Genomic DNA, 112,345 nt, shown 5'->3' with positions numbered 1-112,345 from the left:
AGCCGAGGTAAAGATCACGCCCTGCAAACCTACGGTATCAACCGCAGCGGGCAGGGGGCGAATTTCGAGAATCGGGGAATAGATGACCTGAACCCGGGACCTGGTGCGGGTCGGCAACTGCGCGACAAACCGTTTCGAGGCTGCGCGCGGGCGGGTCATCAACAAATACAACGTTTGGCGCCTTGGCCCTTGAGGATTGTTTGCATCCGCGCAGGGTGATACCCCGCCGTTGGTAACATGATGCAACGGATCAGGGTGATGGTGCAAACACTTACCGTGCTGGGATTGGAAAGCAGCTGTGACGACACGGCAGCTGCCGTCGTGCGCCAAACCGAAGGTGAGGATGCTGAAATCCTGTCATCGGTGGTGCATGGCCAAACCGAGTTGCACAGTGCTTATGGTGGTGTTGTGCCCGAAATCGCTGCGCGGGCACACGCGGAAAAGCTGGACATCTGCGTTAAACAAGCGCTAGCGGCCGCCAACCTTGGTCTGCGTGACATGGACGCCATCGCCGTCACTGCCGGCCCTGGCCTGATCGGTGGCGTCATGTCTGGCGTCATGTGTGCCAAGGGGCTGAGCGCCGCCACCGGCTTGCCCCTGATCGGCGTCAATCACCTTGCCGGGCACGCGCTGACACCGCGCCTGACAGACGGGATCAGCTTTCCCTATTTGATACTTCTGGTCTCGGGCGGCCATTGCCAGTACCTGATCGCCCACGGGCCAGAACAGTTCACCCGTCTTGGCGGCACAATTGATGACGCACCCGGAGAAGCCTTTGACAAAACCGCGCGTTTGCTAGGCCTGCCGCAACCGGGCGGCCCGTCGGTCGAAGCTGAAGCCCACACAGGTGACCCGAAACGCTTTCGCTTTCCCCGGCCGCTGCTGGACAGGCCCGGCTGTGATCTCTCTTTCTCGGGGTTGAAAACGGCTTTGATGCGGATGCGCGACCAAATCGTCGCGGAAAAGGGTGGGTTGACCCGTCAGGACCGCGCGGATTTATGCGCCGGATTCCAACAGGCGATTGTGGACACCTTGGCCGAGAAAACCCGACGCGCGATGGACCAGTATCTGGCCCTCAACCCTTCCGAACCCGTCATCGCCGTTGCGGGGGGCGTGGCGGCAAATTCGGCCATTCGTGCCGCGTTAGAGACTGTTTGCGCCGAAAAGGGTACGAGATTCACGGCCCCCCCGCTTCCGCTGTGTACGGACAACGCCGCCATGATCGCCTATGTGGGGCTCGAACGGTTTCGCGCCGGCTCACGCGACGGCCTAGACCTGACTGCACGTCCCCGGTGGCCACTGGATCAACGCAGCCCTGCAATGCTGGGCAGCGGTAGGAAAGGAGCCAAGGCATGAGCGTTTCTGTCCTGGGCTCTGGCGCATTCGGAACCGCGCTGGCGATCTCGCTGGCGGGCAACGGGCCGGTGACGTTGTGGGCGCGGGATGCGGAGCAGGCGCAACAAATGCAAATGTCGCGAAGAAACGAGACCCGCCTGCCCGGTGTAACCCTGCCGCCAAGCATTGCCGCTACGGCAGACATCAAGGAAGCTTGCACAGCAGATACGCTTCTTCTGGCTGTTCCAATGCAGAAACTGCGACAGGCTTTGACGTCTCATGCGCCCTTGCTGCAGGGCAAAACGCTGGTCGCCTGCTGCAAAGGGATTGAACTGTCCTCGGGCCTCGGTCCGATAGCCGTGATTGAAAGTGTTGTGCCGTCCGCCGACGTCGCACTGCTGACCGGGCCCAGCTTTGCAGACGACATCGCACGCGGCCTGCCAACAGCGCTGACACTGGCATGTGCAGATGCCCAGATCGGCAAATCGCTGCAAGCCGAGCTAACAACGACAAATCTTCGTCTTTATCGCACGACCGACACGGTTGGGGCCGAGCTGGGCGGGGCATTGAAGAATGTCATGGCCATCGCATGTGGCGCAACGATGGGTGCCGGGTTGGGTGACAGTGCGCGGGCGGCTTTGCTGACACGCGGATTTGTCGAAATGCAGCGTTTCGCCACAGCGCGCAGGGCGCGACCAGATACGCTGATGGGCCTGTCCGGGCTGGGTGATCTGGTGCTGACCTGCTCATCCGATCTGTCCCGAAATTATCGTTTTGGCCTTAGTTTGGGTCTAAATCAGCGCTTTGACAGCCAGACGACAGTCGAAGGTGTCGCGACTGCCTGCGCCTTGTCCGACATCGCAAGCAAAGAAGGCTTGGACATGCCCATCAGTACAACTGTGGCGGACCTGAGTCGCGGTGCTTACAGTGTACCTGAGGCCATTCAAACCCTGCTCAATCGACCCCTTAAGGAGGAATAACATGCTGATCGCTCTCATCGCCAAAGACAAACCCGGTGCCCTGCAAACCCGGCTGGACAATCGCAGCGCGCATCTGGCGTATATCGAGGAAACAGGTGTTGTGGCGCAGGCTGGCCCTCTGCTGGATGGCGATGCCATGATCGGCTCACTGGTAATTCTGGATGTCAAAGATTTGGCTGCTGCACAAACATGGGCCGACAACGACCCTTACGCCAAAGCAGGGTTGTTCCAATCCGTTGACCTGATTCCATGGAAAAAAGTGATTGGCTGATGGCATATTGGCTGTTCAAGTCCGAACCCTCAACCTGGAGCTGGGACCAACAAGTCGCCAAGGGGGACGCAGGCGAAGAGTGGGATGGCGTGCGCAACTATCAGGCGCGCAATTTTATGCGGCAGATGGCCATCGGAGATTGGGGGTTCTTCTACCATTCGCAAAAGGACAAATCGGTGGTGGGAATCGTCGAGGTTTGCGCTGAGGCGCATGCCGACAGCACCACTGACGATGAACGGTGGGAATGCGTGGATATCAAGGCAGTTCGGCCCTTTGCCAAACCGGTGACGCTGGACCAGATCAAGGCGGACGAACGTCTGGCTGAAATGGTGCTGGTCAAGAACTCGCGCTTGTCGGTGCAGCCGGTGACTGAATACGAATGGAAGGTGATTTGCGCACTGGGCGATACGCAGCCTGATTGACGTGTAAACCTGTGTCTGGCGTAAAACTTCTCAAGCGCTCGACAAAATGCTATGTTTCTCTGGGCTTCGCCGGGTGGGGGCTTGCCATCTGCGGTTTTTACAACCGCAGACGCTTGGTGGTGTTCGAATAAAATTCGGTCTTTCTTGAAAGTGTGACCCCATGTCTGACGTTAAAGGCGGCAGTGGGATTCTCGAAGACGCCGTCGCTGCGAAGAACACAAAAACCTGGGAAGCGCGCCTGAAAGAGGCGCGCGAAAAGCGTGCAAACGCGCTGGCTGATGGAAAGGTCGAAGCGCGCGAACCACCGCGCTTGAAACCAACTGAGACAGACCTGCTACCGCCAACAGATGACACTGAGATCGACGAGATCGTGTCCGAACGGGTACGCTCACTCCACCTGAACGAACCTGTCAGCAAACCGCCTTCGAAAAGCCGAATCCCTATAATTTTGGCGGCTCTGTTTTGTGGGGCTTTGCTGCATTGGGCCGGAACAAAGGTGATTGAAACACGACAGTCCACGCCAGAAAACTCTGTTGTGCAATCGAATGATCCTATCGACGAACCTGCATTGGACGAAACACTTTCGCCTACATCTGCAGCGATCGAGCAAATTCCTGAGGATCCGGCTGCGCCCGTGCTTGAGGAAGAAATCCAAGCTCCGATTCTTGAGAAAAAGCCAGTTACCCCTTCCATTGATATTGATGAAACACCACCGCAAGAAACCGAAGCATCACTTGCCCCGCCGATTGTGTTTCTTCCCTCCTTACTTGAACCTGTTTTGGAGGCTCCGGAAACGCTTGCCAAACCAGTATCATTTTCAGTTCCCGTTGCGCCGCAAAATCCCGCTTCCAGCCTGCTGAACAAGCGTAGTTCTTTACAGCCGACACAGGCAGTCTTCGACCCATTGCCCAAAGAGATCACGCAATCAGCGACTCCGAATTACTCTGAGGTAAAACCACTTCAACCCTCTAAACCTTCGATCGACCTTGAAGTGTCACTGTTCGTTCCGGCACGGGTATCACAAGACACCAGCGACCGGGCATTCGAACTTTTGAACGAAAGCCAAGCGAATGTGGTTGCGACCGCGCGTGTAGGCTATCGGATCAGAGAAACTCAGGTGCGGTATTATCACCCTGCAGACGCTGAAAACGCCGACCTTGCTGCCAAGGCTTTGGGTGGTATTGCGCGGGACTTCACAGGTTCTGGCAGCAAAACACGCCCTGGGCGCATTGAGGTCTATCTTGCTGGCGCGGGCGGAGGTGCAAACCGCACTTCAGACAATCAACCCAACAGTTTCGACAACTTTATAGAACGCATTCTGAATGAGCTTAGATAACAAATAAGGGAAGGTTCTGACCATGCAGAACCTTCCCTACCCCCGCGTGCTCCCTACTCACCACACGCGTATGGAAATGTCTGGTTCTGACCGTCCTGGTCACGGTTTAAACTTAACCCAACCATGACCATGGTTTCAAATACCAAGTCCCTAAACTTCAATTCAAAAACAAAACGCCCGTCATTAGTCGACGGGCGCAGAATGACTTTGCGCGATGATCAGCTGTAAACAGACTCTTTACGGAAATGCTTGGTCAGCATGTAATAGACCACAGCGCGGTATTTGTTACGCTCGGACATGCCATAGGTTTCCATGGCTTTATTGATCCCTTCCATCAATTCAGGCCCATCGGCCAGACCCAGCTTTTTGATCAGGAAGTTGTTCTTGACGGTTTCCAGTTCGGACTCTTGGCTGGCTGCAACAGTTGCCGCATCTGCGTCATAGATCGCCGGACCACAACCGATCGTAACCTTGGTTAAAAGGTCCATATCGGGATCCATCCCACATTTGTCCTTCAGGTCTTCTGCGTATTTGGCGATCAATTCGTCGCGCTTGCCCATATCCCAATCTCCTTAATGCGTTAATTCGGCCCTTATCACCGATGGCCGGAAGACTAGCCGCGCCCGTGTGTATTCCAAAAGGAAAAAAATTCGCGATTTCTCCCCCTTGGTCAAATTTGGGATGAAGGCTTCTAAACAATCTAACGACAGTATCCCCAACCCGGTCCTTGCAAGTGAAAGTGATCGGCATGCAAACGATTGAAATCAGGGCCAAGAACTACGCGGAACCATTCGCAGGCGCCACGCCAGATTTGTCTCAGAAACGCTGCCTCTGGTTCATTACGTTGCCAGTCAGCCAGTAAGGTCAGCGTCCGACCATCGGCAGTATCCAGCCCGATAACATCAATCGAGTCTGCGCGCGCGTGGCTGCTCCACCCGCTGTTTTCGCCCTGCGCTGTGCGCATACGACGGCAATTGTAACTGCCGATGTGGCGCAATCGGGTAATTTCGGTCCCAAGCAGATCCTGCGCGGCGGGTTGCACAACGTGGTTTTCCCACATGGCCAGACGCAACGTGGTGGTGCAACTCGTTTCCACAGGCTCCATCCGAGCCGTCACCAGTTGCGACAGCAAACCACGCCCGCTGATGCCGCAATTCTGATCGACAATCAGATCCTGCATTGCTGGGAATTGCACACCTGCCTCTGCCAAAGCAGCCCTGCACTGCGCCTCATTTGCCAGCGCACGGTTCAACTGCCATTTTGTGACCGGCGTCACCGGCGCGCTGATTTTCAGATCGCGCAACGGATTCCAGTAAGAAGGCACCGGCGTATTGGGATGCGTCAATAGCCACCATCCCCCACCGCCCAGCAGGATCACCACGACCGCCAGCCTGAAAAAGAAAGACGCCGTCGAGTACAAAAACCGGCGGCGTCCAGAAGTCTGCGTCATCGTCAGACAGCACTTAGTAGCGGTAGTGTTCCGGCTTGTAGGGACCTTCCGGCTTCACGCCGATATAGGCGGCCTGATCGGCGTCCATCTGGGTCAGCTTCACGCCGATGCGGTCGAGGTGCAGGCGAGCCACTTTCTCATCCAGATGCTTGGGCAGGATGTAGACCTCGTTTTGGTACTGGTCGCCTTTGGTGAACAGCTCGATCTGCGCCAGAACCTGGTTGGTGAAGGATGCCGACATCACGAACGAGGGGTGCCCGGTGGCGTTGCCGAGGTTCAGCAGACGGCCTTCGGACAGCAGGATGATGCGGTTGCCCGAGGGCATCTCGATCATATCCACCTGTTCCTTGATGTTGGTCCATTTGTGGTTCTTCAGGCTGGCGACCTGGATTTCGTTGTCGAAGTGACCAATGTTGCCAACGATGGCCATGTCTTTCATCGCACGCATATGCTCGATGCGGATCACATCCTTGTTGCCGGTGGTGGTGATAAAGATATCCGCGCTGGCAACTTCGTCTTCCAACAGGGTGACTTCGAAGCCGTCCATAGCGGCCTGAAGGGCGCAGATCGGGTCCACTTCGGTCACTTTCACACGGGCACCGGCGCCGCGCAGCGAAGCGGCCGAGCCTTTGCCCACGTCGCCATAACCACAAACCACGGCAACCTTACCGGCCATCATGGTGTCGGTGGCGCGGCGAATGCCATCGACCAGCGATTCCTTACAGCCGTATTTGTTGTCAAATTTCGACTTGGTGACCGAGTCGTTCACGTTGATCGCCGGGAACGGCAGGTGGCCGTCTTTCACCAGCTGATACAGGCGGTTCACACCAGTCGTGGTTTCCTCGGACACACCCTGAATTTGGTCGCGCATCTTGGTGAACCAACCCGGCGATGCTTCCATGCGTTTAGCGATCTGCTTCTTGATCACTTCTTCCTCTTCCGAGCCCGGGACCGGGATGATGTCCTCACCCGCTTCGGCGCGAGCGCCCAGCAGGATATACAGCGTCGCGTCGCCGCCATCGTCCAGGATCATGTTCGGGCCGTCTCCGAACAGGAAGGACTTGTCCAGATAATCCCAATGCTCTTCCAGCGTCTGACCCTTGATGGCGAAGACCGGAACACCGGCTTCGGCAATCGCTGCCGCTGCGTGGTCTTGGGTTGAGAAAATATTGCATGACGCCCAGCGCACATCCGCACCCAGTGCGACCAGTGTTTCGATCAGTACACCCGTCTGGATGGTCATGTGCAGCGATCCAACGATGCGCGCACCCTTGAGCGGCTTGCTTTCACCGTATTCCGCGCGCAGGGACATCAGGCCCGGCATTTCGGTTTCGGCAATGTCCAATTCCTTACGGCCGAACCCGGCCAGTGAAATGTCCTTAACGATATAGTCCCCGGCCATCAGGCGCTCCATTTTCCGGTTAATCTTAGTCCCGGCTGCCCTAGCATTCCTTGGGGCAGGAGGCAATGTAGACGACTTCCAACCAAAAGATGTAAGTCTTTGTCAGCTTGGGATTCCTTCAATTTTTAACTTTGGTATCGCTTCAAAAAAATCAGTGCCAACGGCAACAATGCAACTGATTCCATTCGCATTGGTGACCAAAACGGTATAGCTACCAGTTTCCTTAGAGGTCCAAACCTCCATCACCGAATGCGCCCCGCGTGTCTTTTGCAGACCACCAAAGGCCAATTCCTCGGCGTAGTTTTCCTGCAATTTGGCGATAATATCGTCGCGCTCAGCGCAATTCTTGGCAAAGGCCGGTGGGGCTGTGGCAGCCATTCCAAAAGTCAGTGCAAGGGCGAACAAACGCTTGAACATGGCAAACTCCTTTCGTTTCGCGTTTCGCTTGTGAGAGGAGCACACCGGGAGAAGCGTGTGCCCCCCTCGGTTTTTATGTCGGGATCGGATGATGTTGTTTCAAAGCACGAATGCTCAAGAAAACGTTGGCAGCAAGTGATCCTGACAGGTAAATCATACCACAAAATACGATTTTTATGTGTCCGACTTCACAAGGCATGGCAAAATGGCAACACAACCCCGAGCATGGCAGAGGATGCTGTCAGGCCGCAGGCTGGACCTTTTGGACCCAACCCCGGTAGATATCGAGATCGAAGATATTGCGCATGGATTGGCCTTTGTCGCCCGTTGGAACGGCCAGACGAACGGCGACTTTGCCTATTCCGTGGCCGAACATTCCCTGCTGGTCGAAGAAATTTTTGGCCGGATTGCCCTAAATGCACCGATAAAATGGCGGCTGGCGGCGCTGTTACATGACGCACCGGAATATGTGATCGGCGACATGATCTCACCCGTCAAATCCGCTGTTGGCCCCGACTATGGCGCGCTGGATGATCGGTTGGCGGCCGCCATTCATATCCGGTTCGGTCTGCCCGCCGAGGTGCCGAAGACCGTAAAACGTCAAATCAAGAAGGCCGACAAGATCAGTGCCTGGATGGAGGCAACCCAAATCGCTGGGTTTTCCGAGGCCGAGGCAACGAAGTTCTTTGGCCGCCCGGATCGGGCGGTGATGGAGGGGTTGCAGATTACGCTGAGACCTCCGATTGAGGTGCGGCAAGCCTATACCGCGCGGCATGAAGACCTGCTTGCACAGCTATAATCAGCAATCCGAACGACGAAAAGTAATGGTGCAGGCAGTTTAATGCCAGTCAAATTAGCCGTGGCTGGACTGTCTTTCTTTTAGTTTGGGTCGCGGTCTTTGTCGCAATACCAGAATATCTTACCGCGGGCTGCGTTTCGCCAAAATCCGCTGCAAAGTCCGGCGGTGCATGTTCAACCGTCGAGCGGTTTCAGAGACATTCCGGTCGCACAACTCGTAGACCCGCTGGATATGTTCCCACCGCACGCGATCCGCGCTCATGGGGTTTTCAGGGGGCGGAGGCAGTTCGTCGCCCTTGGCCAGCAGCGCGTTTGTGATGTCAGTCGCGTCGGCAGGTTTTGAAAGGTAGTCCGTCGCGCCGATTTTCACAGCGGCCACGGCGGTGGCGATGGCGCCATACCCGGTCAGGACCACAACCCGGCTATCGGGGCGCTTTTCGCGCAGCACTTCGACCACATCCAGCCCGTTGCCATCCTCGAGCCGAAGATCAACAACGGCATAAGCCGGAGGACGCGCGGTTGAAATCGCGCGTCCTGCTGCAACGGAACCCGCGGTTTCGACCTCAAAGCCACGCTTTTCCATGGCCTTGGCCAAACGTCTCAGAAACGGCTCGTCATCATCTACCAGAAGCAGGGATTTGTCAGGGCCGATATCAAGCTGAGAACTGTCTGCCATATTTGGGTCTTTCTGCTATTTCATGCCTTTGGCTTGGGTATGAGTAATAGCAGCGCGCGAACAAAGGTCAAACAACCTTGTTACGATGCGGCCTGATCCAGAAAGCACCCAACTTTGTCCGCCATCTGCTCGGCCGTGTCATCGCGCTTGAAAAACTCAAGAAAACCATGTTCGGGCGTGACCAGATAGGTAAAAGTGGAGTGATCGACAAGATAATACTCGTCGCTTTTGTCATGCGCCTTGTAATAGGTCTTGTAGGCCTTGCTGGCCGCCTTCACTTGCTCGGGCGAGCCGGTAAGCGCGATGGTCTTGCCGCCCAGATTAAAGGCATAGTCATCCACAACCTCTGGCGTGTCGCGTTCGGGGTCGATTGAAATGAACAGCGGCGTTGCGGAATAACCCCGTTCGGCCAGAATATCCACGGCCTCTGCATTGCGCGACATGTCGAAGGGGCAGACATCCGGGCAGAACGTATAGCCAAAATAAACCAGCGTAGGTTCGGTGATCACATCTGCGTCAGTGACAGTCTCACCCTTGCCATTAACCAGCTCAAAGGGCCCGCCGATGGCCGCCGCGCCTCCGGCGATCTGACTGGACCGGCATTGCGCGAACTGGTCATCAGAACCGCTACCACGCGTCAGAAGCCACATGGCCCCAAGGCCAATTGCCAACACAACAGCTGCAAGAATTGCGTATAGACGGGTCATTTCAGTTTTCCGGTTGCAAGGGGTTGTTGAACGTTTCGGCCGGGACACCTATCAAGATGATCAGCCTATGCAACAGGACATAAGGAACCAATGGCAGAATCCAACCAGACCTTTTGGCGCGGCCAGGAACGCAGCAGCTGGATTCGCCTGCGCACCCTTATCCTGTTGCGATGGGTGGCCATCATTGGCCAGTTCACAGCCATAACCGTTGCCCAGCAATATTATGATGTGCAACTGCAACTGGGCCTGTGTTATCTGGCCATCGGCATTTCCGTCATGGGCAACCTGACAGCCATCCTGTTGTTCCCACAAAACAAGCGCCTGACCGAGTTCGAAAACTTCTTAATGGTTCTTTTCGACCTGCTGCAACTGTCGATATTGCTGTATCTGACGGGGGGGTTGAACAACCCGTTTGCACTGCTTCTGTTAGGGCCGGTTACAATTTCCGCCAATGTTATGAGCACCCGATCAACCCTGATTGTTGGGGCCGTGGCGATTGTTCTGACAACCCTGCTGGCCGAGTTCCACCTGCCGCTACGCACCAGTCTGGGACTTGTTCTGGATATCCCGGATATTCTGCTGTTCGGAAACTGGGCCGCGATTGTCATCGCTATTGTGTTTATCGGCGCCTATTCCCACCGCGTCAGCTCGGAAGTTCAATCCATGTCCGAGGCATTGGCCGCAACGCATATGGCATTGGCGCGCGAACAGAAGCTTACCGATCTGGGTGGCGTTGTTGCGGCTGCCGCGCATGAGCTGGGGACACCTTTGGCAACAATCAAACTGACCAGCGCGGAACTGATCGAAGAACTGGACGATCACCCGGACTTGAAGGAAGACGCCGCATTGATCCGCGAGCAGGCCGATCGGTGCCGCGATATTCTGCGGGATATGGGCCGAGCCGGCAAAGACGACCTTCATTTGCGACAGGCGCCACTGTCAACCGTGGTGAACGAGGCGGCCGAGCCACATGTGGGGCGCGGAAAAGAGGTTCATTTCTCGGAAGGACCGGCGTTGGACGGCGATGTGCAGCAGCCGTCAATCCTGCGAAAACCCGAAATCATTCACGGGTTGCGCAACCTGATCCAGAATGCAGTGGATTTTGCCCGAGCCAATGTCTGGGTCGAGGCCGAGTGGACCGACACAGTGATCACAGTCAGCATCATGGACGACGGTCGAGGGTATCCTTCACACATGATCGGACGCATCGGTGATCCTTTTATGAGGCGCAGGCGCGCTGACGCCGACAAGAAAGCCCGGCCTGAATACGAAGGCATGGGCCTTGGCCTGTTCATCGCCAAAACCTTATTGGAGCGCAGCGGTGCCGAGTTGGAATTCGCCAACGGCGCGGACCCTTATCAAAACCTGACTGACGACCCGGCGCGCAAGGGGGCTATTGTCAAAGTGTCGTGGCCCCGCAAACTGATCGACGCGCAAAAAGGTGACACACCCGTCCCTTCGGGTTTGAACGAACGTATCCAGGTGTAAGTTAAGAGACCGTTAACCAAACACACCCATAGTCAGACCGGGTTGGGATCTGCTTTGGGGAATACGATGGCCGATTCGATCATTCTGGCCGCAATCAGCATCGTCTCGGGCTGTTTTGCCGTTCTGTGGCTTGTGCCGCGCCGGGCGTACAGGGATCAGTCGTATGGGCTGTTTTCGACTACCTTTCTGTTCGATGCGGTGTTTCTGTTCGAGGGAGAACGGCTGATCAGCCATTCCGACATTGCGCTTGCGGGTTTCGAACACGTGAGAAACTGGCCAGATTTGCGCCGATTGCTGCAAAGGGATTTCCCGACTTTTCCGGAATCTCCGGATACCGTGCGAGACAGTGGGTATGTTGTGGTCTCTCCAATCGACTGCACGGTTGAACGTGATGTTCTGTGCGAGTGGATTGACGGAATTGTCCGCGTTCGGCTACGTGAATCTACCGAGAAAAAGCCCGAAGTGTCAGGTGCTCTGAACAACCCGACGCGGCTGGCCATGGATCAAGCCCCATACCCTGTGTGGCTGTTGGATCAAAACAATCGGGTGCAATGGTGCAACGCCGCCTATGTTTCGCTTGTCCGAAAAACGCGAGATCAGGACACCGATCTGACCGTCCCCCTGTTTCCCTCTGCCCCTGAAGAACGATCCGTCGGAAGAACCAGAGTTTCGGTCGGTGTTTCAGGCAGCAGCAACAAGCTTTGGTTCGACCTGACCCAGATTGAGCAGGAGCCCGGCCACCTTTGTTATGCCGTAGACATCAACGCAATAGTCGAAGCGGAAACCGCACAGCGTAAATTCGTTCAGACCATGACCAAGACCTTTGCTCAACTTTCGATCGGTTTGGCCATCTTTGATCGCAATCGGCAGCTTGCACTTTTTAACCCCGCTTTGATCGACCTGACCACTCTTCCACCCGATTTCCTGAGCTGCCGTCCTAGCTTAAGCAGCTTTTTTGACCGCTTGCGGGATCAACATATGATGCCGGAACCCAAAAACTATCGCAGTTGGCGGCGACAGATGAATGATCTTCTCGAAGCGGCAGAAGACGGAAACTATCACGAGACATGGTCGCTTCCATCGGGATCGGTTTATTCCGTCAGCGGTCGACCCCACCCGGACGGAGCAGTGGCGTTTTTGTTCGAGGATATTACCGCCGAAATCACCCTGACGCGCCGCTTTCGGTCTGAAATGGATCTTATGCAATCCATTTTCGACAAGCTTGCAGATGCAATTGCCGTTTTTGCCGACGACGGTACCCTCGCTTTTACAAATTATGCTTATCAAAAGCTTTGGGGTGGCACGGAAGAGACCGGGTTTCAGACGGACACAGCCACAGACGTAATGCGGCGCTGGCAGGATCAGTGTTTCGCGACCCCGATCTTGGGTGAAATCCGGGATTTTGTCGAAACACGCGACGACCGGGCTGAATGGTCAGCTGACATTCAATTAAAATCCGGCATCCTTGTGGAATGCACAATCATTCCGGTTCACAATGGCGCGACAATCGTGCGGTTTTCGGCTACTAAAACCCCGGCAAAAATCCCTCTGATCGAGCAGATCAGCGCCTGAACCGGGTTGCAGCCTGTCGGGCGCAAGGTCATTGTGGCGCCATGACGAAGCTGCCCCGATCCCTAACGTTCCAGTCCCCCGAAGAAACAGCCAATTTCGCCGTGCATCTTGGTGCAAACTTGCGATCGGGCGATGTTGTGTTGTTGGAAGGTGAGATCGGCAGCGGAAAGACCCATTTTGCGCGCGCGCTTATTCAGTCGCTCATGTCCGAGCCCGAAGATGTCCCTTCGCCCACGTTTACTTTGGTGCAGGTCTACGATACGCCGATTGGCGAAATCTGGCACAGCGACCTCTATCGTTTGAGTGCAGTAGACGAGGTTGAGGAACTGGGCCTGATTGACGCTTTCGAAACTGCTATCTGCCTTGTCGAGTGGCCTGACAAACTTGGTCCACTTACCCCAGGTGCCGCTTTGAAACTGACCTTCAAAACAGACCCTAACACTGAAGATTTGCGCCATTTGACCCTGTCATGGAATGATCCGAAATGGACGAAAAAACTGGAGACCTTTGGATGACAAACAGGACGGTCCTCGCCGAAGCCCTGATTGCTCAAACCCAGTGGGCCAACGCCAACCGTGCACCGCTGGCGGGCGACGCTTCGGACCGCCGCTACGAACGGCTGACCGACCAGGCCAGTGGACACACGGCTGTTTTGATGGATGCACCTCCTGAAAAATGCGAGGATGTCGAGGACTTTGTGCGTATCGGGAATTACCTGCGTTCAGTTGGTCTGAACGCGCCTGAGATCTACGCAGAAGATGCGCAATACGGTTTTCTGTTGCTGGAAGATTTGGGTGACGATCTTTTTAGCCGAGTGCTGGCAAAGGATCCTTCGAAGGAACGTGTTTTGTATGAAGCGGCAACAGACGTTTTGCTGCACCTGCATCAAGCGCCGTCTTTGTCTTTGACATCCTTTGACCCGCCGCTGATGACCGAGCTGTGCACGCTGGCCTTTACAAGTTACGCGGCCGGAATTGTGGGGTCTTACGACGCACGTGCACTAAGCCGGTTTGAACACCGTTTCGCGGATGTTCTGCACCGCGAAACATCAGGTGCGAAAGTGGTCGCGCTCAGGGACTATCACGCGGAAAATCTGATTTGGCTCCCGGATCGCGACGGGCTAAAGCGCGTTGGCCTGCTGGACTTCCAATCAGCCGTTCTGGCCCATCCCGCCTATGATCTGGTCTCCCTGCTGCAAGACATTCGCCGCAAGGTCTCTCCCGGAGTTGAGATGCAGATGATCAACCGGTATATCGCGGCCTCTGGCATGGACGATCACGATTTTCGCACGGCCTACAGCGTGCTGGGCGCACAACGGAACCTGCGCATTTTAGGTGTGTTCGCACGCCTTGCCGCGGATTTTGGTAAACCGCACTACGTGGACATGATACCAGCGGTCTGGGATCATCTGATGCGCGATCTGGATCATCCGGCCCTGGTGTCGATCGCACCGTTGCTGCACGAGGCTTTGCCCAGCCCATCCCCTGAAAACCTGAACAAGCTGAGGGCGCAATGACCGGTTCACCCTTTGGCGTGATGCTGTTTGCAGCAGGGTTTGGCACGCGCATGGGCGCTTTGACCAAGGACCGTCCCAAGCCGTTGATTAACGTATCTGGGCGCCCTCTGATTGATCACGCGCTGGATCTTGCGCACGAACTTAACCCTGTGCGCATCGTGGCGAACGTGCATTACCACGCCGATCAGCTGTATGCGCATCTCAACCCCAAAGGGGTAATGATCTCACGCGAAGAACCAGAGATTCTGGAAACCGGCGGCGGATTAAGGGCCGCCCTACCCTTGTTGGGCACCGACCCGGTTTTCACGCTGAACACCGATGCCATCTGGTCGGGCCCAAACCCTCTGACCCTGTTGCAAAAAGCGTGGGATCCGACCCGTATGGATGCGCTTTTGATGTGTATTCCAATCGCCCAATCCATTGGTCACACGGGAGACGGAGATTTCTCGGTCGACGCGGACGGTCGCATCACACGCGGTCCCGGTTTGGTCTATGGGGGGGCGCAAATTGTCAAAACGGATGGATTACAAAGGTTTGCGCAACCCGCTTTTTCGCTGAACCTGCTTTGGAACCAGATGCAAGATCAAGGCCGCCTGTTTGCAGCCGAGTATCCGGGGCGTTGGTGTGATGTTGGACGACCCGAGGGTATCGCCCTGGCCGAAGGTCTGTTGGCTGATGTTTGAACCCAGCGCCCTGCCCCGCGTCTTTGCTGTGCCACCAGGCACGGATTTCCCAAAAGCATTGGTCGATGGCCTGCGGCAACGCTGCTCTGGCCCGCCGGAAGCCTTGGCACGGGTGGAACTGGTGTTGAATACGCGGCGTATGGAACGGCGCGTCCGCGATTTGTTCAATCAAGGTCCACCGTGCCTGCTGCCACGTCTGTCGCTGGTCACCGATTTGGGGGAAAGCGTTGATTTGGCAAAGATTCCCCCTGCCATTCCACCGCTTCGACGACGTCTGGAACTCACGCAGTTGGTGGCCAAACTGTTGGAGCAGCAACCGGATTTAGCGGCGCGCTCCTCGGTCTTCGACCTCTCTGACAGCCTGGCCGCGCTGATTGACGAAATGCAGGGTGAAGGTGTGTCGCCCGAGGCCATTCGGCAGTTGGATGTCAGCGACATGTCGGGGCATTGGGCACGAGCGCAGGCTTTCATCAGCATTGCGGATCACTTCATTGACACCAGTGCAGAGGCGATGGATGCGCAAGCTCGCCAGCGCCGCGTTGTCGAAAACCTGATCGCGCGCTGGCAGGAGAATCCTCCGCACCATCCGGTCATTCTGGCGGGCTCCACCGGGTCGCGTGGAACAACGCTTATGTTGATGGAGGCCATCGCGCGTCTGCCACAAGGGGCGCTGGTTCTGCCGGGCTATGATTTCGACCAACCCGATAGTGTATGGCAGGGGCTGGACGACGCGCTGACGTCGGAAGATCACCCACAATACCGGTTCCGCAAACTCATGCGCGCGTTGGAACTAGTGCCTGATCAAATTGCAGTATGGACTGATCTGTCCTCCCCCTCTCCTGCTCGCAACCGTTTGGTTTCACTTGCTTTGCGCCCAGCGCCGGTAACAGACGCCTGGATGACCGAAGGGCCAAAACTTACCAATTTGGGGGCCGCAACCAAGAACCTGACCCTGGTCGAGGCGCAATCGCCCAGAGCGGAGGCTTTGGCCATCGCCTTGCGCTTGCGACAAGCTGCTGAAACCGGACAAACCGCCGCTTTGATCACGCCGGATCGCATGTTGACCCGTCAGGTCAGCGCCGCACTGGATCGGTGGAATATCCTGCCGGATGACAGTGCGGGCTTGCCTCTGCAACTCTCGCCGCCCGGTCGTTTTCTGCGCCATGTGGCCAACCTGTTCACGCGCCGCCTTGAAGGCGAGGCGTTGCTGACGCTGCTGAAACACCCGCTGTGCCATGACGGGGGTGAGCGCGGCGCTCATCTATTGCATACCCGTGATCTGGAACTGGACGTTCGCCGCCATGGCCCGCCATTCCCCGACAGTATCAGCCTGACGGCATTTGCGATCCGCAAAGAAGCGCCGGAAAGCTGGGTCAAATGGGTCGTACATCACTTTTGCGACCAGCACATCAGCGGCGAGCTGCATCTGTCCGACTGGGTAGACCGACTGACAACAATGGCCGAAGCGATCTCGGCTGGTAGTACAGGTGTAACCGGCACGCTTTGGGACAAAAACGCAGGTCAAAAGGCGCTGGCGGTTGTGAACTCTCTCAAAGATGAAGCGCAGCATGGTGGCCCGATGACGGCCCATGATTTTGCCGATCTTCTGGGCGCGCTTTTGGCCAGCGAAGAGGTTCGTGATCGCGATGCCCCGCACCCGCATATCATGATCTGGGGTACGCTTGAGGCGCGGGTGCAGGGTGCCGACCTGCTGATTCTGGGCGGGCTGAATGAAGGAAGCTGGCCCGAGGCCCCGACGCCAGATCCGTGGCTCAACCGTCAGATGCGCGACAAGGCCGGATTGCTGCTGCCTGAACGCCGGATCGGTCTGTCGGCGCATGATTTCCAACAAGCCATCGCCGCGCCCGAGGTCTGGCTGACCCGCGCGATCCGCTCGGATGACGCGGAAACGGTGCCGTCACGGTGGTTGAATCGGCTGACAAACCTGTTGCAAGGGTTGCCGGAGCAGGGTGGTCGCAACGCTCTGGAAGGAATGCGTGCGCGTGGTCAGCACTGGCTGAACTGGTCGGAAGCTTTGGAAGAAGCGCCGCGCATTGAACCCGCGTCTCGCCCCTCGCCACGGCCACCCGCCGCCGCGCGCCCGCGTCGCCTGTCTGTGACCGAAATCAAGCGGCTGATCCGCGATCCATACGCGATCTATGCCAGACACGTGCTGCGCCTGAAACCACTCGATCCGCTTGTACAGGCCCCTGACGCCTTGCTGCGTGGGATCGTGATCCATGAAATCCTTGAGCATTTCGTTAAAGACAGCGTTCTCGACAGCGCTTTGCTGACACGTGAGAATTTCCTCAAACGGGCGCACAGCCTTCTGGAACAGCATGTGGCCTGGCCCACCGCCCGCAAACTCTGGCTGGCCCGGTTGGAACGGATCGCAGACGACTTCCTAGGCGCTGAACTAACGCGCCGAGGTGACGGCGGGCCAATTGCGTTTGAGGCGGCCATGAAGCTGGTGCTGGATCCAGTGGATTTTACCATAGTCGGACGTGCGGACCGGATCGATCACAATGGCCGGGGCGCGTTGCGGATCATCGATTACAAAACCGGCGCGCCGCCCACGGAAAGTCAGCAATGCAAATTCGACAAACAACTGTTGATCGAGGCGGCCATGGCTGAGCAGGGCGGGATTGAAGGCATTGACCCAATTGATGTAGCCGAAGCCATCTTCATCGGCATGGGCGGCAGTTACAAAGAGGTCTCCGCACCCTTGGTCAAAGAGCCGACCGATAAAGTTATTGCTGAGCTGAAAGAGCTAATTTCGGCTTATTTAGAGCCTGATCAGGGGTTTTCATCCCGTCGGATGCTGCACAAGGATACGGATATCGGTGACTATGATCATCTGGCGCGGTTCGGCGAATGGGACCGTACTGCTGAAACCTGCCCCGAGGACCTGAAATGAGCCCGCGCAACGATGCAACCGAACGGCAAGTGCAGGCCGCGCGCCCCGACGCCTCGACCTGGCTAGCGGCCAACGCGGGGTCCGGCAAAACGCGGGTTCTGACCGACCGCGTGGCGCGGTTGCTGTTGGGTGGGGTTCAACCTCAACACATCTTGTGCCTGACCTATACCAAGGCGGCAGCAAGCGAGATGCAGAACAGATTGTTCAAGCGCCTTGGTGAGTGGGCAATGCTGGAAAACGCTGCTCTTTTGGAGCAACTGACCGATCTAGGCGTGCCTGGCGACATCGACTCGGACAGATTGGCGCAAGCGCGCACATTGTTTGCCCGCGCCATCGAAACGCCGGGCGGTTTGAAAATCCAGACCATTCACTCGTTCTGCGCTTCGTTGCTGCGGCGCTTCCCGCTGGAGGCCGGGGTCAGCCCTCAGTTCTCCGAAATGGAAGACCGTGCAGCCGCCCTGTTGCGGGAAGAGATCGTCGAGGATTTCGCAGAAGGTCCGCAAGCCGGGCTGATTGAAGATGTGGCGCGGTTCGTGACCGATACGGGCTTTGACAAATTGACAGCTGCGATCACGCACAGGCGCAGTCTGTTTGCCCAGCCATTGGGCTGGTCCGATCTGTTGAAACGGTTCGATCTGCCGGAAGGCTTTGACGAAACGGCCCTGGCCGAGCGGGTGTTTCTGGGCGGCGAAGTCGAGTTGATCCAGTCCATGCTGCCCGCATTGACAGAAAGCGGCGTCAACGATGGCAAGGCAGCGGCGAAGCTAGCCGGGTTCACTGAGGCCCGATTGGCATATCTGCCTATTCTGGAAGGCGTGTTGCTGACCGGAAAAGGCGCAAAAGAGCCTTTCACCGCCAAGATCAATGGGTTTCCGACCAAACCCCTGCGTGAGGGCGAACTGGCCGACCGGATGCCGCAATTGGAATCCTTCATGCTGCGGGTCGAGGCCGCGCGCGAACAGCGTCTAGCCTTGGTCGCGGCCCAAAAAACCGCTGTCCTGCACCGCTTTGCCGCAGCCTACCTGCCAGAGTACGAACGGCGCAAGCAGTTGCGGGGCTGGCTGGATTTCGATGACCTCATCCTGCGCGCGCGGAAAGTGCTGAATGACCCGGCGGTGGCCGAATGGGTTCTGTATCGCTTGGACGGCGGCATCGACCATATTCTGGTGGACGAAGCACAAGACACCAGCCCAGACCAATGGGACGTGGTCGAAAAACTGGCTCAGGAATTCACCAGTGGGGAAGGGGCCCGATCCGGGGTTGAACGCACGATTTTTGTCGTGGGCGACAAGAAACAGTCGATCTATTCCTTTCAGGGCGCAGACCCGCAGGCGTTTGACAGAATGCAGGAAGAGTTTGGCCGGAAACTGGCTGAATCAGACTCTAAACTGTGGGATATGACGCTGGAATATTCGTTCCGCTCCTCCAGCGCGATCCTGTCCTTGGTCGATATTCTATTTGAAAACCGGATCGAGGCAGGGTTTCACAAGGACAGCCAGCACCGTGCTTTCAAAGCTGACCTGCCGGGCCGGGTTGATCTTTGGCCAGTTGTGGAGAAGGTCGAAGAGGCCGAGGAGGGCGACTGGACCGATCCGGTGGATCGCCCTGGCGCGCGGCACCATACTGTCATTCTGGCCGAACAGGTTGCACAGTCGATCAAGGCCATGATCGAACGGGGTGAAACGATCCCTGAAGATGGCAAGAACGGCAAGTTCGAAAGGCGAAAGGTGAAGCCGGGGGATTTCCTGATCCTCGTACAGCGCCGCTCGGATCTTTTTGCCGAAATCATCCGCGCCTGCAAATCCGCCGGTCTGCCCATCGCCGGGGCCGACCGGCTTAAGGTGGGTGCTGAACTGGCGGTCAAAGACCTCGCCGCGTTGCTGAGCTTTCTGGCCACGCCCGAAGACAGCCTGTCGCTGGCAACGGTTCTGAAATCCCCTTTGTTCGGATGGTCTGAACAACAGCTTTTCGATCTGGCGCACCGGCGAAAGGAGCAATTCCTCTGGGCCGCGCTGCGCAACCGGGCTGAGGAGTTTCCCGAAACGCTTGCCATTTTGAACGATTTGCGCAGTCAGATCGACTTTTTGCGCCCCTATGACCTGATCGAGCGCATTCTGACCCGCCATGACGGGCGGCGCAAATTGCTAGGCCGTCTGGGGGCCGAAGCTGAAGACGGCATCAACGCCTTGTTGTCCCAGGCGTTGGCCTATGAGCGCACCGATATCCCCAGCTTGACTGGGTTTTTGGTCTGGATGCAGACCGACGATCTGGAAATCAAACGGCAGATGAGCGGTGTGGGCAACATGATCCGGGTGATGACCGTGCATGGCTCAAAAGGACTTGAGGCTCCAATCGTGATCCTGCCGGATACCGCCAAACGCCAAGCACCGCGCGATGCCGAGATCATGGTGACCGAAGGCATTCCGCTGTGGAAAGTGTCGGCAGATGCATCGCCCAAACTGATCGCACAGGCGCGGGAACAGGCGCGTACGCGTGAGGAAGATGAACGGCTCCGGCTGCTATATGTGGCTCTAACACGGGCCGAAAAGCGGTTGATCGTGGCCGCAGCCGGCGAATTGGGGAAAGACGGCAACAGCTGGTATCAAATGGTCGAGGCCGCGATGGAGAGGGCCGGAGCCGCGCAGCTGCCGGGTTCCGACATTCGCCGACTGTCTCATGGGGATTGGGATGCGCTGCCTTTGGTCGATCAACCGCAAATGACGACTGAACGATCCGAGTTACCAGACATATTTCTGCATCCGGCACCTGACCCCATTGAACCCACAAGCACGCTCAGCCCTTCGGATCTGGGGGGGGTCAAAGCGCTACCCGGTGAAGCTGGTTTGGATGAAGACGCTGCGAAACTGCGTGGAACACGTATTCACCTGTTGCTGGAGCACTTGCCGATAGCTGAACCGGAGATTTGGCCCGAACTTTGCGCACGGCTTCTACCGGATATGCAAGACACAGACCGGCAAGAGCTTTTGGCCGAAGCCACCCAGGTTCTGACGGCAGAATCGCTAAGGAATATTTTTGCACCTGAAACTCTGGCCGAAGTTCCAGTAACCGCAGATTTGAATGGGCAGCGTATGCATGGGGTCATCGACCGGCTCATCGTTTCGGATACGGACGTACAAGTGATTGACTTCAAAACAAATGTAACTGTTCCAATTCGCGTTGAAGACTGCCCTGAGGGCCTGTTACGTCAAATGGGGGCTTATGCGCAGGCGCTTGCTCAGATCTACCCCGGCCGGAACATCCGAACCGCTATTTTGTGGACCCGGACAGCAAACCTCATGTGGTTGCCACACGATCTTGTGACGGATGCACTGACCCGAACCCGGATACCTTGACCTTACCCGGCGCGACACCTACGTTCTGTTTCCGAGTTTACCCCATTCAGGAGACAGAATATGTCGACCGTAGCCGTTACTGACGACACCTTTGACGCCGAAGTCAAAAACTCGACCGTTCCCGTGGTCGTGGACTTCTGGGCAGAATGGTGCGGTCCCTGTAAGCAAATTGGCCCGGCGCTGGAAGAACTGGCCGCCGAGTATGGTGACAAGGTGAAAATCGCCAAGGTCGATGTGGACAGCAACCCGAACTCTGCCGCCGCAATGGGCGTGCGCGGTATTCCGGCGCTGTTCATCTTTAAGGATGGCCAGGTTGTTTCAAACCGCGCAGGTGCGGCCCCTAAGGCTGCACTGCAAAGCTGGATCGACGAATCCATCTGATCTGGTTCTAGCAGAACGTTCCAAAGGCGCCTCAGATCGGGGCGCCTTTTTTGTTGCAAACATCGGAGAAACCAATGGCAAAAACGCGGGTGCTTGTAGAATTCGGCATGGGTACATCCCTGCGCCGAATGGACTATACAGAGGCGTCGTTGCGGGCGATCAAGGATGCGCTGTGGCACAACTCGGTCAACATGGCCGAACTGTTCGGGTTTCCAAAAGAGGCAATGATCATCGATGCCGAAATCGGGGTGCAGCAACCGGATCAGGTGGACACTGATGCGCTAAAGGCGGTCTTTCCATATGGCCAGCCGAACATCACCGTCACAAAAGGCGGGCTGGATATAGAGAAACCCCATAGCGACGGACATACGGTCATCGCAAATGCCGCACTGATTGTTTCTTTTGATATGGAGCCCGCACAATGACCGAAAAACGCATTATTCTGGAAATGGGAACAGGCAACGACCTATACGGTCAGGACTATACCAAAGCGGCCCGTCGCGCGGTGCAGGATGCGTTGCATCATTCATCAATCACATTGTTTTCCAAGCTGGGCATTGATCATTCTCAGATGCGGGTCGGCGTGACCATCGGCGTCCAAGAGCCCGATCAGGTGGATTGTGATCTGGTTGCTGCCGATCTGCCGCGGGGCCGCGCCGAAGTGCGCGCGGTCAAGGGCGGTCTGGACGTAGCAGACAGCGACGCTGGAACACACCACGTGATTGCGACCGCAGCGGTCGAAGCATTCCTGCCCGACTTGTCAGGGAAATTCGTGCAAAGCTGACAAAGAAAAAGCCGCTCGGGGTTCCGGGCGGCTGTTCCAATTCGGTAATCCAGACGAAGGATCAGAGATTTGCGATGCTTTCGCGGGTCAGACCGATGTCTTCCAGCTGTGCGTCGCTGAGCTCCGACAGAAGGTTCCGTGTTTTGCGTGCGTCGTTCCATTTCGCAACAGATTTGACGACGTTTGAGAACGCGTCCGCCACGTGCAGGATGGTAGCTGCTCCGAGCGGCGCATGAATGTTAGCTGTGGTTGCCATGTGCGCAGTCCTTAGATGTGAAACAGCCGACCCGTTGTCGGTTGTAAGCCTCATGTAGTCCCGCGCGCTTGGACTCACAATTGCTGGTCTGGTAACCCCGGATTGCATTTTCTGCATATCTTTTGGGCACTTTAAGAACGGGTTGCGCCAACACCTTACCCGGCCCATATATACCGCCAGCGAAAACGGAGACGATCATGGCAGATAACGACTTTCCCGGTTGGCACGGCACGACGATCATTGGCGTCAAAAAGAACGGTCAGGTTGTCATAGCCGGTGATGGTCAGGTCAGCCTTGGTCAGACCGTGATCAAGGGAACGGCCCGCAAAGTGCGCCGTTTGTCGCCCGGCGGATTCGAGGTTGTGGCGGGTTTTGCCGGATCGACCGCAGATGCTTTCACACTGCTGGAACGTTTGGAAGCCAAGCTTGAGGCCACACCCGGCCAATTGGCGCGCGCCTCGGTCGAACTGGCCAAGGACTGGCGCACTGACAAATACCTGCAAAAGCTTGAGGCGATGCTGATTGTCACTGATGGCAAGGATCTGCTGGTCATCACCGGGGCAGGGGACGTGCTGGAGCCTGAGCACAACGTGGCCGCCATCGGATCGGGCGGGAACTTTGCACTCGCCGCGGCCCGCGCAATGATGGACGGCGACAAAGACGCCGAGCAAGTGGCGCGTGAAGCGATGGCGATTGCCGCCGATATCTGCGTCTATACAAATGGTAACCTGACGGTCGAGACGATAGCTTCATGAGTGCGGTTCTCGCAGCCATATTCGGCGGCCTAATCGGAGGTATTATCGGGCCAATTGTCCTAGAGGAATATCGGAGCAGGAAGCACAACAAGGAATGGAAAGAGCCTCGCAAAGAGCTCCTGAAATCCATGTTGAAGGACTCGAAGTACAAGTTCAAATCTTTGGAAAGGCTCAGCAGGACGATTGGCTGCACCGAGGATGAAACACGCTCGTTGTTGATTGAGTTGGGTGCTCGGGGCACCGTTTTGAGGAAATCAAAGAAAGAAGGTTGGGCGCTGATCGAAAGAGCGCCGTTACCAGAGAGCCAACGCAAACTGGACGAAGAAGAGATCGAGGAAGATCAAGAGTAATAGCTTTCTTCGCTTTAACTCAGCCGCGGGTCGCCTGTCAGGTTAACAGCGCCTTGATCTCTTTCCCTTTCCAGCGACGGTGCATTCCGATCAGCCCGAAAATCGCGACAATGACAACGATGTAGTAAGGCACACGGATGTCGATGCTCATCAACCCGCCGCCGATCAGGGACATGATGCCTCCGGCCAGACAGAAGACGGCGGTGGTCACGCCCATGACCCAGCCTTGGTCCGTCTCACTAACGCTGGAGGAAAACAGACCCAGCATGGTCGGGTAGGCAACGCCGAACAGGAAGTAGAAGAAGAAGACCGGCACATAGCTGAGCACACCATTAGGACTGAATGCAAAGGCAAGTCCACAGATCACCATTACTATGAGAGACGTGTAGATGATCTGGTGTTTGCTGAATCGCTCTTGCGCGGGTTTGACGAGGAAGGTGCTTGAGAACGCCAGCGCAAAGCCAATCACCACCATCGCCATACTGCCGCCAATCACACCATAGCCGAAAGCACTGGTCAGGAAGTTGTCGACAAAGACATAGAACGTCACGTTGGCGATCATGAAGAATGCGTAGACCGGCAGGATTTTAAGAACCATCGGATGGCCACGCACGGCAATTAGGCTGTCGGTGATGTCACGTGGGCGAAAAACAAAGGGCTCACGCTCTGTCCGGGTGTCTTTGAAAAAGGTCATCACAAGAAATATCGCAATCAGCACCAGAACAAATGCGCCATAGAACGGGGTCTTAAGTGTCGCGTAGCTGCCCAGCAGAGCGGCGTCGGACAGAACCGCCCCGATGATCGGGCCGCCCACAAGGCCAAAGCTGACGCCAGTCACGATATAACCCATGTTGCGGTCGCGGTCGGCCGCATCGGTGCTGCCGTCAATCATAGCTGCCTGAGCGATGGGCTGGTTTCCGGCAGTGAAGCCGGTGACCGACCGCCCGACGATCAGCAGCAGCAGGCTGTTCATGTACAGCGCCGCGATGGTTAGGGCGTAACCGACCAACGCTCCGCCCAGACAAACAAGAAGTGCATTCTTGCGCCCAATGGAGTCCGAGACTTTCGAAACATAAACGACCCCCAGAAACCAGGACAGAAAGAAGCACCCGATCACCAGACCATAGTAGAAATGGCGCCGCCCCACGGGCGTGCCATCCGGCAGGAAGCCTGATTTCGTCTCCATGATGAGCGAGTTGATGATAGGAAAAACCAAGCCTTGACCGATCAGGTCGACAAAAACCACGAACAACAAGGTGATCTTGGCAATCTTGGTCATGAAAACGCCCCCGGTTCCAATGGCTTGGGGCGATTGTAACAGACAGCTGCTCTGTTACCTAACGATGTGTCAGAGGCCGGATGGGTCGGCCTCTGAGCGATGTAGCTACTTCAGTGACGCGACGCCCAGCGGCACACCGGCGACCTCGCACCAGATGTACACTTCGTTGTAGCCAGACACATCCATTGTGGGCGGCACAGCATAGGATTGCTTGCCGGTCAGGTGCAGTAGCGCACCCAGTTTGCTGTCCGGGGCATAAGTTCCGTCTTTACCAAAAGCGACGCGAGGATCAGGGCCGTTGTCCAGCGAGAAGTCGTCACCCAGTTCGACGATGTACCGATCACCGTCTTTGACCAGCTTCACGGAACCGGTTGTGATGTGGTTCGATCGGCCTTCGAACGATCCTTTCTTTTTGGCACCGCCAGCCACAGCAGCGGTGGTGCCGGCCAGTGTCAGGGCCGCGCCCGTGGCAGCAGCTTTCACAAAAAGCGAACGACGAGTCATCATGATTTGGTATCTCCACTGATGTATCCAGGCTGAATTGCCCGTCGCAATAACTATGCAGCACGCGAAACGCCTCTGGCGATTCACATCGTCACGAATTTCCGTGTGGCACCTGTGAGTTGGCGTGAGTTTTCCGTGATCAGCTTGTGTTTTCGTGTCTTATGATTAGGTTCCGTCTCGAAACAACCGGATTGAATACACATGACCGACCTGACCCCGCGCGAGATCGTCTCGGAACTGGACCGCTTCATTATCGGCCAGAAGGATGCCAAACGAGCGGTGGCCGTTGCCCTGCGCAACCGGTGGCGGCGTAAGCAGCTGGCTGATGATATCCGGGACGAGGTCTATCCCAAGAATATCCTGATGATTGGCCCCACCGGCGTTGGCAAGACCGAGATCAGCCGTCGTCTGGCCAAACTGGCCCGTGCGCCCTTTATCAAGGTCGAGGCCACAAAGTTCACCGAGGTAGGGTACGTTGGTCGCGACGTAGAACAGATCGTACGCGATCTGGCGGATGCAGCGATTGTCCAAACCCGCGAATACATGCGTGAAGACGTCAAGGCGCGCGCGCATCAGGCCGCAGAAGATCGCGTGATTGCCGCGATTGCGGGCGAAGACGCCCGCGAAGGCACGCGTGAGATGTTCCGCAAAAAACTGAAAGCCGGGGAGCTGGACGACACAGTGATCGAGCTGGAATTATCAGATACCTCAAACCCGATGCCTATGTTTGACATTCCAGGGCAGCCGGGCGGTCAGATGGGCATGATGAATCTGGGTGACATTTTCGGCAAGGCGTTTGGCGGGCGCACTGTCAAAAAACGCATGACCGTCGCCGAAAGCTATGATGCTTTGATCGGGGAAGAGGCCGACAAGCTACTGGATGACGAAACCGTCAATCGGATCGCTATGGAATCGGTCGAACAGAATGGCATCGTGTTTCTGGATGAAATCGACAAGGTCTGCGCCCGCTCGGACGCACGCGGCGGCGATGTCAGCCGCGAGGGCGTACAACGTGACCTGCTGCCTCTGATCGAAGGTACCACCGTCAGCACCAAGCACGGTCCGGTGAAAACCGACCATATCCTGTTCATTGCGTCTGGTGCATTCCACATCGCCAAACCTTCGGATCTGCTGCCGGAATTGCAAGGACGTCTGCCGATCCGTGTGGAACTGCGCGCCCTGACAGAAGAAGACTTTGTGCGCATTCTGACCGAAACCGACAACGCGCTGACCCGGCAATACACCGCCCTGATGGGGACCGAAGAAGTCACGGTCAGCTTTACCGATGACGGGATTGCGGCGCTGGCGAAGATTGCTGCGGATGTAAACCAAAGCGTTGAAAACATTGGCGCACGGCGGCTTTATACGGTGATGGAGCGGGTTTTTGAGGACCTGTCTTTCGCAGCACCGGACAAGGCTGGCACAGAAATTACTGTGGATAACCAGTTTGTCAGCGACAATCTAGGTGAATTGACCAAATCAACCGACCTCAGCCGTTACGTTTTGTAACGGTACAGGCCGGTTTTTGCCGCTGTTTTCGGTCGGCCCCGCTGGACGTTGGTCGAGAATCCGCTAGCGTATGCTCGATTCACCCCGAGGGCTGGCCCGTGCTGCGCTATTTCATCATTTTACTCGTATCCCTTTCACTCAGCGCCTGCGTTGACCGGACGGTGTCCGAGATTGTGCCTAATGCGGTGAATATCGGCACACCTGAAACCATCTTCGCCAGCACGACCCGTGCACGTGAAGCCGACGGCTCTTATGGGTTTCGTCGTGGCGAGGCGCTCAAGTTTCTGGAAACCACGGTTTCGATTCCGCCAACGCATACCCCGGGCACGCTCAAATTTTCATATGCAAACCCGAATCCGCAGAAAGAATTTGTTTTGGCGGATGTGACAGAGTTGGACGGGCCAAAAGGGTTGCGCGAACACCTGCGCGGGCAGGACGACGTCACGATTTTTGTGCACGGCTACAACTCGACCCAGACTGAAACGATCTTTCGTGCCGCCCAGCTGACGCATGACATTGGTCTTCCGGGATCGACGCTGGTGTATTCATGGCCAAGCCGCGCCACCGGCTATGGGTACGCCTATGACCTGGACAGCATGTTGTTTGCGCGCGACGGTTTGGAACAGACCATCCGCGAGTTAAAATCCATGGGTGTGAAGCGCGTTATTCTGGTTGCTCATTCCATGGGTGGGGCCTTGTCGATGGAAATGATGCGGCAAGCTGAACTGCAGGAACCCGGATGGGCCAATCGAAACATCGAGGGCGTCGTGCTTATCTCACCTGATCTGGATCTTGATCTGTTCCGTTCGCAAATGAAACGGATCGACAATCCACCCGATCCATTCCTTGTGATGGTTTCCCAGAAAGACAAAATCCTGAACATCTCGGCCCGACTGCGCGGCACGGATGAGGGCGAAAGGCTTGGAAACATCAGCTCGGTTGAGACGCTCGAGGAGTTCCCGATCAGCGTGATTGATACAACCGCGTTTAACAGCGATGCGACATCATCGCACTTCGTTGCGGCGACGTCTCCGGCATTGCTGTCGATCCTCAACTCATTGAGGCGCGTCAACAATACCTTTGGGCGCGAGGACCGCCCAGCAATCGATATTCTGGTGCCGCCCAGCGAGCGTAACCCTGATGGCGCAACGGAAATTGTGCTAACTGAAACAGGACAGGCACAGGTGAATACTCCGTGACGCAATTTAGCCTGCGCCGCTTTCTCATCGACAACGCGGCGTGGCTGGGCGCGGGTGTATTGCTGACCTTCCTGTCCAGCTTTGGTCAGACCTTCTTTATCTCGGTTTTTGCAGGTGAAATCCGCGCCGCTTTCGGGCTTAGCCACGGCGCGTGGGGTGGGTTGTATTCTTTGGGTACGCTCGTGTCAGCGGTAGTAATGATATGGGCAGGCGGCCTGACAGATGTTTTTCGTGTCCGCGTATTGGGGCCTGTTGTGCTGCTTGGGTTGGCATTGGCAGCGTTGGCCATGGCAATGAACAGCTGGGTTGTGTTGTTGCCGGCGGCAATCTTCCTTCTGCGCCTGTTTGGACAAGGTATGAGCACCCATCTCGCGATGGTCGCGATGGCGCGATGGTTTATCGCGACACGAGGCAAAGCGCTTTCTATTGCGTCCATCGGCTATGCACTCGGCGAAGCCTTACTGCCACTGATCTTTGTCACCGCCATGGTATTTCTGGACTGGCGATTGCTGTGGGGGGTCGCTGCCGTCATCACTCTGCTGGGCATCCCTGTTTTGACGCGCCTGCTTCGGGAAGAACGCACACCGCAGAGCCTGGCCAGTGCGTACTCAGCCACCGGGATGCACGGCCGTCACTGGACACGGCGCGATGCGCTAAGCCACCCATTGTTCTGGTTCATGACGCCAGCTGTTCTGGGTCCGTCGGCCTTTATTACGGCATTCTTCTTTCATCAGGTCCATTTGGCCGAGGTGAAAGGATGGGCCCATATCCAATTGGTCGCCCTGTTCCCGGTCTATACCGGGGTGTCGCTGCTTTCGATGTTTGCCGCCGGATGGGCCTTGGATAGATGGGGCACGGCGCGGATGATGCCCTACTACCAGTTGCCTCTAGCTCTTGGTTTTGTCGTTCTGGGCCTGTCGACCTCGGTCATGGGTGCTACGATCGGGCTGATCCTGTTGGCCCTGACCGTCGGGGCCAACAGCACCTTGCCCAGCGCCTTCTGGGCCGAGTTCTATGGCACCCGACACATCGGCGCGATCAAGGCGATGGCAACGGCCGTTATGGTCCTTGGATCAGCCATCGGACCGGGCTTGACCGGAGTGCTGATCGATTGGGGCGTTTCGGTGGACACTCAATTCCTTTGGATTGGCATCTTTTTCCTTTTGGTCAGTGCACTGGTCCACATAGGTGTCACCCGCGCGGTACGTACCCTTTAGCGAATACGCCGCAAGTAAACGTAATACGCCCCATCGCCGCCGTGGCTGATATGAGCAGGCGTGACCTGCATCACCGCTTGTGCCAATGGTGGGATGGACAGCCAATGAGGTACCTGGTTCCGCAGAACGCCGCGCGGTGTTGGGATCGGGCCAGGTTCGTCCCGGTCTTTGCCTTTCCCGGTCACGACCAGAACAAGCCGCTTTCCCTGTGCCTGCGCGGTCAAGACAAAACGGATCAGAGCGGGATGCGCGGTGTCGACCCGCATACCATGCAAATCAAGCTTGCCTTCGGGTTTCAGTTTACCTCGTTTCATCCGACCGAAAGCCTTGTTGTCCATCTGAACCGGCACTTTGCGCAGCGCATCTGTGACCGACGGCTTCAAATCGTTCGGCTTGGGCTTTGCCTGGTGGGCCTGACCAAGTTCAAACGCTTCAAACCGGGGTTTCGGCGTTTTCTTGGGCTTGGGTTTCGGCAAAGAGGTCGGATGAACCGTCTGCGGTATTTCCGGATGCATCCGCTCGGCCTGTTTGGCGACCTTGCGCCACAGCTCGATCTCTTCTGTCGTCAGTTTGCGCCGGGTCATCAGAACTCATCCGGCAATAGAGCATAGGCCCGCTGTATTGGTAACAGTACGACCATCCGACCCGGATCTTTTAACCTGCCGGCGGCTTGCCCGGCCTCGTCACCCGTTCCGAAAAAGATATCTGCCCGCTGGGCGCCCTTGATCGCGGCACCTGTGTCCTGCGCGATCATCAGGCGACGCATTGGGTTTTTGCCGTCTTTCTCAACCCAGACCGGAGCCCCCAACGGGGTATAGGTCGGATCTGCAGCTATGCTGCGCATCGTGGTAATTGACCGGTTCATCGCGCCCAGCGGCCCAAGTTCGGGCGCAACGCGCGAAACTTCGCGGAAGAACACATAGGATGGGTTGTGGAACAGCAGCTCGGCACCAGATTCTGGGTTCTTGCGCACCCATGCTCGGATCATCTGGGCGCTAACTTCATGCGCGCCCAAGACCCCGCGCCGCACCAACTCAACTCCTATAGATCTGTAGGGATGACCATTCGCACCGCCATAGCCAACGCGCAAAGCACCGCCATCGGGCAGCCGGACACGTCCAGACCCTTGAATCTGCAAGAAAAACAACTCAACTGGATCGTCCACCCAGGCAATCTCAAGACCGCGCCCTTGCATCACATCACCAGTCAGGATTTCCCGACGGCTGAGCCATGGCCCATCTCGCGCTTCGGGCGGCATCTTGTAAATAGGATATTTGAAGCGATCAGTTCGGCGGCGCGCACCATCGAGTTCGGGTTCAAAATACCCCGTGAACAGGGCTTCTTCGCCATCCTCGACCAAAACTGGGCGGAAGAAGAGCTCAAAAAATGCCTTTGCTGCATCCGTGTCATACGTCTCTGCCACAGCGCATAACGCGCGCCAGTCCGGGTCCTTCAGATCGCCGCAGGTGTTCAGAAAAACGGAAAGGGCTGCACCGTGGTCATCATCGGCCCAGCCCTGCAGATCGTCAAACGACAGAATGGATCGCGTTGCCTCGGCTCCGGCAGCGCTGGCAGCGGTCATTACACCCACCAGAAAAAGCGACCGGAGCGTTGCAATCATGCGTCCGTGGCAACAAGCAGCCAGTTCGGATCGTCCTTGCCCATCACACGAGCAAAGGTCCAGCTGTCCTTTTGGCGTTTCACGGTGTTGGGGTTGCCTTCGACAATATCACCGCCGCGATCCCGCACAACCGATGTCAGTTCACCCACGAATTTCATGGTGATCTCGGCTTCATTGGTATCCTTATCGAATTTAACATCCGACAGGGCGGTCTCTCGGACGCCGATGAATTCGGCTTCGATGGTCAGGCCTTGATCTTCGCGTGCGGCAACACCCGCAACGAAAGACTCAAATACCTCTTCCGACAGGAACGGCTGGATTTCGTCTAGGTTTCCCTTTTCGAACCCCATCACGATCATTTCATAAGCGCCACGCGCGCCGTGAACAAATTCACTGACCGAAAAGCCGGGCTCAACCCGTTTCATGGCGGCCAGGGTTTGCGCCTGTTCGCTGTCTTCAGCGACATGGTCAGTGATGTCATGATCCGGGCCGCCTTCGATCACCTCGAAATCGCGACGCGATTTGTGCGCTTCAGGCTGTTGCTGCAAAGGTGGTTTTTCAAAACCTTCACGCGTACCCAACACGCTTTTAAGGCGCAGGATCAGGAAAACGGCAATTCCGGCCAGGACCAGTAGCTGGATCATGGGTTCGTTCATTTCATCCTCTTTTCAGAACCGCGACTTTGTATACGCGGCCTCATGCTACTATGTAGGTGAGCGTGGGTGGCAAGTCCACAGCCCGGCCTTAGGGAAAGGATAACGCAAATGTATCTGTTCTTGGCATTTTTGTTGGTGCCCATCATCGAGATTGCGCTGTTTATTCAGGTTGGTGGTCTGATCGGCCTTTGGCCAACCCTTGCCATTGTTGTGCTGACCGCAGTTTTGGGCACGGTTTTGGTGCGGACACAAGGTCGCATGGCACTGGGAAATCTGCAGCGTTCCTTTGCTGAGCTGGATGACCCGACCGAGCCTTTGGCCCATGGTGCGATGATCCTTTTGTCAGGCGCACTGCTGCTGACACCAGGTTTTTTCACCGATGCCATAGGATTTGCCTTGCTGGTACCTGGCGTTCGTGTCGCTGTGTTCCGCTATCTGAAGTCGAAAGTCACCGTGGCACATTTTCAGATGGGAACGGGCACTGGATTTCAGTCACGACAAAACCCTTTCGAGCAAGGGGACATCATTGACGGTGAATTCAGCGAAGTTCGCCCGAAAAAAGACCCTTCTAAGCCGTCGAAATGGGTGGAAGGGCCCCACCAGCATTGAGGTGCCGCGCCCAACTTGCTAAGCAGTGGCGAAATTTAATTTTGGAGTAGATCCATGGCCGAAGAAAACGCTGCAGAAAACACTGCGGCCCAAGCCGCCCCGCAGGTTCAAATGCGGGTTCTGGGGCAGTTCATCCGTGACATGTCTTTTGAAAACGTGATGGCGCAAAAGGGTGTGTCAGGCGACGTGCAGCCGGAAATCGCTGTTCAGGTGAACCTGGACGCGAAAAAGCGCAGCGCTGAACATCAGTTCGAAGTGTCCATCAAGCTGAACCTGACATCCAAGGCCAAAGGCATGGATGATGTGCTGTTCCTGTGCGAACTGGACTATTGTGGGCTGTTCCACGTGGAAGGTGTGCCAGAAGATCAAATGCACCCGTTCCTGATGATCGAATGCCCCCGGATGCTGTTCCCGTTCCTGCGCCGCATCGTCAGCGACATCACCCGTGATGGCGGCTTCCCGCCGGTGAACCTGGACAATATCGATTTCGTCGCGCTGTATCGCAACGAATTGATGCGACGTCAGGCCGCTCAGGCCGAAAAGACCGACGCCTAAGGCTTTGACCCGTGCCTGACCGGATCAGGCGCGGGTCCACAGGGCGCTTTCGCCCAGCTTTTCTACAAATGCCTCATGCGCTGCGCGCTCATCCTCGGTGATCCGGGAAGGCAACGGTGTGCCGCGCGGCATTGGCCGCCAGTCTTCGCCGCCGCCGGATGCGGAGGATGCGGACGTGGACAGGCCAAAATCAGGCTGTCGCCCACCGATCAGCTCAAGATAAACCTCGGCCAGAATTTCAGAGTCGAGCAAAGCGCCATGCAGAACACGGTTCGAATTGTCGATATTGAAACGTCGGCAAAGCGCATCCAAAGACGCCGGAGAGCCGGGAAACCGTTTGCGGGCGATTGCCAGCGTATCCAGTGCTTGTTCCATCGGGATCAACGGCGCGCCCATCCACTTCAGTTCAGCGTTCAGGAACTTCATGTCGAACGAAGCGTTGTGGATCACCAACCGCGCATCCCCAACAAACTCACGAAACCCGTGACCCACCTTGGCAAACACCGGTTTGTCTTTCAGCGTCACCTCACCCTTTTCCGGTGGACGCGGGTTGTCCAACAGATCCGGGCCGATGCCATGCACGCCAAACGCCTCATCCGGCATACCGCGTTCCGGGTTGATATAGACGTGATACGTTTCACCCGTCGCGACGTGGTTCCACAGCTCTACGGCACCAATCTCAACAATCCGGTCGCCGCTTTCGGGATCGAACCCGGTGGTTTCGGTATCAAGTACGATCTCACGCATGATTCATCCCCGCCCGTATCTGCCTGACCACATCCTGCACTTGCTGACGGGCATGGTCCAGCGTGTCTGTTTCGATCACGAAGTCTGATCGCGCGCATTTCTCTGCATTCGGCATCTGCTTGGCGCGGATCTGTTCGAACTGCGCCTCGGACATGGTTCCCCGTTCCATAACACGGCGCTTTTGTTCATCCGCCGGGATCGAAACGCAGGCGACGGCGTCCATGGCTGCGTCTCCGCCTGTTTCGAAAAGAAGGGGTATGTCGAACACCAGAATGTCGCTTGTTGTGTTTTCGCGAAATACAGCGCGATCTTTCGCGACCAGAGGATGCACAATCGCTTCGATTGCTTTCAACGCATCAGAGTCCTTCGCAATGATCTGCTTTAACGCGTCCCGGCTTACAGCTCCGTCAACAATAGCGGCAGGGAAAACTGCTCGCATCTGTTCAATTGCAGCACCTCCGGGCGCGTATAACCGATGCACAGCAGCGTCCGCATCCCACAGGGCGCAGCCTTCTTCGACAAACATCTGCGCCGTGGTGCTTTTCCCCATACCAATGGAACCAGTCAGACCCAGCGCAAAACTCATGCCAAAGCAGCCGCGCGCGTATCCGCGTCCACCTCAGGGCGCACACCGAACCACCGTTCAAATCCAGGAACCGCCTGGTGCAGCAACATGCCCAATCCGTCGACTGTGGTGCATCCTGCCTCTTCCGCAGTTTTCAGAAGGTTTGTTTTCAACGGAGCATAGACCAGATCCGTGACCACGGCACCGGGCTGCAACCCATCCAGTGGAACCCGCAATTCCGGCTGGCCCTGCATCCCCAATGAGGTCGTATTGACCACCAGTTCCGCGTTTTCGATGACGTTTCCGGCCTGAACCCAATCTACAACGCGGATTCGTTGACCAAATTCCTCTTTCAGATGATCCGCACGGGCGCGCGTCCGATTGGTCAACAGGATTTCCGGCACACCTGCATCAGACAACGCTTGCAGAACGGCGCGAGCTGCCCCTCCGGCCCCGAACACAACAGCCGGGCCGTCTTTGGCATTCCAGTCGGGGGCACCGCTGCGCAGGTTTTCCATGAACCCGTACCCATCAGTGTTATCTGCGTGGATCGAGCCATCTTCGCGGAACACCAGTGTATTCGCAGCACCAATCACCGTTGCGCGATCGGACACGTGATCCGCGATCTTCAACGCTGCTTCCTTGTGGGGAACAGTTACATTGGCCCCAACAAAACCGGCTTTGGGCAGCGTACGTAGCACGGTTTCCAGATCGGCTGGGGCAACATCCATTGGGATGTAGTGCCCGGCAAGACCATACGTCTTCAGCCAATGGCCATGCAGTTTCGGGGAACGCGAATGCCCAATGGGATGTCCGATCACCCCGGCCAGAGGAACCCGGTAGTCCGTCATTGATCGATCACCCCTTTGACAGCCAGAAAATTGAGAAGCTCCAACAGGGGCATACCCAAAACGTTAAAATAGTCGCCGTCAATGGTGGCGAACAGGCGGACACCTTCTTCTTCCAACTTATATGCTCCGACGGCATGGCGGATACTGTCCCAGTTCCGTGAGACATAGTCTTTCAGATAGGCATCAGAGCTGGCCCGCATCCGCAATCGTACCTGTCCTACGTGCCGCCAAATCGGCTCTCCGTCTTGATAGATCACGGCCGCTGACAAAAGCATGTGCCGTTTGCCGCGCATCGCTTTTAGCTGAGCCACTGCTTGTTCCGGGTTTTCAGGTTTTGACAGCAGCTGACCGTCAAAATCCAGAACCTGATCACACCCCAGCACCATAGCGCCAGGATTCTTGTCGCTGACTTTGCGGGCTTTCATTTCCGCAAGCGTGTCGGCAATATCTCGTGGTGATGCGCTTTCAGCCAGCAAGGCGCGCTTGGCGGTCTCTTCATCCACGCGCGCGGTTTGAACGGTGAATGGTACAGCTGCATTCTCAAGCAGCTGCGCCCGTATCGCAGATCCCGATGCCAGAAGAATGGGGACAGACATGTGGAAAACCCCGTGTGCAAGTCGATGAGAGCTCTCGGGTGCTTTGTATGGTTTTCCGGTTGACACGCAACCCCGGGAAAATCGTGTCAAAGATCCCCGAGTCGCTCAAATCCCATCCAACCGGGACAAGGATAAGTCTGATCACCGGGATAATCTGATTGTCCCATGATACCCAAAGAGTTATCCCCAAACACTACTTGGGTGTAACCAACTTAAGTATCTGTTTTTATTACTATAAATTAAGTTTCAACAGAATCACTGAAAAATCCAAAAGTTCTGTCCACCTGGGGAAAACACATGGGTAAAAAAGTAATCCACGGAAATTGTTTTCCCTACAAAACCATCTTCCTTTCTCTTTCTTTATTTTTTTATTAGGGAGAGTTCCGAACAACGCTCGGAGCCAAGATGACTGATCTTCTTTTCACGCTGTACCCGTGGGTGAAGTCACTCCATATCATGGCCGTGATCTCATGGATGGCGGGTCTGTTCTATCTACCACGCTTGTTCGTCTATCACGTTGAAAAAGCTCAGGCTGTCGACGGGGCGCAAGAAATCTTCTTTGAAATGGAAGAAAAGCTGCTGCGTGTGATCATGCGCCCTGCGATGATCGTGGCGTGGGTGTGCGGCCTGATCATGGTGTTCACACCGGGTATTGTTGGATGGGATTGGTCCTGGCCTTGGATCAAAGGCGCGGCCGTGATCGGTATGACCTGGTTCCATCACTGGTTGATGGCGCGTCGCAAGGATTTCCTGGAAGGCCGAAATAAGCTCACTGGGCGGCAGTATCGTATGATGAACGAGGTTCCGACCGTTTTGATGGTTATCATCGTTCTGGCGGTCATTCTGAAGTTCTGACGGGCTGTTTGACTCCGAAGGCAGTCGCGCTTATGTAGGGGACAACTCGCCCGTCCGGGCGGCGTATCTTCCGTACTGAAATTTCACTTCGTGCCGCGCTGATCGCGGTGAAGGTATATATCATGACAACTGACGCCCTGAATCTGGCCGACCTGAAGGCCAAAAGCCCCAAAGACCTTCTGGCGATGGCCGAAGAACTGGAGATCGAAAACGCCTCGACCATGCGGAAAGGCGAGATGATGTTCCAGATTCTGCGCGAACGCGCGGATGAGGGCTGGACCGTTGGTGGTGATGGTGTGCTTGAGGTGCTGCAGGACGGTTTCGGTTTCCTGCGCTCACCCGAGGCGAACTATCTGCCGGGTCCCGACGATATCTATGTCTCGCCCGATATGATCCGTCAGCACTCGCTGCGCACCGGCGATACGGTCGAAGGTGAAATTAAAGCGCCCGACGATAACGAACGTTACTTTGCGCTGACCAAGGTCACCAAGATTAACTTTGAAGATCCTGAAAAGGCCAAGCACAAGATCCTGTTCGACAACCTGACGCCACTGTACCCAGATGAGCGTCTGAAGATGGAGATCGAAGATCCGACCATCAAGGACAAGTCGGCGCGTGTGATCGACCTTGTGTCGCCGATCGGTAAAGGCCAGCGCTCGCTGATCGTGGCACCGCCGCGGACCGGTAAAACGGTTATCCTGCAGAACATCGCGCATTCGATCGAACAGAACCATCCAGAGTGTTACCTGATCGTTCTGCTGATCGATGAACGCCCGGAAGAGGTGACCGACATGCAGCGCTCGGTGAAGGGTGAGGTTGTGTCCTCGACCTTTGACGAGCCCGCAACACGCCACGTGGCCGTGTCCGAGATGGTGATCGAAAAGGCCAAGCGTTTGGTCGAACATAAACGAGATGTTGTTATTCTTCTCGACTCGATCACAAGACTTGGTAGGGCCTTTAACACTGTGGTCCCATCCTCGGGTAAAGTTCTGACCGGTGGTGTGGATGCGAACGCGCTGCAACGCCCGAAACGCTTCTTTGGTGCGGCGCGGAACATCGAAGAGGGTGGCTCGCTGACCATCATCGCTACCGCGCTGATCGATACTGGCAGCCGGATGGACGAGGTGATCTTTGAAGAATTTAAGGGCACGGGTAACTCGGAAATCGTTCTGGATCGCAAGATCGCTGATAAACGCGTGTTCCCGGCCATCGACATCCTTAAATCTGGTACACGGAAAGAGGATCTGTTGGTCGACAAGGGCGATCTGGCTAAAACCTTTGTTCTTCGCCGCATCCTCAACCCGATGGGAACGACCGATGCAATCGAGTTCCTGCTATCCAAGTTGAAGCAGACCAAGACGAACTCGGAATTCTTCGATTCAATGAACACCTGACGCCGAACTGGTACTGACGCGGGGGCTATTCATGGATACGATATTTGCCCTGGCCAGCGCGCAAGGCAAAGCTGGGGTGGCGGTCATCCGCCTCTCAGGGCCGGACTCGCATTCTGCGGCGGCGCGGCTGACAGGTGGCACGCTGCCTGAACGTGGCATGGTTCTGCGGACATTGCGGGATCAGGGTGGTGCGCGTCTTGACGATGGCTTGGTTCTTACGTTCCAGGCCCCGGCCAGTTTCACCGGAGAGGATGTGGCAGAGCTTCAGATTCATGGCAGTACAGCATCCGTCAACGCGGTATTGCAATGTTTGTCGGATACTGAAGGGCTGCGCATCGCGGAGCCGGGCGAGTTCACACGCCGGGCGCTTGAGAATGGCAAGATGGATCTGACGCAGGTCGAAGGCCTGGCCGATTTGATTGATGCCGAAACCGAGGCGCAACGCAAACAAGCGCAAACAATTCTGGCTGGTGAGCTGGGCATACTGGCAGAACGGTGGCGCCGGGATTTGATCCGCGCTGCGTCTTTGCTGGAAGCTGTTATCGACTTTGCCGATGAAGAGGTTCCAACGGATGTAACGCCTGAAGTTCGCGAATTGATCACTGGTGTCATGTCAGACCTTCGCCGTGAGGCAGAAGGAGTAAAAATCGCTGAACGTATACGCACGGGGTTTGAAGTTGCAATTGTGGGGCTTCCGAATGCGGGTAAGTCCACTCTTCTGAACGCACTGGCAGGTCGAGACGCCGCCATCACTTCGGAATACGCTGGAACCACGCGGGACGTGATCGAAGTTCGGATGGATCTGGCTGGTTTGCCTGTGACTTTGCTGGATACGGCCGGGTTGCGTGAAACTGAGGATCATGTTGAAAACCTGGGTATTGAGCTGGCGCGCAGCAGAGCGGAGGCCGCCGACCTGCGTGTTTTCCTGTCAGATACACCCCAAGACCTAGGGGTTGGGATGCAGGCAGGTGATATTCATGTTTTGCCGAAAGCTGATCTTCGAAGTGAAAATAGTCTCGGCGTTTCTGGTAAAACAGGGCAGGGGATTGACGCGCTTGTAAACCAGATTTCGTATGTCCTTGGTGAAAGAACTACCACCCATGGTATTGCAACGCGGGAACGACATCGGGTTGCAATCAATGGGGCACTGACTTCTCTCCAATCGGCAATCCCGGTTCTGGAATCAGGTCCAGACATGTATGATATCGCCGCGGAAGAATTACGAACCGCCATAAGGGCACTTGAATCGCTGGTGGGCAGAATAGATGTCGAAACACTGCTGGATGAAATCTTCTCTAGCTTCTGTTTGGGAAAGTAAGGAGTGTTTCACGTGAAACATTCGAAGTTTGATGTCATCGTTATTGGTGCTGGGCACGCCGGGACAGAGGCTGCTCATGCCTCTGCAAGGATGGGTGCCAATACTGCTTTGGTAACCCTGTCCGCATCGGACATTGGTGTAATGTCCTGTAATCCGGCAATTGGTGGCTTGGGGAAAGGCCATTTGGTTCGTGAGATTGATGCTCTTGACGGCGTTATGGGGCGTGTTGCGGATCAAGCCGGCATTCAGTTTCGTTTGTTGAATCGTCGTAAAGGACCTGCAGTACAGGGCCCCAGAACACAAGCGGATCGAGCGCTTTACCGGGCGGCGATGCAAAAAGAAACGAAAAACCAGAACAATCTGTCCGTTATCGTCGGTGAAGTTGTCGACTTTCTTATGAACGGGCCGCGTGTTTCCGGCGTTTTGCTTGCGGATGGATCAGAGATTTCCGGGCAGGCAGTCATACTGACATCTGGGACATTTCTGCGCGGAGTCATTCATATCGGTGACGTCTCACGACCTGGTGGGCGGATGGGAGATCGCCCTTCTATCAAGCTTGCCGAACGTTTGGATAGTTATGATTTGCCGCTGGGACGCTTGAAGACAGGTACGCCGCCTCGTTTGGATGGGCGGACAATTGACTGGTCCGATCTAGAGCGTCAAGACGGGGACGAAGAGCCAACACTATTCTCATTTCTGTCGACAGACGTGGTCGCACCGCAGATCTCCTGTGGAATAACGCATACCAACGCACAAACACATGAGATCATCGAGGCCAATCTTTCAAAGTCAGCGATGTACGGTGGCCATATTGATGGTATAGGCCCTCGGTATTGCCCGTCTATTGAGGATAAGATTGTAAGATTTGCAGACAAGGAATCCCATCAGATCTTCCTGGAACCCGAAGGAGTGAATGATCACACGATCTATCCTAACGGTATTTCAACCTCACTTCCTCAGGACGTCCAACTGCAGTATGTACGATCCATCAAAGGCCTTGAAAAAGCAGAGATTCTGCAACCAGGATATGCCATTGAGTATGACTACGTAGATCCTCGTGTTCTAACCGCGACACTGTCGCTGCCAGAAATTCCGGGGTTGTACTTGGCTGGTCAGATCAATGGAACCACAGGATACGAAGAGGCCGCCGCGCAGGGTATGGTTGCCGGGCTCAATGCAGCGCTTGAAGTGCAAGGCCGTGATCCTGTGCACTTCACAAGATCTGACAGCTATATCGGGGTCATGGTAGATGACCTTACAACACGCGGTGTGGCTGAACCTTATCGGATGTTTACATCACGTGCGGAGTTCCGGCTTTCCTTACGTGCTGATAATGCAGATCAGCGCTTGACGCCGATTGGCATGGATATTGGATGCGTTGGGTCCGATCGTGAGGCGCACTTCAAAGACAAAATGGACCAGCTCGATGCGGTAAAGGCTAAGCTGGCAGAGCGTACATACACACCGAAACAGGTGCTGTCGGCCGGAATTAACGTCAACCAAGATGGCAATCGCCGCGACGGGATGGCGATCTTGGCATTTCCGGACGTATCTTTCGACAATCTGTTACCATTGATCCCGGATCTACAAGATGTGGATCAAAAAATCCGACTTCAGATTGAGCGTGACGCGCTTTATGCAAACTACATTGCGCGCCAGAAGCGAGATGTGGAGGCGATGAAGCGGGATGAATCTTATGTTATCCCTCGCGACTTCGACTATTCCTCTTTAGATGGCTTATCTTCCGAGATGAAGCATAAGCTATCGCAGGCGAAGCCTTCGAATATAGCCCAAGCAAGTCGAGTCGAGGGGGTAACACCTGCCGCGCTGACACTTGTACTTGCGAAGCTACGCCGCGAAGACAGGGCGCGACGGGCATGAGCGCTGGTTATTCGGCATTTGAGCGGCTAAATGTTTCACGTGAAACATTCAAGCGTTTGGAAACCTACGTTGATCTCGTAAATCGCTGGAATCCTAAAATCAATCTAGTGTCCCGAAGTAGTCTGGAACACATCTGGGATCGCCATATCCTCGACTCCGTGCAAGTTTATAGATGTGCTGGTCAATACAAAAGCTGGGTGGATATAGGCAGTGGAGGCGGATTTCCGGGAATGGTATGCGCCTTGATCGCGGCTGATCATTCACCAGACTCACGATTTACTTTCGTTGAAAGTGATCAAAGGAAGTCTGCCTTCTTACGCAATGTAGCGCGGGAATGTGAAATCAAATGCAAGGTGATTTCGAAGCGAATCGAAAGTGTTGATCCTTTGGATGCAGATGTCCTTTCGGCTCGTGCCCTGGCAGAGTTGCGGGTATTATTGTCCTTTTGCGACAGGCATTTAAGTAAAACGGGAACAGCTTTGTTGCCCAAAGGCGCAACCTGGAAAAAAGAACTGTCAGAGGCGCAAGAAGAATGGAATTTTAACGTCGAGCCGATTACAAGTTTAACTGAACCTCAGGCCGTTATCCTTAAAATCAAAGGAGTATCACGTGGTTGATCTGTCCCGACCTTCAGGACCTCGGATTATTGCGGTCGCCAATCAGAAGGGCGGAGTGGGGAAAACAACGACGGCAATCAATCTTGCAGCAGGGCTTGCGGAATCCGGTTGCCGGGTTTTGGTGGTTGATCTTGATCCTCAAGGGAATGCGTCCACCGGATTGGGTGTAGAGGATCGGGATTGGACAACCTATGACCTCATCCTTGACGACGCTCCGTTAGAGGCCGTTGTTCAAGAGACGGAAATAGAAAACCTTATGGTTGTTCCGGCAACCGTTGATCTGAGTTCTGCCGACATTGAATTGATATCCAATGAAAAGCGCAGTTATTTGTTGCACGATGCATTGAGGCAGACTGCGGTTGATGCTTTCAACCTTGATTTCATCCTTATCGATTGCCCGCCGTCTTTGAACCTGTTGACCGTCAATGCAATGGTGGCGGCGCATTCAGTCCTTGTGCCGCTGCAAAGTGAATTCTTTGCTTTAGAAGGTCTTTCTCAACTGATGCTGACGATCCGAGAGGTTCGGCAAACAGCAAATCCTGATCTGAGAATCGAAGGTGTTGTGTTGACCATGTATGACAACCGCAACAACTTGTCCCGTCAGGTTGAAAAGGATGCGCGTGACAATTTGGGTGAGATGGTCTTTAAGACAAAGATACCCAGAAATGTGCGAGTCAGCGAGGCTCCGTCATATGCGCTGCCAGTGTTGCAATATGATTCGGGTTCGCTTGGCGCGATGGCTTATCGGCATCTGGCCCGCGAGATCATGCACAAGAACAATAAAACCGCTGCGTAGGCGGAAATGAGGAGGGCGACATGAGCGCCAAAAAAACAAAATCCAGAGGGTTGGGGCGCGGGCTGTCCGCTCTTATGGCGGACGTAAATACCGAAACGGAAGGGCGGGCACAGTCCGAAGTGCGTCGGCCCGATCTTAAGGTTCCAATTGAGAAGCTAAAGGCCAATCCCAATCAGCCGCGCCGCACATTCCTGCCCGAACAGCTGGACGAATTGGCCGCCTCGGTCAAGGAAAAGGGTATTATCCAGCCTCTGATTGTCCGGTCGACCGGAGCTGATGAATACGAAATCGTTGCAGGGGAGCGTCGTTGGCGGGCAGCGCAAATGGCGCAGCTGCATGATATCCCTGTCATCGTGCGGGATTTTGACGACACCGAAGTTCTGGAAGTTGCGATAATCGAAAACATCCAGCGCGCGGACCTGAACGCGGTGGAAGAGGCCGCTGGGTACAAGCAACTGATGGATCGTTTCGGCCATACGCAGGAAAAGCTGGCTGAAGCTTTGGGTAAAAGCCGCAGCCACATTGCAAACCTTCTGCGTCTTTTGTCCTTGCCAATGGATGTTCAAGCTCTTGTTATTGAAGGAAAAATATCTGCAGGACATGCAAGAGCCCTGATTACGGCCGAAAACCCATCGGAATTGGCGAAGCAGATCGTCAAAGAGGGGCTTTCGGTGCGCGCAACCGAAGCTTTGGTCAAGAAGCAGCAACAAGGTGACGCCGAACGCGCTGCACCGCGGTCCAGAAATCTGGATGCGGGCAAGGATGCCGATACGCGCGCTTTGGAAAACGATCTATCTGCAATTCTGGCGATGAAAGTCTCGATCAATCACAAGGCTGGAACAGAGACGGGTCAGGTTGTCCTAACATATGAGAACTTGGATCAGCTTGATGATCTGTGCGCTAAGCTCAGCCGTTAGGTCGCGTCCAGATAAAGATCAAAACACCCCCCAGAACGACAGCTTGAATGGCCAAAACGAAAACCGGGGCGGACATCCAAATTGAGATTCCAAAAACGGCGGCGACTGAAACAGTTGCCGCCCTTTTTGCACTAGGGCGGATTGCGCCTGAGCTTTGCCAATCTTGTATCAGCGGTCCGAACAGTTGATGGGTCAACAACCAAGTGTGCAAACGCGAAGAAGATCGGGCAAAGAAAAACGCAGCCAATAGCAGAAATGGGACGGTTGGCAAAAGGGGTAGGACAACCCCAACCATTGCCAGCGCAACACATAACAATCCCAGTCCGGCCCAAAGGTAATGCATGGCTAGCTCAAAAGCTCCCGAATGACGGCGTTCAGTACAGCGCGACCATCTGATGTTGCCCGAAGTCTGCCGTTTTCATGTTCAATCATTTTGATCCCGATCAGATGATCAACCGTGTCTTCCGAGAGTTTTCGGCCTGCTAAGCGCTCCCACCGATCAATATCTAGTCCTTCCGAAACTCGCATCCCCATCATAAGGTATTCGCTCGCCTGGTCTTCAAGGGACAGTGTTGTTCGTCCTTTCTCTCCACCCCCACGCTCTGCAGCGTCAAGCCAGCGCTGTGGATTCAGATAGGTTTCGGTTGCGCATTTCTGTTGGTTAAGCGTAAGCCTCCCATGGGCGCCGGGCCCAATGCCAATATAGTCACCGTATCGCCAGTAGATCAGATTGTGTTGCGACTCGGCCCCCGTGCGCGCGTGATTGGACACTTCATAAGCGGGCAAACCGTGCGCTTCGCAAATGTCCTGCGTGATCAGATACATGTCGGCGGCGCTGTCATCTTCGGGCAAGCCACGCATTTTTCCAACGGCATATCGATCACCAAAGGCAGTTCCGTCTTCAATCGTCAATTGGTACAGAGACAGGTGGTCCACGGCCATCGACAGGGCTTCGCTCAGTTCCGCGCGCCAGGCTTCAGGTGTTTGGTGCTGTCTGGCATAGATCAGGTCAAAACTCACACGGTCAAAGCAGGCACGTGCAATGTCAAAGGCCGCTTGGGCCTCTGCGACTGTGTGGATCCGGCCCAGCCGACGCAAATCTTCGTCACTCAGCGCCTGAACGCCCATCGAAATTCGGTTTACGCCGGCATCCCGATAAGCCGCAAACCGACCTGCCTCAACCGAGCCGGGGTTGGCCTCGAGGGTGATTTCCATGTTGTTGGACGGGTGCCAAAGCGCGCGCGCCTCATCAATCACGGAAGAAACGGTTTCCGGGTCCATCAGAGACGGGGTGCCGCCCCCAAAGAAAATCGTGTTCAGTACCCGACCCGGCGTTTCAGAGGCAGAGCGGCGCAGCTCGCTCAGATAAGCTGCAAGCCATCTTTCTTGGTCAATTTTCTTCGAGACATGGCTGTTGAAGTCGCAATAGGGGCATTTGGCCTCGCAAAAAGGCCAATGCACGTACAGGCCAAAGCCCCCGTTGCGCCAATCATCCGCCAAAGCAGCCTTTCACGAACTTCTCAACCGCGCGGCCGCGGTGGCTGATCTTGTTCTTTTCCCAGCGATCCATTTCGGCAAAGGTAATGTCGTGCCCGTCCGGAACAAACATCGGGTCATAGCCGAATCCGTCCTTGCCGCGGATCGGCCAGACCAGATGGCCGGGGGCGATACCTTCGAACACCTCGTCATGTCCGTCGGGCCAGGCCAGAACCAATGTACAACGGAATTGCGCAGTGCGTGGGTGAGGTGCGTTTTTAGCCTCCAGCTCGTTATGTGCGCGGGTCATGGCCATTAGGAAATCACGACCATTTGCCGTTTCCGACCAGTCGGCGGTGTAAACTCCCGGCGCGCCATCCAGCGCGTCGATGGTGATCCCGGAATCGTCCGACAGGGCAGGCAGGCCGGTGGCTTTGGCGGCGGCATGGGCCTTGATCCGGGCGTTACCGACAAATGTGTCCTCAGTCTCTTCCGGCTCGGGCAGGTTCATGTCCCCAGCACCCACAACAGTGACGCCAAAAGGCTCAAGGAGATGCGCCATCTCCTCGAGCTTGCCTTTGTTATGGGTGGCGACCAGCAGCCTGTCCCCGTCGAACTTGCGGGTCATGCTGTAGCGGCCTTTTGCGCAGCTACCAGTTCGCCGACGCCCTTTTCGGCCAGATCCATCAGCTGATCCATCTGAGCGCGGCTGAAGACCGAGCCTTCGGCGCTCATCTGCACTTCGATTAGTTTGCCGGATCCGGTCATGATGAAGTTGCCGTCGACGCCAGCTTCGCTGTCTTCCGGGTAATCCAGATCCAGAACCGGTTGACCGGCGTAAATTCCGCAAGACACAGCTGCTACCGGGTCCACTAGGGGGTCAGAGATAACATCGCCGGCTTTCATCAGCTTGTTCACAGCCAGACGCAGGGCCACCCAACCGCCGGTGATCGAGGCGCAGCGGGTGCCGCCGTCGGCTTGGATCACGTCGCAGTCCACGGTGATCTGACGCTCACCCAGCGCGACCCGATCCACACCAGCGCGTAGGGCGCGGCCGATCAGGCGTTGGATTTCCACGGTGCGACCGCCTTGCTTGCCGCTGGCAGCTTCGCGCCGCATCCGAGTGTTGGTTGCGCGAGGCAGCATGCCGTACTCAGCCGTGACCCAGCCCAAGCCGGAGCCTTTGATAAAGGGCGGCACGCGATCTTCGATCGTTGCGGTGCACAGCACATGAGTGTCGCCCATTTTGATCAGGCAGGAACCTTCGGCATGTTTGGTGAACCCCGTTTCGATTGAAACGGCGCGCATTTCGCTTAAATCTCTTCCAGAGGGTCGCATCGGAATTCCTTTGTTTGCTGGGTTGGGGATAACGCCCCGCAGCATTACGATGCAACCCCGATTGACCTTTCATTTGCCTGCGATTTAATGACGAACGAGCAGGGGAAGACGCATGAGCGAAGCAAGCAAAATTCTGGATGAGATGAACGACCGGTCTCGCGAAGTGTTCCGTTTGATTGTCGAGAGCTATCTGGAAAGCGGTGAGCCCGTCGGCAGTCGCACTTTAACGCGCACCTTGTCCGAAAAGGTGAGCGCAGCGACCGTTCGCAATGTGATGCAAGATCTGGAGTTTCTGGGTCTTTTGGACAGCCCCCACATCAGCGCTGGTCGAATTCCAACGCAGCAAGGTCTGCGGATGTTTGTGGACGGATTGCTTGAAGTCGGAGACTTGGGCGCGGATGATCGCGAGAAATTGGAACAAACTTTAGGCTCTAACACAGGCGATGTCGGCGGAATGCTCGACCGTGTCGGCTCTGCTTTGTCACACGTGACACAGGGCGCCTCGTTGGTTTTAACGCCCAAGCGTGAATCGGAAATCAAACATATTGAATTCGTATCGCTGGGTCATGATCGGGCTTTGGTAGTGCTGGTTTTCTCGGATGGTCATGTGGAAAACCGCCTGTTCACCCCGCCGCCCGGGCAAACCCCCAGTTCAATGCGCGAGGCGGCGAACTTTCTAAACGCGCTCATCGAGGGGCGGACACTCAGCGAAGTGCGTCGGCAGATGCAGACGCAGATTGACGCACGCAAGCAAGAGATCGACGTTCTGGCGCGTGAGATGGTGGAAAGTGGAATGGCCGTCTGGGACGGAGATGGCAGCGACTCGGCCCGTTTGATCGTGCGTGGACGGGCGAATCTTTTGAACGAACCGGGTCGCGCCGAAGAACTTGATCGGATTCGGACCCTGTTTGATGATCTGGAGCGTAAGCGGGACATCGCTGAATTCCTTGAATTGACCGAAGATGGCGAAGGTGTGCGCATTTTTATTGGGTCTGAGAACAAACTTTTCTCACTTTCGGGTTCCTCTTTGGTGGTGTCTCCATATATGAACGCTGATCGAAAGATAATCGGTGCGGTCGGGATCATCGGGCCAACGCGTCTGAATTATGGACGGATCGTACCGATCGTGGATTATACGGCGCAACTGGTCGGCAAGCTGATATCCGACCGGAGCTAGAGGGTAAGAGATGGCAGAGCCGAAGAACGAAGATTTTCTGGACGATATCATGTCTGCGGAAGCGGAAGAGCTGGCCGAGGAGTTTGCAGAGATCAGCGACGAAGCACTGGAATTGGATGAGTTACGCGCTGAGCGGGACGATTATAAAGATAAGTTCATGCGCGCGCTGGCAGATGCCGAGAATGCACGCAAGCGTGGCGACAAGGCGCGTCGCGATGCGGAACAATATGGCGGTTCCAAGCTGGCCCGAGACATGCTGCCGGTTTACGACAACATGAAGCGCGCGCTTGAAGCCGCGACAGATGAGCAGAAAGAAGTTGCTGCTGGCCTGCTGGAAGGTGTTGAGCTGACCATGCGTGCGTTGAAGGACGTGTTCCAGAAGCACGGGATTGAGGTGATCACACCTGAGGTTGGCGACCGCTTTGATCCTAATGTGCATGAGGCGATGTTTGAAGCACCGGTGCCCGGTACAAAAGCCGGCGATATCATTCAGGTGTCTGCCGAAGGCTTCATGTTGCACGACCGTTTGCTGCGTCCGGCGCAGGTTGGGGTGTCGTCAACACCTTCGAACTAGTTGGCCTCGAAGAGGCCAAGCCTCTGGCGGCCGTATTTATCAACAACAAGAAGGGGCGGTCAGGAATTGGCCGCCTCTTTCAGTTTGTAAATCAGGTCGAGCGCTTCGCGTGGGGTGAGTTCGTCGGGCAGGACGTCGCTCAACATATCTGTGACAGGCGATGCTTTGGTTGAGGGCGGCGGTGGCGGTGATGCTGCAGAAAACAAAGGCAGATCGTCGATCAGAGCCTTTTGTTTACCGCCTTCCCGTTCGGTTTTTTCCAATTGATCCAGTACCACGCGAGCGCGTTCGACGACTGATGCAGGCAATCCGGCAAGCTGGGCAACTTGCACACCATAGGAGCGGTCGGCGGCGCCCTTGTGGACCTCGTGCAGGAAGATCACTTCGCCTTCCCATTCTTTGACCGCAACGGTTGCGTTATCCACGCCTTCCAGTTTACCGGCCAAAGCGGTGAGTTCGTGATAGTGTGTGGCAAACAAAGCGCGGCATTTGTTGGATGCATGTAGATGTTCAAGTGTGGCCCACGCGATCGAGAGGCCGTCATAAGTGGCGGTGCCGCGGCCAATTTCATCGAGAATGACCAGTGCGCGATCATCGGCCTGGTTCAGAATTGCAGCGGTTTCGACCATTTCCACCATAAAGGTCGAGCGACCCCGGGCCAGGTCATCGGATGCACCGACCCGGCTGAACAATTGACTGACAACGCCGATATGGGCCTGTTCAGCAGGCACGTAGCTGCCGATTTGGGCAAGCAGGGCGATCAGGGCGTTTTGGCGCAGGAAGGTTGATTTACCAGCCATGTTGGGGCCGGTCAGTAACCATATGGCCGCACCGTCATCCGCGCTTAGATCGCAGTCGTTGGCGACAAAGGCATCGCCGCTTTGCTGCCGTAAGGCGTGCTCAACGACCGGATGTCGACCGCCGTGCACGTTGAACGCGCGTGATGTGTCCACATGTGGGCGACACCAGTTTTCCCCGCGTGCCAGATCGGCGAGGGCAGTGGTTAAATCCAGCTCTGCCAGCCCGCGGGCAGCTTGATTAAGCTGTGCTGCAAGGGCCAAAACCTCATCAGAAAGCCTTTGATAGAGCCGCTTTTCAATCTCAAGCGCCAGATTCCCTGCGTTCAGGATACGGGTTTCGATCTCTGACAGTTCGACGGTGGTGAAACGCACCTGATTGGCGGTGGTCTGACGGTGGATATAGGTTTCGCTGAACGGCGGGTTCAGCATTTTCTCGGCATGGGTCGCTGTGGTTTCGATGAAGTACCCCAGCACATTATTGTGCTTTATCTTAAGCGAGGCGATACCCGTGTGTTCCGCGTATTTCTGTTGAAACCCGGCGATAACCGAGCGGCCTTCGTCGCGCAGGGTACGGGCTTCGTCTAGTTCAACTTCGAAACCGGGGGCGATGAAGCCGCCGTCACGCGCCAGCAGAGGTGGTTCCGCAACAAGCGCTTCGTCCAGAAGGGTCAAGAGATCGTCAAACCCAGTCAGGTTTTGGACGGCGGTCGACAACAGTACTGGCAACTCTTGGGCACTGCACAAACTGGCAATCGTGGCCGCTTGCGCCAACCCGTTGCGGATGGCAGCCAGATCGCGCGGACCACCTCGGTCCAACGACAAGCGTGACAAGGCGCGGTCCAGATCCGGTGTTTTGCGCAGCGCTTCACGCAGGTCTGACGCAATCAGGCTGTCCTCAGTTGCGAAGCTTACCGCATCCAGGCGCGCATGGATCACGTCCAGATTTCGGGACGGGCTGGACAGGCGCTGTTCCAGCAACCGCGCGCCGCCGGGTGTTACGGTGCGATCGACCACGGACAACAAAGACCCGGCGCGCCCACCAGAGAGCGACCGTGTCAGTTCCAGATTGCGGCGTGTTGCGGCGTCAATTTGGACGACGCGGTCTTCTGATTCTTTGAGAGGGGTTTGCAGCAGGGGTAATTTGCCCTTTTGCGTGATCTCAAGGTAATCGATCAGCGCGCCCATCGCCGAGACTTCGGCACGACCGAAAGTCCCGAACGCATCCAGCGCACCGACGTGAAACAAGCCGCATATGCGCTTTTCCGCTGCTGTGCTGTCAAAACTGGCACGTCCCACAGGCGTCAGAGAAATCCCCAGATCCCGAACCGGCTCAATAAGCTTGTCTTGAACACCGTCGGCCACGATCAACTCGGACGGGGCCAGCCGCGCCAGTTCCGGGCTGAGCCGAATCGAGGTCAGAGGCATCACGTGAAACGCGCCGGTCGAGATATCGGCCCAGGCCAAGGCGGCCTCATCCCGAACCTCGGCATAGGCAGCCAGAAAGTTGTGGCGGCGGGCTTCCAGCAGGGCGTCCTCGGTCAGTGTGCCGGGCGTCACTAGACGCACGACGTCCCGCTTTACGACTGATTTAGAGCCTCTTTTCTTCGCTTCCGCAGGGCTTTCCATCTGTTCGCAGACAGCGACACGAAAGCCTTTGCGGATCAGTGTAAGCAAATACCCTTCGGCTGCGTGCACTGGCACACCGCACATTGGAATGTCTTCGCCATTGTGTTTGCCGCGTTTTGTCAGGGCGATGTCCAGCGCTTCGGCGGCATTGACGGCATCTTCAAAGAACATCTCGTAGAAATCGCCCATGCGATAAAACAGCAGGGCATCGGCGTGCGCCTCTTTGATCTCGAGATATTGCGCCATCATCGGCGTGACTGTGGACAAAGGCGGCCCCCTTTTGGCGTATTCCGGGCGCGACCTTACAAACCCGGCCCCTGCGAAGAAAGGCGAAAACGTATTGTCGTTGAGGCGCGCCCTTGCCTGCGCTATGAGGCAACAGCCCAACAGATGCAAAGAAACGACATTTCCGATGCCCAAAGCGAAGATCACCAAAGAAGAGGCGCTGGCCTTTCACCTGGACCCCACCCCCGGCAAATGGGAAGTGCAAGCCACTGTTCCCATGACCACACAGCGTGACCTGTCACTGGCTTACAGCCCCGGTGTTGCTGTTCCGTGTGAAGCTATCGCCGAAGCGCCTGAGACCGCCTATGACTATACCAACAAAGGTAATCTGGTGGCTGTGATCTCGAATGGGACGGCGGTACTTGGTCTGGGAAACCTTGGAGCTCTGGGCTCGAAGCCGGTAATGGAAGGGAAATCCGTCCTGTTCAAGCGGTTCGCTGATGTGAACTCGATCGATATCGAACTGGACACCGAAGACCCGGATGAGTTTTGTCGCGCCGTACGCCTGATGGGACCAACCTTTGGTGGGATCAATCTGGAAGACATCAAAGCACCTGAATGCTTCATCATCGAACAGCGCCTGAAGGAAGAGATGGATATCCCCGTCTTCCACGATGACCAACATGGAACGGCGGTGATCTGCGCGGCGGGTTTGCTGAACGCACTGCGAATCTCGGGTAAGAAGATCGAGGATGTAAAGATTGTCCTGAACGGTGCGGGTGCGGCAGGGATCGCCTGTATCGAGTTGCTCAAGGCGATGGGCGCGCGGCACGAGAACTGCATCGTGTGCGACACCAAAGGCGTGATCTATCAGGGCCGTACAGAGGGTATGAACCAATGGAAGTCCGCGCATGCCATCTCTACAGATTTGCGTACGCTGGAAGATGCGATGAAGGGCGCGGATGTGTTCCTGGGCGTGTCGGTCAAGGGTGCGGTCACGCAAGAGATGGTCGCCAGCATGGCGGACAACCCAGTGATCTTTGCGATGGCGAACCCTGACCCCGAGATCACTCCGGAAGAAGCACACGAAGTCCGCGTTGATGCCATCGTCGCCACCGGGCGCAGCGATTATCCCAATCAGGTCAATAACGTACTTGGCTTCCCCTATCTGTTCCGGGGCGCATTGGACATCCATGCGCGCGCTATCAATGACGAAATGAAAATTGCCTGCGCCCATGCGTTGGCTAATCTGGCGCGCGAGGATGTGCCGGACGAGGTTGCTATGGCCTATGGCAAATCGCTGACCTTTGGGCGCGATTATATCATCCCGACACCGTTCGACCCACGTCTGATCCACCGTATCCCGCCAGCCGTTGCCAAGGCCGGGATGGACACCGGTGCGGCGCGGCGCCCGATCATCGACATGGACGCCTATGAGCTGAGCCTGAAATCCCGCATGGATCCGACCGCAAGCATCCTGCGCGGTTTGAACGCCCGTGCGCGTCAGGCACAAAGCCGGATGATCTTTGCCGAAGGTGATGATCCAAGGGTGCTGCGCGCTGCGGTCATGTACCAACGATCCGGCTTCGGAAAGGCGCTGGTGGTCGGTCGCGCCGATGAGGTCAGGGCCAAGCTGGAAGAAGCGGGCTTGGGTGACGCTGTGCGTGAGCTGGAGGTTGTGAATGCCGCCAACACAACGCATCTCGAGAGCTATTCGAATTTCCTCTACGACCGTTTGCAGCGCAAGGGTTTCGACCGAAAGGACATTCACCGCCTCGCCGCGCGGGATCGGCACGTGTTTTCATCATTGATGCTGGCCCATGGCCATGGGGATGGGCTGGTTACGGGTGCGACGCGCAAATCGGCGCATGTGATGGATCGGATCAACCACGTGTTTGATGCCGATGCAGCGCGTGGGGCCGCTGGTGTGACCGCCCTTTTGCACAAGGGCCGGATTGTTCTGATTGGCGATACGCTGGTTCATGAATGGCCGGATGAGAATGACCTGGCAAACATTGCTGAACGATCGGCTGCGGTTGCGCGTCACATGGGCCTGGAGCCCCGGGTGGCCTTCGTCAGCTTCTCGACTTTTGGTTACCCGGTGTCCGAACGAGCCGAAAAGATGCACGTGGCTCCGACGGTGCTGGACCAGCGCGGTGTTGACTTTGAATACGAAGGCGAGATGACCGTGGATGTGGCGTTGAACGTTGATCAGCAGGCTACCTATCCCTTCCAGCGTCTGACCGGTCCGGCGAACATTCTGATTGTTCCGGCGCGGCACTCGGCCTCCATCTCGACCAAATTGATGCAAGAAATGGGTGGTGCAACTGTAATTGGTCCGATTCTGTCAGGCATCGACAAACCGATTCAAATCTGTTCGACCGTTGCGACCGCCAATGACATTCTAAACATGGCCATTCTGGCCTCGTGCGACATCGGATAAGACATGACAATCTGGAACCTCGGCTCGATCAACGCGGATATGGTCTATGACCTGCCGCATCTGCCTGCGCCGGGGGAAACTCTGGCCGCCCTTGGACTGGATCGGTTTCTGGGCGGCAAGGGGGCCAACATGTCGGTGGCTGCGGCTCGGGCCGGATCGCGCGTCAGCCATATCGGTGCTGTTGGCCAGGATGGGCGCTGGGCGAAGGATCGATTGACGGAATATGGCGTGGATACACACTTTATCTCAGAGGTCGATTTGCCAACCGGACACGCGATCATTGCGGTGGATGCTGAGGGCGAGAATCTGATCATCCTGTATCCCGGTGCCAATCATGCGTTAGAGGTCAGCGATCTGGGACAAGCGCTATCCTCAGCAAACACGGGCGATCTGCTGATCCTTCAGAATGAAACCAACGCACAAGTGGAAGCTGCGCAACTGGGGCACCGGCTGGGGCTAACCGTGTGTTACGCCGCAGCGCCGTTTCAGGCAGAGGCTGTGAAGGCGGTTCTTCCCTATCTGGATTTCCTGATCCTCAACGAGGTCGAAGCTGAACAATTGCGCCAAGAAACCGGCTTAAGCGCCGCTGATTTGCCAGTGCGGCACGTCATCGTCACGCTGGGCTCAAAGGGCGCGCGGTATTTACAGCAGGGCAGCGAACCGGTCGAGTTTGCGGCACATAAGGTGCAAGCGGTGGATACAACAGGGGCAGGCGATACCTTCACCGGCTATGTACTGGCAGGAATGGATCGTGGAATGCCGATGGAACAGGCTATTCTGCAAGCAAACCGCGCCGCGGCCCTGATGGTCACGCGGCACGGAACGGCTGATGTTATCCCCGATTTGAAAGAGGTGCGCGACGCGTCCTTTGACTAAGATCCAACAAACGGCGCGTCAGTACCCCAAAGCTGTTTGACGCGCGCGTCACGGCCGCAGGCTTTGCGGTAAGCTTTGTATGCGCTGTGCTGTCGCTTTGGCCCGAAGCGGGTCAAAATCAGTTTGTTCCCCTTGTAGTAATCCTGATGATACGCCTCGGCTGGGTAAAAAGTTCCTTCGCTCAGGATCGGCGTTACCACTGTCTGGCCCAGGGCCCGCTGCGCATCTGCTTTTGCTTTCTCGGCCAAAGCTTTTTCCCCTGTGTTAGAGACGAAAATCGCAGTGCGATAGCTATCACCGCGATCGCAGAACTGACCTCCGGCATCTGTGGGGTCGACCGAGCGGAAGAACATGTTCAGAAGCGTTTCACGTGAGATTTGAGCTGGATTGAACGTGATCTGAACCGCTTCATAATGGCCGGTTCCTCCTTTTGTGACCTGATCATAAGTGGGATTTGCTGATTTGCCGCCGGTATAGCCTGAAACAGCCTCGATGACGCCGGGGACAGACTCAAAATCAGATTCAACGCACCAGAAACATCCTCCGGCTACTGTCAGAGTTTCTGTTCCCGCCGCGGGCGCAGGCAAAGCGCGCAGCATCGCCGCCAGTGCGATCAGCGTGAACAGAAGGGCTGGTTTAAGCGTGTCGAGGTAAGCAGTCCGTGTCATGTCAGGTCTCCTTTCACGACCAAGGTGACCCGACTTGGATCAACATGCAATTGCCTGACATCCCATGTCACGCGCTGGTGAGGCGAGTTTATCAACTTCAGCCAAGTCCGAAGAAACCTTGTGTATCGCAGTCAAAAGACCTTTTCTGAGATGTGGTGATGCAAGCTTGGATTCAGGATCGATGACACAGGAGATGCAGGTTTCGACGCGCGTGCTGGTCATAGTTGCGCCCAGCTTCAATATGGCGGCAACCATGGCATTCATAGATCCGTTTCGTGCTGCCAACTATCTGGATGGAAAACCTTATTTCAAATGGGACTTCGTATCAGAAGCAGGCGGTTTCTGTGTGTCCAGCAACGGTGCTGGCATTGAAACTCAACCGCTTGACGCGCTTTCGTTCACCGAGTCTGATATTGCCATTGTCTCTTCCAGTTGGACACCAGAACGGCACCTGACATCCAAACTGGGAACAGCTTTGCGTCAACTTGCGCGCAGCGGCGCGACTTTGGGCGCATTGGATACCGGCGCCTTTATATTGGCGCAGGCCGGGTTATTGAACGGACGGCGCGCCACCGTTCATTACGAGCATATCGATGCCTTGCAGGAGCTTTATCCGGAAGTCGAGGTCGTTGAGAATCTTTATGTTATGGACGGCAATCGGCTTACCTGTTGCGGTGGGTCTGCAGCAACTGACTTTGGCCTGCAGATTCTTCAGGGGATACATGGCAGCGCCCTTGCCAATGCAGCGGCCAGATACGTTTTTCACGATCGTTTGCGCGGCCCCACGGAACAACAGCAACCCCAAGGAACCGAGCCTTTGGGAACGACAGTGCCCGCCAAGCTTAAAACGGCGATTCAGGTGATGGAGGCCAATCTTGAGGAGCCCATTCCCGTTCCCCAGATTTGCAAACGCGCGGGAATCTCTCATCGCCAACTGGATCGGCTGTTCGCGACCTACATCAAAAAAACGCCCGCGCTTTACTATCGTGACATTCGCTTGGATCGGGCACGTGGCCTGGTCACGCAGACTGAGCTTCCCATTGCAGAGGTCGCTCTGGCGTCGGGCTTTTCCAGCCCGGTGCATTTCAGCCGGGCTTATAAAGAAAGATTTGGCCTGCCCCCGACGCGCGACCGGGTCGAGGGCAGGGTTCCATTCGAGTTCCGCGCCTGGCCGATGCATCGCAAGCCCAAAGATTGACGCCATCGGGATCATCAAGTTGGCCAAAACTGAAAACAATAAGGCGAAAAAAGTTAAGAGGCGAACCAAGACTCAGAAGATCATACCCGCCACACGTCAATCATTGGGGCAAAGCCTGCCCCTCAGCTGTGGAGCCACCCATGAGCCAGCTGCCGTCCAAAACCAAGTTCGAGCGGATTTCCGATGGTTTTAGCACCGATCCCTTCAATACCAGTTCCCTGAAGGCCGAAGCCTATGTCGATCCGTCCTGGTATCAGGTCGATCAAAACGAAGTGCTAGCCAAGACCTGGCAATGGGTGTGCCACGTTGAAAAGCTGCGCGTTCCAGGGTCATACACAACCGTCGAAATCGCCGGACGTCCGATTGCTGTCGTGCGCGACCGCGAGGGCACATTGCGTGCGTTCTATAATGTCTGCAAACATCGGGCCCATCATTTGCTGTCGGGCGAGGGCGAAACCACGCGTATCATGTGCCCTTATCATGCGTGGGTCTACAAACTGGACGGCCAGTTGGTGCGCGCGCCCGAGACCGAGAACCTGGCTAATTTCAAAACATCGGATATCTGCCTGGACCAAGTACAGGTCGAAGAGTTTGCCGGGTTTATATACGTCAACTTAGATCCTAACGCGGCACCTTTACGCGAAGTATCCGGGAATCTCGAAACCGAAATCCGCCATTGGGCACCGGATATCGAGCAGCTGACATTTGGTCATCGCCTGACCTATGACATCAAGTCGAACTGGAAGAACGTCGTCGATAACTTCCTTGAATGCTACCACTGCCCGACAGCGCACAAGGATTTCTGTGATCTGGTCGATATGGACACCTACAAGGTGACCACATACGGCATCTACTCCAGCCATATGGCCGAGGCGGGTAAGGGTGCTAACACCGCTTATGACGTGTCCAATGCCACAGTACGAACCCATGCAGTTTGGTGGTTGTGGCCCACGACATGTCTGATGCGCTATCCGGGGCGGTCTTCGATGATCGTGCTGAATATTATCCCGATTGGTCCTGACCGCACGCTCGAAACCTATGATTTCTTCCTTGAAACCCCGGAACCAGACGAAGCCGAACTGGAAGCCATCCGCTATCTTGATGAGGTTCTGCAACGCGAAGACATCGACATTGTCGAAAGCGTACAGCGCGGTATGAGCACCCCGGCCTTTACGCAAGGCCGGATCGTGCATGATCCCAATGGCTCGGGCAAATCGGAACATGCGGTGCATCATTTCCATGGGCTAGTTCTGGACGCATATGCAAAGGCTGCACCGTGACACGGCCGAACATCGTTGTGATCATGGCCGATCAACTGGCGCCGCATTTTTGCGGCGCTTACGGCCATCCAACGGTCAAGACCCCAAACATCGACGCGCTTGCCGCACGCGGGATGCGATTTGACGCAGCCTATTGCAACTCACCCCTTTGCGCGCCGTCGCGATTTGCGTTCATGTCCGGGCAGCTGATCAGTCGCATCGCGGCATATGACAACGCCAGCGAGTTTCGTGCCTCGGTCCCGACCTTTGCGCATTACCTCAAGGCGCTGGGCTACCGGACCTGCCTGTCGGGCAAGATGCATTTCGTTGGGCCAGACCAGAAACACGGGTTTCAGGACCGTGTGACAACCGACATTTACCCCGCCGATTTTGCCTGGACCCCGGACTGGGAAGCCCCGGACGAGCGGATCGACAAGTGGTATCACAACATGCAAACCGTCAAGGAAAGCGGTGAGGCGGTCGCCACCTTCCAGACGGATTATGACGACGAGGTCGAATTTGCCGCGCGTCGCTGGTTGATCGACAGGGGCCGCGATCGGGCGGCTGGGGACAATGCTCCGTTCTGTATGGTGGCCAGCTTTATCCATCCGCATGACCCCTATGTCGCCAAGCCCGAGTGGTGGAACCTGTATTCCGACGCAGACGTCCCGATGCCGGAATTTACACTGACGCCCGAAGAGCAAGACCCGTTCTCACGTCGCGTGATGGATGGGATCGAGGCAAGCTATGTCCCTCTGAACGAGGAAGAAATCCGCCGCGCGCGTCGCGCTTATCTGGCCAATGTCAGTTACTTTGACAGCAAGGTCGGCGCGATGGTCAAAGCTTTGAAAGACATCGGCGCGTTAGACAATACCATCGTCATCGTCACCGCAGACCACGGCGATATGCTGGGTGAGCGTGGGTTGTGGTACAAGATGAATTTCTTTGAACACTCGGCCCGTGTGCCGCTGATCATGGCGGGTCCCGGTGTTGCCAAAGGCTGTGCTGCCAACGCCTGTTCCCTGCTCGACCTGTTGCCGACATTTGTGGACATCGCCAGCGGTTCTGACGCGATCTTCGGGGAGCCGATTGATGGCCGATCCTTGATGCCGCTTGCGCGCGGAGAAGCTGACCCTGTGGATGAAGCCATCGGCGAATATTGCGCCGAGATGACGCCTTATCCGGTATTCATGATCCGACGCGGGCCGTTGAAGTATATTCACTGCGACCCGGACCCACCTCAGCTTTACGACCTGTCCAAGGATCCGTTGGAAAAGGTGAATGTGGTCGATGACCCGGCTTACGCTGAACATTCCGCAAAGTTTGCTGAAGACGTGGCGCGACGTTGGAACAGCGAAAGCCTGCGTGCGGACGTCATTGCAACGCAAAAGTCCCGGCGCGCCCTGCACGCCGCGATGGAGGCGGGTGCCGGAGAGGCCTGGGACTACACCCCGCCACGAGACGCCACGCAGGAATATGTACGCAATCACATGGATTGGACGGTTGCAGCGACTCGCTATCGCTATCCGCCATTGAAGGAGACCAAAGAATGATGCTGGACGGCAAAACAGCGCTTGTAACCGGTGGGCGCGGCGGGATCGGGCGCGCGATCGTGGCGCGTTTTCTGCGCGAAGGCGCACTGGTTTATGCGGCTGATCTGACGCCCGAAGGATCCTTGTCAGCCCATGATGACGACGGCAGCATCTTTGTGAAACTGGACGTCACGCAAGAAGCTGATGCGATTGCCGCGATGGAACAGGTTGGTGCGGAAGCTGGCCAATTGGACATTCTGGTCAACGCCGCTGGTATTGAGATCGAGAAAACTATCGAACAGACCACGTTGGAGGAATGGAACCAGTCATTCGCTGTGAATGTCACCGGCACGTTTTTGACCTCAAAACACGCGTTGCCACTGTTGCGCAAAGGGGCCACGTCGGGAACGTCAGCCTCGATCATCAATTTCGGGAGTTACGATGGGTTCATTGCGGACCCCGGCCTTGCCGCCTATTGCGCGACCAAAGGTGCTGTTCATGCACTGACGCGTGCAATGGCGTGTGATCATGGACCGGAAGGTATTCGTGTGAATGCCATATGCCCCGGCTATGTCGACACACCCATGTTGCAGAGCTTTTTCACCGGCGATGGCTCGGGCGGTGGCGGCAAGACCATCGACCAGTTGCAGCAGGCCGTGCGCGATGTGCACCCGATGCGCACATATGGCACGCCCGACGACATCGCGAATCTGGTGAATTGGCTGGCTTCGGACGAGGCTCGATATGCCAGCGGTCAACTTTGGGTTCTGGACGGAGGGCTGAGCGCACAAGTCCAGCAGATGAAGCTATGAGCAAACCGGTCATCATTACATGTGCTCCGACTGGCGGGATTCATACGCCGACCATGTCAGAACACTTGCCCATCACGCCAAACGAAATCACCGAGGCCAGTATTGGTGCCGTCGAGGCCGGGGCTGCGATCATCCATCTTCATGCCCGCAATCCGGAAAACGGTCGACCAGATCCGGACCCTGACCTTTTCATGCAGTTCCTGCCCCGCATCAAACAAGCAACCGGTGCTGTGATGAATGTCTCAACCGGTGGCGGGCTGGGCATGACCCGCGAAGAACGCCTGCGTGCGGCATTACGGGCCAGCCCCGAAATGGCCAGCATGAACATGGGCTCGATGAACTTCGGCATCTTCCCGATGATGCAGAAATATTCAGGCTGGAAACATGACTGGGAACCCGAGTTTCTGGACATGACCCGCGACTTCATTTTCCGCAACACGTTTGCTGATATCGAATATGCGATGAAGGAATTGGGCGAAGGTCACGGCACGAAATTCGAATTCGAATGCTACGATTTGGGGCATCTCTACAACTTGGCTTGGGTGGTGGATCAGGGTTGGGTAAAGCCGCCATTTTTCATCCAGATGGTTTTTGGGATTCTGGGCGGTGTTGGTGCCGACCCCGATAACTTGATGCACATGCACACAATTGCCGAAAAGTTGTTTGGAAATAGCTATGAATGGTCGGTGCTGGCCGCAGGTCGCCACCAGATGGCCCTCACGACACAGGCCGCGATTCTTGGTGGCAATGTGCGGGTTGGGCTGGAAGACAGCCTTTACATCGGGCCCGGCGAAAAGGCGAAGTCCAACGCTGATCAGGTCCGCAAGATTCGCTCAATCATCGAAAATCTTGGCCTGACGGTCGCTACACCGGACGAGGCCCGCCAACGTTTGGGCCTGAAAGGCAACGACCAGACCGCTTTTTGACGGGGGAAAGATATGCAGACGAAGATGCTTATTAACGGAGAGATGGTTGAGGGTCAGGGCGATGCTCTGCCCGTTCTGGATCCATCCACCGGAGAAACCGTGGCCCACGTGCCCGAGGCGACGCCTGAGCAGATCGAAGCTGCAACGTGTGCTGCCCATGAAGCCTTTGACACCTATCGGCTTGTCACGCCTTCCGAACGGTCGGGATATCTGCACGCGATTGCGGATGTTATGGAAGAAAACATCGATGAATTGGCCGAGTTAGAGACGCTTGATGTTGGCAAGCCATGGCCGATGGCCCGCGATGAAGAGATGCCTCTGACCATCGATACTTTCCGTTTCATGGCCGGTGCCGCGCGCACGATGAGCGGGTCAGTGGCCGGAGAATACGCGGCGGGCCACACATCGATGATCCGCAAGGATCCTATTGGCCCTGTGGCGTCCATCGCACCGTGGAACTATCCGCTTATGATGGCAGCATGGAAGATCGCTGCGCCTCTGGCGGCGGGCTGCACCATTGTAATGAAACCGTCCGAAATCACGCCGCTGGCCACTCTGCGGCTGGCAGAGTTGCTGGCAGATGTATTGCCCAAAGGTGTGTTGAACGTGGTCCATGGTCGGGGCATGTCGGTTGGTGACAGCCTGATCAATGACCCACGGATTGAGGGGATTTCCATCACCGGCTCACCTGCGACCGGAATGGCCGCGATGCGCGCTGCATCCAACCAGATCCGCCATGTGCATCTGGAACTGGGGGGCAAGGCACCGGTCATCGTGTTCAATGATGCTGATATCGACGCCGTGGCCGAGACGATCCGATACGGTTCGTTCTTCAACGCAGGTCAGGATTGTGCTCAGCCCTGTCGGGTGATGGTGCAGGATGATGTATACGACAAAGTGGTTGCTGCCGTCGCTGATCAGGTTGCTCAGATCAGGATCGGTGCGCCAAAGTCCGATGGTACAGAAATGGGGCCTATCGTATCAGCCGCCCAACGCGACCGGGTCGCCGGATTTGTCGATCGCGCCCGCAGCAGCGCTGAGATCGCCGTAGGTGGCAAGGTTGGTGAGGGGGAAGGGTTCTTCTATCAGCCGACCGTCGTCGCAAATGTGGATAATAACGCTGAGATCGCATGCAGCGAGGTGTTCGGCCCGGTCGTGACTCTGTCGCGATTTACCGAGGCGGACGAAGCCCTTCGGATTGCAAACGTGGGGCGGTACGGGTTGGCGTCGTCTGTCTGGACCAAGGATGTCTCGACCGCGATGAAAATGGCGGCGCAGCTGCGGTACGGCATGACCTGGGTGAATACGCACGGAATGCCAGCGGCGGAAATGCCCTGGGCTGCGATGAAAGGATCAGGCACGGGTTGTGACATGTCGGTTTATGCGCTGGATGCCTACACGTCCGTGCGCCATGTGATGGTGGCACACTGATGCGGTTGGCTGGGAAAAGAGCGCTTGTGACAGGTGGGCGGCAAGGCATTGGCCGAGGAATAGTCGAAGCCTTTCGCCGTGAAGGCGCGACAGTGACGACATGTGGACGCGGGGCGCGGCCTGATGGCTTGGCTGACGACATCATCTGGTGTCCGCTGGATGTCACGGACACGGACGCTGTCGAAGCGTTGGCCGAGGCCGCAGGCGGCATCGACATTCTGGTGAATAATGCTGGTGTGCAGGTCGAAAAGACTGTTCCAGACAGTTCGGACGCGGATTGGGAAGCTGTGATTGGCACCAATTGCAAGGGCGTCTTCAATATGTGCCGGGCTTACATACCTCGGATGGATGAGGGCGCTGCGATCATTAATATAGGCTCTATTTCAGGGAATACCGCTGATCCGTCCATGGCGCTTTACAACGCGTCCAAGGCATTTGTGCATGGTTTGACCCGTTCTATTGCGGTCGATCACGGGCCAAAGATCCGCTGCAACGCGATTTGCCCCGGATGGATTGAAACAGGAATGCTGGACGCCGCGTTCGAGTTGGCCAATGACCCTGATGCCGCGCACAAGGATGCGATTGCCCGCCATGCTGCAGGTCGTTTTGGGAAACCCGAGGATATTGCGAGCATGGCGGTCTGGCTGGCTTCGGATGAGGCAAGCTTTGCCACAGGTCAGCTTTTCACCGTGGATGGTGGTATGACAGCAGCTTCACCTTTGAACCCGGGATTGTTCTGATGGAAATACAACACACGGCCTGCTTGGGCGGAGGCGTCATTGGCGCTAGTTGGGCAGCTCTTTTTCTGGCATCCGGGCGTTCTGTTGCCCTCTTTGATCCTGACCCGAACGTCGAAAGGAAAGTATGCCAGTATGTAGAGAATGCATGGTCGACCCTTGGTGCGCTGGGCTTGACGGAGAATGGAAACCCGGACGCCATCACGTTTCATTCCAGCGCTGCTGCCGCAGTGGCTGATGCGGGATTTGTTCAGGAAAATGTGCCTGAGCGTTTGCAGATAAAACATGCAACCTTTGCCGAGATTGAGCCTGCTTTGTCCAAGGGCGCAATCGTCGCCAGCTCTGCATCGGGTCTAACACTTGGCCAAATGCAGCCTGGATGGTCTGACCCGTCGCATTTTGTTTTGGGACATCCCTTCAACCCACCGCACCTAATCCCGCTGGTTGAGGTGATGGGGAATGAGAAAACTTCCGATGGTGTGGTTGATGCGGCACAGGCGTTTTATGAAAGCGTGGGTAAGACCACGATCCGGGTCAACAAAGAGGTGCCCGGCCATGTAGCAAACCGGTTGCAAGCTGCTTTGTGGCGTGAAGCCATTCATCTTGTGGTGTCGGGTGTTGCGTCGGTCGAAGATGTGGACAAAGCCGTCTGGGCAGGACCGGGTGTCAGGTGGGCGGCGATGGGGCCGACCATGTTGTTCAATCTCGGCGCGGGGGAAGGTGGGTTGAAGGCGTTCTGCGACCACTTTACCGATACGTTCAACGGCTGGTGGGACGATCTGGGTCAGGTCTATTTAACAGATGAAGTCGCTCAGCAACTTGCTGATGGCGTGAAAGATGAGGCCGCAGGGAAAACCCAAGCCGAGCTGTCCGGGCAACGGGACGCTTTGATCCTGGCGATGCAGAAATCCATTGCAGATTTGCGCTGAACTTAGCCCAACAGCTGACCCAGCTTCATCGCGACGCCCATATTGCCCGAGATCTTGAGCTTGCCCATAGCGACACCCGTCATCGGGTTTAGTTTCCCGGTCAGCAGCTTGGTCAGGTTGTCTTGTGAGATACGGATGGTGCAATCCGTGTCCTGATCCTGCGTCGTGGCCTGATTGTCGGCCAGAACAATCACCCCGTCTGCGCCACAATCGAATTTCAACGAGCCATCAAAGGTTTTGCCGTTCAGGCCCTTTTGAATTCCATCAGCGATGTCTTGAAGCATCCGGGTTCCTTTCGCAGTTTCCGAATGCGTAAAGGGTCAGACGGCGCGCAGGCAAGGCTGACCCAACGGGAGCTTGGCTTTATGACGCACCAAGCATCTGCGTTGTGCGATCGCAGGCCTGACCATCGTAAAAGGCGTCGAGAACAGCCTGAAATTCGACCGGAGCATCCGCGACAGAAGAAAACAGCGTCATCGAAGATCGAAGCTTCTTTGCATCAACCCCACCCAGAATGTCAGCCGCATCTCGCCCTTTGTGCGACAGCATCAGCGACGCTGCTTCCGTCAGCCGACGGCGCAGTTCAGGGTGGTTCAGATAGCTCGTTGCCTCGTCCAGATCTTCTATGCCGTAAAGCTGCGCCATATGAGATTGGCCCAACTCGGCCAGTTGCGGAAACACAAACCACATCCAGTGGCTGGTTTTCTGCCCCTGTTCCAATTCACGCAGGACATCGGCCCAAACCGTGTCCTGCGCCTCGATGAACATATCGAGTTCGTCGTCGTTATCGTCTTCGTCGATCACTTGGACAAACGCTTGTCGCGTGCGGCCAGAAGTTTCAGGCGTAGTGCGTTCAGCTGGATGAAACCGGCTGCGTCTGTCTGATCGTATGCACCAGCGTCTTCCTCAAAGGTCACGTGCGCCTCGGAGTACAGCGAGTGATCCGACCAGCGGCCTACGGTCGAGGCCAGACCCTTGTACAGTTTCACACGAACGGTGCCGGTGACATGCTCTTGCGATTTGTCGATGGCGGCTTGCAGCATCTCACGCTCGGGCGAATACCAGAAGCCATTATAGATCAGCTCGGCGTATTGCGGCATCAGCTGGTCTTTCAGGTGCATCGCGCCGCGGTCCATGGTGATGGATTCGATCCCGCGATGCGCTTCCAGCAGGATGGTGCCGCCGGGTGTTTCATAGATGCCGCGCGACTTCATGCCCACGAAGCGGCCTTCGACCAGATCCAGACGGCCAATGCCGTGCTTTCCGCCATATTCGTTCAGCTTGGTGAGGATGGTGGCCGGGCTCATCGCTTCGCCATTGATGCTGACCGCGTCACCTTTTTCAAAGCCGATCTCGATGAACTCGGGCTCGTTTGGCGCATCCTCGGGATGGACGGTGCGCTGATAGACGTAGTCAGGCGCCATGTCGGCAGGGTCTTCCAGAACCTTGCCCTCGGACGAGGTGTGCAGCAGGTTCGCATCGACCGAGAACGGAGCCTCGCCGCGCTTGTCCTTGGCAATCGGGATCTGGTTCTGTTCCGCAAACTCCAGCAGTTTGGTGCGGCTGGTCAGGTCCCATTCACGCCAGGGCGCAATCACCTTGATCTCGGGATTCAGGGCGTAAGCTGCCAGTTCAAAGCGAACCTGATCGTTGCCCTTGCCGGTCGCGCCGTGCGCAACAGCATCGGCACCGGTGGCCTCGGCGATCTCAACCAGGCGTTTCGAGATCAGAGGGCGCGCGATCGACGTGCCCAATAGATACAGCCCTTCATAGACCGCATTGGCGCGGAACATCGGGAAGACAAAGTCGCGCACGAACTCTTCGCGGATGTCCTCGATATAGATGTTCTCGGGCTTGATCCCCAGCAGTTCAGCCTTTTGGCGGGCGGGCTCCAACTCCTCACCCTGACCCAGATCGGCGGTGAAGGTCACGACCTCACAACCATACTCGGTCTGCAGCCATTTCAGAATGATCGAGGTATCAAGGCCACCGGAATAGGCCAGAACAACTTTCTTGGGCGCGGACATCTGACTTCCCTTTATGCGTAGAACGATTGGCCCCTAACGGGTTTTGAACTCGGGGGCAAGCTGTGTGGATTGACGCAGAGCGGGAATTGGGGTGAAACATACGCAATTAAAACAATGATTGGTTGAAGGGGCAGTTTTCGGATGTTGGGATGGCAAATTTTCGTTCATTCAGTGCGGATGGTGTTTGGTAACCTGAAACAGGTCCTGCAAATCACGGTTGGGCCTGCGGTGATTGCGACTATCGCAATTGTGGCTTTGTTTCTGGCCCTTGGTATTCCGCTTGAGGCGCTTGACGAAAATGCTGGCGAATTACCTCCGGGCACGACTGCCGGGTCAATCTTGATCTTTATGTTCGTCCTGCTGGTAGTGTTGTTGGGCACCATGTTCTGGATTGCCGTGTCATGGCACCGCTTCATCCTTTTAGAAGAGTATCCTACGGGAGTGCTTCCAACATTCCGTTTCGACAGGATTCTAGCCTACTTCGGTCGTTTTCTCATGCTGGGAATTCTAATGGCAATCGCATTTATCCCCATGAGCTTGGTTGTTGCGGTTCTGGGCGAAAGCCTTGCGTGGCTTTCCCTTATTATTTTGATTTCCTACACGGTTTTTCTGGTCATTTGCTTCTTCCGCCTTTCCATAATTCTTCCGGCGGCTGCAATTGGAAGCCCGATCTCACTAAAAGACGCTTGGAGCAACACAACTGGCGTCGGCCCTTCTATTTTGGTGTTGCTGGTTGTTGCGTTCCTGTTCCAGGTTCTAGTGCAATTGGTTTTCACCGCTCTGGCGATTATTCCGGTTGTGGGAGTGTTGCTGACCGTGTTTTTCGGCACGCTCATCCTTCCGATGATCAATGTCAGCATCTTTACCACCATGTACGGTGTCTTTTTCGAAAAGCGCCAGCTGTCCTGAGCCCGTACACATATGTATTCCTTGCCCTTATCGCGGTGATACGGCAGTGAGGCGGACATGACTGATTTCATGACCCGCGCCCGCGCCGCAGAACAAGCGATGCGCTCTGTGTTTCCTGCAACGCCTTTGCAGCGGAATGCCCATCTGTCCGACCGTTATGGCGCGGACATTTGGCTCAAACGTGAAGACCTGAGCCCGGTGCGGTCGTATAAGATTCGCGGCGCGTTCAACGCGATGCGCAAGCAGCAGGGGCAGGACCTATTTGTCTGTGCCAGCGCGGGCAATCACGCACAGGGTGTGGCCTTCATGTGCAAGCATCTGGGGGTCAAGGGCGTGATCTTCATGCCGGTCACGACGCCACAGCAGAAAATCCAAAAGACTCGTATCTTTGGCGGCGAAAATATCGAGATTCACCTGACCGGAGACTATTTCGATGACACGCTGGCCGCTGCCCAAGCGTGGTGCACGCAGCAGGGCGGGCATTTCCTGTCACCGTTCGACGACGCGGATGTGATCGAAGGTCAGGCCTCATTGGCGGTTGAGATCGAAGAGCAACTGGGCGGGGTGCCAGATCATGTCGTGTTGCCGGTGGGCGGTGGCGGCATGTCCTCGGGCGTGGCGACGTGGTTCGGGGATCGCAGTCATTGCTTGTTTGTCGAGCCCGCTGGGGGCGCATGTCTGCGTGCTGCATTGGCGGCAGGGCATCCCGTTGCGCTGGATCATGTGGATACCTTCGTCGATGGCGCGGCGGTCGGACGAATTGGAGAGAAGCCGTTCGATTTGCTGAAATCGCGCCACCTGTCGGATGTGCTGGTCCTGTCCGAAGACCGTATCTGCGCCACCATGATTGAGATGCTGAATGTCGAAGGCATCGTGCTTGAACCGGCTGGGGCTTTGGCGATTGAAGCAGTGGGCGATGTTCAAAGCTTTGTGCGCGGCAAGACGGTTGTCTGTGTGACGTCTGGAGGGAATTTCGATTTCGAACGTTTGCCCGAGGTCAAAGAACGCGCGCAGCGTTACTCGGGGGTGAAAAAGTACTTTATCCTGCGCCTGCCGCAGCGCCCGGGTGCGTTGAAAGAGTTCCTTGGTATTCTTGGCCCCGAAGACGACATCGCCCGCTTTGAATACATGAAAAAATCAGCGCGCAATTTCGGCTCGGTCCTGATCGGGATTGAAACCCGCAAACCTGAAAACTTCATGCGCCTGTTTGCGCATCTGGATGAGGCCGGGTTCACCTATACCGACATCACCGAGGACGAGACCCTGGCGCAGTTTGTGATCTAGCAGAGATTCTGTTGCAACTCTGCTTCGAACTTGAGTTTCGAGCTGTTAAAAAGCGCCAGCAGGGCCGGCAGATCAACTTCTACGCCTTGACCTGCCGCGGCCTGCCGTTCGCCATCCTGGCAGAGTTTCGAGAATTGATCGAACCCAAGGCTGAGAGCGCTGCCTTTCAGGAAATGAAGGTTCTGTTCCAATTCGATTCGGTTGGTATCGTGATGCAGACGCGCGATAACCTCTTGCACCTCTTCCAGAAAAATCTCGACCACCTCGTCAAATTCATCTGGGCCAAATTCGTCCCGCAATTGCCTGACTCTGTCCCAGTGGATCATTGTGAGATACCTGCCATTTAACCTTCAAGGTTCTGGTTAAACCACGGCTGGTAAAAACCAGGTTAAGGGCACCATTTGAACGTGAGTCGGGTCTTCACCGGATGTTAAGCCCGCAGACGCTAGGGTCTCTGCGACCGGTCAATTTTGTAAGAGCTGAGTGTAAATGGTACCAAGGGCGAGTCTTGAGGACACCAGGTCAGATCTGGACTTCGGCGCGATCCGCAAGGTGCTGGTTGTGGATGACAGCCGTTTGCAGCGGCGCATCCTGGTGGCCTCTCTCAGGAAATGGGGGTTTGACGTAATCGAAGCCGATACCGGTGAGGCCGCGTTGGAGCTTTGCCAGACAGACCCGCCCGATCTTGTTCTTAGCGACTGGGTTATGCCGGGGATGAGTGGTCTGGAGTTCTGCTGCGCGTTCCGCGCGCTGAATTCGGACCAATACAGCTATTTCATTCTGCTGACGTCCAAGAGCGAAAAGCAAGAAGTCGCCCGAGGTCTGGATGCCGGGGCTGATGATTTCCTCATCAAACCTTTGGAGGCGGATGAACTGCGCGCGCGTATCTCTGCCGGAGCGCGTATTTTAGATATGCAGCGCGAACTTTCGCAGAAAAACAGGCTGATTGAATCCGCGCTGGAAGAGCTGAAGCTGGCGCATGACGCTATCGACAAGGATTTGATGCAGGCGCGTAAGATTCAGGAATCGCTGGTGCCTGAACTAATGCGCGACTTTGGCAACTCGCGGGTCAGCCTGTTGCTGAAACCGTGCGGACATATTGGCGGCGATCTTGTTGGCATGTTCTCGCCCGGCGTGAATCGGTTGGGGTTCTACAGCATTGATGTGTCCGGCCACGGGATCACATCGGCCATGATGACGGCCCGGTTGGGCAGCTATCTGTCCAGTAAGCACTTTGATCAGAACGTCGCTATGGAACAACGGTTTAACAAGTTCTACGCACTTTTACCGCCCGAGGATGTCGCCAAAACGCTCAATTCAAGGCTGATGGCGGATACGGGGATCGAAGAATATTTCACGATGGTTTATGCCATCGTCGACCTGCGCAACGGTCTAATGAAGATGGTGCAGGCCGGGCACCCGCACCCTCTTTTGTTGCGGAAGGATGGCAGTAGTGAGTTTTTGGGCGACGGCGGTTTACCTGTCGGACTGATCGGGGACGCAGGCTTTCATCAGATCGAGACAAAATTGCAGCCCGGGGACAAGCTGTTGCTGTATTCCGACGGGTTTACCGAATGTCCCCTGGCAGATGGCGGTCTGTTGGACGAAAACGGTTTGCAGGAGATGGCACAACATTGCGTTACGGAACATGGCGGGTCCGAGTTTCTGGATGACATGTTCTGGCGACTGACGCAGGTGATGTCGCCCAAAGAGGGGATAGGGGATGACGTCTCGGCCGTGTTCTTCGAATATAACGGCCCTTAAAGCGACCAAAGGTGCAGCTTGGCAAAATGCCGATCGCCGTCATTGCCAAGCTTTTCAATCGCATCTGATGCATCTATCCATCGTGCTTCATGAAACGCCTCGGCTGGCGGTCCGATGCGGCGGACAGGACGCGCGCGATAGATCATACAGATTTTTTCCGCCCACAGATCGTATTCGGGCATATACGCGTAGCGGCGAAAGGCGCCGACGCGACGTGGGTTGGCAACCAGCCAACCGGTTTCTTCGTAAACCTCGCGATGCAGGGCCGTGATTGGCGATTCGCCTGGATCAATGCCTCCGCCCGGCAGTTGCAGCTCTGGGTTGAGGCCGTCGTCATACCATGTCAGCAACAATGATCGTCCACGAGGCAAAAGCACGTACACTCCCGGTCGCAGTGTGTATTTCTGCCCTGCCTGAGGGGTTTCACCAAACCGTCTGATCATGTATGGCCCCTTAAAACCCAATCTGTACGACCTATATGGTGCCGGTATGCCAACCTGTGGCGTGTAAGGAAACCCCATGTCTCTTGGAACAAAAATCGCGTGGGACGACACCGTCCTGCCCTTTCAACTTGATGCATCCGACATGCGTGGCCGCGTGGCCCGTCTGGATGGCGTGCTGGATGGCATCCTGAAGCAGCACGATTATCCTCAGCAAGTCGAAGCGCTGGTGGCTGAAATGGCCTTGCTGACCGCGTTGATCGGCCAGACCGTTGCGCTGCGCTGGAAGTTGTCGTTGCAGGTGCAGTCCAAAGGCGCGGTCCGCATGATCGCGACCGACTATTACGCGCCGCAAGAAGAAGGCCAGCCTGCCCAAATTCGAGCCTATGCCAGCTTTGACCACGACCGGCTGACCGACGCCGCACCTTTTGATCAGGTGGGCGAAGGGTATTTCGCTATCATGATCGACCAGGGCGAAGGCACGCAGCCGTACCAGGGCATCACGCCCCTGGCGGGCGGATCGCTGAGCGCATGTGCCGAGGCGTATTTCGCGCAATCCGAACAGTTGCCGACGCGGTTCTCGTTGAGCTTTGGTAAATCGACCGAGCCTGGCGTGGGCGAGCATTGGCGTGCCGGCGGCATCATGTTGCAGCATATGCCCAAAGCGTCGCCCTTTGCAGCATCTGGCGAAGGTACCGGTGAGATCCTGACCGCCAGCGATCTGGTAGACGGCGAAGAGGGTGAGAACTGGGGCCGCGTCAATATCCTGCTGGATACCGTCGAGGATCTGGAAATGATCGGCCCTTCGGTTGCGCCGACCGACCTTTTGGTTCGCCTGTTCCATGAGGAACAGCCGCGTGTCTATGACGCGCAATCGGTACAATTCGGGTGCACCTGTTCCGAGGACCGGGTGCGTCAGAGCTTGTCGATCTATTCGGCGAAGGACATCGAAAAGATGACAACGCCTGAAGGTCTGGTTACGGCTGATTGCCAGTTCTGTGGCGCGCATTATGTGCTGGATCCGGCAACTGTGGGCTTTGAAGCTGAAGACAGCAAAGGTGCATGATCCGGTTGAACAGATCCGGGCGGCCTTGCGCCGCCCCGGTCACGGGTCCAGTGATTTTGACCTGAACCCCGATACCGTTCTGCCGCCCGGGCGGCGGCTGCGTCCTGCCGGTGTTCTCGTGGCCATATCTTTGGCTTATGACGCGCCTCGGGTGATCCTGACCAAACGATCTTCGGCGCTGAAGCATCACCCCGGTCAGATCGCTTTTCCTGGCGGCAAACAGGATGAAACGGATGCCGATGTCACGGCGGCGGCTTTAAGGGAAGCACAAGAAGAGATCGGACTGCCACCCGATATGCCAGAGGTTCTGGGGTTTCTTCCCATGCATGAAACCGTCACCTCTTTCAACGTTACACCCGTGGTTGCAGTCGTACGTGACACATTCAAACCTGTGCCCGAACCCGGCGAGGTGGATGAGGTTTTCTCGACGCCTCTTGCCCATCTTCTAGATCCCGAGAATTATCTGGTTGAGTCGCGTCGCTGGCGCGGCCAGAAACGCAGATATTACACAGTTCCGTTCGGCCCCTATTATATCTGGGGCGCGACGGCCCGCATATTGCGCGGGCTTGCAGCACGGGTGAATGAATGATGCAGATAAACGAGCCTTGGGTCAGTGAACCAGCGACCCAACAGGTATGCGCCGCCCTGACTGCATCTGGTGCGCAGGCACTTTTTGTGGGTGGCTGTGTGCGCAACGCGCTTTTGGGCGCACCTGTCTCGGATATCGATATCGCTACCGACGCGCGACCACAGCAGGTGGTTGAGATGGCGCAGGCCGCGGGGCTCAAGGCTATTCCAACGGGTATTGACCACGGTACGATCACGGTCGTCAGCGCCGGTATCCCGCACGAGATCACGACCTTCCGTCGAGATGTTGAAACCGACGGGCGGCGCGCTGTTGTTGCGTTTTCCGATCATGTCGAGGAAGACGCGGCCCGGCGCGATTTCACCATGAACGCAATCTATGCGCAGCCAGATGGCACTGTGTTGGATCCGCTTGAAGGGTTGCCCGATCTTGAGGCGCGACGGGTGCGGTTCATTGGAACGGCCGAGAATCGTATACGCGAAGATTATTTGCGCTCGCTTCGATATTTCCGGTTTCACGCTTGGTATGGAGATCCACAGGCTGGGTTCGACCCAGATGCACTTTCCGCAATTGGTGCCAATCTTGACGGGTTGAAATCACTGTCGCGCGAACGGGTCGGGGCGGAACTGCTGAAACTACTGGCAGCGCCCGATCCGGCCCCTGCAATTGCAACAATGCGCAGCACGGGTGTCTTGGCGCAGCTGTTGCCGGGCGCAAACGACCGATCCCTTGCGCCTCTTGTTGCGCTCGAACAGGCGGCGGGTGCTGATCCCGATCCGGTGCGACGGCTGGCAGCCATCGCCACGCCTGAAGACGCAGCGACATTGCGATTGAGCCGTTCGCAATTGCAACGTCTGACCCGTATGCGTAACGAGGCACAAGCCACCACCAGCGTGGCCGAGCTGGGTTACCGCTACGGTGACGAAGGCGGTTTGCACGAGACTCTTCTGCGTTGCGCTTTTCTGGAACAACCCTGGTCCGAAGCCTTGAGGCATGACTTGCATAAAGGGGCGGCTGCCCGTTTTCCAATTCAAGCCAAGGATCTGATCCCCACTTTCACAGGACCAGCGCTGGGCCAGAAACTGGCCGAGCTTGAAAGCCGCTGGATCGCGTCCGGCTTTGCGTTGTCGCGCGAGGAGTTGCTGGCAAGTTAGCGCTAAGTCTCAAAAGGGGATGACAAACCAACACGTTTGTGGTTACGTGCGACTGTCACATGGATGGAGGACTGCGAATGTATTACGGGATCTGGTTCGGCTAAAGCCAGAACACTTGCCCCGTAAAGGGTGGTGTTCAGGCGCCATTCTTCTTCGCACGTCTACATTTTTGCTCAATCGGAGCACTCTCCATGTTTCGCTATTTCGAAAATCTCGTTAACCCTTTTGTCGCCTACAAAGAGACCGACGCGCCACCAACCAAGTTGTGGCCGTTCATGTTGGATTATTCGCGGCCTTTCGTCCGGGTGTTTGTCTGGGCCGCACTGATTTCTATCGTCGTCGCAGGGGTCGAAATCGGGTTGATCTATTATATGGGCCGCGTTGTCGACCTGCTGGGCGGATCTCCTGCAGAAGTCTGGCAGAACCACGGGACAGAGCTGTTATTGATGGCGGCGTTTGTTCTGCTGCTTCGTCCGTTACTGCATCTGATCGACGTACTTCTGTTGAACAACACGATCCTGCCTAACTTTGGCACGCTGATCCGCTGGCGCGCGCACAAACATGTGCTGCGCCAATCGGTTGGCTGGTTCGAAAACGATTTTGCCGGGCGGATTGCGAACCGGATCATGCAAACGCCACCTGCCGCAGGCGAGGTGGTCTTTCAGGTCTTTGATGCGATTTCCTTCTCGCTAGCCTATCTGATCGGTGCGGCGATCTTGCTGTACGCAGCGGATCCGCGTTTGTTGATCCCCTTGCTAATCTGGTTTGCGTTTTATGCGATGCTGGTGCGCTGGACGGTGCAGCGTGTCGGTCCGGCGTCAAAAGCGGCCTCAGATGCGCGCTCGACTGTCACCGGCCGGGTTGTGGACAGCTATACCAACATCCATTCCGTCAAGATGTTCGCCCATGGTCCGCAAGAGTTGGACTATGCCCGCGAGGCGATCGAAGAAACCCGCCGAACTTTCCAGATTGAGATGCGGATTTTTACGATCATGGATGCGGTTCTGGTCACCTTGAACGGCATGCTGATTGTGGGCGTTGTTGGTTGGGCAATTGCGTTGTGGATGCAAGGCACCGCCTCGGTTGGTGTCGTTGCGGCTGCCACCGCACTGACTCTTCGTCTGAACGCCATGACCGGATGGATCATGTGGGCGCTGACCAGCTTTTTCCGCCAGCTTGGTATCGTGGCCGAGGGGATGGAGACGATTGCCCAACCCATTGATCTGTTGGATGCGCCCGCTGCGAAACCCTTGCGACTGAACAAGGGTGAGATCCATATCCGCGACCTGTCGCACCACTACGGTCGCGAAGCCGGTGGTTTGGACCACATCAACCTAACCATCCAACCCGGCGAAAAGATCGGTTTGATCGGTCGGTCCGGTGCTGGAAAATCGACCCTAGTTAAGCTTCTATTACGGTTTTATGATGTCGAGCGGGGCGCGATCCTGATTGACGGGCAGAACATTGCAGATGTCACGCAGGACAGCCTGCGCAGTCATATCGGCATGGTTCAGCAGGACAGCGCTTTGCTGCACCGGTCGGTGCGGGACAATATCCTTTATGGCCGCCCTGATGCGACCGAGGATCAGATGATCGCCGCCGCCAAGCAGGCCGAAGCGCATGAGTTCATCCTTGACCTGCAAGACCCGCAAGGGCGCACGGGGTACGACGCGCATGTGGGCGAGCGTGGTGTAAAGCTGTCCGGCGGGCAGCGGCAGCGTGTGACGCTGGCACGGGTAATCCTTAAAGATGCGCCGATATTGTTGTTGGATGAGGCAACATCCGCCCTAGATTCCGAGGTTGAAGCGTCAATTCAGGAAACTCTCTACGGCATGATGCAGGGTAAGACCGTGATCGCCATTGCGCACAGGCTCAGCACAATCGCGCAGATGGACCGCATTCTGGTCATGGATTATGGCCGCATCGTCGAAGAAGGTGCCCATTCCGACTTGTTGGCGCAGGGTGGCCTTTACGCGCAGTTCTGGGCGCGGCAATCTGGTGGCTTCATGAATCCGGAGGCCGCGGAATGAGGGTTGCTGACCTCATCCAACCGTTCAAAACCACTGAAACGCCCCCACCACAGACGTTGGGGGCGTTCATTCGCTGGAGTCTGTCCGGGGCCTGGCCGATGTTGTTTGTTGCAGCTTTCTTCTCGGCCACAGCCGGCGCGATGGAGGCGGGCACGGCTTGGATTTTGGGCCGCGTGATCGACGTGGCAACGTCTAGCGGTCCGGAAAACTTTTTGACCGTGCATAACACGTGGATGATCTTCGGCGCGATCACTTTCTTTATGTTGGTGCGTCCGATCCTGTTTGGCCTGTCTTCGGTTTCGAACAATTACATCGTCATGCCCAACATCACACCCTTGGTGTTGGCCAAGTTGAACCGTTGGACGCTGGGCCAGTCGGTGACGTATTTCGACGATGATTTCGCTGGACGCATCGCACAGAAGCAGATGCAAACGTCGAACGCGATGGCTTCGGTCGTGTCAGAAACGATCAGCGCCATTGTATTTGCCCTGGCGTCTCTTGTGGGGTCTTTGCTTTTGTTAGGGTCTATTCACCCGCTTGCGATGCTGCCTTTTGCCGCTTGGCTCGTGGTCTACTTCCTGCTTGTGCGCTGGTATTTGCCGCGCATCCGTCAACGCTCTGCCGCGCGGGCCGGGGCGCGGGCGATGGTTTCGGGGCAGGTGGTTGACACGATCACCAACATCAAGACGGTTAAGTTGTTTGCACATTCCGCTTTCGAAGATCAGTCTGCGCGCGACTCGATGGTGGAACTGCGCGAACGGTCGCTGGATTTCGGTAAGCTTTCGGCCAGTTTTCGATTTATCCTGATGACGTTGGCTGGTGTTTTGCCGGTTCTGCTGCTGGGTGCGACGCTTTGGTTGTGGCAAATCGGCATTGCGACCGCAGGGGATATAGTGGCAGCAGGTGCCGTCTCAATCCGGATTGCGCAAATGACGGGTTGGGTCAGTTTCACTCTAATGGGCCTCTACGCCAATGTGGGTGAAATCGAAAACGGGATGAAAACGCTGGCCAAGCGTGACCGGGTCGAGGATGCGGGGGACGCAAAAGACCTGGTTGTGCACGACGGATCAATCTCATTCGAAAATGCCAGCTTTGCTTATGGTCGGGACATAGGCGGTGTTACAGATCTGACCCTGACTATAAAACCCGGCGAAAAGCTGGGTATTGTCGGCGCCTCGGGCGCGGGTAAATCGACGCTCGTGTCCTTGCTGCTTCGACTCTATGACAGGGAAAGTGGCGCTATTCGTATTGACGGGCAGGACGTGTCGCACGTGACGCAAGACAGCCTGCGCCGCCAGATCGGTATGGTTACGCAGGAAACGGCGATGTTCAACCGTTCAGCGCGCGAAAACATTCTGTACGGTCGCCCGGATGCGTCCGAGGATGAGATGATAACCGCTGCGAAAAAGGCCGAGGCGCATGAATTCATCCTCAGCCTTGAGGATGCTAACGGTCGCCAAGGCTATGACGCTCATCTGGGCGAAAGGGGTGTAAAACTCAGCGGCGGACAGCGTCAGCGGATCGCTTTGGCCCGTGCCATTCTGAAGGACGCGCCGATTTTGGTTCTGGACGAAGCAACCTCGGCACTTGATTCCGAGGTCGAAGCCTCGATTCAGACCGCGCTGCATCGGGTAATGGAGGGTAAGACCGTTCTGGCCATTGCACACCGGCTGTCCACCCTCAGCGAGATGGATCGGATCGTTGTCCTGGACCAGGGGCGGATTGTCGAAAGCGGAACACATGAGACGCTGCTGGATCAGGGCGGTCTGTATGCGCGGTTCTGGCATCGTCAATCTGGCGGCTTTATTCAGGCGGAAGCTGCTGAATAAGGGTTTTGTTGACTTGAAAGCCCGGCTATCAGGCCCTTCATGACGCAGCGATTCACAATCACACGGCTCGGCCATCAGGGCGATGGTATTGCCGATGGCCCCGTCTATGCCCCGCGCACTCTACCAGGTGAGGTCGTAAGCGGCACTTTGACGGGTCAAGTGCTGACCGATATCCGGGTGGAAACGCCATCCGAAGATCGGGTCAAGGCGCCGTGTCGCCACTACAAAGCCTGCGGCGGGTGCCAGTTGCAGCACGCGTCTGACGCCTTTGTAGCTGATTGGAAGCTTGAAATTGTGCGCACCGCGTTGGCTGCGCAGGGTCTGGATGCGCCGATGCGCCCGATACACACGTCACCCGAACAGTCGCGCCGGCGTGCGACGGTCGCCGTAAGGCGTACAAAGAAAGGTACGTTGGCCGGGTTTCATGGTCGCGCGTCGGACACGATCACGGAAATCCCCGACTGCCGGTTGTTGGACCCCGAGTTGACCGCGGCCATTCCTGTGGCCGAGGCGCTGGCCGTTCTGGGTGGAAGCCGTAAGGGTGTTCTGGCGGTGACACTGACACTCTCCGAAGGCGGATTGGATGTAGCTGTTAGAGGCGGCAAACCCTTGGACGGTCCGCTGGAACTAGCGCTGGCTCAAGCGACCGAGAAACACGGGTTGGCGCGGCTGAGTTGGGACGGTGAAGTGATCGCTATGCGACAGGCGCCGGTTCAGCGGTTTGGAAGAGCCGCCGTCACTCCGCCGTCCGGTGCGTTCTTGCAAGCGACCAAGGACGGAGAACAGGCTCTATTACAGGCGGTTTTGGAGGCAACAGAGGGTGCAAAGCGCGCCGTCGACCTGTTTTCAGGTAGCGGTACGTTTTCGCTTCCCCTGGCCCAAAAAGCCGAAGTTCATGCTGTGGAAGGCGAGGCCGCAATGGTTCAGGCGCTGGATCAGGGCTGGCGCAGAGCGCAGGGTTTGAAACGCGTAACAACTGAGGCCCGCGACCTGTTTCGTCGTCCATTGATGCCTGATGAACTAAAGGCCTTTGACGCGATTGTTTTAGACCCGCCCCGCGCCGGAGCCGAGGCGCAGGTGGAGGAGTTGGCTCAAGCCAGTCGACCAGTGATTGCCTATGTTTCCTGCAACCCGGTGAGCTTTGCGCGGGACGCAAAAATCCTTGTTAACGCAGGCTACACCCTTGAATGGGTACAGGTCGTTGACCAATTTCGGTGGTCGTCACACACGGAACTTGCTGCGCGCTTTGTCCTGAACGCCGCATCTTGACCAGACAGGAGATCGCGACACATGAGTGTCAAACAGCGTTTGCTGACCATCATCGAAGCCCCGGCTTTCGGGCGTTTCATCACGGCAGTCATAATTTTCAACGCAATTCTTTTGGGGATGGAGACATCACCCACTTTGATGAACGCAGCAGGACCGCTGATTGTCACGCTAGACAAGCTGTGCCTTGCCATCTTCGTGGCTGAGATCACAATAAAGCTGATCGCGACCGGGCGCAGATTCTTTACAAGCGGTTGGAATATATTCGATTTCCTGATCGTGGGTGTCGCACTTGTCCCCAGTGCTGGTGGTCTTTCCGTGCTGCGTGCCCTGCGGATCCTGAGGGTGTTGCGCGTGATTTCCGTGGCGCCCCGCCTGCGCCGCGTGGTCGAAGGCTTTATTTCGGCCCTGCCCGGGATGGCCAGTGTCTTCTTGTTGATGGCAATCCTATTCTACATCGGCGCGGTAATCTCGACCAAACTGTTCTCGGTGTCATTTCCCGCCTGGTTCGGTGATCTGGGCCTGTCGGCCTATACCTTGTTCCAAATCATGACGTTGGAAAGCTGGTCCATGGGCATCGTCCGCCCCGTGATGGAGGTATATCCCTACGCCTGGCTGTTTTTTGTGCCATTTATCATGGTCACGACCTTTGCCGTGGTGAACCTGTTGGTGGGTTTGATCGTGAACTCGATGCAGGACGCACACCATGCCGAGGACGAGGTTAAAACCGATGCCTATCGCGACGAAGTGCTGGAACGGCTGGAAAGCATCGAACGCCGTCTGGCCGAGCAGATGAACAGCAAAAAGTGATTTCCGTTTCGCAAGGTTTTTGGCATATTAATCTCCAAAAAACAGAGCAGGCAGTGAAAAATGGATCGTCGAGCATTCGGATTGGGGGCTATGGCAACGCTGAGCCTTACGGCTTGTGCCAAAGCTGGCCCAAGATTTTTGACTTATGATGGGCCCGAAGTGACCTCTTTGGTGGTCAACAAAGGCGCACGCAAACTCTATCTGCTGCATCATGAGCAGGTTTTGCGAGAATACGATGTGGATTTGGGATTTGCGCCACGAGGCACCAAAACCAAAAAAGGGGATGGTCGCACGCCAGAGGGCAGCTATCTGATTGACCGCAGAAATCCGCGAAGCCGCTATCACCTATCGTTAGGTATTTCCTACCCCAACTCTCAGGATATCGCTCAGGCCAAGGCAGCAGGCGTTAATCCGGGCGGTGATATCTTTATTCACGGCCAGCCGAATCTTCGGTCAGAGCTCAAGCGCGCGCGGAAAACACCCGATTGGACCGCAGGATGCATCGCTGTTAAGAATGACGAGATTGAAGAGATTTATGCGATGGTCAACAAAGGCACGCTAATCACTTTGCGTCCCTAGGCGGCACCGGGGCCCAGGCTCCAAACCCGAACACCTCATAGTCATGCTGGTAGATGTCCTCTGCCAGCGCCTCTAGCTCAGCATCATAGATCTGGTCCAGCGTAAACGGTTCATCAGGCGCGCGTGTGCTGGGCTTTGGCGGGTTTGAATGACCGATATCTCGTGCAAGCGCTGGAAGCGCTGTGGTCAGGTCTTCTTCCCGCAGGATCAGGTCTGGCAAAAGGAAACCGGAAATCCCGTCCAGAACCCGGGATTGGCTGCACCATGTCCCGTCAACGCGGATTGGGGTTTGATTGTTGAGGTTAAGACGTAGGAAGCCGAGAAAAGCGGAAAACGCATCACGGTGCTGCGCGACAGAATAATTGGTGTCCCGCACCTGCCCTGGAATCGGCACCTTTAGTCGGTTCCGCAGATAGTTACGCACCATTTTGTAGCTGCCAGGTCCAGTACTTAGAATGTGTTGGCAAAACGCGGTATGCGCCCGCGACAACGGATGGCGCAGGACTGTGAATTTTCGGTGACCGGTGTGGTTCCTCAACCAAGCGCGGATCTGTTTGCGGTTGCGATCGGTGATTAAATCACCAGTCTTACCGCCGTCCAGATCGGCCAGCCATTGGTTTAAAACAGGCTCTAATCCGTTACGAATGGGCAAATACATCAAGGCCGACTTTGGTGCCGCGACGTATTGCGGGACGGCGGCACCGCGCTGCGGCTCAAATCGAGAGGTGTGATGCAGCCCAAACTGGTCGACATCCGCCAGCGCACGCGCCATGTCGTCAGGATTTGTGACTTTTGACACTGCGGGCGCTGGGTTTTGCGGTTTCAGCGTGTCGTCCAGCCGGGTCAGTCGCGCTTTGACCCCCAGCCATTCGGCTAGGCCGTTCAGGACGTCCATTTCAGTCAGGTCTTCATAGGAGATGAAAAAAGCGCTCTGACCTGTCTTTTGCAAATGTCGCCGCAGCATGTGCTGATGGCTCTGGACCTGTTCCAGATAATCCAAGAATTCCTGTGCATCAAAGGTGACTTGGGCATCGACGCGGCGTTTAACATTCTTCAGCAGCCATTGCTGTGTGGTCCGCGCGATCTTCAAGGACAGGTAGCTGTCCAGTGGATTGCGGGTCAGAATGATCTTTGCGCAGCGATGGTCATTCAAAATGGGCTTCAGAATGCGCGGATCGTGTTCTTCGAAATACCGGAACCCGTTGATGTCACCGGGTGCTGTACGAATGGCTTTCAGCAGCTTCATCGGATCTGCGTCACGGTCTTCCAGCGTCAGGCCCAGCAGTGTATCTGACTGCAGATTCCCGGCAAAATGGGGATTAAACGCCTCGCCATGGCAGGTCACGCTGTCAAGCGCGTTCAGGTTTGCCTCCAGCAGGTTAGACCCTGTGCGCATGGCCGCCAGTACAACAAAGTAATCATATTTGGCTGCCATTGGCCGTCACTGCACCAGATAGGGTTTTCGGAAAGGTTTTGTCTGCCGACCAAATACATCGTCAGACGGGAAATCACCCATCAGATATGGGTGCATACCCTGATTCTTCAGATTTTGCAGGAACTTCCCGAAACCGGTCAGATCAACCATGGTGGGCACTTCGGTCAAGTGGCTGGCCTGATGTGCGCCGATCTCATCCAGAATCGTCTGTAACGGATCCATCGGCGATTCAATGAAATCGGCCAAGGTCCAACTGCGCATGCGGGCTTTGGTCCAGACCGAGGTCAAAACCTCGAGCTGCTTGGTTTCAATCTGCTGCAACCGTGCCGCTTCGCACCGGATCTCCGAGAAGTTGAGGTTTGAACGGAACAATGGAATTGCCCAGGCTCCGGTGATGACCGAAATCTGGGCGTTCTTGTCGCGCGCCAAAAACCAGTTGATCGCTTGCGTGTCTCTTGGGCTGAACTGAAAACACTGCCGTTCCCCCCGCGTGTTCCAGATCAGGTTCGACAGGAATGCTGTGGGGTTGTAATCCCGTAAAGTTGCGCTGTCGCTAAGGGCGCCGTTTGTGATGGTTTCCCCTTGTTCAAATTCGGCGCGATCAGGTCCGAACAAGTGCCCATGGACTTTTGCTCCCGTGGTGGTCACAAGCCAGGATTCAAAATCCTCAAACAGCTCGGAAAATCCCTGGAATACAGAATAAGGCGAAGATGTCAGGCCGTTTTCGCTGCCGTGCCGTGGAAAGCGGCTTTGCATATAAAGCCCGTCGCGTCCTCGCGTCCGCCGTTCCACCGCTTTCGAGAAGATGCGGTCGATCTTGCCGGGATTGGGCTCAGCCGGTTTCATGGCACTGGTCTGGTCCGTCAGAAATGCCTGATACAGTCGTTCGGCCTGAGGCCAGATCTTACGGGCAACAAAGCAATCCGAGCGTCGCAGCAATTGCAGGTGATCGTCATAGAAAATATGAGGACGGCCCTGGTAATCGAATTTGGACAGAGTCAGGGATCGGCTTTCGATATGCGTCGAATATTGTCGTGCAAGGGTCTGGAAATAGCTTTCATCCGGAATCCAAACATGGCGGAAATACTTGTCGTATTGTTTACGTTTGGGATCTTGAAGGATGGCTGAGAGTGTCTGGCGGGTCAGGCACCACCACTGGCTGCCCATATGAGGCACCAAACCATCTGGAATTTGTCTACGGTACCCCACGGCACGCTGTAGCCTGACATAGGTGTCAAACAGCTTGCGCTGTTTGCGCCACGAGAATGGGAACCGCAGGGTAAACCGTTCATGATCCAGACCGCCAATGGTCCAGCTGACATCGGATGTCGTTGCGCTTTCGATAAAATCCACGCGGGGCCGTTCAGCCAGGTAATCGATTAGCTCCTGAACCGGACGCAGGGGCAGGCATGCTCCTGAAGACAGAAACGCGTGCCGAACGTCGGGAAATTGCTCAAGCATCAATTCGGATGCGCTTTGCGAGGCAGCGACGATGCCCCAGCCGCCCCAATCGCACCGGTGACGTTCAGAAAAAACGATATCGGGATCGTTTGAGCAGGACGCGACAAAACGGGCGTAAGTGCCATCCGGGACTTTGCGATCCACGTGCACCACAACCGGACATCCCGCAGCCGTCCAATGGCGCGCCACCTGCTCGGCTCGGTCCAGCGAAGTATGGACCAGCATGACGATGCCCAGGCTACTCATGCCCAATTCCCCTTGGACATAAGGCCCAGAATCTCAAGCTGTCGCCAATTGATGTAAGCCTCGGACCATTGGCACCAGAAAACGGGTTTTTCCTCAAGCTGTGCGGCATAGGCTTTGTATTCACCTGATCCGCGGTAATGTTGACCGCGCTGCAGTTCCTCGCGCGCTTTGTCGCCAAGGGTGTCGATCAGTTTGGCATGAAGCAGTGACCCGCTGGCTTTTTCCCCGCCCCACTCGTCATAAACTTGGTTCAAACCCCGCGGCAAAAGCGAATGGGTCGAGCTGACATAGACATAGCGCCGATCCCACTTCACCAAGGGAATCTTGTTCAACGCAGGCGCTTTGGAGGGGTTTTCGCGAAAAAACACGCGCGCTCTAGGACCGCCTTGAATCCACAGGTTCTTATAATCCGGGTTCTTGGTGATCATGTAGTTCCCGGGATCGAACCAGCGCGCGATTTCGAACGGGTTCTGCCCCTCGCGGTAGGGTTCTGCATCTACCGGACCTTCGGGGTACATGTCGATCAGCATGGTTCCAAAACTGCGCACGGCGCTGCCATCCAGCCAATCCGTCAATGCGCGTATAGGGCGGGTGTCGCAAAACGGATAGATGAAGAATTCATCCGGATCGACGGTCAGAACCCAATGACCATGTGCGTATTTCCGCAAAATGTAGTTCGACCAGTCCAGACCATAGCCCGCGCGTTTGTAGCTGGTTGTCGTTCGCCAAACTGACACGTCGGCCTGTTCTTGCAGGAATTCGAAACTTCCGTCATCGCTATTGTTGTCGATGAACAAAAAGTGGTTGATGCCCAGTTTGCGGTAGTATTCCAGGAAAAACGGCAGGCGGATTTTTTCGTTCCGGACAACGCTCATTAGAAGAATGTCGTCGTGTCGGATGGCCGATGTGTTGACGCTGGCGGGTTTCAGTTCACGGCTTCGTCTGAGGCAGCGCAGAATACGGCGCTTGCGCCGCAATCGCATTTTGTAGGATTCGAACAGGCTCACGTGACTGCCCAACCTTTATTATTACGCGAGCTTTCCCCGACCTCGTCTTTCCAGTTGGCAGGACAAGGCATTACCGGTTTATGCCACCTATGCATCTTCTGAGGCAACTTTTTTAAACCGACAAAGTGTAAACGTGCGGTTGACTGTCGTATTTTCATTGCAGGCCCCAATCCCCGCCAGGCATCAACCCCATTTGTTGCAACTGTTTCCAGCCGGTATAACGGACTGATTGTGGAGTCCACATGACCGGCTGATTAATGATCCCGTCATAATACGCCGCAAATTGGCTTGGATCATGAAAGTGCTGGCGTCGTTCTTTTTCCGATTTGGACTTTTCAACAATCTCCGGCAGGAATTTTGTGTGCAGCAATACTCCCGAAGGCGCCGCTCCACCGGGCCCATCATAAGCTGCGTTCAGGTGGCGCGGCAGGGCCGAGTGGCATGAGTTCACATACGCATACCGCCGCGACCAGCGGATCAGTGGAATCTTGTTCAGAGTGGGAGAGCGCTGCCGCGTTTGGGTGAAGAACATCCGTTCCCTTGCGCCGCCTTGAACCCACAGATTGCCAATCGGGCTTTGTCGCTCTGCGCGATATGGCCCCGCATCGAACCAACACAGCAGATTTGTTGGGTCGGTATCCGGATCATAGGTGTCACGGCCCAACGGACCTTTGGGATAGAGGTCCAGCATCAACGCGCCAAAACCCACCCGGCCTTGTTGGTCCAACCGGGCTGTCAAATCCTGTAGCGGCCTGGTATCGCACTGGGAATAAACCAACAGCTCATCCGCATCGACCATAAGACACCAGTGCGCGTGTCCATGCCGCATCTGGAGCCAAGTCAGCCAATCCAGACCAAATCGTGATCCCCGATAGCTTGAATAGGTTTGCCAGACAGAAACATCTGGTTGATCCAAGAGATACTCTGCCGAGCCGTCATCGCTGCCATTGTCGACGACCAGAAAGTGGCGCACACCCAACTGGCGGTAGTGGCGAAGAAACCAGGAAAGGCGGGTCATTTCGTTGCGCAGAGTGGTAAAAGCCAGCACGTCACCAGCGGGGATCTTGCCGGTCCGATCGTTCAGGCAGGTCAACTGGTTCCGGCTGCGAAAGGATCGCCACAGAAGCCGCCGACGTTTCCAGCGCAGCTGATACTTTTGCCGCCAGTCGATCTTGGGCAGCTTTTGTAACGCGCTGAAGGTCAATTTAGCCTCATTTCTCGTAGTGGCCGTTCTGATGCCAGCGCCAGGCATCCGCTATCATTGTCTCTAACGTGGAGCGTTTTGGCATCCATCCCAGTTCAGTTTCAGCCCGAACAGAGCCCGAGACCAGCTTTGTACAATCGCCTGCCCGACGAGGCCCGGTTGAATAAGGCACAGGGCGGTTGGTAACGGATTTGGATTGCTCGATTACCTCCAACACGGAAAATCCTGATCCGGTGCCCAGATTGAAAACACGGCTTTCCTTGCCTTGTTCCAGCCATTCCAGCCCCAGAACATGCGCGTCGACCAGATCGCAGACATGTACATAGTCGCGGATACATGTGCCGTCGGGGGTGTCATAGTCGGTCCCAAAGACGGTCAGGCCTTCGCGTTTGCCGTCGATCGCATCCAGCATCAGAGGGATCAGGTGCGTTTCGGGCTGGTGGAATTCACCAACGTCTCCGTCAGGGTCTGCCCCGGCAACGTTGAAATAGCGGAAAATGACGTGGCGCAGGCCGTGGGCCGCTTCGAAATCTTTCAGGATATCTTCGATTGCACGTTTCGATGCACCATAGGCATTCAGTGGATACTGCGCGGTGGATTCATCCAGAACCACGTTGTCATGTTCACCATAGGTGGCGCATGTGGACGAGAACACAAAATTCAAACACCCGGCTGCAACCGCAGCTTCGATCAAGGTCAACGAACCGGTGACGTTGTTTGACCAGTACAATCCGGGCTGCTTCATCGCGTCGCCCACCTGGCTTAGGGCCGCAAAATGCATCACGGCTGCCGGTTGGTGTTTGGCAAACACCTCGTCCAGACGCGCGCGGTCCAGCAGGTCGCCCTGCTCGAAAGGGCCGTATTTCACCGCATCCTGCCAACCCGTGACCAGATTGTCATATGTCACAGGCACATAACCCGCTTGCGCCAGCGCTTTGCACGCGTGCGAGCCGATATACCCTGCACCGCCAGTAACAAGGATAGTTGTCATGATGCGTCCTTTAAAACGAGTTAACTATACTTAAAATTTGAGCACCGCCGGATGTCATGGGGAAAATCGGTTATTCCAACCCCATCGCCGCCATCATCTCTTCGATCTTTGAGACATCCTGCGGGTTGTTCAGTTCCCAGAACTGGCGGCCCTTGGCCTCGACTTCGACGCACAGTACCTTGCGGCCGTTCTCCATGAACCGAAGCTGCTCCAGGCCTTCCAATTGCTCGAGCGGGCCGGTGGGCCAGCCTGGATATGCGGCAAGCGCATCGGGCCGATAAGCATATACGCCCACGTGATGAAACACCGGGGTCGGCTCGTCGCCTGCATAGGTCTGCGAGGTAAACGGCACGACCTCTTTCGAGAAATACATCGCGCTGTGATCGCGACCGAACACAGCGGTGGTTCCTCCGACACGGTCATGCTTTCGGTCGTTCAGCAAACTGTTCAGCGCGTCGCCGTCACAGCGCAGCACAGGCGTGGCCACACCAGCATCCGGCGCCGCGCGCAGGCCCGCGATCAGGTCTTCTACAAACCAGTGTGGCGTCAGTGGCGCGTCGCCCTGAAGGTTGACCACCATATCATACCCAGCCCCCAGAACCTCATGCGCTTCGGCGCAGCGTTCGGTGCCGTTCTGACAGCTTTCCGAAGTCATCACCACTTCGGCCCCAAACCCTTCCGAGACCTCGCGGATACGATCGTCATCCGTTGCAACGACCACCCGATCAACGCCCGAGACAGACTTGGCTGCGCGCCAGGACCGTTCGATCAGCGTCATCGCAGTGCCTGTGGCACCAGATAGCGGCACCAACGGCTTGCCCGGATAGCGGGTCGAGGCATAGCGGGCGGGGATGGCAATCAGAACAGACATCAGGCTTCCTTTAGTTCAACACCCGGAGCGTAGGCGATAAAAAACGGGTTGGCATAGCCTTCTTTGCCATAGAGCAGCGGCGAATGGTCGTCAAAACGCACCACCTGGCCACCGGCCCCGGCCAGAACCGCGTGGCCTGCCGCTGTATCCCATTCCATTGTGCGACCGACACGTGGGTAGATATCCGCTTCACCGGTGGCCACCAGACAGAACTTGAGGGAAGACCCTGCGCTTTTGCTGTCTTTGGCTTGGTACTTGCTGATGTAATCCTCGGTCGCCTGATCCCTGTGGGATTTCGAAGCCACGACCAAAAGTGCCGAATTGTCCGGTTTAGAGACTGAAATATTCGTCAAATCACCAGGTGTGTCCTTGTCAAATGCGCCGGTTTCCTCGACCGAACGGCCATCGGCTTGTGTATAGAACATACGACCGCGAGCTGGGGCATAAACAACACCTCGCGTTGGTGTTCCGTTTTCGACCAGCGCAATGTTGACGGTAAAGTCGCCACGGCGGTTGATGAATTCTTTGGTGCCGTCCAGCGGATCAACTATCAGGAACGTATCACCTTTTTCCGAATGCGAAGCCGCCTGTTCTTCAGTGACCAGCAGAATATCCGGGAAAGCTGCGCGCAAACCGGCGGAAATCAATGCGTCTGCAGCCTCATCTGCCTCGGTTACTGGGCTGGAGTCAGATTTGACTTTGACATCGAAATCATCTGCCTCATAAATCTCCATGATCTTATCGCCTGCCTCGAGGGCAAGACGTCGGATGACTGGGATAAGCGCGTCATAGGTCACAAAAATGCTCCGTTCCTGTGGTTTGTTGATCCAAACTCATGACCGACTTATGATGTGGCGGTTACGGAACGGCAAGATATTCATGCCAGATTGAGGGCGACGAGGCAGGAAAGACCTTCGAGTGTTTTACTTCAAGCGCAATCAATCGCTGCTGGGCGGCGCGTTCACAACTGCTGAGCTTGTGTTCCATGCTGTTGTCAGAAATGTGCGGGCACAGCACCCGAATGCGGTTATCGCCATTTTGATTAACGTCATACAACTGGTGGTGATGTGCATGGTGTTCTACCTGCTGATGACATTGCTGGGTCGGGGTGGCATAGCCAAGATCAGGGGTGAATTCCTGCTGTATATCCTGTCCGGCGTCCTTCCGTTTATGATGCATATCCAGTCGATTGGGTCGATTTCCGGGGTTGGTTCGGCCAACAACCCAATGACGCTGCATTCACCAATGAATGCGATGGTCCTTATCCTGGCGGCGGCTTTCGGCACGCTGTACAAACAGGTGATGGCCATGTGCGTCCTTCTGTTCATTTACAATGTTGCAGTCGCCCCTTTGGATATTGAGAATCCCGGTGGTGCCTTTGGGATGGTTTTACTGGCCTGGTTCACCGGATGCGCGATCGGGCTTGTGTTCATGGCGATCAAGCCCTGGTTCCCGACAACCGTTACTATGCTGTCAAACATTTACCGCCGAATGAACATGGTGTTTTCCGGTAAAATGTTTGTCGCAAACACGATGGGCGGATGGTTGTTGATGATGTTCGCCTGGAATCCGCTTTTTCACATCATTGATCAGTGCCGCGGTTTCATTTTTCAGAACTATTTCCCCCGCAACACCAGTTGGGAATACGCGCTTTGGGTCGGGATCGCCTTGTTGATGATCGGCTTGATGGGTGAATTCTTTACGCGCCAGCATGTGTCGCAAAGCTGGAACGCCCGCCGTTAACGCGCCACCCGCAACGTCAGATTGATCCGCCCGCCCTTGGGCAACAAGCGCGACGATCCGAACCTGATCCGGTCCACCCCGTGATATGCCAACCGTGCGGACCCACCCATAACGACCACATCCCCCGAGCTGAGCCAGATCGACTCGGTCTTGCCGCCGCGGGTGGTGTTGCCAATGCGAAACAGGGCGTCATCGCCCAGGGAAATTGACAACACGGGCCAGGAAAAATCAGCCTCGTCCTTGTCCTGATGCAGGCCCATCTTTGCGCCTTCGCCATAATAATTGACCAAACAGCAATCCGGCTCATGTTCCGTGCTGACCAAGTCATGCCAGATACCCAAAATACTGTTGGGAATGCCGGGCCAGATGCCGCCCTTGGGATGCTGTTCCTGATAACGGTAGCCTGCCTTGTCTGTCACCCAACCCAAATCCCCGGCCGAGGTCATGCGCACCGACATCTCTTTGCCCGAGGGCGTGACGGGGCGAAACAAGGGCGCGGATTTCAGAATCGGCCGCAGATCAGCGATGACCTGCGTCTGGGTGGCAGGATCCAGATGGCCTTTTCTGATGTCGAACCCCCGCAAAATCAGCCGCGCCATTCCGGAAACCCCAATCCTTTCCAAATCCTTGCCAAAAAAGGCCACAGATTCCCGAAAACCTGCCTTTTACGGTGCTTGCAGGCCCTTGGTCTCGCCCTTATATACGCCGGGACGCGCGATGGTAGTGCTGTCGCGCACATCAGATCGGGGACGGGATGCCGTAACGGGTCCGGTTCTCGAGACATCGCCTTGAAGAGAAAGGGATTGCAAAAATGGGAAAAGTAATCGGGATTGACCTCGGAACCACCAACTCGTGTGTGGCCATCATGGACGGCTCGCAGCCGAAGGTCATCGAAAACGCAGAAGGGGCGCGGACCACGCCCTCGATCGTCGCCTTCACCGAAGATGAGCGACTGGTCGGTCAGCCTGCAAAGCGTCAGGCGGTCACCAACCCCGACAACACGATCTTTGGCGTCAAGCGTCTGATCGGTCGTCGTGTGGATGATGCAGAAGTCGAAAAAGACAAGAAAATGGTGCCGTACGCCATCGTTGATGGCGGCAATGGTGACGCGTGGGTCGAGGCCCGCGGTGAAAAATACTCCCCAAGCCAGATATCGGCCTTCACTCTGGGCAAGATGAAGGAAACCGCCGAGAGCTATCTGGGTGAAGAAGTCACACAAGCAGTCATCACCGTACCGGCCTACTTCAACGACGCACAGCGTCAGGCCACCAAAGACGCCGGTAAAATCGCCGGTCTGGAAGTGCTGCGGATCATCAACGAACCGACAGCGGCTGCTCTGGCCTATGGTCTGGACAAGGAAGAAACCCAAACCATCGCGGTTTATGACCTTGGTGGTGGTACCTTCGACGTGACCATCCTGGAAATTGATGACGGCCTGTTCGAGGTCAAATCGACCAACGGTGACACCTTCCTGGGTGGTGAAGACTTTGACATGCGCATCGTCAACTACCTGGCGGATGAGTTCAAAAAGGAACACGGTGTCGATCTGTCCCAAGACAAGATGGCCCTGCAGCGTCTGAAAGAGGCCGCTGAAAAAGCCAAGATCGAACTGTCCTCGACCTCGCAGACCGAAATCAACCAGCCGTTCATCTCGATGGGTTCGAACGGTCAGCCGCTGCACATGGTCATGAAACTAACCCGTGCCAAGCTGGAATCGCTGGTGTCGGACCTGATCAAAAAGTCGATGAAGCCTTGCGCTGCCGCTCTGAAAGACGCCGGTCTGTCGGCTGCTGACGTGGACGAAGTTGTTCTGGTTGGTGGTATGACCCGGATGCCAAAAGTGATCGAAGAGGTCACCAAGTTCTTCGGGAAAGAGCCGCACAAGGGTGTAAACCCGGACGAAGTGGTTGCCATGGGCGCCGCCATTCAGGCCGGTGTTCTGCAAGGCGACGTTAAAGACGTTGTTCTGCTGGACGTGACCCCGCTGTCGCTTGGCATCGAGACACTGGGTGGCGTGTTTACCCGCCTGATCGACCGCAACACCACGATCCCGACCAAGAAGTCTCAGGTCTTCTCGACCGCCGAGGACAACCAGAATGCCGTGACCATCCGCGTGTTCCAGGGTGAGCGTGAAATGGCTGCGGACAACAAGATCCTGGGTCAGTTCAACCTCGAAGACATCCCGCCCGCACCGCGCGGTATGCCTCAGATCGAGGTGACTTTTGACATCGACGCCAACGGTATTGTCTCGGTTTCGGCCAAAGACAAAGGCACCGGCAAAGAGCAGAAGATCACCATCCAGGCTTCGGGCGGTCTGTCCGACGAGGACATCGAAAAGATGGTCAAGGACGCCGAGGAGAACGCGGAAGCCGACAAGGAACGCCGCGAACTGGTCGACGCCAAGAACCAGGCGGAAAGCCTTATCCACTCGACCGAGAAGTCGATGGAAGAGCATTCCGACAAGGTCGACCCGACCACCATCGAAGCCATCGAGCTGGCGATCGCCGCTTTGAAGGACGAGCTGGAGACCGAGAATGCCGACAAGATCAAGTCGGGCATCCAGAACGTCACCGAAGCGGCCATGAAGCTGGGCGAAGCCATCTATAAGGCGCAAGCCGAAGAAGGCGAAGAAGAGCCCGCAGCAGCCGACGCCGCACCGGGTGACGATGACATTGTCGATGCCGAGTTCGAAGATCTGGACAACGACAAGCGTAACTAACGGGTAACCGGGCCAATTCGGGCCGGTCCGGTTGCCGGGCCGGCCCGATTACGTTGAGGCAGAAGGAAACACTGATGTCAAAACGCGACTATTACGATGTGCTCGGCGTAGCCAAAGGTGCATCGGCGGACGAGATCAAAAAGGGTTTTCGCAAGAAAGCCAAAGAATTGCATCCCGACCGTAACAAGGGCAACCCGGATGCCGAGGCGCAGTTCAAGGAAGCGAACGAAGCCTATGACGTGTTACGCGACGCCGACAAAAAGGCCGCTTACGACCGCTTCGGCCATGCCGCTTTTGAAAACGGCATGGGCGGCGGCGGGCGTCCCGGCGGCGGCTTTGGTCAGGGCGATTTCTCCAGCGCGTTCTCGGACGTTTTCGACGATCTGTTCGGCGACTTCATGGGCGGTCAACGCGGTGGAGGCGGCGGCCGTCGCGCCGCGCGCGGCTCTGACCTGCGCTATAACCTGCGCGTGTCGCTGGAAGAGGCGTTCTCGGGCCTGCAGAAAACCATTAACGTCCCCACCGCCGTGGCCTGTTCGTCCTGTGACGGAACCGGCGCTGAAGGTGGCGTTGAACCCACAACCTGCCCCACTTGTTCGGGCATGGGCAAAGTGCGGGCGCAACAGGGCTTCTTTACGGTTGAACGCACCTGCCCGACCTGTTCTGGGCTGGGTCAGATCATCAAGAACCCCTGCAAATCCTGCCAGGGTTCCGGCCGTGTCGAAAAAGATCGTGCTTTGTCCGTCAATATCCCAGCTGGTGTTGAAACCGGAACACGGATTCGGCTGGCTGGCGAGGGCGAAGCTGGGATGCGCGGCGGTCCTCCGGGCGATCTCTATATCTTTGTCGAGGTCTCCGACCACAAACTGTTCGAACGCGACAGCGTAAACCTTTATTGCCGGGTTCCGGTTAGCATGGCCAAGGCCGCGCTGGGCGGTTCGATCGAAGTTCCGACCATTGATGGTGGACGGGGCCGTGTCCAGATTCCAGCCGGCAGTCAGTCAGGTCGCCAGATGCGCCTGCGTGGCAAAGGCATGCCGGCTCTGCGTGGTGGTGGTGTTGGTGACATGTTCATCGAACTGGCGGTGGAAACTCCGGTCAACCTGACCAGCCGCCAGAAAGAGCTGCTGCGCGAGTTTGAGGACTTGGGTGAAGACAACCACCCGGAATCCAAAAGCTTTTTCTCTTCCGTCAAATCCTTCTGGGACGGAATGAAAGGCTGAGACTGAGGCGGCGATTGCCGCCTCTTTTACGTTTTGACCGTTGTAAAAATCAAAACGACATGGCTTCGTTTGGCACTATCTGGTTTCCAGCCAATCCATGAAACGCATCGACCAGATCGCCGTTCCCAGACCTGCAATCTTGAACGGGCGATAGGACATGGCCCGCACCGGTGTTGTTGGAAAGGTCAGAGATTCAGGGTCAGCGCCCAGGGCACGCTCGGCCAGAACGCGGCCCATCACATGTGACATTGCAACGCCGCGCCCGTTGTAGCCTAGCCCGATTAAGAGGCCCGGCTGCGGTTCATGCAGGTGAGGCAGGTGGTCGTCGGTAACCGCGATGCGCCCGCCCCAATGATGGGACCAGTTGGCTCCTTTCACCTGAGGAAAAACGCGTTCGGCGTCTCGTTGAAGCCAATCGAAACCGCCCAGGTTGCCCGCGCGGTCCATGCGGCCCAACCCACCGTAGACCAACCGATTGTCTGGCTCTCGCCGTGCATACATAATGATCCGTCGGCTGTCCGAGATTGTGTGCCCCTGTGGCAGGATCGAAGCAATGACGTCTTCCGGCAACGGGTCTGTTGCAATCTGGATCGGGGTCAGAGGCATGATGCTGTTGGGTAGTTTCGGCACCAGTGGGCCGGTATAGCCGTTGGTTGCAACGATCACAGTGTCAGAGGTGACCGAGCCTTGATCTGTGCGCAGTTGCCACTTACCGCCGACCTTGTTCATCGAGGTGACAGCGCTGTTTCCAAAAATCGAAACGCCGCGTTGTTGGGCGGCACCTGCCACGCCGCGCGCCAGCATCATTGGCTGTACGGCGCCACCGCGTGGGGTCACGACACCACTGGAATAGGCAGCAGTGCCCGAGGTGATTCGCAGATCATCCCCACGTAGAAGCTCCATTCCTGCGCCAAATTCGTTCCAGGCTTTCACGTCCACCTCGGCCTTTTGCAATGCCCGGTCATTATGCAGTACCCTCAGCCAGCCCTTCTGCCGGGCTTGGCACGGGATCTGATAGGTGTCGATCAACGAGAACAATTCGTCGGCGGAATTCAGAGACGCTTCGGTCAGACGCTCAAAATAAGTCTGTCCCAGCATACGCTGTAAGTCTTTGGGTGAGTTGAAAGGCAGCATAGGATTGACCTGCCCGCCAGTGCGCCCCGATGCGCCCCAGCCTACATCACCGGCATCGAGTACGACGGCTGACGTACCTGCCTCGGCCAAGGCCAATGCTGCGCGCAGACCGGTGAAGCCAGCGCCCAGAATGGACACGTCCGCGTGCAGATCGTCGGTCAATTGTGGGCTGTCGGGCATTGACGGCGCAGTGCTGGCCCAAAGCGAGTTCGGCCGCGTGGCCATGGCAGGTGGTGTTGCGAACATAAAAATCTCGTATATCGGAACAATAATTCCAATGTTCGATAGCATCCGTCAGGTCGTCAAGTGGAAGTTTTCGGGTGCTTCCCCGCCGATCCGACTACAGATCTCGGCAGCGGTTTGTTTCAGCAAGTCAAGGCTGGCAAGCAATTCCTCTGGCGTGTCGTCTGCCGTCAAAGTCCAAACAGAAAGACAGGCGGCGACTTTGCCCTGATCATTCCAAATCGGAGCGGACATGCCCATGACCTGGAGAAATTCCTCTTTCACGACAACCGCATAGCCCTGATTCCGAACGACACCCAAGTCGGTCTCAAGCTCTGGCAGGTTGGTCTTTGTGTATTCGGTGAACTTTTCCAACCCGGCCGAATCGAGCACGGAATTGCGCTGTTTTTCGGGCATAAACGCAAGGAAAACTTTGCCTGCGGCTGTGCAGTGCAGCGGTGCGTGGTCGCCTGCACGCGCTGCGTACCGAACCGAAACATTATTGGTTGTCCGCAGGTACAAAATGGTATCGCCATCCAAAACAGACAGCGCAATGTTCAATCCTGTCGCTTCGCTGAGGCGGTCAACAGGTTCGGCGACAACCTGCTGAAGATCCGGGTGTCGAAATCCGGCGCGTGCCCATTCTTGAAATCGCGAGCCAGGTTTGTAGGTTCTGCCGCTTTTGTCGTATTCGACCATCCGCTCACTTTGAAGAACGGCAAGTACGCGGTGGCACGAGCTTTTGACCAAACCTGTCCGCGCAACGATATCCGAAAAACCCATAGGTCTTTTTGCGTGGGTCAGGGCATCCATGATCATAGCGCACTTTGCGACGATAGAGCTGTCTGTCGATCTTGCCATGCCCACTCCCATATCTACTGCATTGCAGAACTACGACGAGTTTTTAACCGTTTCAACTTTTGAATACGCTCACAGCAAAACTTGAAGAATAAACAGTTGACGAAAAGAATGCGTACTCACTAGTGTTCTATTTCAGAACACCTGTTCTGCACAACGATAGAATGAGAGGCTTCTTGATTGGCGGCGTGCAAAAAAGAAAAATACACGGCACAGTACCGTAAGGCGCACCCAATGCTCTCTCACAGTAAAACAGCGGAACGCGCTGTAAAAAAGTGACCCAACCGGAGGATACCATGAAAAAAACACTCGCCACTCTCGCTGCGACCAGTGTGCTTGCGTTGACAAGCCATGCAGTGCTTGCGCAAGACCTGGACGAAATCACCGTTGCATACTTCTTGGAATGGCCGCTGCCCATGCTAGAAGCCAAGGCCAACGGAACCTATGACGAGGCACTTGGCCTCAAGGTGAATTGGGTGAGCTTTGAAACCGGCACTGCGATGAGCGCGGCCATGGCCTCGGGCGATGTGCAGATCGCGGTCAGCCAGGGCATTCCGCCTTTCGTTGTTGCCGCATCCGCTGGTCAGGCGATTCAGGTGGTCGATGTCGCTGTGACGTATTCCGAGAACGACAACTGTGTCGTGTCGGAAGCGCTGGAGATCGATAAGGAAAACGCCAGCGAGCTGGCAGGCAAAAAGGTGGCTGTGCCACTGGGTACCGCCGCGCACTATGGCTTCCTTCGCCAGATGGATCACTTCGGTATCGACTTGGCCAGCCTTGAAGTTGTCGACATGGCCCCGCCTGAAGGCGCTGCGGCCCTAAGCCAGGGCGCAGTTGATTTCGCGTGTGGCTATGGCGGCGGTCTGTCCCGGATGAAAGAGCACGGCAACGTTCTGTTGACCGGTGCCGAGAAGGAAGAACTGGGTATTCTGGTGTTCGATGTGACCTCGGCCCCGGAAAGCTTTATCTCGGAAAACCCTGAGCTGGTCGCCCAGTTCCTTCAGGTAACTGCGGATGCAAATGAGCGTTGGAACTCGGGTGCGGGCGGTGATGCGATGCTTGAAGTTGTTGCCAAAGAATCCGGCATGGATCTTGAAGGCGCGCGCGCGGCCATCGGGACGATGGGTTTCCCCAGTATGGATGATCAGCTGTCGCAGAAATGGCTGGGCGGCAATGTGCAGACCTTCATGAAGGGCGTAGCCGACGTGTTTGTCGAGGCCGGCAGCATCGACGGTGCGCTGGACAGCTATGCCAACTCGGTCAACACCGAGCCGATGACGATTGCCGACGGCAAGTAACAAGGTTTGGCGTGGCGCATTTCCATGCGCCCGCCGATCCTCCCCCGGCAATCGGGCGTGCCGCCTGCTTGTGGCGGCGCCCTCATCTACAGAAAGCGGGAAATGACAGGTTTATCCATCGAAAACATCTCCATGCGCTTCGACCTGCCTAACGGAACGGCCGTGCAGGCGTTGAAGGATGTCACGTTGCATCTGAACGAAGGCGAGTTGATGAGCGTGCTGGGCCCCTCAGGTTGCGGCAAGACCACACTGCTGAACATCGTTGCGGGTTTTCTGGCCCCGACCGAAGGGCAGATCGTGATGAATGGCCACACGGTCACTGGCCCTGATGCCGAACGTGGCATGGTGTTTCAGAAGGGCGCTTTGTTCGAATGGATGAGCGTGCGTGATAATGTAAGCTTTGGCCCTCGGATGAAGGGGCAGAAGGAAGCGCAATACGCGGCCGAGGTCGATCATCTACTTGAGGTCGTGGGGCTTCAGGACTTCAAGGAAAAGGCTATCTACGAATTGTCTGGCGGGATGCAGCAGCGTGTGGCGCTGGCGCGGTGTCTCGCAAATGACCCCGATGTCATCCTGATGGACGAACCGCTTGGCGCGCTGGATGCGCTGACCCGTGAAAAAATGCAATCGCTGGTTCTGAAGCTGTGGAAGGAGACCGGCAAGACAATCATCCTGATCACCCACTCGGTGGAAGAAGCGCTGCTGCTGGGCGAGCGTCTGCTCGTGATGGCACCCAGACCGGGGCGCATTCACAAGGAATATCGCCTCCCCTTCGCAGATATGGGCGTCGACCAGGATCTGCGTGAGGTCAAAAAACACCCTGACTTCGCCACCAACCGCGAAGAGATCCTGGGCATGATCTGGGACATGGAAGAAGAAATCATGGGTCGGACGGAGGCAGCGCAATGATCCCCATTCTGATCTATATCGCGATATTTATCGGCGCTTTCTTTGTGGTCAAACTGGTGACTGCAGGCACAGACCGCCATGATTTCACCTCACTTAAGACGGTCACTTTCGGCGATGAAAGCGCCGTTGTCTCGGATCGTAAGGCATCAATCATCTCGATCATCGCCATCTTCGTGCTTTGGGGCGCATTCACCGGGTCGGCCTTGTTGCCGTCCTTCTTGCACGCGCCCGGTCCTTATGTCGGAGAGGGCTCATTCACCTACACTGTTGAAACGGCTGATGGTCAGACCGATGACGCCTCAGTGACGGTGATCGTGCACCCTGCGGACGCACCGGTGGATGAACCCGAGGTCGCGCCCGGCGATGGATTCGCCAAGGACGATGCCGTTGTGGTGCAGGCCTATCGCAGTAAGTTGGCCCGCCTTGACCGAAATGATGAGATCGGTCGTGACGAAGGTGCAAAGATCGTTGCCGTGAATGGTCAGTCGATTGAGCCGGGTGGTTCTGTGAACACTGATTTCGGTCGTGTGGTCATGTCGCAGCGCGGCACGCTCAACATCGACCCGGACAAGGGCTGGCAGATGGAGCCGATCTGGCTGCCCGCACCGGAAAACGTTTTCGAGCGCTTGGGCGAGATTGCCAGCGAAGGCTTCCGGAATTTCACCCTTTGGGAGCATCTGGGTTACTCGCTGTTCCGCGTGATCGTGGGCTTCCTACTGGGATCGCTTGTGGGCATTCCCTTGGGCTATGCCATGGGTCTGTCCAACTGGTTCCGTGGCTGGTTCGACCCGATTGTCGAGTTTATGCGCCCGGTTCCGCCGCTGGCTTTGATCCCGCTGGTGATCATTTGGGCAGGGATCGGTGAGGGTGGCAAGATCATCTTGCTGTTCCTGGCTGCGCTCTGGATCATGGCGATTGCGGCCCGTTCTGGTGTGTCCGGCGTGAACATCTCGAAGGTACACGCGGCCTATTCCCTTGGGGCGTCAAAGTGGCAGGTGATGCGCCATGTGATCATCCCCAATTCGTTGCCCGAGATCTTCACCGGTGCGCGGGTTGCGATGGGCGTCTGCTGGGGCACGGTTGTTGCTGCTGAACTGGTCGCCGCTGAAAAAGGGGCGGGCATGATGATTATGGTTGCCTCCAAATTCCAGAATACCGACATCGTGATCATGGGCATCATCCTGATTGGTGTCATCGGCTTCGGCATCGACATGCTGATGCGATGGGCCGAACGTATTCTGGTGCCCTGGAAAGGCAAAAGCTGATATAGACTTGCACCAGACGTCAATACACGTCTGGGTGCACCCATAAAGATCATGAGGCGCGGTTTCCCGGTCAGGGTGCCGCGCCTTATGTGTTTTGCGCCTACCGCGCCACTACGCGTGTTGCAAAACGGACCAGCGATATATCCAGTTTGCTGACCGATAACGCCCATTTGGCTCTTGCGTTCGGTGTCGGTGGCTGAGATTGTCTGCCCCAACCGTTGGGGTGCCCTATTTGCAGGGCTGAGAGGCGTGGCTGCGTTAACCCATCGAACCTGATCCGGGCAATTCCGGCGTAGGGAACGGTCTTTTGAATGCAGACAGTTTTCCTACATCGTTGCCCAAAGAAGATGGAGCGACGATATGGCTGCAATTGCCTTGACCATTGCGGGATCTGACAGCGGCGGCGGTGCCGGAATACAGGCTGACCTGAAGGCCATGTCAGCACTTGGTGTTTTTGGTGCAAGCGTGATCACCGCCGTCACCGCACAGAACACGCAGGCCGTCACAGCGGTGCATGGTATTCCTCTGGACGTGATCGAGGCGCAAATTCAAGCGGTGCTGGGCGATCTGGATGTCAAAGCTGTCAAGATCGGTATGCTGGCAACACCTGAGATCATTCAAACCGTCGCAAACGGGTTGGCCGACTTTCAGCGACCCATTGTTCTGGACCCGGTGATGATCGCCAAGTCTGGTGACGCCTTGCTGGCGCAAGAGGCAATCCAGACCTTGCGCGATGTGCTGTTGCCGATGGCGGCGGTTTTGACCCCAAATCTGCCCGAAGCTGCTTGCCTGTTGGATGCAAAAGAGGCCGAAACACCCGATGAGATGGCCGCCCAGGGTCAGGCTCTTTGCGCTTTGGGTGCGCGCGCTGTGTTGATGAAAGGCGGTCATGGTGCGGGTGAGGTATGCCATGACTTGCTGATCGATCCGACGGGTATCGTGGCAGAGTTTCAGGCCCCGCGCCGGAACACCAAAAATACGCATGGGACTGGATGCACTTTATCGTCCTCGATTGCCGCGGGTTTGGCAAAGGGTCTGACGATGCAGGATGCCGTTGCGCAGGCGCATGAATACCTGCAAGGCGCGATTGGACGCGCAGATGAGCTGAACGTGGGTTCTGGGCACGGTCCGGTGCATCATTTCTATCAGGTCTGGCCCAAGTGACCGTCTGGTCTGTCATAGGAGCCGGGGTGGCCGGTCTGGCCGTCGCCAGCGAACTGATGTCGCGCGGCGCGAAGGTGCAGGTGTTTGATCCCGGCGGCCCGCCAGGCCCGCACGGATGTTCATGGTGGGCCGGGGGTATGCTGGCACCCTGGTGCGAATACGAAAACGCGGAAGAACCGGTGCTGAGACTGGGTCAGCGGGCAATCGATTGGTGGGCTGGTCGCACAAAGGTACAGCGGTGCGGTACGCTGGTTGTCGCCAATACACGAGACCTGCCGGACCTACGCAGATTTGCGCGTCGGACCGAAGCGTTTGTGGAAGCCGATCGCGCAAAAATTGCTGAATTAGAGCCTGATTTGCACGGGTTTGGGAAGGGCCTGTTCTTTGACCAGGAAGCCCACCTTGATCCCCGCCAGGCATTGCAGGACCTACACCGAGGCTTGAAGGAACAAGGGGTGGAATTCCATCGCAAATTGGCCCCTGCACAAATTGAGCACGCGATCGACTGTCGCGGACTGCACGCACGCGAATACCTGCATGATCTTCGGGGTGTGAAGGGTGAGATGCTGATCGTGCGTTGCCCGGACGTTGAGTTGACACGCCCCGTGCGTCTTTTGCACCCCCGAATGCCGCTTTATATCGTGCCCCGGGGCGATGGCATCTACATGCTGGGCGCGACCATGATCGAAAGCGAAGACAGCAGCCGCATCGCGGCCCGATCCATGCTGGAACTGCTCAGCGCAGCCTATGCCCTGAACCCGGCCTTTGGTGAGGCCGAGGTGTTGGAAATCGGCGTCGATCTGCGTCCCGCCTTTCCCGACAATTTGCCCCGCATCCGTCGCTTGGGTCGGACAATCTATGCCAACGGACTTTATCGGCACGGCTATCTGCTCGCCCCGGCTCTGGCGCAGGGTGTGGCGGATTTGGCGCTGGACAACACACATACGGAGATGGTCGATGAAGATCGTGCTTAATGGCGAGACGCGGGATGTGCGCGCCGAAACCCTGGCCGAGCTGCTAGAGGAATGCGGCTTCACTGGCCGCGTTGCCACCGCAGTGAACGAAGACTTCGTTCCTTCCAGCCTGCGCGTCGCGCACAAACTGGCCGATGGCGACCGGGTCGAAGTCGTTGCGCCGATGCAGGGGGGATAAGGATGAAAACCTTTTATGGAACGGAACTGCCCAACCCGCTGATGCTCGGCACGGCCCAATACCCCAGCCCTGCCATTCTGGAGCAGGCTTTCCGTGACAGCGGTGCGGGTGTTGCAACCGTATCCCTGCGCCGTGAATCCGGTGCGGGGCAGACCTTTTGGCAGATGATCCGGGAGCTTGGCGTCCTGATCCTGCCTAACACAGCTGGCTGTCATACAGTAAAAGAGGCCGTGACCACAGCCCATATGGCCCGCGAGGTGTTTGAGACCCCGTGGATCAAACTGGAACTGATTGGGCACACCGACAGCCTGCAACCGGATGTGTTCCAGTTGGTCGAAGCCGCCCGTATCCTGACCGAAGACGGGTTTCAGGTGTTCCCCTATACCACTGACGATCTGATCGTGGGCGAACGCTTGTTAGAAGCAGGGTGCGAGGTGCTTATGCCTTGGGGTGCGCCCATTGGGTCTGGGCGTGGTCTGAACAACGAATACGCCTTGCGCGCTATGCGGGCCGAGTTTCCGGATGTTCCGTTGGTGGTCGATGCCGGTATCGGTCTGCCCAGCCATGCGGCCCACGCAATCGAACTTGGCTATGACGCCGTCCTTTTGAACACGGCCGTGGCTCGCGCCGGGGATCCTGTTCTGATGGCCAAAGCGATGGCGCAGGCGACACTGGCCGGGCAATTGGCCCATCAGGCGGACCCGATTGAGGCGCGCGATATGGCTGAACCCTCGACCCCCGTTGTTGGAAAGGCATTTCTGTCATGACGCTGGACCGTTTTTATCCGATCTTTGATCACTCGGATTGGCTGCGCCGGATGTTGCCGTTGGGTGTCAAACTGGTGCAATTGCGCGTAAAGGATCAGCCTGATGATGAGGTTCGCGACCAGATAGCGGCCTCGCGCGATTTGTGCCGCGATCATGGGGCAGTTCTGGTGATCAATGATTATTGGCAACATGCCATCGATCTGGGATGCGACTGGATTCACCTTGGGCAAGAGGATCTGGATGATGCTGACCTGAAAGCCATCCGAAAAGCGGGTCTAAAGCTGGGTGTTTCAACTCATGACGATGATGAGCTTGAGCGCGTGTTGGCAATGGATCCCGACTATGTGGCACTGGGACCGGTCTATCCAACCATCCTGAAAAAGATGAAATGGCATCAACAAGGCCTGCCCCGCGTGACCGAATGGAAGGCACGTGTTGGCGACATTCCCTTGGTTGGTATCGGCGGCATGAGCGTCGAGCGCGCAGCGGGGGTGCTGGAGGCCGGGGCCGATATTGTCTCGGCCGTGACGGACATCACCCTAAACGCGGATCCCGAAGCGCGGGTGCGCGCGTGGATCGAGGCGACGCGATGAGCCGCTATACCCGTCAGACGCTTCTGCCTGAAGTGGGCGCCGAAGGGCAGGGCCGCTTGTCTTCAGCTCATGTTCTGGTGGTGGGAGCAGGCGGGTTGGCCGCGCCGGTCCTGCCGCTTTTGGCCGGGGCCGGCGTTGGGCGGATCACGATTGTAGATGGTGACACTGTGGATCTGTCGAATCTGCATCGGCAAACCTTGTTTGCTGAGGCAGACTGTGGACATCCAAAAGCCGAACGCGCTGCTGACCGGTGCCGTGCATTGAATGCCGAAGTTGAAGTTGTCGCCCTCAATCACGCCCTTACAAGCGAAAACGCGGCTTCCCTGGTGGCGCAAGCCGATGTCGTTCTGGATTGCGCCGACAGTTACGCGGCCAGCTATATCCTGTCGGACACGTGCCTCGCGCAAGGTAAACCGTTGATCAGCGCTTCGGTTCTGGGGTTTTCGGGCTATGTCGGTGGATTCTGCGGCGGAGCCCCATCCCTGCGCGCTGTGTTCCCGGATGCGCCGGACAGTGGGGCCAGTTGCGCGACAGCGGGCGTTCTGGGTCCTGTGGTTGGCGTGATCGGGGCGATGCAGGCACAGATGGTGCTGAACCTGATCCTTGGGCTGGAGCCTTCGCCCTTGGGCCAGATTGTGCAGTATGACGCGCAAACCCTGCGCAGTACGGGGTTCCGCTTTGACGATGCGCCCGAGCCGAATACGTGCTTCCGCTTCCTATCTGTTAATCAACTGACGGATGCCGACCAAATCGTGGAGTTGCGCGGTATAGAAGAAGCACCAGTTCCAGCACACCCTGACGCCATCCGTATATCACCTGAAAACTTGCAACAGATAGACCCTAATAAAGGGAAACGGCTTGCTCTTTGCTGTGCGACAGGCCTGCGCTCGTGGCGTGCGGCGGAACACATGCAACCGAATTGGCCAGGCGAGATTGTCCTCGTCGCGGCCTCAACCTCGTGAATGAAAAGGAAACGCGAGACATGAAGAAGCTGATGACAGCCATAGCCCTTTTGGCCGCCGCGCCAGCCTGGGCCGAAGACAAGATGACAGTCCTGCTGGATTGGTTCATCAACCCTGACCATGGCCCTATTATTGTGGCTCAGGAAAACGGCTATTTTGCCGAGCAGGGCCTTGAGGTCGAAATCGTCCCGCCCGCGGATCCGTCCGCCCCGCCGCGTCTGGTTGCTGCTGGGCAGGCGGACCTGGCCGTGTCGTATCAGCCCCAGCTGCATCTGCAAATCCACGAAGGGCTGCCCCTGAAACGCGTTGGCACACTGGTTGCAACACCGTTGAACTGCCTTCTGGTGCTGGAAGATGGCCCGATCAAGTCGCCCGCAGACCTCAAGGGTAAGAAGATCGGTTTCTCGGTTGCGGGTGTCGAAGAGGCCATCCTTGGCACCGTTCTGGGCAAATATGACGTTGCTCTGGACGATGTTGAGATGATCAACGTCAACTTCTCACTCTCGCCCTCGCTGATGACTGGCCAGGTCGATGCGGTGATCGGCGCGTACCGTAACTTTGAACTCAATCAGATGGATATCGAAGGTCGTCCGGGCACTTGTTTTTACATCGAGGAAGAAGGCGTGCCATCTTACGACGAGCTGATTTATGTCGCCAACCCCGAGACGATGGACAAAGACAAGATCGCCCGCTTTTTGGCTGCGACCGAAAAAGCGACCCAGTATATCGTCAACAACCCGGAAAAAAGCTGGGAGATCTTCGCAAGCACGTCGCCTGAACTGCAAGATGAGCTGAACGCCCGCGCTTGGGTCGATACGTTGCCACGTTTTGCACTGCGCCCTGCAGGTTTTGATGCCGGTCGGTATGCCCGGTTCGAGGCGTTCCTGAACGAAAGCGGCATGATCGATAGCATCCTTCCGGTCAGTGATCTGACCATCGATGTTACCTCGCAATGAACGGGTATGGCAAAGCCTTCACGCTGATGCGTGATGCGGCGCAGGGGCCGTGGCGGGACTATACCCGCCACGCCTTTGTCGAAGGAATGAAGGATGGAACGCTGCCGCGTGAGGCGTTTCTTCACTATCTGCGTCAGGATTACGTGTTTCTGATCCATTTTTCTCGTGCGTGGGCTTTGGCAATTGTGAAATCGGAAACGCATTCCGAAATGCTGACAGCGGTCGGCACCGTGAACGCTTTGGTTGCGGAAGAAATGCAGCTGCACATCGGTATCTGTGAGGCTGCTGGAATCTCACAGGATGAATTGTTCGCCACCCCCGAACGCGCCGAAAATCTTGCATATACGCGGTTCGTCCTCGAAGCGGGATACAGCGGTGATCTGCTGGACCTGCTGGCAGCGTTGGCCCCCTGCGTTATGGGCTATGGTGAGATCGGTACCCGGCTGGCGGAGGAAGCGACGTCCGAGACCTATCGCGATTGGATCAACACCTATGCCGGTGAAGAGTATCAAGGCGCGTGCCAAGCGGTAGGTGAGTTGCTGGATTCGGCTCTAACAAGGCGACTTGGGGCGGATTTTGAATCTTCACCCCGCTGGCATCGTCTGTGTCAAACCTTCCGGACGGCGACTGAGCTGGAAGTGAACTTCTGGCAAATGGGCCTAACACCATGACCCGTGCGCCCGGTCTGACAATCAGCGGATCAGCCAAAATCGACGATGCGACCCTGTTTGCTCCGTTGACCTTGAACCTGGACGCGGGTGCTTGGACCTGTTTGCTGGGCGGATCGGGCGTGGGAAAAACCACCGTTTTGCGGTTGATTGCCGGGCTGGAAACCGGGGCCAAGTTCTTGGGCCAGATCACAGCAAGCGACGGTTTGCCGGTCTCGGATCGGGTAGCTTACATGGCGCAGGATGATCTTCTGTTGCCCTGGGCGACAGTGGCGCAGAACGTTTCGCTTGGCGCACGGTTACGGGGCGAAAAGCCTGATTTGGATCGGCGTGACCGCCTGATCAAACGGATGCGCCTCCAGGATCACATGACCAAGAAACCGTCCGAGTTGTCGGGGGGACAAAGACAGCGCGTCGCGCTGGCCCGTACATTGATGGAAGATCGGCCTATCGTGCTGTTGGATGAGCCGTTTTCAGCGCTCGACGCCCGGACACGCGCCGATATGCAGGATTTGGCGGCCGAAGCGCTGGTGGGGCGAACTGTCCTTTTGGTCACGCATGACCCAGGTGAAGCCGCGCGCTTGGGGCAGTCCATTGTTGTCATGACCGAACACGGCCTGACCCCATGCGACCCGCCTCATGCTCCGGCCCCACGCAGCGTGGATGATCTGGAAACGCTGGAAACTCAGGGTGCGTTGCTGCGGCTTCTGCGGGAGGACGCAGCATGAGGTATCTGTCGGCGCTAGCAGCCACTCTGTTTGCTCTGCTCATCTGGCAAGGGATCGTAACCTTGACCGGATTGCCAAAATTCATCCTGCCCGGACCAGCCGTGGTGGCTGAAACCTGGTGGCAGAACAGGTGGTTAATCGCCGAGCATGCGTGGATCACCGCAGTTGAAGTTGTCATAGGCTTAGCTGTCGGTACGGTGCTTGGCGTCATCACAGCACTGCAATTGGCGAATTCGCGCGCTGCGCGAGTTTTGGTGCAGCCCATGCTGGTGTTCACTCAGGCGCTGCCGGTTTTTGCGTTGGCGCCGTTGCTGACCTTGTGGCTTGGTTATGGTCTATGGTCCAAGGTCGCGATGGCGGTTCTGATCATCTATTTCCCGATCACCTCGTCGTTTTTTGATGGTTTGATGCGAGCACCTGCGGGCTTTCTAGACTTGGCGCGCACGATGCAGGCCAGCAAACGTTCGGTCCTGTGGTACATTCGCATTCCGGCGGCGCTGCCATCGTTGGCTTCGGGTATGCGTCTGGCGGCGGTTTATGCTCCGATTGGGGCGGTGATTGGCGAATGGGTCGGCTCGTCGCAAGGTTTGGGCTATCTGATGCTGCTGGCCAATGGTCGCGCCAAGACCGACCTGATGTTCGCGGCGATGCTGACGCTGGGTGTGTTCTCGATCCTTCTGCACATGATTGTCCGCCGCGCCACCGCGCGTATGGCAGGAGAGGGGCGTTAACCAATCAGAAACTGATTCTGCGTCAGGGTGAAGCTATGACCCAGAACGCCTTTGCCGAAGCCCCTATGCTGTTTGACACGGACGAAGCGCCCGCGCAGCCGCTGCCGTCAGGTCGGTTACCCTCCTACATAAAAGACCACCGCAAGCGGCTGCGCGAACGGTTCATGGCAGGCGGATCAGCGGCGATGCCGGATTACGAGTTGCTGGAACTGGTGTTGTTCCGGTCGATACCCCGGCAGGACGTGAAGCCGCTGGCGCGTGGTTTGATGGATGCGTTTGGCGATTTCAACCGCGTGTTGACCGCGCCGGAAGAACGTCTGCGGCAGATCAAAGGCGTGGGCGATACCGTGATCACGGATCTCAAGATCCTCGAGGCCTGCGCCCATCGGATGGCGCGTGCACGTGTTATGCAGCGGCATGTGATCTCGGGTTGGGATGCGCTGCTGGATTATTGTCACACCACCATGGCCCATCGCGAAACCGAGCAGTTTCGGGTGTTTTATCTGGACAGAAAAAACGTTCTGATCGCTGATGAAGAACAGGCCAAAGGAACCGTTGATCACGTACCGGTCTATCCGCGCGAGGTTGCAAAACGGGCGCTGGAGCTGAATGCTTCGGCCTTGATATTGGTCCATAACCACCCGTCTGGTGACCCGACGCCCTCGCAGTCGGACATCGACATGACCAACCGTATTCAGGATGCCTGTTCGGCCTTGGGGCTAACCCTGCACGATCACCTGATCATAGGAAAATCGACCGAGTTGAGCTTTCGGTCGGAAGGATTCCTGTAGCGCTTACTGAACCCAGATTTCGACCCGACGGTTAACTTTGCGGCCCCATTCCGTGTCATCGCAGGCCATTGGCATCGACTCGCCAAACCCTTCGGCTGAAACCTCGATACCTTCGGGCAGTGACGATTCCACAGCCGCCAGCACAGCGTTGCGCACGGTTTGCGCGCGCCGCAAGGCGATGCGGGCATTGGTGGCGGCCCCGCCGTCACCGTCGCTGAAGCCCGCAAACACCAGCTTGCGCGCCTTCAGCGTTCCGGTCTCAAGCATCTGGGCCAGTTGTTGAATGTTTGAACGAGACTGTGCGTCGGGGCGCGAAGAGCCGGGTTCGAATCGAACAGACAAGGATAGGCGCGAAAGTGGGCGCAGCGTGTCGATCATGCGCTGCAACTCCTCCAACCCGACCTCGGAGCCGCCTGTTAAGATGGCATTGGCCAGCCGGTCGCCCTGCACGTCAACCGGCAGGTTTTCGGGCGATTGATCCACATACCCCGCGCCCCGTATCGCCATCTGAGCCTCTGGGCTTTGGGTGTATGCCAGAAACTGTCGCGCGATCCGTGGCAGGCGTCGGTCCGGGAGGTAAAGGAACATCGGCAGAGTCAGCGGATAATCCTCGGTCTTGATAGATTGTCGGGTCGCGGCAAGAGGATGTCCGCATCCTCCGGTCAGTGGCAGGATGCGGGTGGTATTAGCTGTAGCTTTGCTGGCTATCCCAATTGAAAAGGGATCTTTTGCGACAGAGTCTGTCAGATCGCGGATTCGGCTGTGCGGGGTCGCTGTCGGTGACAATTCTGCATCCACGGTTTTCAAAACCTGGTCTTCAACAGCTTGCGAAAGTCCGGATCCTATTTCCGGGACATGCAAAGCAATCGGCGCGTCTGGGCCGCCCAAATCCGCCCAATTGGTCACTTCCCCGGACAGGATGCGGGCCAAATCCGCCATCGAGATTTGCTGCATCATGTTGTCGGCAGCGACCACCGGGACCATTGCGTCCAACGCAATGACGCGCGAGCGCCGCGCCCGTTTCAGATCACCCAAACCGGCAGCTTCGGCTTCCTCTCGTTCTGACTCACGCACTTCCCGCTGGGCCATCACAATATCTGTCTGATCCGCAACAAGATCACTGAATCCACGCGCCGTCGTGCCCACATCAAAATAAAACCGTGCCAGCGGTGCCGAGCGCTCAGCCTGTCTTAGTTCGTAGACAAAGCTGTCCGAATCCACACGCGCCGGGGTTGCGGTCAGGCTTTCTTGTTGCGCGAAGCCAATGATCAGCGCGGGCAGTACCGTTTCAGCCATAACGGATGAGCCGGAAAACCACAGCTCGGCCACAAAATCGGTCAGGTTCGGGCAGGCTGGACCGTCACATGTAACGCCCGATCCATCCACCGTGAGTGTGCCAAACTGCGTCTCTACGCGATAAAACTCGCCGTCAAAGCCCAGCAGATTGCCGGTCACTTCGACCTTGCCGTCATGCGACGTCAGCGTGATGTCCTGCGCCAGAGCGCCAGTGGCAAATGAAATCAGCGCAGCTGCCGCTACACGGAATAATGTCATAAGAGAGCCGAACCTGCCTGCGGATTACTTTGCCGCAATTGTCAGGTCTGAGAGCAGATTTTTCAACACCAGAAACTCACCAGCCTGTGAACAATCAGGCAGGGTCAGCGACATGTCGCGTGACCGCAAGCGACGGTCTGACAGAAGCTCTAAAGCTTGCACGTTCAGCGTGCGCCCACAATTTGCTTCTGTCACTTCGGCCTCGACCGTCAGGTCAATTGTACCGGACTGATCCGATGCGCCTGCAGGAAAAGAATACACTTCGATATTCTGTGCCTTTTCGTGACCGATCTGACCCAGGCGCGAAACCTTTCCGGCGCCTTTGGCCGATGCGTCATCCCATACATGGCCATCGCCGCCATAGCTGGCACCGAACTCCAGAGCATGGATCTGCAATTCGGTCTCACCCTGCCATTGCAGGGCAACGCGATTGTATTGAGCAATGTCGGTGACGTGAGTGGTGGCGACAGTGCCGGTTTCATCTTCGAACGAAATCAGGAAAATCGCGTATTCCGACAAGGCCGGGATGGTCATTTGCAACCCGCCAGAGGCATCGGTCATTTGACTGACCGTCAAGCCACTGTGATGGACCTCAACTCGTTCTTCCGCGTTGCAGGGCGCTTTGAGCGAAACACGCGCCATCGCGCCCGAAACCGCAATTGCACGGGCACTGATATTACAATCCGACGGTTTGAGCGCGGAAGGAACCCCGCGAGGTGCCGAAGCTGCATTGCCGGGATTTGCATCAGAGGGCGTGGCAGACGTCAAAACAATATCTTCCAGTCCCGACAGAACCGAAGACTGTTCGGATGCCGAAGCGACATCAATTCCAGCCTGCGCGCCGTTGGGCTGCGCAGATGATCCGTTTTGCATCAGGTAGCCGATGCCCAAAGCACAGGCGACGGTACCGCACATGGTCACGTAGTTGCGAACTACAAACAAGACACCCTCCCCAGTTGAAGGAGCAGCTTGCACTCTCGTTACGAATCGCGGCCAATTTGTGGCCGCGAGACGGACTCATTGTGATCAGTGTGTGTTGACGTCAGGTCAATCGGCCGTGGCAGTGTTTGAACTTTTTGCCAGAGCCGCAGGGGCAGGGGTCGTTTCGCGACGGGTTACCCCAGGTTGACGGGTCATTCTCATCAAACCCCGGCAGCGCATCACCGGATGCTGTAGCTTCGGCTTTGGCTTCGGCCTGACCAGCGGCCTTGTCCACCGCCTGTTGCGCCTGCGCTTGTTGCGCAGCCATCTGGGCGAGCATTTCTTTCTGCTCTTCCTCGGTCAGCGGACGCACGCGCGACAATTGCTGAGTCACGGTTTCGCGCAAGCTGTCCAGCATACTTTCGAAAAGTTGGAAGCTTTCGTTCTTGTATTCGTTCAGTGGGTCGCGCTGTGCGTAACCGCGAAAACCGACGACCGAACGCAAATGTTCCAACGTCAGCAAATGCTCGCGCCATTTGCTGTCGATAGTTTGTAGCAATACCTGTTTTTCGATATTGCGCATGTTTTCCGGACCAAAGGCGACGGCTTTCTGGGCCATCATCTCATCAGCGGCTTTGATCAGACGTTCGCGTACTTGCTCGTCATCCACGCCTTCCTCGGCGGCCCAGTCCTGAACCGGGGCGTCGATGGTCAGCTTATCCTTGATCGACTCGTGCAGACCATCGGTATCCCATTGATCGGCATAGGATTTCGGCGGCATGTACTCATCGATCAGATCGTCGATCACCTGCTCGCGCATATCCGAGACGATTTCGGACAGGTCATTGGCCGACATGATTTCGCGGCGTTGGCTAAAGATCACCTTACGCTGATCGTTCATCACGTCGTCAAATTTGAGAACATTTTTCCGCATGTCGAAGTTGCGGCCTTCGACCTTGGACTGCGCACGTTCCAGCGACTTGTTCACCCAAGGGTGGACGATCGCCTCGCCTTCTTTCATGCCCAGCGTGGTCAGCACCTTGTCCAGACGTTCCGAGCCAAAGATGCGCATCAGGTCATCTTCAAGGCTCAGGTAGAACACAGTGCGGCCCGGATCGCCCTGACGGCCTGAACGACCGCGCAGCTGGTTGTCGATGCGGCGGCTTTCGTGGCGTTCAGACGCCATGACGTACAGACCACCAGCAGCCAGAACCTTTTCTTTTTCCTCAGCGTGGCGTGCTTCTTCTGCGGCTCGCAATTCCGAGGGATCAGCCTCGGGGTTTTCGGCCATCGCCTTCAGCACCTTCATTTCGACATTGCCGCCGAGTTGAATGTCGGTACCACGACCGGCCATGTTTGTGGCAATCGTCACGGCGCCCAAACGGCCTGCATCAGCGACGATTTGCGCTTCCTGCTCGTGTTGGCGGGCGTTCAGAACGTTGTGTTCGATGCCTTCCTTGGTCAGCATCTGGCTCAGCAGCTCGGATTTCTCGATCGAAGTGGTACCCAGCAGAACCGGCTGACCTTTTTCCTGCGCCTTTTGGGTTTCGCTGATCATTGCACCATATTTTTCCATTGCGGTGCGATAAACCTGATCATCCTCGTCGATGCGGGCAATTGGCTTGTTGGTTGGAACCTCGACCACGCCCAGACCATAGATTTCCTGAAATTCCTCAGCCTCGGTCAACGCGGTCCCGGTCATACCGCCCAGCTTGTCATACAAGCGGAAATAGTTCTGGAAGGTCACGCTGGCCAGCGTCACGTTTTCGGGCTGGATCTGCACGCCTTCCTTGGCCTCAATCGCCTGGTGCAGTCCTTCCGACAGGCGGCGGCCTGGCATCATACGGCCAGTGAACTCGTCGATCAGAACAACGTTGCCGTCCCGGACAATGTAATCCTTGTCCCGTTTGAAAAGCTTGTGCGCGCGCAGACCCTGGTTCACGTGGTGCACGACCGTGGTGCTTTCGGGATCATACAGGGAATGGCCTTCAGGAATCAGGCCTGCCTGTAACAACTGAGCTTCCAGAAACTCGTTGCCCTCGTCCGTGAAGGTCACGTTGCGCGACTTTTCATCCAAACTGAAATGGTCATCGCTTAGCGTTGGGATCAGCGCGTCAATCGCTGTGTACAGATCCGAGCGGTCCTGTGCAGGCCCCGAGATGATCAGCGGCGTCCGCGCCTCGTCGATTAGGATCGAGTCGACCTCGTCCACAATCGCGAAGTTGTGGTGTTTCTGATAAACCTGTTCCAGATCTGCCTTCATGTTGTCGCGCAGATAATCGAAACCCAGCTCATTATTGGTGGCATAGGTGATGTCGCACTTATAAGCGGCCATCTTTTCATCATCGGGCTGGCCCGACCAGATCACACCGGTGGTCATGCCCACGGCGGCAAACACCTTGCCCATCCATTCCGAGTCGCGCTTGGCCAGGTATTCGTTCACCGTGACCACATGCACGCCCTTGCCGGTCAAAGCGTTCAGATAGGCAGGGAAGGTCGCGACCAGCGTCTTGCCCTCACCCGTTTTCATTTCCGAGATATTGCCCTGATGCAGGAAGGTTCCGCCCATCAACTGCACGTCAAAGGCCCGCAAACCAAGCGCGCGCTTTGCACCTTCGCGCACGTTGGCAAAGGCTTCGGGCAGCAGACTGTCTAGGCTTTCGCCATCCAGCGCCCGTTTGCGCAGTTCTTCCGTTTTTTCGATCAGACCCTGATCCGACAGTTTCTCAAATTCGGGTTCCAATGCGTTGATCTTTTCGATCAGGGGGCGGGTCGCCTTGATCTTGCGGTCGTTCGGTGTTCCGAACACCTTTTTGGCGAGCGTTCCGAGTCCCAGCATGTTCACTCCAGCGGATCTGTTCTTGTCTTGGTTGCGACAGGCTTGCCCACCTTGCGCGCAACCCATAGATACGGGGGGTGAAAGGCGGCCCTGTCCAAGGCTTCAAAGCGATGTAAGCGGCAGGTTCCAGAGTGTCAACGCTGCGCCCTGTCGCGGCAAGGAAATAGGATGATTCAATGCCCAATGGCCTCACTTTTCTGCCATCGCTGGCTCTGACTGCCATGATGGCGCTGCCGCTGGCCGCCGAAACCCAACCCGATGCGTCCACAGTTGTTGCGCGTGTGAACGGTGACGAGATCACACTTGGTCACGTGATAGCGACCGTTGCCGTTTTGCCCCCGCAGTATCAGCAGGCAGAAGACGACGTTTTGTTCGACTTTGTTCTGGAACAATTGATCCAGCAACAATTGCTAGGTCAGCAGCAAGATGACCTGAACACTGAAAACGCCCTGCGTTTAGAGAATGAAGAGCGATCGCTGCGTGCGGTACAGACGGTCGCCGCGTTGACAGAGGCTGCGGTCACGGATGATGCCATTCAAGCGGCCTATGATGCGCAATTCAAAGATTTCGCAGGCGAAGACGAATTTGATGCCAGCCACATCCTTGTCGAGACCGAGGAAAAAGCAA

112 protein-coding genes and 1 riboswitch (2 of these 113 running past the window's edge) are annotated in these 112,345 nt (G+C 56.5%); of the genes, 71 read left to right on the top strand and 41 right to left on the bottom strand.

Features of this window, described 5'->3' with window-relative positions; genetic code table 11:
- Positions 1-159, bottom strand: the start of a protein-coding gene (locus GS632_RS02540) for a uroporphyrinogen-III synthase (protein WP_171721543.1). 555 nt of this gene lie to the left of the window's left edge; the window shows 159 of its 714 coding nt (coding positions 1-159); it begins with the start codon at positions 157-159; the stop codon falls past the left edge of the window.
- Positions 160-258: 99 nt separating this feature from the next.
- On the opposite strand from GS632_RS02540, the gene tsaD reads away from it, so the two are divergent.
- From tsaD to GS632_RS02515, 5 genes are all read left to right on the top strand, one after another.
- On the top strand, positions 259-1,356 hold the full coding sequence (gene tsaD, locus GS632_RS02535; protein ID WP_171721544.1) for a tRNA (adenosine(37)-N6)-threonylcarbamoyltransferase complex transferase subunit TsaD: 1,098 nt from the start codon (positions 259-261) through the stop codon (positions 1,354-1,356).
- On the top strand, positions 1,353-2,315 hold the full coding sequence (locus tag GS632_RS02530) for an NAD(P)H-dependent glycerol-3-phosphate dehydrogenase (protein WP_171721545.1): 963 nt from the start codon (positions 1,353-1,355) through the stop codon (positions 2,313-2,315). Before tsaD ends, GS632_RS02530 begins: the two co-directional genes overlap by 4 nt.
- Position 2,316: 1 nt before the next feature.
- On the top strand, positions 2,317-2,586 hold the full coding sequence (locus tag GS632_RS02525) for a YciI family protein (RefSeq protein ID WP_171178793.1): 270 nt from the start codon (positions 2,317-2,319) through the stop codon (positions 2,584-2,586).
- Entirely contained in the window at positions 2,586-3,008 is a 423-nt protein-coding gene (locus GS632_RS02520) for an EVE domain-containing protein (RefSeq protein ID WP_171237953.1), read from the top strand. Before GS632_RS02525 ends, GS632_RS02520 begins: the two co-directional genes overlap by 1 nt.
- Before the next feature lie 160 nt (positions 3,009-3,168).
- Positions 3,169-4,344, top strand: coding sequence for a hypothetical protein (locus tag GS632_RS02515; RefSeq protein WP_171178782.1), 1,176 nt, complete (start codon positions 3,169-3,171; stop codon positions 4,342-4,344).
- A gap of 218 nt (positions 4,345-4,562) precedes the next feature.
- On the opposite strand, the gene GS632_RS02510 is transcribed toward GS632_RS02515, so the two are convergent.
- The 4 genes from GS632_RS02510 to GS632_RS02495 all read right to left on the bottom strand — a co-directional run bounded on the left by GS632_RS02510 (position 4,563) and on the right by GS632_RS02495 (position 7,613).
- Entirely contained in the window at positions 4,563-4,904 is a 342-nt protein-coding gene (locus GS632_RS02510; protein ID WP_171178779.1) for a DUF2853 family protein, read from the bottom strand.
- Between the two features lie 140 nt (positions 4,905-5,044).
- Positions 5,045-5,794: an extensin family protein gene (locus GS632_RS02505; RefSeq protein ID WP_171234606.1), complete on the bottom strand. Its 750-nt coding sequence runs from the start codon at positions 5,792-5,794 to the stop codon at positions 5,045-5,047.
- Positions 5,795-5,807: 13 nt separating this feature from the next.
- Complete coding sequence (gene ahcY, locus GS632_RS02500; RefSeq protein WP_171234607.1) at positions 5,808-7,196, bottom strand: adenosylhomocysteinase; 1,389 nt, start codon at positions 7,194-7,196, stop codon at positions 5,808-5,810.
- Positions 7,197-7,298: 102 nt separating this feature from the next.
- Complete coding sequence (locus GS632_RS02495) at positions 7,299-7,613, bottom strand: hypothetical protein (protein WP_171721546.1); 315 nt, start codon at positions 7,611-7,613, stop codon at positions 7,299-7,301.
- 205 nt (positions 7,614-7,818) lie between these two features.
- Here GS632_RS02495 and GS632_RS02490 point away from each other — a divergent pair, with 205 nt between their 5' ends.
- Entirely contained in the window at positions 7,819-8,412 is a 594-nt protein-coding gene (locus GS632_RS02490; protein ID WP_171721547.1) for an HD domain-containing protein, read from the top strand.
- A 120-nt stretch (positions 8,413-8,532) separates the two neighbouring features.
- Here GS632_RS02490 and GS632_RS02485 read toward each other — a convergent pair whose 3' ends face one another.
- The gene (locus tag GS632_RS02485; RefSeq protein WP_050604676.1) at positions 8,533-9,087 is read right to left on the bottom strand and encodes an ActR/PrrA/RegA family redox response regulator transcription factor; all 555 of its coding nucleotides are present in this window, start codon (positions 9,085-9,087) and stop codon (positions 8,533-8,535) included.
- 80 nt (positions 9,088-9,167) lie between these two features.
- On the bottom strand, positions 9,168-9,794 hold the full coding sequence (locus GS632_RS02480) for an SCO family protein (RefSeq protein WP_171178769.1): 627 nt from the start codon (positions 9,792-9,794) through the stop codon (positions 9,168-9,170).
- Between the two features lie 90 nt (positions 9,795-9,884).
- Between GS632_RS02480 and regB the strand changes: the two genes are divergently transcribed.
- The 10 genes from regB (at position 9,885) to GS632_RS02430 (ending at position 22,488) form a co-directional block, all read left to right on the top strand.
- On the top strand, positions 9,885-11,282 hold the full coding sequence (gene regB / locus GS632_RS02475) for a sensor histidine kinase RegB (protein ID WP_171178767.1): 1,398 nt from the start codon (positions 9,885-9,887) through the stop codon (positions 11,280-11,282).
- 66 nt (positions 11,283-11,348) lie between these two features.
- Positions 11,349-12,854: a PAS-domain containing protein gene (locus tag GS632_RS02470; protein WP_171721548.1), complete on the top strand. Its 1,506-nt coding sequence runs from the start codon at positions 11,349-11,351 to the stop codon at positions 12,852-12,854.
- A gap of 41 nt (positions 12,855-12,895) precedes the next feature.
- Positions 12,896-13,369, top strand: coding sequence for a tRNA (adenosine(37)-N6)-threonylcarbamoyltransferase complex ATPase subunit type 1 TsaE (gene tsaE, locus GS632_RS02465; protein WP_171178749.1), 474 nt, complete (start codon positions 12,896-12,898; stop codon positions 13,367-13,369).
- Positions 13,366-14,370 (top strand): aminoglycoside phosphotransferase family protein, encoded by a 1,005-nt coding sequence (locus GS632_RS02460; RefSeq protein WP_171721549.1) that lies wholly within the window; start codon positions 13,366-13,368, stop codon positions 14,368-14,370. Before tsaE ends, GS632_RS02460 begins: the two co-directional genes overlap by 4 nt.
- Positions 14,367-15,053 (top strand): nucleotidyltransferase family protein, encoded by a 687-nt coding sequence (locus GS632_RS02455; protein ID WP_171721550.1) that lies wholly within the window; start codon positions 14,367-14,369, stop codon positions 15,051-15,053. The genes GS632_RS02460 and GS632_RS02455 overlap by 4 nt, the downstream gene beginning before the upstream one ends.
- On the top strand, positions 15,046-17,970 hold the full coding sequence (addB, locus tag GS632_RS02450; RefSeq protein ID WP_171721551.1) for a double-strand break repair protein AddB: 2,925 nt from the start codon (positions 15,046-15,048) through the stop codon (positions 17,968-17,970). Before GS632_RS02455 ends, addB begins: the two co-directional genes overlap by 8 nt.
- Positions 17,967-21,323 (top strand): double-strand break repair helicase AddA, encoded by a 3,357-nt coding sequence (gene addA / locus GS632_RS02445; RefSeq protein WP_171234615.1) that lies wholly within the window; start codon positions 17,967-17,969, stop codon positions 21,321-21,323. The genes addB and addA overlap by 4 nt, the downstream gene beginning before the upstream one ends.
- 60 nt (positions 21,324-21,383) lie before the next feature.
- Positions 21,384-21,704 (top strand): thioredoxin, encoded by a 321-nt coding sequence (gene trxA, locus GS632_RS02440; protein ID WP_152459632.1) that lies wholly within the window; start codon positions 21,384-21,386, stop codon positions 21,702-21,704.
- 74 nt (positions 21,705-21,778) lie between these two features.
- Complete coding sequence (locus tag GS632_RS02435; RefSeq protein WP_171178731.1) at positions 21,779-22,129, top strand: Lin0512 family protein; 351 nt, start codon at positions 21,779-21,781, stop codon at positions 22,127-22,129.
- The gene (locus tag GS632_RS02430) at positions 22,126-22,488 is read left to right on the top strand and encodes a Lin0512 family protein (protein ID WP_171178729.1); all 363 of its coding nucleotides are present in this window, start codon (positions 22,126-22,128) and stop codon (positions 22,486-22,488) included. Before GS632_RS02435 ends, GS632_RS02430 begins: the two co-directional genes overlap by 4 nt.
- A gap of 61 nt (positions 22,489-22,549) precedes the next feature.
- On the opposite strand, the gene GS632_RS02425 is transcribed toward GS632_RS02430, so the two are convergent.
- Positions 22,550-22,744 (bottom strand): DUF1127 domain-containing protein, encoded by a 195-nt coding sequence (locus GS632_RS02425; RefSeq protein ID WP_171178727.1) that lies wholly within the window; start codon positions 22,742-22,744, stop codon positions 22,550-22,552.
- Between the two features lie 197 nt (positions 22,745-22,941).
- Here GS632_RS02425 and hslV point away from each other — a divergent pair, with 197 nt between their 5' ends.
- Positions 22,942-23,499, top strand: coding sequence for an ATP-dependent protease subunit HslV (gene hslV / locus GS632_RS02420; RefSeq protein WP_171620449.1), 558 nt, complete (start codon positions 22,942-22,944; stop codon positions 23,497-23,499).
- The gene (locus GS632_RS02415) at positions 23,496-23,849 is read left to right on the top strand and encodes a hypothetical protein (protein WP_171234621.1); all 354 of its coding nucleotides are present in this window, start codon (positions 23,496-23,498) and stop codon (positions 23,847-23,849) included. The genes hslV and GS632_RS02415 overlap by 4 nt, the downstream gene beginning before the upstream one ends.
- Positions 23,850-23,886: 37 nt before the next feature.
- On the opposite strand, the gene GS632_RS02410 is transcribed toward GS632_RS02415, so the two are convergent.
- The gene (locus tag GS632_RS02410; protein WP_171721552.1) at positions 23,887-25,128 is read right to left on the bottom strand and encodes an MFS transporter; all 1,242 of its coding nucleotides are present in this window, start codon (positions 25,126-25,128) and stop codon (positions 23,887-23,889) included.
- A gap of 105 nt (positions 25,129-25,233) precedes the next feature.
- Positions 25,234-25,635, bottom strand: a complete 402-nt coding sequence (locus GS632_RS02405; RefSeq protein WP_171178718.1) for a DM13 domain-containing protein — start codon at positions 25,633-25,635, stop codon at positions 25,234-25,236.
- Between the two features lie 198 nt (positions 25,636-25,833).
- Between GS632_RS02405 and hslU the strand changes: the two genes are divergently transcribed.
- From hslU to GS632_RS02390, 3 genes are all read left to right on the top strand, one after another.
- A complete protein-coding gene (gene hslU, locus GS632_RS02400; protein ID WP_171721553.1) occupies positions 25,834-27,141 on the top strand; it encodes an ATP-dependent protease ATPase subunit HslU in 1,308 nt (435 codons plus the stop codon).
- A 98-nt stretch (positions 27,142-27,239) separates the two neighbouring features.
- Entirely contained in the window at positions 27,240-28,340 is a 1,101-nt protein-coding gene (locus GS632_RS02395; RefSeq protein WP_171721554.1) for an alpha/beta fold hydrolase, read from the top strand.
- Positions 28,337-29,557 (top strand): MFS transporter, encoded by a 1,221-nt coding sequence (locus GS632_RS02390; RefSeq protein WP_171721555.1) that lies wholly within the window; start codon positions 28,337-28,339, stop codon positions 29,555-29,557. Before GS632_RS02395 ends, GS632_RS02390 begins: the two co-directional genes overlap by 4 nt.
- On the opposite strand, the gene GS632_RS02385 is transcribed toward GS632_RS02390, so the two are convergent.
- The 3 genes from GS632_RS02385 to GS632_RS02375 are packed head-to-tail and all read right to left on the bottom strand — an operon-like array spanning position 29,554 to position 31,834.
- A complete protein-coding gene (locus GS632_RS02385) occupies positions 29,554-30,141 on the bottom strand; it encodes a Smr/MutS family protein (RefSeq protein ID WP_171237887.1) in 588 nt (195 codons plus the stop codon). The genes GS632_RS02390 and GS632_RS02385 overlap by 4 nt on opposite strands.
- Entirely contained in the window at positions 30,141-31,178 is a 1,038-nt protein-coding gene (locus tag GS632_RS02380; RefSeq protein ID WP_171178708.1) for a murein transglycosylase A, read from the bottom strand. The genes GS632_RS02385 and GS632_RS02380 overlap by 1 nt, the downstream gene beginning before the upstream one ends.
- A complete protein-coding gene (locus GS632_RS02375) occupies positions 31,175-31,834 on the bottom strand; it encodes a Tim44/TimA family putative adaptor protein (protein WP_171178706.1) in 660 nt (219 codons plus the stop codon). The genes GS632_RS02380 and GS632_RS02375 overlap by 4 nt, the downstream gene beginning before the upstream one ends.
- 108 nt (positions 31,835-31,942) lie before the next feature.
- On the opposite strand from GS632_RS02375, the gene GS632_RS02370 reads away from it, so the two are divergent.
- Positions 31,943-32,443, top strand: coding sequence for an FxsA family protein (locus tag GS632_RS02370; RefSeq protein WP_171234627.1), 501 nt, complete (start codon positions 31,943-31,945; stop codon positions 32,441-32,443).
- Between the two features lie 54 nt (positions 32,444-32,497).
- Positions 32,498-32,998 carry a protein-export chaperone SecB gene (secB, locus tag GS632_RS02365; RefSeq protein ID WP_171092779.1) on the top strand — a complete coding sequence of 167 codons (501 nt, stop codon included), beginning with the start codon at positions 32,498-32,500 and terminating at the stop codon, positions 32,996-32,998.
- Positions 32,999-33,022: 24 nt separating this feature from the next.
- On the opposite strand, the gene dnaQ is transcribed toward secB, so the two are convergent.
- Genes dnaQ through GS632_RS02345 form a run of 4 tightly spaced genes read right to left on the bottom strand, consistent with a single transcriptional unit; the run spans position 33,023 to position 35,757 of the window.
- On the bottom strand, positions 33,023-33,745 hold the full coding sequence (gene dnaQ / locus GS632_RS02360; RefSeq protein ID WP_171234628.1) for a DNA polymerase III subunit epsilon: 723 nt from the start codon (positions 33,743-33,745) through the stop codon (positions 33,023-33,025).
- Positions 33,738-34,331: a dephospho-CoA kinase gene (gene coaE / locus GS632_RS02355; RefSeq protein WP_171721556.1), complete on the bottom strand. Its 594-nt coding sequence runs from the start codon at positions 34,329-34,331 to the stop codon at positions 33,738-33,740. Before coaE ends, dnaQ begins: the two co-directional genes overlap by 8 nt.
- Positions 34,328-35,161: a shikimate dehydrogenase gene (locus GS632_RS02350; RefSeq protein ID WP_171721557.1), complete on the bottom strand. Its 834-nt coding sequence runs from the start codon at positions 35,159-35,161 to the stop codon at positions 34,328-34,330. Before GS632_RS02350 ends, coaE begins: the two co-directional genes overlap by 4 nt.
- The gene (locus GS632_RS02345) at positions 35,158-35,757 is read right to left on the bottom strand and encodes a nucleoside triphosphate pyrophosphatase (protein ID WP_171234631.1); all 600 of its coding nucleotides are present in this window, start codon (positions 35,755-35,757) and stop codon (positions 35,158-35,160) included. The genes GS632_RS02350 and GS632_RS02345 overlap by 4 nt, the downstream gene beginning before the upstream one ends.
- Positions 35,758-36,162: 405 nt before the next feature.
- Between GS632_RS02345 and GS632_RS02340 the strand changes: the two genes are divergently transcribed.
- The 7 genes from GS632_RS02340 (at position 36,163) to GS632_RS02310 (ending at position 43,535) form a co-directional block, all read left to right on the top strand.
- Positions 36,163-36,612 (top strand): CopD family protein, encoded by a 450-nt coding sequence (locus GS632_RS02340; protein WP_171178694.1) that lies wholly within the window; start codon positions 36,163-36,165, stop codon positions 36,610-36,612.
- 122 nt (positions 36,613-36,734) lie between these two features.
- Positions 36,735-38,006, top strand: coding sequence for a transcription termination factor Rho (gene rho / locus GS632_RS02335; protein ID WP_171178692.1), 1,272 nt, complete (start codon positions 36,735-36,737; stop codon positions 38,004-38,006).
- Between the two features lie 31 nt (positions 38,007-38,037).
- Positions 38,038-39,324: a tRNA uridine-5-carboxymethylaminomethyl(34) synthesis GTPase MnmE gene (gene mnmE, locus GS632_RS02330; protein WP_171721558.1), complete on the top strand. Its 1,287-nt coding sequence runs from the start codon at positions 38,038-38,040 to the stop codon at positions 39,322-39,324.
- Between the two features lie 12 nt (positions 39,325-39,336).
- A complete protein-coding gene (gene mnmG / locus GS632_RS02325) occupies positions 39,337-41,205 on the top strand; it encodes a tRNA uridine-5-carboxymethylaminomethyl(34) synthesis enzyme MnmG (protein ID WP_171721559.1) in 1,869 nt (622 codons plus the stop codon).
- A complete protein-coding gene (rsmG, locus tag GS632_RS02320) occupies positions 41,202-41,822 on the top strand; it encodes a 16S rRNA (guanine(527)-N(7))-methyltransferase RsmG (RefSeq protein ID WP_171721560.1) in 621 nt (206 codons plus the stop codon). Before mnmG ends, rsmG begins: the two co-directional genes overlap by 4 nt.
- Complete coding sequence (locus GS632_RS02315; RefSeq protein ID WP_171178684.1) at positions 41,815-42,618, top strand: AAA family ATPase; 804 nt, start codon at positions 41,815-41,817, stop codon at positions 42,616-42,618. Before rsmG ends, GS632_RS02315 begins: the two co-directional genes overlap by 8 nt.
- A gap of 20 nt (positions 42,619-42,638) precedes the next feature.
- A complete protein-coding gene (locus GS632_RS02310; RefSeq protein ID WP_171721561.1) occupies positions 42,639-43,535 on the top strand; it encodes a ParB/RepB/Spo0J family partition protein in 897 nt (298 codons plus the stop codon).
- Here the strand turns inward: GS632_RS02310 and GS632_RS02305 are convergent.
- From GS632_RS02305 to rph, 4 genes are read right to left on the bottom strand one after another with little or no spacing between them, the layout of a single operon-like run.
- The gene (locus GS632_RS02305; protein WP_171178680.1) at positions 43,525-43,878 is read right to left on the bottom strand and encodes a YbaN family protein; all 354 of its coding nucleotides are present in this window, start codon (positions 43,876-43,878) and stop codon (positions 43,525-43,527) included. The genes GS632_RS02310 and GS632_RS02305 overlap by 11 nt on opposite strands.
- Before the next feature lie 2 nt (positions 43,879-43,880).
- Complete coding sequence (gene hemW / locus GS632_RS02300; protein ID WP_171721562.1) at positions 43,881-45,035, bottom strand: radical SAM family heme chaperone HemW; 1,155 nt, start codon at positions 45,033-45,035, stop codon at positions 43,881-43,883.
- Complete coding sequence (rdgB, locus tag GS632_RS02295; protein WP_171721563.1) at positions 45,025-45,639, bottom strand: RdgB/HAM1 family non-canonical purine NTP pyrophosphatase; 615 nt, start codon at positions 45,637-45,639, stop codon at positions 45,025-45,027. Before rdgB ends, hemW begins: the two co-directional genes overlap by 11 nt.
- Positions 45,636-46,349 (bottom strand): ribonuclease PH, encoded by a 714-nt coding sequence (gene rph / locus GS632_RS02290; protein WP_171721564.1) that lies wholly within the window; start codon positions 46,347-46,349, stop codon positions 45,636-45,638. Before rph ends, rdgB begins: the two co-directional genes overlap by 4 nt.
- A 112-nt stretch (positions 46,350-46,461) precedes the next feature.
- On the opposite strand from rph, the gene hrcA reads away from it, so the two are divergent.
- Both hrcA and GS632_RS02280 read left to right on the top strand, forming a co-directional pair.
- Positions 46,462-47,526 (top strand): heat-inducible transcriptional repressor HrcA, encoded by a 1,065-nt coding sequence (hrcA, locus tag GS632_RS02285; RefSeq protein ID WP_171721565.1) that lies wholly within the window; start codon positions 46,462-46,464, stop codon positions 47,524-47,526.
- A gap of 10 nt (positions 47,527-47,536) precedes the next feature.
- Positions 47,537-48,100: a nucleotide exchange factor GrpE gene (locus tag GS632_RS02280; protein ID WP_171178672.1), complete on the top strand. Its 564-nt coding sequence runs from the start codon at positions 47,537-47,539 to the stop codon at positions 48,098-48,100.
- 59 nt (positions 48,101-48,159) lie between these two features.
- Here the strand turns inward: GS632_RS02280 and mutS are convergent, their stop codons facing one another.
- On the bottom strand, positions 48,160-50,775 hold the full coding sequence (gene mutS / locus GS632_RS02275) for a DNA mismatch repair protein MutS (protein WP_171721712.1): 2,616 nt from the start codon (positions 50,773-50,775) through the stop codon (positions 48,160-48,162).
- Between the two features lie 163 nt (positions 50,776-50,938).
- Here mutS and GS632_RS02270 point away from each other — a divergent pair, with 163 nt between their 5' ends.
- The gene (locus tag GS632_RS02270) at positions 50,939-53,194 is read left to right on the top strand and encodes an NADP-dependent malic enzyme (RefSeq protein WP_171178670.1); all 2,256 of its coding nucleotides are present in this window, start codon (positions 50,939-50,941) and stop codon (positions 53,192-53,194) included.
- Positions 53,195-53,197: 3 nt separating this feature from the next.
- Positions 53,198-54,070: a ribokinase gene (locus GS632_RS02265; RefSeq protein ID WP_171721566.1), complete on the top strand. Its 873-nt coding sequence runs from the start codon at positions 53,198-53,200 to the stop codon at positions 54,068-54,070.
- On the opposite strand, the gene msrA is transcribed toward GS632_RS02265, so the two are convergent.
- Positions 54,067-54,738 (bottom strand): peptide-methionine (S)-S-oxide reductase MsrA, encoded by a 672-nt coding sequence (gene msrA / locus GS632_RS02260; RefSeq protein ID WP_171620429.1) that lies wholly within the window; start codon positions 54,736-54,738, stop codon positions 54,067-54,069. The two genes, GS632_RS02265 and msrA, sit on opposite strands and share 4 nt — an antisense overlap.
- Positions 54,739-54,919: 181 nt before the next feature.
- Here msrA and GS632_RS02255 point away from each other — a divergent pair, with 181 nt between their 5' ends.
- The 8 genes from GS632_RS02255 to GS632_RS02220 all read left to right on the top strand — a co-directional run bounded on the left by GS632_RS02255 (position 54,920) and on the right by GS632_RS02220 (position 63,562).
- Positions 54,920-55,936 (top strand): GlxA family transcriptional regulator, encoded by a 1,017-nt coding sequence (locus GS632_RS02255; RefSeq protein WP_216599783.1) that lies wholly within the window; start codon positions 54,920-54,922, stop codon positions 55,934-55,936.
- Positions 55,937-56,076: 140 nt separating this feature from the next.
- The gene (locus GS632_RS02250) at positions 56,077-57,216 is read left to right on the top strand and encodes an SRPBCC family protein (RefSeq protein WP_171721567.1); all 1,140 of its coding nucleotides are present in this window, start codon (positions 56,077-56,079) and stop codon (positions 57,214-57,216) included.
- A complete protein-coding gene (gene betC, locus GS632_RS02245; RefSeq protein WP_171721568.1) occupies positions 57,213-58,748 on the top strand; it encodes a choline-sulfatase in 1,536 nt (511 codons plus the stop codon). Before GS632_RS02250 ends, betC begins: the two co-directional genes overlap by 4 nt.
- Entirely contained in the window at positions 58,745-59,539 is a 795-nt protein-coding gene (locus GS632_RS02240; protein ID WP_171721569.1) for an SDR family NAD(P)-dependent oxidoreductase, read from the top strand. Before betC ends, GS632_RS02240 begins: the two co-directional genes overlap by 4 nt.
- Entirely contained in the window at positions 59,536-60,465 is a 930-nt protein-coding gene (locus GS632_RS02235) for a 3-keto-5-aminohexanoate cleavage protein (RefSeq protein WP_171721570.1), read from the top strand. Before GS632_RS02240 ends, GS632_RS02235 begins: the two co-directional genes overlap by 4 nt.
- Before the next feature lie 12 nt (positions 60,466-60,477).
- On the top strand, positions 60,478-61,896 hold the full coding sequence (locus GS632_RS02230; protein ID WP_171721571.1) for a gamma-aminobutyraldehyde dehydrogenase: 1,419 nt from the start codon (positions 60,478-60,480) through the stop codon (positions 61,894-61,896).
- On the top strand, positions 61,896-62,636 hold the full coding sequence (locus GS632_RS02225; protein WP_171178644.1) for an SDR family NAD(P)-dependent oxidoreductase: 741 nt from the start codon (positions 61,896-61,898) through the stop codon (positions 62,634-62,636). Before GS632_RS02230 ends, GS632_RS02225 begins: the two co-directional genes overlap by 1 nt.
- Positions 62,636-63,562, top strand: coding sequence for a 3-hydroxyacyl-CoA dehydrogenase NAD-binding domain-containing protein (locus GS632_RS02220; RefSeq protein WP_171721572.1), 927 nt, complete (start codon positions 62,636-62,638; stop codon positions 63,560-63,562). The genes GS632_RS02225 and GS632_RS02220 overlap by 1 nt, the downstream gene beginning before the upstream one ends.
- Positions 63,563-63,564: 2 nt before the next feature.
- Here the strand turns inward: GS632_RS02220 and GS632_RS02215 are convergent, their stop codons facing one another.
- From GS632_RS02215 to GS632_RS02205, 3 genes are all read right to left on the bottom strand, one after another.
- Positions 63,565-63,846 (bottom strand): SCP2 sterol-binding domain-containing protein, encoded by a 282-nt coding sequence (locus tag GS632_RS02215; RefSeq protein WP_171184646.1) that lies wholly within the window; start codon positions 63,844-63,846, stop codon positions 63,565-63,567.
- A 79-nt stretch (positions 63,847-63,925) separates the two neighbouring features.
- Positions 63,926-64,330 (bottom strand): DUF1810 domain-containing protein, encoded by a 405-nt coding sequence (locus GS632_RS02210; protein WP_171178866.1) that lies wholly within the window; start codon positions 64,328-64,330, stop codon positions 63,926-63,928.
- Positions 64,331-64,362: 32 nt separating this feature from the next.
- The gene (locus GS632_RS02205; RefSeq protein ID WP_171178636.1) at positions 64,363-65,589 is read right to left on the bottom strand and encodes an argininosuccinate synthase; all 1,227 of its coding nucleotides are present in this window, start codon (positions 65,587-65,589) and stop codon (positions 64,363-64,365) included.
- Between the two features lie 249 nt (positions 65,590-65,838).
- On the opposite strand from GS632_RS02205, the gene GS632_RS02200 reads away from it, so the two are divergent.
- Positions 65,839-66,498: a hypothetical protein gene (locus tag GS632_RS02200; RefSeq protein ID WP_371809973.1), complete on the top strand. Its 660-nt coding sequence runs from the start codon at positions 65,839-65,841 to the stop codon at positions 66,496-66,498.
- 57 nt (positions 66,499-66,555) lie between these two features.
- Positions 66,556-67,782, top strand: a complete 1,227-nt coding sequence (ilvA, locus tag GS632_RS02195) for a threonine ammonia-lyase IlvA (RefSeq protein ID WP_171234648.1) — start codon at positions 66,556-66,558, stop codon at positions 67,780-67,782.
- Here the strand turns inward: ilvA and GS632_RS02190 are convergent.
- Positions 67,779-68,108, bottom strand: coding sequence for an Hpt domain-containing protein (locus GS632_RS02190; protein ID WP_171721574.1), 330 nt, complete (start codon positions 68,106-68,108; stop codon positions 67,779-67,781). The genes ilvA and GS632_RS02190 overlap by 4 nt on opposite strands.
- A 163-nt stretch (positions 68,109-68,271) precedes the next feature.
- Between GS632_RS02190 and GS632_RS02185 the strand changes: the two genes are divergently transcribed.
- Positions 68,272-69,546, top strand: coding sequence for a PP2C family protein-serine/threonine phosphatase (locus GS632_RS02185; protein WP_171721575.1), 1,275 nt, complete (start codon positions 68,272-68,274; stop codon positions 69,544-69,546).
- Here the strand turns inward: GS632_RS02185 and GS632_RS02180 are convergent.
- Entirely contained in the window at positions 69,543-69,989 is a 447-nt protein-coding gene (locus GS632_RS02180; RefSeq protein WP_171721576.1) for an NUDIX hydrolase, read from the bottom strand. The two genes, GS632_RS02185 and GS632_RS02180, sit on opposite strands and share 4 nt — an antisense overlap.
- A gap of 76 nt (positions 69,990-70,065) precedes the next feature.
- On the opposite strand from GS632_RS02180, the gene GS632_RS02175 reads away from it, so the two are divergent.
- The 8 genes from GS632_RS02175 to GS632_RS02140 all read left to right on the top strand — a co-directional run bounded on the left by GS632_RS02175 (position 70,066) and on the right by GS632_RS02140 (position 79,306).
- Positions 70,066-71,052: an Hsp33 family molecular chaperone HslO gene (locus GS632_RS02175; RefSeq protein WP_171721577.1), complete on the top strand. Its 987-nt coding sequence runs from the start codon at positions 70,066-70,068 to the stop codon at positions 71,050-71,052.
- Positions 71,045-71,641 carry a CoA pyrophosphatase gene (locus GS632_RS02170; RefSeq protein ID WP_371809132.1) on the top strand — a complete coding sequence of 199 codons (597 nt, stop codon included), beginning with the start codon at positions 71,045-71,047 and terminating at the stop codon, positions 71,639-71,641. Before GS632_RS02175 ends, GS632_RS02170 begins: the two co-directional genes overlap by 8 nt.
- Positions 71,638-72,792: a CCA tRNA nucleotidyltransferase gene (locus tag GS632_RS02165; protein WP_171721578.1), complete on the top strand. Its 1,155-nt coding sequence runs from the start codon at positions 71,638-71,640 to the stop codon at positions 72,790-72,792. The genes GS632_RS02170 and GS632_RS02165 overlap by 4 nt, the downstream gene beginning before the upstream one ends.
- Before the next feature lie 191 nt (positions 72,793-72,983).
- Positions 72,984-74,822 (top strand): ABC transporter ATP-binding protein, encoded by a 1,839-nt coding sequence (locus GS632_RS02160; protein ID WP_171721579.1) that lies wholly within the window; start codon positions 72,984-72,986, stop codon positions 74,820-74,822.
- Positions 74,819-76,651, top strand: coding sequence for an ABC transporter ATP-binding protein (locus GS632_RS02155; RefSeq protein WP_171721580.1), 1,833 nt, complete (start codon positions 74,819-74,821; stop codon positions 76,649-76,651). Before GS632_RS02160 ends, GS632_RS02155 begins: the two co-directional genes overlap by 4 nt.
- A gap of 39 nt (positions 76,652-76,690) precedes the next feature.
- Positions 76,691-77,920 (top strand): class I SAM-dependent RNA methyltransferase, encoded by a 1,230-nt coding sequence (locus GS632_RS02150; protein ID WP_171721581.1) that lies wholly within the window; start codon positions 76,691-76,693, stop codon positions 77,918-77,920.
- A 21-nt stretch (positions 77,921-77,941) separates the two neighbouring features.
- Complete coding sequence (locus GS632_RS02145; RefSeq protein ID WP_171178613.1) at positions 77,942-78,727, top strand: ion transporter; 786 nt, start codon at positions 77,942-77,944, stop codon at positions 78,725-78,727.
- A 60-nt stretch (positions 78,728-78,787) separates the two neighbouring features.
- Positions 78,788-79,306 carry a murein L,D-transpeptidase family protein gene (locus tag GS632_RS02140; RefSeq protein WP_171178610.1) on the top strand — a complete coding sequence of 173 codons (519 nt, stop codon included), beginning with the start codon at positions 78,788-78,790 and terminating at the stop codon, positions 79,304-79,306.
- On the opposite strand, the gene GS632_RS02135 is transcribed toward GS632_RS02140, so the two are convergent.
- From GS632_RS02135 to cysQ, 7 genes are all read right to left on the bottom strand, one after another.
- A complete protein-coding gene (locus GS632_RS02135) occupies positions 79,290-80,741 on the bottom strand; it encodes a sulfotransferase family 2 domain-containing protein (protein WP_171721582.1) in 1,452 nt (483 codons plus the stop codon). The genes GS632_RS02140 and GS632_RS02135 overlap by 17 nt on opposite strands.
- A gap of 6 nt (positions 80,742-80,747) precedes the next feature.
- The gene (locus GS632_RS02130) at positions 80,748-82,448 is read right to left on the bottom strand and encodes a beta-1,6-N-acetylglucosaminyltransferase (protein ID WP_171721583.1); all 1,701 of its coding nucleotides are present in this window, start codon (positions 82,446-82,448) and stop codon (positions 80,748-80,750) included.
- Positions 82,445-83,431, bottom strand: coding sequence for a glycosyltransferase family 2 protein (locus tag GS632_RS02125; RefSeq protein ID WP_171178861.1), 987 nt, complete (start codon positions 83,429-83,431; stop codon positions 82,445-82,447). Before GS632_RS02125 ends, GS632_RS02130 begins: the two co-directional genes overlap by 4 nt.
- Positions 83,432-83,609: 178 nt before the next feature.
- Positions 83,610-84,659, bottom strand: a complete 1,050-nt coding sequence (locus GS632_RS02120) for a glycosyltransferase family 2 protein (RefSeq protein WP_253284411.1) — start codon at positions 84,657-84,659, stop codon at positions 83,610-83,612.
- Positions 84,660-84,666: 7 nt separating this feature from the next.
- Positions 84,667-85,650, bottom strand: a complete 984-nt coding sequence (gene galE, locus GS632_RS02115) for a UDP-glucose 4-epimerase GalE (protein WP_171178603.1) — start codon at positions 85,648-85,650, stop codon at positions 84,667-84,669.
- 70 nt (positions 85,651-85,720) lie between these two features.
- Positions 85,721-86,521 carry a manno-octulosonate cytidylyltransferase gene (locus GS632_RS02110; protein ID WP_171234662.1) on the bottom strand — a complete coding sequence of 267 codons (801 nt, stop codon included), beginning with the start codon at positions 86,519-86,521 and terminating at the stop codon, positions 85,721-85,723.
- The gene (gene cysQ / locus GS632_RS02105) at positions 86,521-87,318 is read right to left on the bottom strand and encodes a 3'(2'),5'-bisphosphate nucleotidase CysQ (protein WP_171234663.1); all 798 of its coding nucleotides are present in this window, start codon (positions 87,316-87,318) and stop codon (positions 86,521-86,523) included. Before cysQ ends, GS632_RS02110 begins: the two co-directional genes overlap by 1 nt.
- 121 nt (positions 87,319-87,439) lie before the next feature.
- Between cysQ and GS632_RS02100 the strand changes: the two genes are divergently transcribed.
- On the top strand, positions 87,440-88,264 hold the full coding sequence (locus tag GS632_RS02100) for an ABC transporter permease (protein ID WP_171620389.1): 825 nt from the start codon (positions 87,440-87,442) through the stop codon (positions 88,262-88,264).
- Here GS632_RS02100 and GS632_RS02095 read toward each other — a convergent pair.
- The gene (locus GS632_RS02095; RefSeq protein ID WP_171721585.1) at positions 88,261-88,863 is read right to left on the bottom strand and encodes an alpha-ketoglutarate-dependent dioxygenase AlkB; all 603 of its coding nucleotides are present in this window, start codon (positions 88,861-88,863) and stop codon (positions 88,261-88,263) included. The genes GS632_RS02100 and GS632_RS02095 overlap by 4 nt on opposite strands.
- A gap of 212 nt (positions 88,864-89,075) precedes the next feature.
- On the opposite strand from GS632_RS02095, the gene dnaK reads away from it, so the two are divergent.
- On the top strand, positions 89,076-90,983 hold the full coding sequence (gene dnaK, locus GS632_RS02090) for a molecular chaperone DnaK (protein WP_171178593.1): 1,908 nt from the start codon (positions 89,076-89,078) through the stop codon (positions 90,981-90,983).
- Between the two features lie 74 nt (positions 90,984-91,057).
- Entirely contained in the window at positions 91,058-92,206 is a 1,149-nt protein-coding gene (gene dnaJ, locus GS632_RS02085; protein ID WP_171721586.1) for a molecular chaperone DnaJ, read from the top strand.
- Between the two features lie 75 nt (positions 92,207-92,281).
- On the opposite strand, the gene GS632_RS02080 is transcribed toward dnaJ, so the two are convergent.
- Both GS632_RS02080 and GS632_RS02075 read right to left on the bottom strand, forming a co-directional pair.
- Positions 92,282-93,586 (bottom strand): FAD-binding oxidoreductase, encoded by a 1,305-nt coding sequence (locus tag GS632_RS02080; RefSeq protein ID WP_171721587.1) that lies wholly within the window; start codon positions 93,584-93,586, stop codon positions 92,282-92,284.
- 48 nt (positions 93,587-93,634) lie between these two features.
- Positions 93,635-94,423 carry an IclR family transcriptional regulator gene (locus GS632_RS02075; RefSeq protein WP_245222876.1) on the bottom strand — a complete coding sequence of 263 codons (789 nt, stop codon included), beginning with the start codon at positions 94,421-94,423 and terminating at the stop codon, positions 93,635-93,637.
- Between the two features lie 293 nt (positions 94,424-94,716).
- Here GS632_RS02075 and GS632_RS02070 point away from each other — a divergent pair, with 293 nt between their 5' ends.
- From GS632_RS02070 to radC, 14 genes are all read left to right on the top strand, one after another.
- On the top strand, positions 94,717-95,718 hold the full coding sequence (locus GS632_RS02070) for an ABC transporter substrate-binding protein (RefSeq protein WP_171178586.1): 1,002 nt from the start codon (positions 94,717-94,719) through the stop codon (positions 95,716-95,718).
- Between the two features lie 102 nt (positions 95,719-95,820).
- The gene (locus GS632_RS02065) at positions 95,821-96,627 is read left to right on the top strand and encodes a taurine ABC transporter ATP-binding protein (protein ID WP_171092888.1); all 807 of its coding nucleotides are present in this window, start codon (positions 95,821-95,823) and stop codon (positions 96,625-96,627) included.
- Positions 96,624-97,892 carry an ABC transporter permease subunit gene (locus GS632_RS02060; protein WP_171178583.1) on the top strand — a complete coding sequence of 423 codons (1,269 nt, stop codon included), beginning with the start codon at positions 96,624-96,626 and terminating at the stop codon, positions 97,890-97,892. Before GS632_RS02065 ends, GS632_RS02060 begins: the two co-directional genes overlap by 4 nt.
- A gap of 209 nt (positions 97,893-98,101) precedes the next feature.
- Positions 98,102-98,208, top strand: a riboswitch (TPP riboswitch).
- 44 nt (positions 98,209-98,252) lie between these two features.
- Complete coding sequence (thiD, locus tag GS632_RS02055; RefSeq protein ID WP_171721588.1) at positions 98,253-99,056, top strand: bifunctional hydroxymethylpyrimidine kinase/phosphomethylpyrimidine kinase; 804 nt, start codon at positions 98,253-98,255, stop codon at positions 99,054-99,056.
- Positions 99,053-100,030 (top strand): glycine oxidase ThiO, encoded by a 978-nt coding sequence (gene thiO / locus GS632_RS02050; protein ID WP_171721589.1) that lies wholly within the window; start codon positions 99,053-99,055, stop codon positions 100,028-100,030. Before thiD ends, thiO begins: the two co-directional genes overlap by 4 nt.
- The gene (gene thiS, locus GS632_RS02045) at positions 100,014-100,208 is read left to right on the top strand and encodes a sulfur carrier protein ThiS (RefSeq protein WP_171178577.1); all 195 of its coding nucleotides are present in this window, start codon (positions 100,014-100,016) and stop codon (positions 100,206-100,208) included. The genes thiO and thiS overlap by 17 nt, the downstream gene beginning before the upstream one ends.
- A 2-nt stretch (positions 100,209-100,210) precedes the next feature.
- The gene (locus GS632_RS02040) at positions 100,211-100,975 is read left to right on the top strand and encodes a thiazole synthase (RefSeq protein WP_171178575.1); all 765 of its coding nucleotides are present in this window, start codon (positions 100,211-100,213) and stop codon (positions 100,973-100,975) included.
- A complete protein-coding gene (locus GS632_RS02035) occupies positions 100,972-101,568 on the top strand; it encodes a thiamine phosphate synthase (protein WP_171620387.1) in 597 nt (198 codons plus the stop codon). Before GS632_RS02040 ends, GS632_RS02035 begins: the two co-directional genes overlap by 4 nt.
- Positions 101,565-102,530: a HesA/MoeB/ThiF family protein gene (locus tag GS632_RS02030; protein WP_171721590.1), complete on the top strand. Its 966-nt coding sequence runs from the start codon at positions 101,565-101,567 to the stop codon at positions 102,528-102,530. Before GS632_RS02035 ends, GS632_RS02030 begins: the two co-directional genes overlap by 4 nt.
- Positions 102,531-102,550: 20 nt before the next feature.
- Entirely contained in the window at positions 102,551-103,486 is a 936-nt protein-coding gene (locus GS632_RS02025; protein WP_171721591.1) for an ABC transporter substrate-binding protein, read from the top strand.
- The gene (gene tenA / locus GS632_RS02020) at positions 103,483-104,157 is read left to right on the top strand and encodes a thiaminase II (protein WP_171721592.1); all 675 of its coding nucleotides are present in this window, start codon (positions 103,483-103,485) and stop codon (positions 104,155-104,157) included. The genes GS632_RS02025 and tenA overlap by 4 nt, the downstream gene beginning before the upstream one ends.
- Positions 104,154-104,882 (top strand): ABC transporter ATP-binding protein, encoded by a 729-nt coding sequence (locus GS632_RS02015; protein WP_171620379.1) that lies wholly within the window; start codon positions 104,154-104,156, stop codon positions 104,880-104,882. Before tenA ends, GS632_RS02015 begins: the two co-directional genes overlap by 4 nt.
- The gene (locus GS632_RS02010) at positions 104,879-105,613 is read left to right on the top strand and encodes an ABC transporter permease (protein ID WP_171721593.1); all 735 of its coding nucleotides are present in this window, start codon (positions 104,879-104,881) and stop codon (positions 105,611-105,613) included. The genes GS632_RS02015 and GS632_RS02010 overlap by 4 nt, the downstream gene beginning before the upstream one ends.
- 35 nt (positions 105,614-105,648) lie before the next feature.
- A complete protein-coding gene (radC, locus tag GS632_RS02005) occupies positions 105,649-106,404 on the top strand; it encodes a DNA repair protein RadC (RefSeq protein ID WP_171234674.1) in 756 nt (251 codons plus the stop codon).
- A gap of 3 nt (positions 106,405-106,407) precedes the next feature.
- Here radC and GS632_RS02000 read toward each other — a convergent pair whose 3' ends face one another.
- From GS632_RS02000 to secA, 3 genes are all read right to left on the bottom strand, one after another.
- A complete protein-coding gene (locus tag GS632_RS02000) occupies positions 106,408-107,958 on the bottom strand; it encodes a phosphate ABC transporter substrate-binding/OmpA family protein (RefSeq protein WP_171721594.1) in 1,551 nt (516 codons plus the stop codon).
- A 24-nt stretch (positions 107,959-107,982) separates the two neighbouring features.
- Positions 107,983-108,900 (bottom strand): hypothetical protein, encoded by a 918-nt coding sequence (locus tag GS632_RS01995; RefSeq protein WP_171620371.1) that lies wholly within the window; start codon positions 108,898-108,900, stop codon positions 107,983-107,985.
- Between the two features lie 100 nt (positions 108,901-109,000).
- Complete coding sequence (secA, locus tag GS632_RS01990) at positions 109,001-111,718, bottom strand: preprotein translocase subunit SecA (RefSeq protein ID WP_171721595.1); 2,718 nt, start codon at positions 111,716-111,718, stop codon at positions 109,001-109,003.
- Positions 111,719-111,894: 176 nt separating this feature from the next.
- Here secA and GS632_RS01985 point away from each other — a divergent pair, with 176 nt between their 5' ends.
- Positions 111,895-112,345, top strand: partial view of a peptidylprolyl isomerase gene (locus tag GS632_RS01985; RefSeq protein WP_171721596.1) — the 5' portion only. Its footprint extends 398 nt past the window's final position; only the first 451 of its 849 coding nucleotides appear in the window; its start codon is at positions 111,895-111,897; its stop codon lies off the right edge, out of view.

This window comes from Ruegeria sp. HKCCD7296 (genome assembly GCF_013110775.1).
Lineage (GTDB): Bacteria > Pseudomonadota > Alphaproteobacteria > Rhodobacterales > Rhodobacteraceae > Ruegeria.
The sequence above is the reverse complement of the archived record's forward strand: the minus strand, read 5'-3'. Positions and strand labels throughout refer to the sequence as shown.

What these genes read in the sequence shown, in the direction of transcription:
- GS632_RS02525 (WP_171178793.1), top strand. Translation starts at nt 2,317, where the DNA reads ATGCTGATCGCTCTCATCGCCAAAGACAAACCCGGTGCCCTGCAAACC.
- GS632_RS02175 (WP_171721577.1), top strand. Translation starts at nt 70,066, where the DNA reads ATGTCTCTTGGAACAAAAATCGCGTGGGACGACACCGTCCTGCCCTTT.
- GS632_RS02080 (WP_171721587.1), bottom strand. Translation starts at nt 93,586, where the DNA reads ATGTTCGCAACACCACCTGCCATGGCCACGCGGCCGAACTCGCTTTGG.
- GS632_RS02095 (WP_171721585.1), bottom strand. Translation starts at nt 88,863, where the DNA reads ATGGCGCGGCTGATTTTGCGGGGGTTCGACATCAGAAAAGGCCATCTG.
- GS632_RS02140 (WP_171178610.1), top strand. Translation starts at nt 78,788, where the DNA reads ATGGATCGTCGAGCATTCGGATTGGGGGCTATGGCAACGCTGAGCCTT.
- GS632_RS02040 (WP_171178575.1), top strand. Translation starts at nt 100,211, where the DNA reads ATGAAAACCTTTTATGGAACGGAACTGCCCAACCCGCTGATGCTCGGC.
- thiS (WP_171178577.1), top strand. Translation starts at nt 100,014, where the DNA reads ATGAAGATCGTGCTTAATGGCGAGACGCGGGATGTGCGCGCCGAAACC.
- GS632_RS02010 (WP_171721593.1), top strand. Translation starts at nt 104,879, where the DNA reads ATGAGGTATCTGTCGGCGCTAGCAGCCACTCTGTTTGCTCTGCTCATC.
- rdgB (WP_171721563.1), bottom strand. Translation starts at nt 45,639, where the DNA reads ATGACCCGCAAGTTCGACGGGGACAGGCTGCTGGTCGCCACCCATAAC.
- hrcA (WP_171721565.1), top strand. Translation starts at nt 46,462, where the DNA reads ATGAGCGAAGCAAGCAAAATTCTGGATGAGATGAACGACCGGTCTCGC.
- GS632_RS02190 (WP_171721574.1), bottom strand. Translation starts at nt 68,108, where the DNA reads ATGATCCACTGGGACAGAGTCAGGCAATTGCGGGACGAATTTGGCCCA.
- GS632_RS02310 (WP_171721561.1), top strand. Translation starts at nt 42,639, where the DNA reads ATGAGCGCCAAAAAAACAAAATCCAGAGGGTTGGGGCGCGGGCTGTCC.
- GS632_RS02425 (WP_171178727.1), bottom strand. Translation starts at nt 22,744, where the DNA reads ATGGCAACCACAGCTAACATTCATGCGCCGCTCGGAGCAGCTACCATC.
- GS632_RS02130 (WP_171721583.1), bottom strand. Translation starts at nt 82,448, where the DNA reads ATGAGTAGCCTGGGCATCGTCATGCTGGTCCATACTTCGCTGGACCGA.
- thiD (WP_171721588.1), top strand. Translation starts at nt 98,253, where the DNA reads ATGGCTGCAATTGCCTTGACCATTGCGGGATCTGACAGCGGCGGCGGT.
- GS632_RS02250 (WP_171721567.1), top strand. Translation starts at nt 56,077, where the DNA reads ATGAGCCAGCTGCCGTCCAAAACCAAGTTCGAGCGGATTTCCGATGGT.
- GS632_RS02515 (WP_171178782.1), top strand. Translation starts at nt 3,169, where the DNA reads ATGTCTGACGTTAAAGGCGGCAGTGGGATTCTCGAAGACGCCGTCGCT.
- GS632_RS02235 (WP_171721570.1), top strand. Translation starts at nt 59,536, where the DNA reads ATGAGCAAACCGGTCATCATTACATGTGCTCCGACTGGCGGGATTCAT.
- GS632_RS02025 (WP_171721591.1), top strand. Translation starts at nt 102,551, where the DNA reads ATGAAGAAGCTGATGACAGCCATAGCCCTTTTGGCCGCCGCGCCAGCC.
- GS632_RS02385 (WP_171237887.1), bottom strand. Translation starts at nt 30,141, where the DNA reads ATGACCCGGCGCAAACTGACGACAGAAGAGATCGAGCTGTGGCGCAAG.
- ahcY (WP_171234607.1), bottom strand. Translation starts at nt 7,196, where the DNA reads ATGGCCGGGGACTATATCGTTAAGGACATTTCACTGGCCGGGTTCGGC.
- galE (WP_171178603.1), bottom strand. Translation starts at nt 85,650, where the DNA reads ATGACAACTATCCTTGTTACTGGCGGTGCAGGGTATATCGGCTCGCAC.
- GS632_RS02155 (WP_171721580.1), top strand. Translation starts at nt 74,819, where the DNA reads ATGAGGGTTGCTGACCTCATCCAACCGTTCAAAACCACTGAAACGCCC.
- regB (WP_171178767.1), top strand. Translation starts at nt 9,885, where the DNA reads ATGGCAGAATCCAACCAGACCTTTTGGCGCGGCCAGGAACGCAGCAGC.
- GS632_RS02505 (WP_171234606.1), bottom strand. Translation starts at nt 5,794, where the DNA reads ATGACGCAGACTTCTGGACGCCGCCGGTTTTTGTACTCGACGGCGTCT.
- rho (WP_171178692.1), top strand. Translation starts at nt 36,735, where the DNA reads ATGACAACTGACGCCCTGAATCTGGCCGACCTGAAGGCCAAAAGCCCC.
- ilvA (WP_171234648.1), top strand. Translation starts at nt 66,556, where the DNA reads ATGACTGATTTCATGACCCGCGCCCGCGCCGCAGAACAAGCGATGCGC.
- GS632_RS02075 (WP_245222876.1), bottom strand. Translation starts at nt 94,423, where the DNA reads ATGGCAAGATCGACAGACAGCTCTATCGTCGCAAAGTGCGCTATGATC.
- GS632_RS02270 (WP_171178670.1), top strand. Translation starts at nt 50,939, where the DNA reads ATGCCCAAAGCGAAGATCACCAAAGAAGAGGCGCTGGCCTTTCACCTG.
- GS632_RS02065 (WP_171092888.1), top strand. Translation starts at nt 95,821, where the DNA reads ATGACAGGTTTATCCATCGAAAACATCTCCATGCGCTTCGACCTGCCT.
- dnaQ (WP_171234628.1), bottom strand. Translation starts at nt 33,745, where the DNA reads ATGCGTGAGATCGTACTTGATACCGAAACCACCGGGTTCGATCCCGAA.
- secA (WP_171721595.1), bottom strand. Translation starts at nt 111,718, where the DNA reads ATGCTGGGACTCGGAACGCTCGCCAAAAAGGTGTTCGGAACACCGAAC.
- GS632_RS02520 (WP_171237953.1), top strand. Translation starts at nt 2,586, where the DNA reads ATGGCATATTGGCTGTTCAAGTCCGAACCCTCAACCTGGAGCTGGGAC.
- GS632_RS02000 (WP_171721594.1), bottom strand. Translation starts at nt 107,958, where the DNA reads ATGACATTATTCCGTGTAGCGGCAGCTGCGCTGATTTCATTTGCCACT.
- GS632_RS02305 (WP_171178680.1), bottom strand. Translation starts at nt 43,878, where the DNA reads ATGCATTACCTTTGGGCCGGACTGGGATTGTTATGTGTTGCGCTGGCA.
- GS632_RS02405 (WP_171178718.1), bottom strand. Translation starts at nt 25,635, where the DNA reads ATGATGACTCGTCGTTCGCTTTTTGTGAAAGCTGCTGCCACGGGCGCG.
- GS632_RS02380 (WP_171178708.1), bottom strand. Translation starts at nt 31,178, where the DNA reads ATGATTGCAACGCTCCGGTCGCTTTTTCTGGTGGGTGTAATGACCGCT.
- GS632_RS02410 (WP_171721552.1), bottom strand. Translation starts at nt 25,128, where the DNA reads ATGACCAAGATTGCCAAGATCACCTTGTTGTTCGTGGTTTTTGTCGAC.
- trxA (WP_152459632.1), top strand. Translation starts at nt 21,384, where the DNA reads ATGTCGACCGTAGCCGTTACTGACGACACCTTTGACGCCGAAGTCAAA.
- hslV (WP_171620449.1), top strand. Translation starts at nt 22,942, where the DNA reads ATGGCAGATAACGACTTTCCCGGTTGGCACGGCACGACGATCATTGGC.
- secB (WP_171092779.1), top strand. Translation starts at nt 32,498, where the DNA reads ATGGCCGAAGAAAACGCTGCAGAAAACACTGCGGCCCAAGCCGCCCCG.
- radC (WP_171234674.1), top strand. Translation starts at nt 105,649, where the DNA reads ATGACCCAGAACGCCTTTGCCGAAGCCCCTATGCTGTTTGACACGGAC.
- GS632_RS02435 (WP_171178731.1), top strand. Translation starts at nt 21,779, where the DNA reads ATGGCAAAAACGCGGGTGCTTGTAGAATTCGGCATGGGTACATCCCTG.
- GS632_RS02125 (WP_171178861.1), bottom strand. Translation starts at nt 83,431, where the DNA reads ATGCGATTGCGGCGCAAGCGCCGTATTCTGCGCTGCCTCAGACGAAGC.
- GS632_RS02280 (WP_171178672.1), top strand. Translation starts at nt 47,537, where the DNA reads ATGGCAGAGCCGAAGAACGAAGATTTTCTGGACGATATCATGTCTGCG.
- GS632_RS02415 (WP_171234621.1), top strand. Translation starts at nt 23,496, where the DNA reads ATGAGTGCGGTTCTCGCAGCCATATTCGGCGGCCTAATCGGAGGTATT.
- GS632_RS02430 (WP_171178729.1), top strand. Translation starts at nt 22,126, where the DNA reads ATGACCGAAAAACGCATTATTCTGGAAATGGGAACAGGCAACGACCTA.
- tsaD (WP_171721544.1), top strand. Translation starts at nt 259, where the DNA reads ATGGTGCAAACACTTACCGTGCTGGGATTGGAAAGCAGCTGTGACGAC.
- GS632_RS02165 (WP_171721578.1), top strand. Translation starts at nt 71,638, where the DNA reads ATGATGCAGATAAACGAGCCTTGGGTCAGTGAACCAGCGACCCAACAG.
- GS632_RS02470 (WP_171721548.1), top strand. Translation starts at nt 11,349, where the DNA reads ATGGCCGATTCGATCATTCTGGCCGCAATCAGCATCGTCTCGGGCTGT.
- GS632_RS02370 (WP_171234627.1), top strand. Translation starts at nt 31,943, where the DNA reads ATGTATCTGTTCTTGGCATTTTTGTTGGTGCCCATCATCGAGATTGCG.
- GS632_RS02220 (WP_171721572.1), top strand. Translation starts at nt 62,636, where the DNA reads ATGGAAATACAACACACGGCCTGCTTGGGCGGAGGCGTCATTGGCGCT.
- GS632_RS02240 (WP_171721569.1), top strand. Translation starts at nt 58,745, where the DNA reads ATGATGCTGGACGGCAAAACAGCGCTTGTAACCGGTGGGCGCGGCGGG.
- GS632_RS02225 (WP_171178644.1), top strand. Translation starts at nt 61,896, where the DNA reads ATGCGGTTGGCTGGGAAAAGAGCGCTTGTGACAGGTGGGCGGCAAGGC.
- addB (WP_171721551.1), top strand. Translation starts at nt 15,046, where the DNA reads ATGTTTGAACCCAGCGCCCTGCCCCGCGTCTTTGCTGTGCCACCAGGC.
- mnmE (WP_171721558.1), top strand. Translation starts at nt 38,038, where the DNA reads ATGGATACGATATTTGCCCTGGCCAGCGCGCAAGGCAAAGCTGGGGTG.
- msrA (WP_171620429.1), bottom strand. Translation starts at nt 54,738, where the DNA reads ATGACACGGACTGCTTACCTCGACACGCTTAAACCAGCCCTTCTGTTC.
- GS632_RS02205 (WP_171178636.1), bottom strand. Translation starts at nt 65,589, where the DNA reads ATGTCCGCGCCCAAGAAAGTTGTTCTGGCCTATTCCGGTGGCCTTGAT.
- mutS (WP_171721712.1), bottom strand. Translation starts at nt 50,775, where the DNA reads ATGATGGCGCAATATCTCGAGATCAAAGAGGCGCACGCCGATGCCCTG.
- rph (WP_171721564.1), bottom strand. Translation starts at nt 46,349, where the DNA reads ATGCGACCCTCTGGAAGAGATTTAAGCGAAATGCGCGCCGTTTCAATC.
- GS632_RS02480 (WP_171178769.1), bottom strand. Translation starts at nt 9,794, where the DNA reads ATGACCCGTCTATACGCAATTCTTGCAGCTGTTGTGTTGGCAATTGGC.
- GS632_RS02510 (WP_171178779.1), bottom strand. Translation starts at nt 4,904, where the DNA reads ATGGGCAAGCGCGACGAATTGATCGCCAAATACGCAGAAGACCTGAAG.
- GS632_RS02460 (WP_171721549.1), top strand. Translation starts at nt 13,366, where the DNA reads ATGACAAACAGGACGGTCCTCGCCGAAGCCCTGATTGCTCAAACCCAG.
- GS632_RS02265 (WP_171721566.1), top strand. Translation starts at nt 53,198, where the DNA reads ATGACAATCTGGAACCTCGGCTCGATCAACGCGGATATGGTCTATGAC.
- GS632_RS02180 (WP_171721576.1), bottom strand. Translation starts at nt 69,989, where the DNA reads ATGATCAGACGGTTTGGTGAAACCCCTCAGGCAGGGCAGAAATACACA.
- GS632_RS02230 (WP_171721571.1), top strand. Translation starts at nt 60,478, where the DNA reads ATGCAGACGAAGATGCTTATTAACGGAGAGATGGTTGAGGGTCAGGGC.
- GS632_RS02215 (WP_171184646.1), bottom strand. Translation starts at nt 63,846, where the DNA reads ATGCTTCAAGACATCGCTGATGGAATTCAAAAGGGCCTGAACGGCAAA.
- GS632_RS02145 (WP_171178613.1), top strand. Translation starts at nt 77,942, where the DNA reads ATGAGTGTCAAACAGCGTTTGCTGACCATCATCGAAGCCCCGGCTTTC.
- GS632_RS02340 (WP_171178694.1), top strand. Translation starts at nt 36,163, where the DNA reads ATGACTGATCTTCTTTTCACGCTGTACCCGTGGGTGAAGTCACTCCAT.
- GS632_RS02530 (WP_171721545.1), top strand. Translation starts at nt 1,353, where the DNA reads ATGAGCGTTTCTGTCCTGGGCTCTGGCGCATTCGGAACCGCGCTGGCG.
- GS632_RS02160 (WP_171721579.1), top strand. Translation starts at nt 72,984, where the DNA reads ATGTTTCGCTATTTCGAAAATCTCGTTAACCCTTTTGTCGCCTACAAA.
- GS632_RS02070 (WP_171178586.1), top strand. Translation starts at nt 94,717, where the DNA reads ATGAAAAAAACACTCGCCACTCTCGCTGCGACCAGTGTGCTTGCGTTG.
- GS632_RS02495 (WP_171721546.1), bottom strand. Translation starts at nt 7,613, where the DNA reads ATGTTCAAGCGTTTGTTCGCCCTTGCACTGACTTTTGGAATGGCTGCC.
- coaE (WP_171721556.1), bottom strand. Translation starts at nt 34,331, where the DNA reads ATGAGTTTTGCGCTGGGTCTGACTGGTTCCATTGGTATGGGGAAAAGC.
- GS632_RS02135 (WP_171721582.1), bottom strand. Translation starts at nt 80,741, where the DNA reads ATGGCAGCCAAATATGATTACTTTGTTGTACTGGCGGCCATGCGCACA.
- GS632_RS02015 (WP_171620379.1), top strand. Translation starts at nt 104,154, where the DNA reads ATGACCCGTGCGCCCGGTCTGACAATCAGCGGATCAGCCAAAATCGAC.
- GS632_RS02030 (WP_171721590.1), top strand. Translation starts at nt 101,565, where the DNA reads ATGAGCCGCTATACCCGTCAGACGCTTCTGCCTGAAGTGGGCGCCGAA.
- GS632_RS02185 (WP_171721575.1), top strand. Translation starts at nt 68,272, where the DNA reads ATGGTACCAAGGGCGAGTCTTGAGGACACCAGGTCAGATCTGGACTTC.
- GS632_RS02485 (WP_050604676.1), bottom strand. Translation starts at nt 9,087, where the DNA reads ATGGCAGACAGTTCTCAGCTTGATATCGGCCCTGACAAATCCCTGCTT.
- GS632_RS02255 (WP_216599783.1), top strand. Translation starts at nt 54,920, where the DNA reads ATGACACAGGAGATGCAGGTTTCGACGCGCGTGCTGGTCATAGTTGCG.
- GS632_RS02350 (WP_171721557.1), bottom strand. Translation starts at nt 35,161, where the DNA reads ATGACGGACTACCGGGTTCCTCTGGCCGGGGTGATCGGACATCCCATT.
- GS632_RS02455 (WP_171721550.1), top strand. Translation starts at nt 14,367, where the DNA reads ATGACCGGTTCACCCTTTGGCGTGATGCTGTTTGCAGCAGGGTTTGGC.
- GS632_RS02060 (WP_171178583.1), top strand. Translation starts at nt 96,624, where the DNA reads ATGATCCCCATTCTGATCTATATCGCGATATTTATCGGCGCTTTCTTT.
- rsmG (WP_171721560.1), top strand. Translation starts at nt 41,202, where the DNA reads ATGAGCGCTGGTTATTCGGCATTTGAGCGGCTAAATGTTTCACGTGAA.
- tenA (WP_171721592.1), top strand. Translation starts at nt 103,483, where the DNA reads ATGAACGGGTATGGCAAAGCCTTCACGCTGATGCGTGATGCGGCGCAG.
- GS632_RS02345 (WP_171234631.1), bottom strand. Translation starts at nt 35,757, where the DNA reads ATGTCTGTCCCCATTCTTCTGGCATCGGGATCTGCGATACGGGCGCAG.
- dnaJ (WP_171721586.1), top strand. Translation starts at nt 91,058, where the DNA reads ATGTCAAAACGCGACTATTACGATGTGCTCGGCGTAGCCAAAGGTGCA.
- GS632_RS02210 (WP_171178866.1), bottom strand. Translation starts at nt 64,330, where the DNA reads ATGTTCATCGAGGCGCAGGACACGGTTTGGGCCGATGTCCTGCGTGAA.
- GS632_RS02490 (WP_171721547.1), top strand. Translation starts at nt 7,819, where the DNA reads ATGGCAACACAACCCCGAGCATGGCAGAGGATGCTGTCAGGCCGCAGG.
- dnaK (WP_171178593.1), top strand. Translation starts at nt 89,076, where the DNA reads ATGGGAAAAGTAATCGGGATTGACCTCGGAACCACCAACTCGTGTGTG.
- tsaE (WP_171178749.1), top strand. Translation starts at nt 12,896, where the DNA reads ATGACGAAGCTGCCCCGATCCCTAACGTTCCAGTCCCCCGAAGAAACA.
- hslU (WP_171721553.1), top strand. Translation starts at nt 25,834, where the DNA reads ATGACCGACCTGACCCCGCGCGAGATCGTCTCGGAACTGGACCGCTTC.
- GS632_RS02110 (WP_171234662.1), bottom strand. Translation starts at nt 86,521, where the DNA reads ATGTCTGTTCTGATTGCCATCCCCGCCCGCTATGCCTCGACCCGCTAT.
- GS632_RS02035 (WP_171620387.1), top strand. Translation starts at nt 100,972, where the DNA reads ATGACGCTGGACCGTTTTTATCCGATCTTTGATCACTCGGATTGGCTG.
- GS632_RS02375 (WP_171178706.1), bottom strand. Translation starts at nt 31,834, where the DNA reads ATGAACGAACCCATGATCCAGCTACTGGTCCTGGCCGGAATTGCCGTT.
- GS632_RS02150 (WP_171721581.1), top strand. Translation starts at nt 76,691, where the DNA reads ATGACGCAGCGATTCACAATCACACGGCTCGGCCATCAGGGCGATGGT.
- addA (WP_171234615.1), top strand. Translation starts at nt 17,967, where the DNA reads ATGAGCCCGCGCAACGATGCAACCGAACGGCAAGTGCAGGCCGCGCGC.